The organism is Mesorhizobium sp. CNPSo 4689, from assembly GCF_057784325.1.
Window position 1 is genome coordinate 171222 of record NZ_JBWLUZ010000005.1, and the last position, 99160, is coordinate 270381.

102 protein-coding genes, 1 tRNA gene and 1 pseudogene are annotated in these 99160 nt (G+C 64.1%); 35 read left to right on the top strand and 69 right to left on the bottom strand.

Features of this window, described 5'->3' with window-relative positions; genetic code table 11:
* The first annotated feature begins 195 nt into the window (after positions 1-195).
* The gene (locus AC04SI_RS11235) at positions 196-1194 is read left to right on the top strand and encodes a LacI family DNA-binding transcriptional regulator (protein WP_404277245.1); all 999 of its coding nucleotides are present in this window, start codon (positions 196-198) and stop codon (positions 1192-1194) included.
* Between the two features lie 71 nt (positions 1195-1265).
* Here the strand turns inward: AC04SI_RS11235 and AC04SI_RS11240 are convergent, their stop codons facing one another.
* Both AC04SI_RS11240 and AC04SI_RS11245 read right to left on the bottom strand, forming a co-directional pair.
* Complete coding sequence (locus AC04SI_RS11240; protein ID WP_404277244.1) at positions 1266-2051, bottom strand: DUF1499 domain-containing protein; 786 nt, start codon at positions 2049-2051, stop codon at positions 1266-1268.
* An 82-nt stretch (positions 2052-2133) separates the two neighbouring features.
* The gene (locus tag AC04SI_RS11245) at positions 2134-3762 is read right to left on the bottom strand and encodes a fatty-acid--CoA ligase (RefSeq protein WP_404277243.1); all 1629 of its coding nucleotides are present in this window, start codon (positions 3760-3762) and stop codon (positions 2134-2136) included.
* 185 nt (positions 3763-3947) lie between these two features.
* Between AC04SI_RS11245 and AC04SI_RS11250 the strand changes: the two genes are divergently transcribed.
* Both AC04SI_RS11250 and AC04SI_RS11255 read left to right on the top strand, forming a co-directional pair.
* Positions 3948-4304 carry a hypothetical protein gene (locus AC04SI_RS11250; RefSeq protein ID WP_404277242.1) on the top strand — a complete coding sequence of 119 codons (357 nt, stop codon included), beginning with the start codon at positions 3948-3950 and terminating at the stop codon, positions 4302-4304.
* A gap of 125 nt (positions 4305-4429) precedes the next feature.
* Positions 4430-4819 (top strand): DUF427 domain-containing protein, encoded by a 390-nt coding sequence (locus AC04SI_RS11255; protein WP_404277241.1) that lies wholly within the window; start codon positions 4430-4432, stop codon positions 4817-4819.
* 63 nt (positions 4820-4882) lie between these two features.
* Here AC04SI_RS11255 and AC04SI_RS11260 read toward each other — a convergent pair whose 3' ends face one another.
* The 3 genes from AC04SI_RS11260 to ppdK form a co-directional block, all read right to left on the bottom strand.
* Positions 4883-5620 (bottom strand): polysaccharide deacetylase family protein, encoded by a 738-nt coding sequence (locus AC04SI_RS11260; RefSeq protein WP_404277240.1) that lies wholly within the window; start codon positions 5618-5620, stop codon positions 4883-4885.
* Between the two features lie 132 nt (positions 5621-5752).
* Complete coding sequence (locus AC04SI_RS11265) at positions 5753-6943, bottom strand: glycosyltransferase family 9 protein (protein ID WP_404277239.1); 1191 nt, start codon at positions 6941-6943, stop codon at positions 5753-5755.
* A 105-nt stretch (positions 6944-7048) separates the two neighbouring features.
* On the bottom strand, positions 7049-9733 hold the full coding sequence (gene ppdK, locus AC04SI_RS11270) for a pyruvate, phosphate dikinase (protein WP_404277238.1): 2685 nt from the start codon (positions 9731-9733) through the stop codon (positions 7049-7051).
* Positions 9734-9982: 249 nt separating this feature from the next.
* Here ppdK and AC04SI_RS11275 point away from each other — a divergent pair, with 249 nt between their 5' ends.
* Positions 9983-10327: a VOC family protein gene (locus tag AC04SI_RS11275; RefSeq protein WP_404277237.1), complete on the top strand. Its 345-nt coding sequence runs from the start codon at positions 9983-9985 to the stop codon at positions 10325-10327.
* A gap of 121 nt (positions 10328-10448) precedes the next feature.
* A tRNA-Gln gene (locus AC04SI_RS11280) sits at positions 10449-10523 on the top strand.
* A gap of 50 nt (positions 10524-10573) precedes the next feature.
* Here AC04SI_RS11280 and smc read toward each other — a convergent pair.
* From smc to AC04SI_RS11295, 3 genes are all read right to left on the bottom strand, one after another.
* Complete coding sequence (gene smc / locus AC04SI_RS11285) at positions 10574-14032, bottom strand: chromosome segregation protein SMC (RefSeq protein WP_404277236.1); 3459 nt, start codon at positions 14030-14032, stop codon at positions 10574-10576.
* Between the two features lie 108 nt (positions 14033-14140).
* Positions 14141-14884: a DsbA family protein gene (locus AC04SI_RS11290; protein ID WP_404277235.1), complete on the bottom strand. Its 744-nt coding sequence runs from the start codon at positions 14882-14884 to the stop codon at positions 14141-14143.
* Between the two features lie 142 nt (positions 14885-15026).
* On the bottom strand, positions 15027-15536 hold the full coding sequence (locus tag AC04SI_RS11295) for a DUF721 domain-containing protein (protein WP_488474224.1): 510 nt from the start codon (positions 15534-15536) through the stop codon (positions 15027-15029).
* A 49-nt stretch (positions 15537-15585) separates the two neighbouring features.
* Between AC04SI_RS11295 and mutY the strand changes: the two genes are divergently transcribed.
* Together mutY and AC04SI_RS11305 are read left to right on the top strand one after the other, a co-directional pair.
* The gene (gene mutY / locus AC04SI_RS11300) at positions 15586-16779 is read left to right on the top strand and encodes an A/G-specific adenine glycosylase (RefSeq protein WP_404277233.1); all 1194 of its coding nucleotides are present in this window, start codon (positions 15586-15588) and stop codon (positions 16777-16779) included.
* Complete coding sequence (locus AC04SI_RS11305; protein ID WP_404277232.1) at positions 16776-17390, top strand: HAD family hydrolase; 615 nt, start codon at positions 16776-16778, stop codon at positions 17388-17390. The genes mutY and AC04SI_RS11305 overlap by 4 nt, the downstream gene beginning before the upstream one ends.
* A gap of 1 nt (position 17391) precedes the next feature.
* On the opposite strand, the gene AC04SI_RS11310 is transcribed toward AC04SI_RS11305, so the two are convergent.
* Positions 17392-18525, bottom strand: a complete 1134-nt coding sequence (locus tag AC04SI_RS11310) for a site-specific DNA-methyltransferase (RefSeq protein ID WP_404277231.1) — start codon at positions 18523-18525, stop codon at positions 17392-17394.
* A 191-nt stretch (positions 18526-18716) separates the two neighbouring features.
* Here AC04SI_RS11310 and AC04SI_RS11315 point away from each other — a divergent pair, with 191 nt between their 5' ends.
* Positions 18717-19406 (top strand): HAD family hydrolase, encoded by a 690-nt coding sequence (locus AC04SI_RS11315; RefSeq protein ID WP_404277230.1) that lies wholly within the window; start codon positions 18717-18719, stop codon positions 19404-19406.
* Positions 19407-19436: 30 nt separating this feature from the next.
* Here the strand turns inward: AC04SI_RS11315 and AC04SI_RS11320 are convergent, their stop codons facing one another.
* The gene (locus AC04SI_RS11320) at positions 19437-20159 is read right to left on the bottom strand and encodes a hypothetical protein (protein ID WP_404277229.1); all 723 of its coding nucleotides are present in this window, start codon (positions 20157-20159) and stop codon (positions 19437-19439) included.
* A 128-nt stretch (positions 20160-20287) separates the two neighbouring features.
* Here AC04SI_RS11320 and thrC point away from each other — a divergent pair, with 128 nt between their 5' ends.
* The 4 genes from thrC to AC04SI_RS11340 are packed head-to-tail and all read left to right on the top strand — an operon-like array spanning position 20288 to position 26496.
* A complete protein-coding gene (gene thrC, locus AC04SI_RS11325) occupies positions 20288-21685 on the top strand; it encodes a threonine synthase (RefSeq protein ID WP_404277228.1) in 1398 nt (465 codons plus the stop codon).
* 14 nt (positions 21686-21699) lie between these two features.
* Positions 21700-22992, top strand: coding sequence for a M16 family metallopeptidase (locus tag AC04SI_RS11330; protein WP_120014271.1), 1293 nt, complete (start codon positions 21700-21702; stop codon positions 22990-22992).
* Between the two features lie 15 nt (positions 22993-23007).
* Positions 23008-23604 (top strand): GNAT family N-acetyltransferase, encoded by a 597-nt coding sequence (locus AC04SI_RS11335; protein WP_404277227.1) that lies wholly within the window; start codon positions 23008-23010, stop codon positions 23602-23604.
* 3 nt (positions 23605-23607) lie between these two features.
* The gene (locus AC04SI_RS11340; RefSeq protein WP_404277226.1) at positions 23608-26496 is read left to right on the top strand and encodes an EAL domain-containing protein; all 2889 of its coding nucleotides are present in this window, start codon (positions 23608-23610) and stop codon (positions 26494-26496) included.
* Between the two features lie 3 nt (positions 26497-26499).
* On the opposite strand, the gene AC04SI_RS11345 is transcribed toward AC04SI_RS11340, so the two are convergent.
* On the bottom strand, positions 26500-27108 hold the full coding sequence (locus AC04SI_RS11345) for a YqgE/AlgH family protein (protein WP_040584182.1): 609 nt from the start codon (positions 27106-27108) through the stop codon (positions 26500-26502).
* A gap of 215 nt (positions 27109-27323) precedes the next feature.
* Here AC04SI_RS11345 and AC04SI_RS11350 point away from each other — a divergent pair, with 215 nt between their 5' ends.
* The 3 genes from AC04SI_RS11350 to AC04SI_RS11360 all read left to right on the top strand — a co-directional run bounded on the left by AC04SI_RS11350 (position 27324) and on the right by AC04SI_RS11360 (position 29307).
* Positions 27324-28130, top strand: a complete 807-nt coding sequence (locus AC04SI_RS11350; protein WP_404277225.1) for a protein-disulfide reductase DsbD domain-containing protein — start codon at positions 27324-27326, stop codon at positions 28128-28130.
* Between the two features lie 124 nt (positions 28131-28254).
* Positions 28255-28731, top strand: a complete 477-nt coding sequence (locus AC04SI_RS11355; RefSeq protein ID WP_488474225.1) for a redoxin family protein — start codon at positions 28255-28257, stop codon at positions 28729-28731.
* Between the two features lie 99 nt (positions 28732-28830).
* On the top strand, positions 28831-29307 hold the full coding sequence (locus AC04SI_RS11360) for a DUF2938 domain-containing protein (protein ID WP_404277223.1): 477 nt from the start codon (positions 28831-28833) through the stop codon (positions 29305-29307).
* Positions 29308-29309: 2 nt separating this feature from the next.
* Here the strand turns inward: AC04SI_RS11360 and AC04SI_RS11365 are convergent, their stop codons facing one another.
* The 13 genes from AC04SI_RS11365 to coxB form a co-directional block, all read right to left on the bottom strand.
* Entirely contained in the window at positions 29310-29912 is a 603-nt protein-coding gene (locus AC04SI_RS11365) for a histidine phosphatase family protein (RefSeq protein WP_404277222.1), read from the bottom strand.
* A 39-nt stretch (positions 29913-29951) separates the two neighbouring features.
* Complete coding sequence (gene rnhA / locus AC04SI_RS11370; RefSeq protein WP_488474247.1) at positions 29952-30482, bottom strand: ribonuclease HI; 531 nt, start codon at positions 30480-30482, stop codon at positions 29952-29954.
* A 5-nt stretch (positions 30483-30487) separates the two neighbouring features.
* Entirely contained in the window at positions 30488-31450 is a 963-nt protein-coding gene (locus AC04SI_RS11375) for a homoserine kinase (RefSeq protein ID WP_404277221.1), read from the bottom strand.
* A gap of 7 nt (positions 31451-31457) precedes the next feature.
* The gene (ispH, locus tag AC04SI_RS11380) at positions 31458-32468 is read right to left on the bottom strand and encodes a 4-hydroxy-3-methylbut-2-enyl diphosphate reductase (RefSeq protein WP_006206336.1); all 1011 of its coding nucleotides are present in this window, start codon (positions 32466-32468) and stop codon (positions 31458-31460) included.
* 70 nt (positions 32469-32538) lie between these two features.
* Complete coding sequence (locus tag AC04SI_RS11385) at positions 32539-33294, bottom strand: SURF1 family protein (protein WP_404277220.1); 756 nt, start codon at positions 33292-33294, stop codon at positions 32539-32541.
* Positions 33291-33677 carry a DUF983 domain-containing protein gene (locus tag AC04SI_RS11390; RefSeq protein WP_404277219.1) on the bottom strand — a complete coding sequence of 129 codons (387 nt, stop codon included), beginning with the start codon at positions 33675-33677 and terminating at the stop codon, positions 33291-33293. The genes AC04SI_RS11385 and AC04SI_RS11390 overlap by 4 nt, the downstream gene beginning before the upstream one ends.
* A gap of 3 nt (positions 33678-33680) precedes the next feature.
* Entirely contained in the window at positions 33681-34169 is a 489-nt protein-coding gene (locus AC04SI_RS11395; RefSeq protein WP_488474226.1) for a L,D-transpeptidase family protein, read from the bottom strand.
* 84 nt (positions 34170-34253) lie between these two features.
* The gene (locus AC04SI_RS11400) at positions 34254-35135 is read right to left on the bottom strand and encodes a cytochrome c oxidase subunit 3 (protein ID WP_404277217.1); all 882 of its coding nucleotides are present in this window, start codon (positions 35133-35135) and stop codon (positions 34254-34256) included.
* 1 nt (position 35136) lies between these two features.
* Positions 35137-35760, bottom strand: coding sequence for a cytochrome c oxidase assembly protein (locus AC04SI_RS11405; RefSeq protein WP_404277216.1), 624 nt, complete (start codon positions 35758-35760; stop codon positions 35137-35139).
* Positions 35761-35768: 8 nt separating this feature from the next.
* Entirely contained in the window at positions 35769-35930 is a 162-nt protein-coding gene (locus AC04SI_RS11410) for a hypothetical protein (RefSeq protein ID WP_404277478.1), read from the bottom strand.
* Between the two features lie 2 nt (positions 35931-35932).
* Positions 35933-36877 carry a heme o synthase gene (locus AC04SI_RS11415; protein ID WP_404277215.1) on the bottom strand — a complete coding sequence of 315 codons (945 nt, stop codon included), beginning with the start codon at positions 36875-36877 and terminating at the stop codon, positions 35933-35935.
* Between the two features lie 73 nt (positions 36878-36950).
* Positions 36951-38603, bottom strand: coding sequence for a cytochrome c oxidase subunit I (gene ctaD, locus AC04SI_RS11420; protein ID WP_404277214.1), 1653 nt, complete (start codon positions 38601-38603; stop codon positions 36951-36953).
* A gap of 38 nt (positions 38604-38641) precedes the next feature.
* Positions 38642-39547: a cytochrome c oxidase subunit II gene (gene coxB / locus AC04SI_RS11425; protein ID WP_404277213.1), complete on the bottom strand. Its 906-nt coding sequence runs from the start codon at positions 39545-39547 to the stop codon at positions 38642-38644.
* A gap of 387 nt (positions 39548-39934) precedes the next feature.
* Here coxB and AC04SI_RS11430 point away from each other — a divergent pair, with 387 nt between their 5' ends.
* Both AC04SI_RS11430 and tldD read left to right on the top strand, forming a co-directional pair.
* On the top strand, positions 39935-40480 hold the full coding sequence (locus tag AC04SI_RS11430) for an invasion associated locus B family protein (RefSeq protein WP_404277212.1): 546 nt from the start codon (positions 39935-39937) through the stop codon (positions 40478-40480).
* A gap of 135 nt (positions 40481-40615) precedes the next feature.
* Positions 40616-42028 (top strand): metalloprotease TldD, encoded by a 1413-nt coding sequence (gene tldD / locus AC04SI_RS11435; RefSeq protein ID WP_404277211.1) that lies wholly within the window; start codon positions 40616-40618, stop codon positions 42026-42028.
* A gap of 8 nt (positions 42029-42036) precedes the next feature.
* Here the strand turns inward: tldD and AC04SI_RS11440 are convergent, their stop codons facing one another.
* From AC04SI_RS11440 to AC04SI_RS11485, 10 genes are all read right to left on the bottom strand, one after another.
* Entirely contained in the window at positions 42037-43278 is a 1242-nt protein-coding gene (locus AC04SI_RS11440) for a class I SAM-dependent RNA methyltransferase (RefSeq protein WP_404277210.1), read from the bottom strand.
* Positions 43275-44039, bottom strand: coding sequence for a TlyA family RNA methyltransferase (locus tag AC04SI_RS11445; RefSeq protein ID WP_404277209.1), 765 nt, complete (start codon positions 44037-44039; stop codon positions 43275-43277). Before AC04SI_RS11445 ends, AC04SI_RS11440 begins: the two co-directional genes overlap by 4 nt.
* A gap of 112 nt (positions 44040-44151) precedes the next feature.
* Complete coding sequence (locus AC04SI_RS11450) at positions 44152-44445, bottom strand: hypothetical protein (RefSeq protein ID WP_404277208.1); 294 nt, start codon at positions 44443-44445, stop codon at positions 44152-44154.
* Positions 44446-44594: 149 nt separating this feature from the next.
* A complete protein-coding gene (dxs, locus tag AC04SI_RS11455) occupies positions 44595-46553 on the bottom strand; it encodes a 1-deoxy-D-xylulose-5-phosphate synthase (protein ID WP_404277207.1) in 1959 nt (652 codons plus the stop codon).
* A gap of 63 nt (positions 46554-46616) precedes the next feature.
* Positions 46617-47537, bottom strand: a complete 921-nt coding sequence (locus AC04SI_RS11460) for a pirin family protein (protein WP_404277206.1) — start codon at positions 47535-47537, stop codon at positions 46617-46619.
* Between the two features lie 9 nt (positions 47538-47546).
* The gene (locus AC04SI_RS11465; RefSeq protein WP_006204318.1) at positions 47547-47813 is read right to left on the bottom strand and encodes a DUF2277 domain-containing protein; all 267 of its coding nucleotides are present in this window, start codon (positions 47811-47813) and stop codon (positions 47547-47549) included.
* Positions 47814-47859: 46 nt separating this feature from the next.
* Positions 47860-48111: an exodeoxyribonuclease VII small subunit gene (locus AC04SI_RS11470; RefSeq protein WP_192183651.1), complete on the bottom strand. Its 252-nt coding sequence runs from the start codon at positions 48109-48111 to the stop codon at positions 47860-47862.
* A 3-nt stretch (positions 48112-48114) separates the two neighbouring features.
* Positions 48115-49041, bottom strand: a complete 927-nt coding sequence (locus tag AC04SI_RS11475) for a histone deacetylase family protein (RefSeq protein WP_404277205.1) — start codon at positions 49039-49041, stop codon at positions 48115-48117.
* Positions 49042-49112: 71 nt separating this feature from the next.
* Entirely contained in the window at positions 49113-50108 is a 996-nt protein-coding gene (locus AC04SI_RS11480) for a hypothetical protein (protein ID WP_488474227.1), read from the bottom strand.
* Between the two features lie 106 nt (positions 50109-50214).
* Positions 50215-50832: a TetR/AcrR family transcriptional regulator gene (locus AC04SI_RS11485; protein ID WP_404277203.1), complete on the bottom strand. Its 618-nt coding sequence runs from the start codon at positions 50830-50832 to the stop codon at positions 50215-50217.
* A gap of 121 nt (positions 50833-50953) precedes the next feature.
* Here AC04SI_RS11485 and AC04SI_RS11490 point away from each other — a divergent pair, with 121 nt between their 5' ends.
* Positions 50954-52177, top strand: coding sequence for an MFS transporter (locus tag AC04SI_RS11490; protein WP_404277202.1), 1224 nt, complete (start codon positions 50954-50956; stop codon positions 52175-52177).
* Positions 52178-52232: 55 nt separating this feature from the next.
* Here AC04SI_RS11490 and ribB read toward each other — a convergent pair whose 3' ends face one another.
* Both ribB and aroC read right to left on the bottom strand, forming a co-directional pair.
* Positions 52233-53333 carry a 3,4-dihydroxy-2-butanone-4-phosphate synthase gene (gene ribB, locus AC04SI_RS11495; RefSeq protein WP_192183645.1) on the bottom strand — a complete coding sequence of 367 codons (1101 nt, stop codon included), beginning with the start codon at positions 53331-53333 and terminating at the stop codon, positions 52233-52235.
* 30 nt (positions 53334-53363) lie between these two features.
* Positions 53364-54464, bottom strand: coding sequence for a chorismate synthase (gene aroC / locus AC04SI_RS11500; protein WP_404277201.1), 1101 nt, complete (start codon positions 54462-54464; stop codon positions 53364-53366).
* Between the two features lie 183 nt (positions 54465-54647).
* Between aroC and AC04SI_RS11505 the strand changes: the two genes are divergently transcribed.
* On the top strand, positions 54648-54902 hold the full coding sequence (locus tag AC04SI_RS11505; protein WP_006204310.1) for a DUF1344 domain-containing protein: 255 nt from the start codon (positions 54648-54650) through the stop codon (positions 54900-54902).
* Positions 54903-54912: 10 nt separating this feature from the next.
* On the opposite strand, the gene AC04SI_RS11510 is transcribed toward AC04SI_RS11505, so the two are convergent.
* From AC04SI_RS11510 to AC04SI_RS11525, 4 genes are all read right to left on the bottom strand, one after another.
* Positions 54913-55500: a histidine phosphatase family protein gene (locus AC04SI_RS11510; RefSeq protein WP_404277200.1), complete on the bottom strand. Its 588-nt coding sequence runs from the start codon at positions 55498-55500 to the stop codon at positions 54913-54915.
* Positions 55501-55614: 114 nt separating this feature from the next.
* Positions 55615-56433 carry an enoyl-ACP reductase FabI gene (gene fabI / locus AC04SI_RS11515; RefSeq protein ID WP_404277199.1) on the bottom strand — a complete coding sequence of 273 codons (819 nt, stop codon included), beginning with the start codon at positions 56431-56433 and terminating at the stop codon, positions 55615-55617.
* Positions 56434-56542: 109 nt separating this feature from the next.
* A complete protein-coding gene (locus tag AC04SI_RS11520) occupies positions 56543-57472 on the bottom strand; it encodes a DnaJ C-terminal domain-containing protein (protein WP_404277198.1) in 930 nt (309 codons plus the stop codon).
* Positions 57473-57573: 101 nt separating this feature from the next.
* A complete protein-coding gene (locus tag AC04SI_RS11525) occupies positions 57574-58035 on the bottom strand; it encodes an RT0821/Lpp0805 family surface protein (protein WP_404277197.1) in 462 nt (153 codons plus the stop codon).
* A 28-nt stretch (positions 58036-58063) separates the two neighbouring features.
* Between AC04SI_RS11525 and pdxH the strand changes: the two genes are divergently transcribed.
* On the top strand, positions 58064-58693 hold the full coding sequence (pdxH, locus tag AC04SI_RS11530) for a pyridoxamine 5'-phosphate oxidase (protein WP_404277196.1): 630 nt from the start codon (positions 58064-58066) through the stop codon (positions 58691-58693).
* Positions 58694-58715: 22 nt separating this feature from the next.
* Here pdxH and AC04SI_RS11535 read toward each other — a convergent pair whose 3' ends face one another.
* The 6 genes from AC04SI_RS11535 to AC04SI_RS11560 all read right to left on the bottom strand — a co-directional run bounded on the left by AC04SI_RS11535 (position 58716) and on the right by AC04SI_RS11560 (position 64542).
* Positions 58716-59285, bottom strand: a complete 570-nt coding sequence (locus tag AC04SI_RS11535) for a hypothetical protein (protein ID WP_404277195.1) — start codon at positions 59283-59285, stop codon at positions 58716-58718.
* A 14-nt stretch (positions 59286-59299) separates the two neighbouring features.
* On the bottom strand, positions 59300-59878 hold the full coding sequence (locus AC04SI_RS11540; protein WP_488474228.1) for a hypothetical protein: 579 nt from the start codon (positions 59876-59878) through the stop codon (positions 59300-59302).
* A 43-nt stretch (positions 59879-59921) separates the two neighbouring features.
* Positions 59922-60443: a hypothetical protein gene (locus AC04SI_RS11545; RefSeq protein ID WP_488474229.1), complete on the bottom strand. Its 522-nt coding sequence runs from the start codon at positions 60441-60443 to the stop codon at positions 59922-59924.
* On the bottom strand, positions 60436-61755 hold the full coding sequence (locus AC04SI_RS11550; protein ID WP_488474230.1) for a hypothetical protein: 1320 nt from the start codon (positions 61753-61755) through the stop codon (positions 60436-60438). The genes AC04SI_RS11545 and AC04SI_RS11550 overlap by 8 nt, the downstream gene beginning before the upstream one ends.
* Before the next feature lie 242 nt (positions 61756-61997).
* Positions 61998-62753 (bottom strand): crotonase/enoyl-CoA hydratase family protein, encoded by a 756-nt coding sequence (locus AC04SI_RS11555; RefSeq protein WP_404277191.1) that lies wholly within the window; start codon positions 62751-62753, stop codon positions 61998-62000.
* Positions 62754-62772: 19 nt separating this feature from the next.
* Entirely contained in the window at positions 62773-64542 is a 1770-nt protein-coding gene (locus AC04SI_RS11560; protein WP_404277190.1) for an acyl-CoA dehydrogenase family protein, read from the bottom strand.
* 194 nt (positions 64543-64736) lie between these two features.
* Between AC04SI_RS11560 and AC04SI_RS11565 the strand changes: the two genes are divergently transcribed.
* Positions 64737-64973, top strand: coding sequence for a hypothetical protein (locus AC04SI_RS11565; RefSeq protein ID WP_404277189.1), 237 nt, complete (start codon positions 64737-64739; stop codon positions 64971-64973).
* A gap of 131 nt (positions 64974-65104) precedes the next feature.
* Positions 65105-66220, top strand: a complete 1116-nt coding sequence (locus AC04SI_RS11570) for a glycoside hydrolase family 25 protein (protein WP_404277439.1) — start codon at positions 65105-65107, stop codon at positions 66218-66220.
* Between the two features lie 127 nt (positions 66221-66347).
* Here AC04SI_RS11570 and purD read toward each other — a convergent pair whose 3' ends face one another.
* Both purD and AC04SI_RS11580 read right to left on the bottom strand, forming a co-directional pair.
* A complete protein-coding gene (purD, locus tag AC04SI_RS11575; protein WP_488474231.1) occupies positions 66348-67631 on the bottom strand; it encodes a phosphoribosylamine--glycine ligase in 1284 nt (427 codons plus the stop codon).
* A gap of 162 nt (positions 67632-67793) precedes the next feature.
* Positions 67794-68585 (bottom strand): phytanoyl-CoA dioxygenase family protein, encoded by a 792-nt coding sequence (locus tag AC04SI_RS11580; RefSeq protein ID WP_488474232.1) that lies wholly within the window; start codon positions 68583-68585, stop codon positions 67794-67796.
* A 90-nt stretch (positions 68586-68675) separates the two neighbouring features.
* Between AC04SI_RS11580 and AC04SI_RS11585 the strand changes: the two genes are divergently transcribed.
* Positions 68676-69587: a LysR family transcriptional regulator gene (locus AC04SI_RS11585; protein WP_404277186.1), complete on the top strand. Its 912-nt coding sequence runs from the start codon at positions 68676-68678 to the stop codon at positions 69585-69587.
* 51 nt (positions 69588-69638) lie between these two features.
* Positions 69639-70622, top strand: coding sequence for a 4-hydroxybenzoate octaprenyltransferase (gene ubiA / locus AC04SI_RS11590; protein WP_488474233.1), 984 nt, complete (start codon positions 69639-69641; stop codon positions 70620-70622).
* Between the two features lie 114 nt (positions 70623-70736).
* Here ubiA and AC04SI_RS11595 read toward each other — a convergent pair whose 3' ends face one another.
* From AC04SI_RS11595 to AC04SI_RS11605, 3 genes are all read right to left on the bottom strand, one after another.
* Positions 70737-71345 (bottom strand): DUF6101 family protein, encoded by a 609-nt coding sequence (locus AC04SI_RS11595; RefSeq protein ID WP_488474234.1) that lies wholly within the window; start codon positions 71343-71345, stop codon positions 70737-70739.
* 183 nt (positions 71346-71528) lie between these two features.
* Positions 71529-72959 (bottom strand): FAD-binding oxidoreductase, encoded by a 1431-nt coding sequence (locus tag AC04SI_RS11600; RefSeq protein WP_488474235.1) that lies wholly within the window; start codon positions 72957-72959, stop codon positions 71529-71531.
* A gap of 18 nt (positions 72960-72977) precedes the next feature.
* Entirely contained in the window at positions 72978-73943 is a 966-nt protein-coding gene (locus tag AC04SI_RS11605; RefSeq protein ID WP_404277182.1) for an L-threonylcarbamoyladenylate synthase, read from the bottom strand.
* A 165-nt stretch (positions 73944-74108) separates the two neighbouring features.
* Between AC04SI_RS11605 and AC04SI_RS11610 the strand changes: the two genes are divergently transcribed.
* Both AC04SI_RS11610 and AC04SI_RS11615 read left to right on the top strand, forming a co-directional pair.
* Complete coding sequence (locus AC04SI_RS11610) at positions 74109-74591, top strand: hypothetical protein (protein ID WP_404277181.1); 483 nt, start codon at positions 74109-74111, stop codon at positions 74589-74591.
* A gap of 139 nt (positions 74592-74730) precedes the next feature.
* On the top strand, positions 74731-75120 hold the full coding sequence (locus tag AC04SI_RS11615) for a hypothetical protein (protein WP_404277180.1): 390 nt from the start codon (positions 74731-74733) through the stop codon (positions 75118-75120).
* A 175-nt stretch (positions 75121-75295) separates the two neighbouring features.
* On the opposite strand, the gene AC04SI_RS11620 is transcribed toward AC04SI_RS11615, so the two are convergent.
* The 8 genes from AC04SI_RS11620 to AC04SI_RS11655 all read right to left on the bottom strand — a co-directional run bounded on the left by AC04SI_RS11620 (position 75296) and on the right by AC04SI_RS11655 (position 84317).
* A complete protein-coding gene (locus tag AC04SI_RS11620) occupies positions 75296-75535 on the bottom strand; it encodes an ATPase (RefSeq protein ID WP_488474236.1) in 240 nt (79 codons plus the stop codon).
* A gap of 155 nt (positions 75536-75690) precedes the next feature.
* Positions 75691-77859, bottom strand: a complete 2169-nt coding sequence (gene glyS / locus AC04SI_RS11625) for a glycine--tRNA ligase subunit beta (protein WP_404277178.1) — start codon at positions 77857-77859, stop codon at positions 75691-75693.
* Between the two features lie 402 nt (positions 77860-78261).
* A complete protein-coding gene (locus AC04SI_RS11630) occupies positions 78262-79236 on the bottom strand; it encodes a glycine--tRNA ligase subunit alpha (protein WP_006201989.1) in 975 nt (324 codons plus the stop codon).
* Between the two features lie 175 nt (positions 79237-79411).
* Positions 79412-81187, bottom strand: coding sequence for a tetratricopeptide repeat protein (locus tag AC04SI_RS11635; RefSeq protein WP_488474237.1), 1776 nt, complete (start codon positions 81185-81187; stop codon positions 79412-79414).
* A gap of 179 nt (positions 81188-81366) precedes the next feature.
* The gene (locus AC04SI_RS11640) at positions 81367-81783 is read right to left on the bottom strand and encodes a DUF1284 domain-containing protein (RefSeq protein ID WP_488474238.1); all 417 of its coding nucleotides are present in this window, start codon (positions 81781-81783) and stop codon (positions 81367-81369) included.
* A gap of 6 nt (positions 81784-81789) precedes the next feature.
* Positions 81790-82389 carry a biotin transporter BioY gene (locus AC04SI_RS11645; RefSeq protein WP_404277175.1) on the bottom strand — a complete coding sequence of 200 codons (600 nt, stop codon included), beginning with the start codon at positions 82387-82389 and terminating at the stop codon, positions 81790-81792.
* A gap of 161 nt (positions 82390-82550) precedes the next feature.
* Positions 82551-83219 (bottom strand): GntR family transcriptional regulator, encoded by a 669-nt coding sequence (locus AC04SI_RS11650; RefSeq protein WP_404277174.1) that lies wholly within the window; start codon positions 83217-83219, stop codon positions 82551-82553.
* Between the two features lie 81 nt (positions 83220-83300).
* A complete protein-coding gene (locus tag AC04SI_RS11655) occupies positions 83301-84317 on the bottom strand; it encodes a polyprenyl synthetase family protein (protein WP_006201983.1) in 1017 nt (338 codons plus the stop codon).
* 161 nt (positions 84318-84478) lie between these two features.
* Between AC04SI_RS11655 and AC04SI_RS11660 the strand changes: the two genes are divergently transcribed.
* The 6 genes from AC04SI_RS11660 to moaB all read left to right on the top strand — a co-directional run bounded on the left by AC04SI_RS11660 (position 84479) and on the right by moaB (position 88237).
* Positions 84479-84703 (top strand): putative signal transducing protein, encoded by a 225-nt coding sequence (locus tag AC04SI_RS11660; RefSeq protein WP_404277173.1) that lies wholly within the window; start codon positions 84479-84481, stop codon positions 84701-84703.
* On the top strand, positions 84703-85503 hold the full coding sequence (locus AC04SI_RS11665; RefSeq protein ID WP_488474239.1) for a tRNA1(Val) (adenine(37)-N6)-methyltransferase: 801 nt from the start codon (positions 84703-84705) through the stop codon (positions 85501-85503). Before AC04SI_RS11660 ends, AC04SI_RS11665 begins: the two co-directional genes overlap by 1 nt.
* Positions 85504-85644: 141 nt before the next feature.
* A complete protein-coding gene (locus tag AC04SI_RS11670; RefSeq protein WP_192183616.1) occupies positions 85645-86508 on the top strand; it encodes a S49 family peptidase in 864 nt (287 codons plus the stop codon).
* A gap of 83 nt (positions 86509-86591) precedes the next feature.
* Positions 86592-86777: a hypothetical protein gene (locus AC04SI_RS11675; protein ID WP_006201979.1), complete on the top strand. Its 186-nt coding sequence runs from the start codon at positions 86592-86594 to the stop codon at positions 86775-86777.
* Positions 86778-86802: 25 nt separating this feature from the next.
* Positions 86803-87699, top strand: coding sequence for a 4-(cytidine 5'-diphospho)-2-C-methyl-D-erythritol kinase (locus tag AC04SI_RS11680; protein ID WP_488474240.1), 897 nt, complete (start codon positions 86803-86805; stop codon positions 87697-87699).
* Entirely contained in the window at positions 87686-88237 is a 552-nt protein-coding gene (gene moaB / locus AC04SI_RS11685) for a molybdenum cofactor biosynthesis protein B (protein ID WP_404277169.1), read from the top strand. Before AC04SI_RS11680 ends, moaB begins: the two co-directional genes overlap by 14 nt.
* A 9-nt stretch (positions 88238-88246) precedes the next feature.
* Here moaB and AC04SI_RS11690 read toward each other — a convergent pair whose 3' ends face one another.
* Complete coding sequence (locus tag AC04SI_RS11690; protein ID WP_404277168.1) at positions 88247-89218, bottom strand: hypothetical protein; 972 nt, start codon at positions 89216-89218, stop codon at positions 88247-88249.
* 204 nt (positions 89219-89422) lie between these two features.
* Positions 89423-89926 carry a glycosyltransferase family 2 protein gene (locus tag AC04SI_RS11695; protein ID WP_488474241.1) on the bottom strand — a complete coding sequence of 168 codons (504 nt, stop codon included), beginning with the start codon at positions 89924-89926 and terminating at the stop codon, positions 89423-89425.
* 150 nt (positions 89927-90076) lie between these two features.
* Here AC04SI_RS11695 and AC04SI_RS11700 point away from each other — a divergent pair, with 150 nt between their 5' ends.
* The gene (locus AC04SI_RS11700) at positions 90077-91231 is read left to right on the top strand and encodes a PA0069 family radical SAM protein (RefSeq protein WP_006201974.1); all 1155 of its coding nucleotides are present in this window, start codon (positions 90077-90079) and stop codon (positions 91229-91231) included.
* A gap of 159 nt (positions 91232-91390) precedes the next feature.
* Positions 91391-92086: a ribonuclease HII gene (gene rnhB, locus AC04SI_RS11705; protein ID WP_404277165.1), complete on the top strand. Its 696-nt coding sequence runs from the start codon at positions 91391-91393 to the stop codon at positions 92084-92086.
* Positions 92087-92204: 118 nt separating this feature from the next.
* On the opposite strand, the gene AC04SI_RS11710 is transcribed toward rnhB, so the two are convergent.
* The 7 genes from AC04SI_RS11710 to AC04SI_RS11740 form a co-directional block, all read right to left on the bottom strand.
* Positions 92205-92696, bottom strand: coding sequence for a F0F1 ATP synthase subunit B (locus tag AC04SI_RS11710; RefSeq protein WP_006206604.1), 492 nt, complete (start codon positions 92694-92696; stop codon positions 92205-92207).
* 10 nt (positions 92697-92706) lie between these two features.
* Complete coding sequence (locus tag AC04SI_RS11715) at positions 92707-93303, bottom strand: F0F1 ATP synthase subunit B (RefSeq protein WP_488474242.1); 597 nt, start codon at positions 93301-93303, stop codon at positions 92707-92709.
* 65 nt (positions 93304-93368) lie between these two features.
* Positions 93369-93593, bottom strand: coding sequence for a F0F1 ATP synthase subunit C (locus tag AC04SI_RS11720; RefSeq protein WP_006206606.1), 225 nt, complete (start codon positions 93591-93593; stop codon positions 93369-93371).
* A 66-nt stretch (positions 93594-93659) separates the two neighbouring features.
* The gene (locus tag AC04SI_RS11725; protein WP_488474243.1) at positions 93660-94418 is read right to left on the bottom strand and encodes a F0F1 ATP synthase subunit A; all 759 of its coding nucleotides are present in this window, start codon (positions 94416-94418) and stop codon (positions 93660-93662) included.
* A 67-nt stretch (positions 94419-94485) separates the two neighbouring features.
* On the bottom strand, positions 94486-94881 hold the full coding sequence (locus tag AC04SI_RS11730; RefSeq protein ID WP_488474244.1) for an AtpZ/AtpI family protein: 396 nt from the start codon (positions 94879-94881) through the stop codon (positions 94486-94488).
* A gap of 268 nt (positions 94882-95149) precedes the next feature.
* Positions 95150-96334: a cell wall hydrolase gene (locus AC04SI_RS11735; RefSeq protein ID WP_404277154.1), complete on the bottom strand. Its 1185-nt coding sequence runs from the start codon at positions 96332-96334 to the stop codon at positions 95150-95152.
* A 141-nt stretch (positions 96335-96475) separates the two neighbouring features.
* Positions 96476-97777: an MFS transporter gene (locus AC04SI_RS11740; RefSeq protein ID WP_404277152.1), complete on the bottom strand. Its 1302-nt coding sequence runs from the start codon at positions 97775-97777 to the stop codon at positions 96476-96478.
* A 113-nt stretch (positions 97778-97890) separates the two neighbouring features.
* On the opposite strand from AC04SI_RS11740, the gene AC04SI_RS11745 reads away from it, so the two are divergent.
* Positions 97891-98811 (top strand): LysR substrate-binding domain-containing protein, encoded by a 921-nt coding sequence (locus AC04SI_RS11745; RefSeq protein WP_404277149.1) that lies wholly within the window; start codon positions 97891-97893, stop codon positions 98809-98811.
* 223 nt (positions 98812-99034) lie between these two features.
* Here the strand turns inward: AC04SI_RS11745 and AC04SI_RS11750 are convergent.
* Positions 99035-99160, bottom strand: a pseudogene (locus AC04SI_RS11750) (IS110 family transposase); the annotation flags it as partial.

Genomic DNA, 99160 nt, shown 5'->3' on the forward strand with positions numbered 1-99160 from the left:
GGTCGAAATATCGCCTTAGGTGGGCTTTTTTTGAAATCGTAACGTTACGATTGTCGTTAAACGCCTCGGAGTCAAGTGGCATTCAGGCGGACTCGTTCAGTTTCGGGGGCCTGTATTTAATCCTCGGGTCGAATCCGGTAACGTTACGACGCTCAGCAAAATCAGCCGGCGCTTTCGCAAAATCAGTCGGGCGACATGTCCAATCTAAAACAGATCGCGGCGGAACTTTCCCTTTCAGTGACCACGGTATCGCGCGCCCTGAAGGACGGGCCGGAAGTGCATCCCTCGACCGTGGCGCGGGTCAAGGAGGTGGCCAAGCGTGTCGGCTATGTCCCGAACCATTTCGGCCGCGCGCTCAAGACCGGACAAACCCTGACGCTGACGGCCGTGCTGCCGATGGAAACACGCGACTACCTGTCCGATCTAGCGAAGCTTCCCTTGATCGAAGGCATGACGCTGGCAGCGCGGCAGGCAGGCTACAGCCTGTCGATCTATTCCACCACGCCCGACGACGATCCCGTCGACAGCGTGCAGCGCCTGCTTCAGGCGCGTAGCGCGGACGGCCTGATCATTACGCGCATGGTCTCGGGCGATCCGCGCGTCAAGCTGCTGCTGGATCAGCGCATACCTTTCGTCGCGTTTGGAAGAACCGACCTGGACATCGTGTATCCCTATGTCGACATCGACAATGAGCAGATCGCCTACGACGCGACCCGGCGGCTGATGAACAAGGGCTGTCGACGCATTGCCCTACAACTTCTCGTGCAGAAAGATCAGGCGAGCGCCATGCGTCTCGCCGGCTATCGAAGGGCGATGGCCGAGGCCGGCATCCCGATCGACCAGTCGCTGATCGGTGACGGGACATTCACGATGGAATCGAGCGCGGCCTGGTTCGATCGCCTGCTGGCATCGGCAGATCCGCCGACGGGCTTGGCATGCGCCAACGAACTGGGCCTTCTGGGAGCGTTGCACACGCTCGGCAGGCGCGGTCTTGAGCCGGGCCGCGACATCCATATCGTCACCCGTGACAACACGCGTCTGGCGCGGTTCCTGCCGGCGAAGATCGGCGTTCATTCCGTCGACATGGCAGATGTCGGGCACAAGCTCATCGAGATCCTGGAGAGCCAGATCGCCAATCCGCTTGGGCCGATCGCGACAATCCTGCTGGAAGGCAGATTCGAGCCGGCCGAATAGTCCGCCAGCAGATTCAAACCGCATTTCTGCGGCCCCAGGCGATTCCGATCGGCGGCAAGGTGTTCTGGACATCACTCGGCCGGTGCGGCGCCCACCTGGCCGGCCACCTCCTGGTCCAGTTCGCCGAGGAATTCCACGATGCGGGCGGCATTGTCGCCGAGGTCGTATTGGCCGTAGCGCGAGGCGGACCGCATGTCGACGACGACCGTGTCGCCGTCGTCGGTCACACGGATCGCGACATCGGCCGGAAGGCTCAGCACGAAGCTTTTGGCGAGCGCATTGATCGTCACTTCGCTTTGCCCGTCGGTTTCAGGATATGGCGCCTGAAGCTGCCAGTCGCGCCGGTCGAGCACGGTCTCGACTGCATCGACGACGGTTTCGAAGGGCAAATTGTAGCTGCGACTGGTGACTAAAGGATAGGCATCGCCTTGCAGGATCTGCTCGCCTGGCGTCGGCGTCGATAGAACGTTCATGCCCTTGGTGCGGTCAGACGTGTCGATCGCCGGCGGATCGTCGAAATCGGTCGAGATGTCGCTCAACGGCGGCGAAATCGTCGCCCAATAGGCGGCGGCGCCGTAAGGGGCGAGCACCAGAAGCGCCAGCAGGGCGCCGACGGAGAGATCGCGGCCGCCGCGGTCGCCGAAATTCCACAGCCTGGAGAAGGCAAGTCCGGCGAACAAAAGGGCAAAGGCGGCGAGCAGCGCGACGATCGCCAATACCCAGAGGAAAACAGGCGTTTCGACGAGGTCGAATCGGTGGCCGACGAGCACTGTGAGCAGCAGGACCAGCGAAAAGGACGCTGTGCGCCGCGACCAGCCGGCCGCCCTCGACGTCTGTCGTTCAGGAATACTAACCATTCTCAGCCGCACCACCCCAAACCCGAACCGAGACTTAAAACGTTTTGGCTCAGGCTTGAAGCCGAAAGGCGCATCATGCCCATCAATCCGTCGGCAGGCGATAGTCCTTGAACTGCTCGCGCAAGGTGATCTTCTGGATCTTGCCGGTGGCGGTGTGCGGAATTTCGCCGACGAAGGCGACGTCGTCGGGCATCCACCATTTGGCCACCTTGCCGTTCATGAAATCGAGGATATCGGTCTTGCTCGGCTCCTTGCCGGGCTTGCGCACGACGACGAGCAAGGGCCGCTCGCCCCATTTGGAATGCGCAACCCCAATGGCCGCCGCCTCGGCGACATCGGGATGACCGACGGCGAGGTTTTCGAGATCGATGGTCGATATCCATTCGCCGCCCGATTTGATGACGTCCTTGGCGCGATCGGTGATCTGCATGTAGCCTCCCGGATCGATATGGGCGACATCGCCTGTGTCGAACCACCCTTCGGCGTCGAACTGCTCGGCGCCGACGCCGCCATAGTAGGCGCGTGCGATGGCTGGCCCGCGCACCTTGAGACGCCCGAAGGTCTTGCCGTCCCAGGGCATTGCCTTATCGTCGTCATCCGTCACCTTCATCTCGACGCCGAACGGCGGGTAGCCCTGCTTGCCTTGGATATCGAGCCGCGCCTCGCCCTTCAGCCCTTCATAGTCCGGCTTCATGGTGCACAGCGTGCCGAGCGGCGACATCTCGGTCATGCCCCAGGCATGGATGACCTGGACATCGTAACTGTCCTGGAATTTTTTGGTGATTGCGCGCGGACAGGACGAGCCGCCAATGACGACCTTGCCCAGATGGGGAAGTTTCTTGCCGGTTTCCTCCAGATATTGCAGCAGCATCATCCATACGGTCGGCACGGCGGCGCTGAAGGTCACCTTCTCGGTATCGAGCAGTTCGTAGATCGAGGCGCCGTCCATCTTGCAGCCGGGCATCACCAGCTTGGCGCCGATCATCGGCGCGCTCTGGCCAAGGCCCCAGGCATTGGCATGGAACATCGGCACCACCGGCAGGATGGTGTCGCGGGCCGAGATGCCCATGGCGTCGGGCATGGCAGCGATCATGGCGTGCAGCACGTTCGAACGATGGCTGTAGAGAACGCCCTTGGGATCGCCCGTCGTGCCCGAAGTGTAGCACATGCCGGCGGCGGTGTTTTCGTCGAAGGTCCTCCAGGCGAAGTCGCCGTCCGTCTCGGCCAGCCATTCCTCGTAGGCGACGGCGTTCGGCAATGCCGTCTCGGGCATGTGCGCGCTGTCGGTCAGCACGATCACACGCTTCAGCGATTTGACCGATCCGGCGATCTTCTCCAGCAGCGGCACGAATGTCAGGTCGACGAAGATTGCCTTGTCCTCGGCGTTGTTCATGATCCAGGCGATCTGCTCGGGGAAGAGCCGCGGATTGAGCGTGTGATAGATCGCACCGATCCCCATGATGCCGTACCAGGCCTCGATATGGCGTGCCGTGTTCCAGGCCAGCGTCGCGATGCGGTCGCCAAGCGCGAAACCGTCACGCTCAAGCCGTTGCGCCACTTTCAGGGCGAGGCGGTGGATTTCGGCGTAGGTGGTGCGCACGATCGGCCCTTCGATCGATCGCGACACGATCTCGCGGCTGCCATGCTGGCGTTCGGCATTGTCGATCAGCTTGTGGCAAAGCAGCGGCCATTCCTGCATCAATCCGAGCATGTCTGTTCCTCCCCTGCGCTTTTTCACGTCTACGCTTTTGCCCCATTGTGGGACGAACCGACGGATTGTCCAGCCATCCCGGTGCATTGGCCGAAATGACAAGGAAAACCGCCACAATCCGGCCATCGTCGGCGTTAAGCTCTGTTAATGGGTAGGGGTGCGATTGGCGAATGGAAGAGGTTCGCATGGACGCGCAGCTCGACGACAAGGCACTTGAAAACACACTTGCCGAAAGTCTGGCCGATTTGGTGCCTGACGCCAAAACCGTCTCCGAAGATGAATTCGTCGAGGTTGTCGGCGGCGCCCTCGAGGCGGTCGGCGGCACGCTGCTGTTCAAGATGTGCGTCGACAATGGCGGCGAAGGCCAGCATGTCGCAGCGGCATGCGTGGGAGATGGCGGCAACCGCCAGTTCCTGCTGCTGACCCTGCCAACGGTCGGCGGCGCGCTGAAGGTCGAGACGGCGTCGAGAAGCACCAATCCGGTGGCCGGCATCGCTGCCGCCTATGCCGGGCTGATGGATGTGTTCAAGACCGCAGCCTGAAAGTTTCTCGGGACAAGGCTAGTTGACCGCGGGCCAGGCGTGGATTTGGCTTGGCCTTGCACTTGGCGCTTGCCCGACACACCTATTCCGGACGGCGCCCCATGCCGGACAAGGAAAACCCGCCAATGGACAAGATCGCAAATCCCGCACCCGGCTTCCAGCGCAATCCTGACAAGGTGATCACCATCGAGCCCTATCACGGCACTGTCAGGGTGCGTGCCGGCGAAACGGTGATCGCCACGTCGACGACCGCAAAGCTCCTGTCGGAGCCGCCCTATGCTCAGGTTCTCTACATTCCCTTCGACGACATCGATTTCAGCCGGTTGGCCAAGACCGAGCACTCGACGCACTGCCCTTACAAGGGAGATGCCAGCTATTGGAGCGCACTGCCGGCTGGAGAGGCCGGCAAGGACGCGATGTGGGCCTATGAGCGCCCCTTCGACGAGATGACGGAGATCCGCAATCACGGCGCCTTTTATCCCAGCAAGGTGACGATCGAAGCCACGCCGGCCTAAGCGTTCCGAGTCGAGCACTCACCCAAGGGTGCATGCGTTGAGACTCAAATCAGGCTGATCCGATCAGTCGGTGGTGCCGTCATTGCCTACGCCATCGGCTTCATCGAGCCGCACGAAGGTCAGGCCCTTTTGCTTGAGCGACAGCAGGCCCTGCACCACGCCTTCGCCGGCGGCATGGGTGGGCTGGTTGATATGGGCGATGATGACGTCGCCATCCTTGGCGGCGGCGATGCGCCGGGCGGTTTCCTTCGCACCCAGCAAAGAGCCGCCGTCGCCGTTGATCGAAAAGCCGGCGATCTTGAAGCCAAGCTTGCGGATCATGGCGATGGCGGATGGGCTGTATTCGGCGGTCGCCCCGCGAAACCATTTCGGCGCCGGCTCGCCGGTGCGGGCGAGGGCTGCGGTGCCCGATTCGACTTCGGCCAGCACGGCCTCGGGACTGCCGGCGCTGCGGATGCCATAGATTTTTCGCGGCGTGTCGACTGCCGGAATATGGCGGCCGCCATGGTTCTCCAGTTCGAACAAATCGGGGTGCGCGCGCATGATCTCGATCGCCGCTTCATTGCGCTTCAGCCAGATGCCGGTGACGAAAATCGTCGCCGGGATCCTGTTGTCGACCAGCGCCGAGAGTATCCTGGTGTCGGTCTGGCCGCCGCAGGCGTCCAGCGTCAGCGCCACGCGGCCGCTGCCGGCCCGCGGCGTCAAATGCAGCGTAGGTTCGAGAAGCGGTGCGGTGTGACCTGCCGACACGGTGCAGGCCGAGATCGCTATCGCGCAAAGATGTTTTCCGAGCAGGCGCATGATTGATTTCCGGACAGATATAGAAGCGGATCCCTGCGGGAGCCGCGCCAAGAAGACCCGCATCAAGGCGAAAATCGGGACGGCGCGCATGCCAAAAGCGGCCGTGGCGACAATTTCCTGGCGTGTGACTTGTCAGCGAGTGGCGCGAACCACGGGTGGCGGTTGCACAGCGACGTCGGTCTGCGCCAGGATTTCGCGCACGGCCTCGATGACAGGCTCGACCTCCAGGCGCCAAACGCAGCAGGATTTGCTTGGGTCCGGCGAACGGCACAGATCGCGCGCCACGCATTCGCACGGCATGGAAGGCTGGAGGCAAATGCTCGGCGCGCCGACCGGCGCCCAGCGTGTTGGCCTTGTCAGGCCGAAAAGGCCAACAACAGGGGTTCCCGCCGCAGCGGCCATATGCATCGGGCCGCTCTCATTGCCGAGGAACAGCCGCGCTTCCTCCAGCAATGCCAGCAGCGTTTCGAGCGACAGGACGCCGACGAGGTTGACGACGGCCGATGCGGTCCCGGCGACGATCCGTTCAGCCGGCTTGCGCTCGTCCGGGCCGCCGACAAGCACGAAGTCCAGCCCGGTCTCGCGCGAGATTTCGTCAATCACGGCGGCGAAGCGTTCCGGCTGCCATTGCCGACCGCGGAAGCTCGCTCCGGCATGCACCGCGACGAAGGCGTTTCGCCGGAGCCCGTGCCTGTTCAGTAAGTCCTGGACGCGAGCCGTTTCCAGCGGCAGCGGCTTGATCGAAGGCGTTCTGACGCGCAGATCGATCTCAAGCGCCTCCAGCGGCGAAAGGTAGCGGTAGAGATAGTGCCTTTCACCGTAGCCGAACCGCGTGACCCGAATGTTTGCCGGATTGCGCTCGTACCAGCGCAAGGGCCTGTCAGTCGGGTGATAGCCTACCCTGGTCCTGGCGTTGACGAGCCTGACGACGACCCGAGAGGTTTTCGAATCGCTCAGGTCGATCGTCATGTCGAAGCGGTGCTGACGCAGCCTGCGCACCATCGAATAGAGCTCACGCCCGCGTTGCAGCGGTGAACCACGCAGGCGCGCGCGGCTGAAGGTGACGACGTCGGAGGCTATGCCGTGGGCGGTAAGGAAACTTGCGAAGTGCGCCTCGCAGAGGAATACGATCCCGACGCCCGGATATTCGAGCTGCAGGTTTTTCGCCAGCGTGGAGGCGAGGACAATATCGCCCATGTACTTGGTCTGGAGGATCAGGATCGAGCGGACGGGAGCGGGGGAAAACTGTAGCATCTGTTTCGGGCACCGGGGGTCGGGCTTGGGAAACTGGGCGGAAACGATGTCGAGATTGAGGACCGTCACGCGCAACTTCGCGTGACTTTGCTCACAAAATCGTAAGTTGGCAACCGCGCAGCCGGAGCCAATCGACAGTCATCGATCGGTCATCCATGGCAATAGTCGCGGCCATCAGGCGCGCGGCGCAGATGCCTTTGCCACCAGCACCGCTGCCTGCGCGGCGGCCAGCCTGGCGATCGGCACGCGGTAGGGCGAGCACGACACATAGTCGAGACCGACCTCCTCGCAGAAGCGGATCGAAGCGGGATCGCCGCCATGCTCGCCGCAAATGCCGAGCTTGATCTCGGGCCTGGTCGCCCTGCCCTTTTCGGCCGCCATGCGCACCAGTTCGCCGACGCCGTCTATGTCGAGCGACACGAACGGATCCTGCTCGATGATGCCTTTCTGGCGATAGGTCTCCAGGAACGAGGCGGCATCGTCACGCGAGATGCCGAAGGTGGTCTGGGTCAGGTCGTTTGTACCGAAGGAGAAGAATTCGGCCGCCTCGGCGATGACATGGGCGCGGATCGCGGCGCGCGGCAGTTCGATCATCGTGCCGGTGAGATAGTCGATCTTGATGCCGGTCTCTTCCATGACGCTCTTGGCGACGGCATCGATCCTCGCCTTGACGTAGTCTAGCTCCTTCACCAGGCCGACCAGCGGCACCATGATTTCGGGAACCACCAGCGCGCCGGCCTTCTGGCCGGCCTCTACGGCGGCCTCGAAGATGGCGCGCGCCTGCATTTCGGCGATCTCGGGATAGGAGACAGCCAGGCGGCAACCGCGATGGCCGAGCATCGGATTGAACTCGTGCAGGGCTTCGGTGCGCTGCCTGAGCTTTTCCGGCGACACGTTCATGGCGGCGGCGACTTCGGCCACTTCGCCTTCAGTCTTGGGCAGGAATTCGTGCAGCGGCGGATCGAGCAGGCGGATGGTCACCGGCAGGCCGGCCATGATCTCGAACAGTTCGAGGAAATCCGAGCGCTGCATCGGCAGCAGCTTGGCAAGGGCGGCGCGCCGGTCCTTCTCGGTGTCGGCCAGGATCATCTCGCGCATGGCGACGATGCGGTCGCCGTCGAAGAACATATGCTCGGTGCGGCAGAGACCGATGCCTTCGGCGCCGAAGGAGCGCGCCATGCGCGCATCGAGCGGGGTTTCGGCATTGGTGCGAACCTTCATGCGGCGCGCGGCGTCGGCCCATTCCATGATGGCGGCGAAATCGCCGGACAGTTCGGGCTGCAGCATCGGCACCGCGCCCTTCAGCACCTGGCCGTTGCCGCCGTCGATGGTGATGATGTCGCCCTTGCGGAAGGTCTGTCCCATCGCCATCAGCGTGCCGGTCTTGTAGTCGACGCGCAGCGAGCCGGCGCCGGACACGCAAGGCTTGCCCATGCCGCGCGCCACCACCGCGGCATGGCTGGTCATGCCGCCGCGCGTGGTCAGGATGCCTTCCGCGGCGTGCATGCCGTGGATGTCCTCGGGGCTGGTCTCGATCCGCACCAGGATCGCCTTGCGGCCTTGCGCCTTGGCGTCCTCGGCATCGCCTGAGGAAAAGACGATCTCGCCGGTGGCGGCGCCCGGCGAAGCCGGCAGGCCGATGCCGATCACGTCACGCGCGGCCTTCGGATCGATGGTCGGATGCAGCAGCTGGTCTAGCGAGGCGGGATCGATGCGGGCGACCGCCTCCTCCTTGGTGATCAGGCCATCCCTGGCCATCTCGACGGCGATCTTGAGCGCCGCCTTGGCGGTGCGCTTGCCGGAGCGGGTCTGCAGCATCCACAATTTGCCGCGCTCGATGGTGAATTCGAGGTCCTGCATGTCGCGGTAGTGCTTTTCCAGGCTGTCGGAGATGGTGACGAAGGACTGGAAGGCGTCCGGCATCAGCTTCTGCAGCGACGGCTTGTCGGAGCCGGCGGCAATGCGGGCAGCTTCGGTGATGTTCTGCGGCGTGCGGATGCCGGCAACGACGTCCTCACCCTGCGCATTGACCAGGAATTCGCCATAGAGCTGCTTTTCGCCGGTCGAAGGGTTACGGGTGAAGGCGACGCCAGTGGCCGAGGTATCGCCCATATTGCCGAACACCATGGCCTGGACGTTGACCGCCGTGCCCCAGCTTTCGGGTATGTCGTGCAGGCGCCGGTAGGTGATGGCGCGGTTGTTCATCCAGCTCGAAAACACCGCGCCGATCGCGCCCCACAGCTGCTCGTTCGGATCCTGCGGAAACGGCTTGCCGAGCTCCTCCTCCACCTTGGCCTTGTAGAGCGCGATCACGCCCTGCCATTCCAGCGCCGTCAGTTCGGTGTCGAGTTCGTGGCCGAGGCTCGCCTTCTGGTCCTCGAGGATCTCCTCGAACACGTCATGGTCGAGGCCCATGACGACGTCGGAATACATCTGGATAAAACGGCGGTAGCTGTCATAGGCGAAGCGCGCATCGCCGGAATCGGCGGCCAGCGCCTCGACGGTCTCGTCGTTGAGGCCGAGATTGAGCACGGTGTCCATCATGCCGGGCATCGAGGCGCGGGCGCCTGAGCGCACTGAAACCAGCAGCAGCTTCGACGGGTCGCCGAAACGGCGCTCGGTCAGCCGGCCGATATGGTCCAGCGCCACCGTGACATTTGATTCCAGCTCAGCCGGATAGGTACGGCCGTTGGCGTAATAGGCGTTGCAGACCTCGGTGGTGATGGTGAAGCCAGGCGGCACCGGCAGGCCGAGGCTGCACATCTCGGCCAGGTTAGCGCCCTTGCCACCCAGAAGGTTGCGGTCGCCGGCACGGCCTTCCGCCGCGCCATCGCCGAAGGTGTAAACCCACTTGGTCATGCTCGCCCTCCAGATGCCGGAGATTGGAAAGATCGGCGGAACCTGGACGATGGCCCAGGTTCCGACGCGCCTTAGATCGAGCGATATGATGCTGCACTGCGAAAGGCAAGGCAGGGCAAAGTCGGCGAGCGCCTACAATCGATTAAGAAAAACCCCTACAACCGATTAAAGCGAAGGCTGCGTCAAAAGACTTGCGGCATCGGAGGTAACGGAATAGAACATAACAAGAACATTGTATGGAGCGGCGTCATGAAACTGACCGGAAAACTCGACTATCTGGAAATGCCGGCGACCGGAGGTACGCTGGACAGTGTGAAGGCTTTCTACAGCGCCGCCTTTTCCTGGTCGTTCACCGATTACGGGCCGACCTATTCGGCCTTTGCCGAAGGGCTCGACGGCGGTTTTCAGGCCGATGCCGGCGAAGCCCCAGCCAAACCGCTGCCCGTGCTTTATTCCCAGGATCTGGAAGAAACGCTCGCCGCCGTCGAAAATGCCGGCGGCACCATCATCAAGCCGATCTTCTCGTTCCCGGGCGGCCGGCGCTTCCATTTCATCGATCCGGCCGGCAACGAAATGGCGGTCTGGAGCGAGTAGACGCCGCTCCTGGCCGCGGCTGTGGACTGCGAAATCAGGTGGGCGACACCACCCTTCATTGCCATTGTGCTTTTTGGCTGCTCTGCTAATAACGCGCCGCACAAGCGACTCTGATGGCTATTGGGGCGTCGCCAAGTGGTAAGGCATCGGTTTTTGGTACCGACATTCCCAGGTTCGAATCCTGGCGCCCCAGCCAAACCTGCCAACAAAAAATGAGATCAAATCCGGGCTGCTCGCCCGGCCACCTCAGCTCGCCTCGCGCATCGCCTCGGCGGCTTGCAGGTCGACCGAGACCAGCTGGCTGACGCCCTGCTCGGCCATGGTCACGCCGAACAGCCGGTCCATGCGCGCCATGGTGATCGGGTTGTGGGTGATGATGACGAAGCGCGTCTCGGTGGTCTTGGCCATCTCGTCCATGAGATTGCAGAAGCGCTCGACATTGTGGTCGTCGAGCGGCGCGTCGACTTCGTCGAGCACGCAGATCGGCGCCGGATTGGTGAGGAAGACGGCAAAGATCAGCGACATCGCCGTCAGCGCCTGCTCGCCGCCGGAGAGGAGCGTCATGGTCTGCGGCTTCTTGCCGGGCGGGCGGGCGAGGATCTCGAGCCCGGCCTCGAGCGGATCTTCGGATTCGATCAGCTGGAGTTCGGCCGTGCCGCCGCCGAACAGATGCGAGAACAGCCGCTGGAAATGGCCGTTGACCACCTCGAAGGCGGCGAGCAGCCGCTCGCGTCCCTCGCGGTTCAGGCTCTGGATCGCTTGCCTGAGCTTGCGGATCGCCTCGATGATATCCTCGCGCTCGGAAACGATGGTCTCCAACCGGTCGGACAGTTCCTTCTGCTCTTCCTCGGCGCGCAGATTGACAGCGCCGAGCCGTTCGCGTTCGATCTTCAGCCGGTCGAGCTGGCGCTCGATCTCGGCCATTTCGGGCATCGGGTCGTCGGCCTCCAGTCCGGTATGGCGGATGACCAGATGCGGCGGCGTGTTCAGCGTTTCCTGAATGCGCGCCTCGACCTCCAGCCGCCGCTCGTCGGCCGCCGTCAGTCGCTCCTCGGCGCGGACGCGGGATTCACGGGCTTCGGCCAGCGACTGGATCGCCGCCGTTGCGGCCTTATCGAGTTCGGCCTGCTTGTTTTCGGCTTCCTGCAGGCGATCGCCCGCCGCCTGGCGCAGCGACTCGGCTTCGGCGAGCTGCGACAGCAGCGCGCGCCGCTTGGCATCGATCTCGTCGGGCGCGTCGGCCAGCCGCTCGCGCTCGGTCTCGGCTTCGGCCTTGCGCTCGCCAAGGGCGGCGATCTGGGTCGAGGCGTTCTCGGCCCGCTCCAGCCAGTTGCGGCGTTCGGCACCAATGGCTTCGAGGCGGCGCGCACGCGCCTCGGCTTCCCGCCGCAACCCTTCATGGACGGCACGCGCATCGGCCAGAGTGGCACGGTCTTTTGCGACATTGGCCGAGGACTGTTCGAGCTGCAGTTGCAGGTCGCCAAGATCGGGCGCGCTCTGCAGCAGCATTTCCGCCTCGACGAAGGCGGCCGCCGTCTCTTCATGGCTGTCGACGACGCGGGCGCGCGCCTCGTCGAGGGCAGCGCGCCGGCTCACCAGTTCGCCGCCGGCCTTTTCGGCCTCGGCCAGCACGTTACGGGCGGCGTCCAGTCCGTGCTGGGCATCACGGCCCGCCTGCCTGGCATTGCGCTCGGCCTCGCTCGTCTGGCGAAGCGCCTGCTCGGCCAAGGCAAGGGCTACTTCGGCCTCGCGCAGGACGAGGGTCGCCTGGACCGCCTCGGCGTCGAGTTCGGCCAGCCGGTTCTTCTGGGCCAGCCGCTGCGCGGCCGCGGTCGGCGCGTCGGCGCTGGCGGTCAGCCCGTCCCAGCGCCACAGCGCGCCTTCACGGCTGACCAGCCGCTGTCCCGGAGCCAACAGGGCCTGCAACCGCCGGCCGTCCGCGGCGTCGACAATGCCGATCTGCGCCAAGCGGCGGGCAAGCTGTGCCGGGGCACGAACCACGCTGGCAAGGCTCCTGATGCCTTCCGGCAGCGCGGCATCGCCGGGCTGAACCTGGCTTTCGCCCCAATGCACAGGGGCGCTGCGGTCGAGCGGCACGTCGAGATCCTCGCCAAGCGCTGCGCCCAGCGCTGTCTCATAGCCGCGCTCGACGCTGAGTTGTTCGAGAACGGAGGGGAAGAGATCGCCACTCGCGGCATTCAAAATCTTCGCCAGCGTGCGGGCTTCGGTCTCGATGCGCGCCAACTCGGCCTTGGCATCCTGCAGCGGCGGGCGGGCGGCACTTTCGGCCGCGCGCGCCTCGGCGACGGCCTGTTCGGCCGATATCGCATTGGCCTCGGCCTGTTCCAGCAGCGCCTGGGCGTCCTCGACCAGAAGCCGCTTCTCGGCGGGATCGGGCAGGCCGGCGACCTTGGAAATTATCTCTGACAGCTCGCGGTCGACCTCGGCAAGCTGGCGGGCGAAGCGGTCGCGCCGCTCGGCGGTCTCGCGCAAGGTGCGCTCGATCTGGTTGCGCGAGGCGGCCGCTTCGGCGCGTTCGGCGGTCAGCGCGGCAAGCTTCGCTTCGCTCTGCGAGAGCGTGGCTGCCGCTTGCTCAAAGGCGCCACGCGTGGTGGCCTCGCGCTCGGCGGCACCGGCATTTTCGGAATTGAGCGTAGCTTCCTCGGTGCGAAGGCGTTCGAGGATATCGGCGTTGTCGCGCACCATCCGCTCCTCGCGGGCGATGTCGCCGTCAAGCTGCTGCAGCCGGCGCTCGAGTTCGGCCTGGCGGGCACGGATGCGGCCCGCCTCCTCCTCGATCTGCGTCTTGGCGATCGACAGGCGCTGGAAGGCAGCGGCAGCGGCAGCTTCCGCGTCGCGCAGATCTGGCAGCCGGTGGGCGCCGATGCCTTGCTCCCTTGCGGCCGCCATCTGGGCGGCGGCGCGGTCGCCGACCAGCGTCGTGGCAACCGCCAGCGCCGAACGCGCCTCGCCTTCCTGGGTCTTGGCCAGCGTCCAGCGCAGATGCAGCAGCGTCGCCTCGGCCTTGCGGATGTCGGCCGACAGGTTCTTGAAGCGCGAGGCTTGGCGCGCCTGGCGCTTCAGGCTTTCGATCTGGCTTTCCAACTCGCCGACGACGTCGTCCAGCCGTTCCAGGTTCTGCTCGGCCGCCTTCAGCCGAAGCTCGGCCTCGTGGCGACGCGTGTGCAGGCCGGAAATGCCTGCCGCTTCTTCCAGCAGAGCGCGGCGCGCCTGGGGCTTCGCCTGGATCAGTTCGCCGATGCGGCCCTGCCCGACCATCGAGGGCGAGCGGGCACCGGTCGACTGGTCGGCGAACAGAAGCTGCACGTCCTTGGCGCGGGCTTCCTTGCCATTGATGCGGTAGAGCGAGCCGGCCTCGCGTTCTATGCGGCGCGACACCTGCAGCTCATCGGCGTCGTTGAAGGCCGAAGGCGCGGTGCGGTCACTGTTGTCGAGGAAAAGCGTGACTTCGGCGGTGTTGCGGGCCGGGCGCGTTCCCGAGCCGGAAAAGATCACGTCGTCCATGCCGGACGCGCGCATGTTCTTGTAGGAGCTTTCGCCCATCACCCAGCGCAGCGCCTCGACGAGGTTCGACTTGCCGCAGCCGTTCGGCCCGACAATGCCGGTCAGGCCGCGTTCGATGACGAACTCGCCGGGTTCGACGAAGGATTTGAAACCGAGAAGGCGAAGGCGCGAAAACTTCATTCGCGCCGCCCCGCAAGCCGTTTCAGCAGAAGTATTCCGCGGTTGAACCCGCGGCAAGGCATAGGCGTGCGCACGCCGAAGCGCAGCCGCTTCGGCGCTGCCTGGACGTCAGAGCAGAGGGTCGAGGATGGCCGACACTTCCTCAATCGACATCGCCCCTTTGTAGGTCTTTCCATTGATGAAGAAGGTCGGCGTCGAGTCGACCTTGAATTCATCGGCGCCGCGCTTCTGGACCGCTCTCACATCGTCCAGAAGTTTCTGGTCCGTCAAGCAGGCCTCGAAGGACTCCTGTGTAAAACCGGCGAGCTTCGAGATTTGCAGCAATGCGTCCTTGGTGTTGTTGACGCCAACCCAGTTGGCCTGTTGCTTGAACAGCACGTCCACCATCGGGAAATAGTTATCCTTGGCGCAGCGCGCCAGCATGAAACCGGCCTCGGCGCTCGGATCGAACGGAAATTCGCGCAGGATGTAGCGGGCCTTGCCGGTGTCGATGTATTTCGTCTTCAACTCAGGGAAGGTCGTCTCGTTGAAATGCGCGCAATGCGGGCAGGTCATCGAGGCGTATTCGACGATGGTGACCTTGGCGTCGTCCTTGCCGAGCTGCTTGTCGGGCAACGCGCCGGGCTTCAGCAGTTCGGCCATGTCGACCGTGCCCTGCGCTTCCGGCACCTTGACGGCGGCCGGCGTGGCTGGTGTCGCAGGGGTGGCGGGAGCGGCAGGCTTCACATCCGCCGCTTTGGCCTCCTCATCCGAGTCGCTGCAAGCGGCAAGCAGAACCACAGCCGGAACGGCGGCCAGCGAAGACAAGAGGTTTCTGCGAGACAAGCTTTGGCCAAACGGGGAACGGTTCATGCGAATCACCTGACAATAGTTGGATTTTGCAATGCAAAGGCTAGAAAAGGCGAGAGTTAGCGCGAATTAAGGCATCGCTGTCCCCATTCCAATCGCCAAAGACTATATGCATGATCACGAATGCGCGAGATAGATGACGCGTTCATGACCCGCGCGGTTTCCTTTCGCCAAGAATAGTGGCGCCGAGCCGTTCCAGCGAGGCGCGCAAGCCATCGTCTTCGATCTTACCGACCGTCTCGGACAATTTGGCCTTCTCGGCTGATGTCAGCGGCCTGAGAGCCGGTTTCGGCCGGGCTTTTTCGGTCAGCACCGGCTTCTGCAGGATCTTGATGCGGCCGATGGCATTGAACCCGAGGAAAGCATTGACGCGGTTGATGATCTCGCCGGCCTCGTGCTGCAAATGCAGCGCGGCCATGCCCTCGCAGGCGATGACCAGCACCGCCGGCTCGAATGGATCGTCCTCATGCAGGCGGCGCGGCCACTGGATCTTCTCGGGGCGCGAACGGCCGGCAAGCCGGGGTCCGGCGATCTCCTCCCATGACTGGACCAGCCCAATCGAGATGCCGGCGCGCTTGCGCAGCACCGGATCAAGGATCTCGGTCGCGAGATCGCTCACCGGAACGGGATTGCCGAAGGGCTTTTTCCCTGCCATGTGCGTTCTCCAGTCACCACCCCTAACCTAGCCAGGTCAGTTCCGATCAATGGCACCGCTCGCCCAGCCTCGCAAGACCGCATCCGGGGAGAGCGGCAAGGCCGCCTCCGAGGACAGCAGCAAAGCTGCGTCGGGAGATACCAGCAAAGCTGGATCTGGTGGGATCGCGCCCCACCTGCTTGCCTGGTACGACGCGCATCACCGCGAATTGCCGTGGCGCATTGCGCCGCGCGCGCTGGCGTCAGGTACAAAACCCAATCCCTACCGCGTCTGGCTGTCCGAGGTCATGCTGCAGCAGACCACGGTCGAGGCGGTCAAAGCCTATTTTCGCGCTTTCGTCGAGAAATGGCCTGATGTCGAGGCTCTGGCCGCTGCGTCGACGGAAGACGTGATGAAGGCGTGGGCCGGGCTCGGCTACTATTCACGGGCGCGCAATCTCAAGGCCTGCGCCGATCTCGTGGCGCGGCGTGGCGGCAGCTTTCCGGACGGCGAAGCTAGCCTCAGGGAACTGCCGGGGATCGGCGCCTATACCGCGGCGGCGATCGCGGCGATTGCCTTCGACCGACCGGCGGCCGTCGTCGACGGCAATGTCGAACGGGTCGTCTCCCGGCTGTTTTCGATCGCAACGCCTCTCAGCGAAGCGAAGGGCGAGATCCGCGCGCTTGTCGAGCGCATGGTTCCGGACAAAAGACCGGGCGACTTCGCCCAGGCGATGATGGATCTCGGCGCGACGATCTGCACGCCGCGTAGGCCACGCTGCATGCTGTGCCCGCTGCGGGCGGATTGCAGCGCCATTCTTTCAGGCGATCCCGAACGCTTCCCGGTTCGCTTGCCGAAGGCGGAAAAACCCTTGCGGCGCGGAGCAGCGTTCGTGGCAGTCAGAAGCGACGGCGCCATCCTGTTGCGCAAGCGCCCGGACAAGGGCTTGCTCGGCGGCATGACCGAGGTGCCGACAACGGCCTGGACGGCGCGGATGGACGGCGCGACTACGGCGGCTGCGGCGCCGTTTGCCGCCGACTGGCGGCGTGCCGGGCAGATCGCGCATGTTTTCACCCATTTCGCGCTCGAACTCGACGTCTTTCATGCGCAGATGAGCGGCGACACCCCAGCCGGCCATTTCTGGTCGCTGCCATCGGACATTTCAGGCGAGGCGTTGCCGACTGTCATGAAAAAGGCAATCGAGGCTGCGATACCCGGCGCGACGAAAAAGCCGTCGCCACATACCGCAAAGAGGCCTGCATGACTGAAATCCGCCACATCGTTTTCGACATCGGCAGAGTGCTGATCCATTACGATCCGAATATCCCGTTCAGCCGCCTGATCCCGGATGCCGAAGAGAGAAAGTGGTTTTTCGACAATGTCTGCACCAGCGACTGGAACATCGAGCAGGACCGTGGCCGGACCTGGGAAGAGGCGGAGGCGCTGCTGATCGCCGAACACCCCGATCATGCTGAAAATATTCGCAATTTCCGCCGCCACTGGCACGACATGGTGCCGCATGCTTATGACGACAGCGTCGCCATCATGGAGAAGCTGATCGACACTGGCCATGACGTGACCATGCTGACCAATTTTGCCACCGACACGCTTGCCGAAGCCCGGCAGCGCTTCGATTTTCTGAACCATCCGCGCGGCGTGACAGTGTCGGGCGACATCCGCCAGATCAAGCCTGACCGCGCCATCTACGATCATCACGTCGCCGCGTTCGGCCTCGAACCCGAAGCGACGCTGTTCATCGACGACAGCCAGAAGAATGTCGACGGCGCCAAGGCTGCCGGCTGGCAGGCGGTGCTGTTCACCGACGCCGAAACGCTCAAGGCGGACCTCGAGCGCCTTGGGATCAAGGTGAGCTGAATCAGGCCCCTGCCCGCTCCATGCCGAGGCGGGCAATGCGGCGCAGTTCGTCGATCGGGGTGAGGCCGCCGCTGCGCTCATAGTGCCAGAAGGTCCAGCCGTTGCAGGCGTCCAGCCCCTGCACCTCGGCGCCGATCTTGTGGATCGAGCCGGCGCTATCGCCGATGGCCACGGTGCCGTCGGCGCGCACCTTGGCCGCCCACCGCTTCTTGGCGTCATAGAGCGTGGCGCCGGGCAGCATAAGACCGGTGTCGATCAGGCTGACAAAGGCAACGCGCGGCTCGGCGCGCTTGCCGGTAAGCACGGTGAGATCCTCGCCGTCCAGCGGCCGGACGGCATCGATGCGCTCGTTGGCGGCATCGATATAGGCCTGCTCGCGCTCGATGCCGACGAAGTGGCGGCCAAGGCGTTTTGCCACCGCGCCGGTGGTGCCGGAGCCGAAGAAGGGATCGAGCACGATGTCGCCCGGTTTGGTCGAGGCCATCATGATGCGGGCCAGCAGCGCTTCCGGCTTCTGCGTCGGATGCAATTTGTCGCCGTTCTCGTTCTTCAGCCGCTCGCCGCCGGTGCAGATCGGAAACAGCCAGTCGGAGCGCATCTGGACGTCGTCGTTGGATGCCTTCAGCGCCTCGTAGTTGAAGGTGTAGCCTTTGCCCTTCTGGTCGCGCGAGGCCCAGATCATCGTCTCGTGCGCATTCTGGAAGCGGCGGCCGCGGAAGTTCGGCATCGGGTTGGTCTTGCGCCAGATGACGTCGTTGAGGATCCAGAAGCCGAGGTCCTGCATCCGGGCGCCGACCCTGAAGATGTTGTGGTAGGAGCCGATGACCCAGATGGTGCCGTTCGGCTTCAGCACGCGGCGCGCCGCCAGCAGCCAGGCGCGGGTGAACGCGTCGTAGGCTTCAAAGCTCTCGAACTGGTCCCAATCGTCGTCGACGGCGTCGACCTTGGACTGGTCGGGCCGGTGCAGGTCGCCGTCGAGCTGAAGGTTGTAGGGCGGATCGGCGAAGATGACGTCGATCGATTTTTCGGGCAGCCGGTCGAGTGCCGCAACGCAGTCGCCCTTCAGGATCGTGTCCAGCCATTCGGATTGCTGGGGAGCGTGGGAAAGCTCGTCGAGAAGACGCACGGCTGACATTGTTACACCCAAGGCACGCGTTACTGTTTTACTTCCTGTTATGGTTACCGATCAGCGTAAATATTCGGTGAAGGGCGGAACCGGTTCGGCCGCCTAGGTCCGGTTAATTTGCGAAGCCCGGCCTGTTGGTGTATGCCGCGCCGCCTGAGCCCTGTCGGGCCGCCCACCATCCTTCCCTTGTTCGGATTGCCATGCCCCAGCCAGACCTTGTCATATTCGATTGCGACGGCGTGCTCGTCGATTCCGAAATCATCGCCGCGCGCATCGAAGCCGAGCTTTTGACCTCGGCCGGCTATGAGATATCGCCGGAGGAACTTGCCGAGACCTATGCCGGGCTGACCTTCAAGGACATCATGATGCGGGTCGAGGAGAAGTCCGCCATCCCGTTCCAGGTCTCGCTGATCGACCGTGCCGAAGAGCTGGTCGACCGCAAATTGCGAAGCGATGTGCGCGCCATCGACGGCGTGCGCGAAGCGGTCGCGGCGGTGACCGTGCCGCGCTGCATCTGCTCCAACTCACGCTCCGAGCGGATCGAGTTCATGCTGGACAAAGTGCATCTGCTGCCGTTCTTCGCTGGCCGCATCTTCTCGGCGATGGAAACACCGACCGGCAAAACCAAACCGGCTCCGGACGTGTTCCTGTTTGCCGCCGAAAAGCTCAACGCGAAGCCGGAAAACACCTTCGTCATCGAGGATTCCGTGCACGGCGTCGCCGGCGCCAGGGCGGCCGGCATGCGCGTCATCGGCTTCACCGGCGCCGGGCACAGCTATCCCGGCCATGCCGACGCGCTGACCGAGGCCGGCGCGGAAACCGTCATTCGCCGCTGGACGGAGCTGAAAAGCGTGATCGCCGCTTTGTCTGAGTGGTCCGCGGACGCCTGAAAGGGCAGTCCGCAGCCGCTTTTAAGCGGGTCAGTTCGTCGCGGGGGCGGCTCTCTTCCTCTTGCCCTTCGGCTTGTTCGTCGCGGCTTTCGGGGCGCCCTCGTCATAGCCGGCAAAGGCCTGGTAATCCTGCGCTGTCGGCTCCGGCACTACGACGTTCTGGTCGGTGAAGACAAACTGCGTGGCGGCAGAGGGGTCGGTGACCTGGACCTGATAGGGATGGATCTGCGAATAGAGCACCTCGGTGCCATGCATCACCGCGACGCGGATCGGCATGGTGATCGTGCCCGGCGCGAACATCGGTCCCGGAACGACCTTGCCGGCGACGGCGATTTTCATCGACAACTGGCCGTTGGCGTTGCTGCAGTCGCGGGTGACGTCGGTGATCGAGGCCTGGTAGATGACCTTGGCGGGATCGCGATCGGGATCGACGATGGTGCCGTCGGGCGCCGGCTGGGCGGCAGCCGCGGCATCCTGGGCGGCGTCGGTCTTCTTCCTGGGCTTGGCGGAGCCCTTGGCATAGGTGCTGAAGAAGGCCGTGCCGTCGCGCAACGTCACCTTCGGGCAGTAGGCCCGCAACTGGCTGGCGAGCACTTTGGGATCCTGCGGCGGGGGTGGCGCCTGGGTGTCCTTCTTGCCGAAGCCGAGGTTGAGAACGCCATTGTCGCTCGATTGGCAACCGGCGGCGGCAAGCATAAAGCCGGTGAGCGCCAGACCCGCGACAAAGCGGTTGTTGAACGAATAAAACGCCATGAAACTGCACTTCCCTCTCGCAAAGCTGGTGACGTATATCAACCGCGCGGCAAAAATGCGACTGATCCGGCTCGGAAAATTAACCACCTTGCGGTGAATGAAACGCCCGGCAAGAACGGAATGTGACGATGCAATATGTGAGTACCCGCGGGGATGCGCCCGTGCTTGGATTTTCCGACGCGGTGCTGGCCGGGCTGGCGCGCGACGGCGGGCTCTATGTGCCGCGCGAATGGCCGCAGTTTTCGGCATCCGATATCCGCGCCATGCGCGGCCTTGCCTATCCCGACCTCGCCATCCGCGTGCTGACGCCGTTCCTCGGCGGTGAAATCGCGGCGCCAGTGTTCGAGAAACTGGTGCGCGAAGCCTATGCGACCTTCCGTCACGAGGCCGTCTGCCCACTGGTGCAGACCGGCGCCAATGCCTTCGTGCTGGAACTCTTCCACGGCCCGACGCTGGCCTTCAAGGACGTGGCCATGCAGCTGCTAGCCCGGCTGATGGACCATGTCCTGGCCGAGCGCGACCAGCGTGCAACAATCGTCGGCGCAACCTCCGGCGACACCGGGGGTGCCGCCATCGACGCCTTTGCCGGGCGCAACCGCACCGACATCTTCATTCTCTTCCCGCACGGCAAGGTCTCGCCGGTGCAGCAGCGCCAGATGACGACGTCGACCGCCGCCAACGTCCATGCGCTGGCCCTTGAAGGCAATTTCGATGACTGCCAGGGCCTCGTGAAGGACATGTTCAACGACCACGGTTTTCGCGACCGGGTTTCGCTGTCGGGCGTCAATTCGATCAATTGGGCCCGCATCATGGCCCAGATCGTCTATTATTTCTCCTCCGCGCTGTCGCTCGGCGCGCCGGACAGGCCGGTGTCCTTCACCGTGCCCACCGGCAATTTCGGCGACATCTTCGCCGGCTATGCCGCCAAGAGGATGGGGCTGCCGATCGAGCGGCTGATCATCGCCACCAATGACAACGACATATTGGCGCGCACGCTTGCTAGCGGCGAGTACCGCACCAAGGGCGTCTTCGCCACCACATCGCCGTCGATGGACATCCAGGTATCGTCAAACTTCGAGCGCCTGCTGTTCGAGGCGGCAGGCCGCGATGCCGCGACAGTGCGTCGCTACATGAACGGGCTCAAGCAGTCCGGTGCCTTCACCATCGAAACAGGCGAAATCGCCAGGATCAGAGCCGAATTCGACGCCGGCCGCTCCGATGTCGGCGAGGTCGCCGCCACTATCCGCTCGACGCTCGAAGCCAGCAATTATCTGCTCGATCCGCACACAGCCGCGGCCATGCATGTCGCGGTCGGCAAGGCCGTCAGTGCCATCCCGATGGTGGTGCTGGGCACCGCGCATCCAGCCAAGTTTCCGGCCGCCGTCGAAGAGGCCTGCGGCGTGTCGCCGGCCCTGCCCGCATGGTTAGGCTCCTTGATGTCAGCCGACGAAAAATACACGGTACTTCCATCCGACCTGAAAATGGTGGAAGATTATGTTACACGCCACACGCGGGCGGCGCGTTAGGGAGTACTAGCCATATGGGTGTTGAGGTAAGCCGTCTGTCGAACGGCCTGACAGTCGCAACCGAAACCCTTCCAAGTCTCGAATCCGTTGCCCTTGGTGCCTGGGTCAAGTCAGGCGCCCGCAATGAGCGCGAAGAAGAGCACGGAATGGCCCATTTGCTCGAGCATATGGCCTTCAAGGGTACGAAAAGGCGCACCGCCTTCGAAATCGCTTCGGAAATCGAGAATGTCGGCGGCGAGATCAATGCCGCCACCAGCGTCGAGACGACCTCCTATTACGCCAGGGTGCTCTCCGACGACGTGCCGCTGGCGGTCGACATCCTTGCCGACATCCTGCAGGAGTCCGAATTCGACCCGGAGGAGCTGGAGCGCGAGCAGCATGTGATCCTGCAGGAGATCGGCGCCGCGCACGACACGCCCGACGACATCGTCTTCGACCGTTTCACCGAAACCGCCTTCCGCCATCAGACGATCGGCCGCTCCATCCTCGGCACGCCGGAGACCGTCAAGTCCTTCACCTCCAAGCAGCTGCATAATTTCATCGAGCGCCAATACGGCGCCGAGCGCATGGTGGTCGTGGCCGCCGGCGACATCAAGCACGACAATTTCGTGCGCGAAGTCGAGAAGCATCTGGGCGGCTTCCGCGCCAAGGCCGAGAGCAACATTCCGCAATATGCGCAATATGTTGGCGGCGACTTCCGCGAGGACCGCGACCTGATGGATGCGCAGATCGTGCTCGGCTTCGAGGGCCGCGCCTACCATGTGCGCGACTTCTACGCCTCGCAGGTGCTGTCGATGATCCTCGGCGGCGGCATGTCGTCCCGGCTGTTCCAGGAAGTCCGCGAAAAGCGCGGCCTGTGCTACTCGGTCTATGCTTTCCACTGGGGCTTTTCCGACACCGGCATCTTCGGCGTCCATGCCGCGACCGGGCAGAGCGACATCGCCAAGCTGGTGCCCGTCATCATCGACGAGTTGCAGAAGGCAGGCGAAAACATCCTGCAAGAAGAGCTCGACCGGGCCCGGGCGCAGTATCGCGCGGGGCTGATCATGTCGGCCGAAAGCCCGGCCAGCCGCGCCTCGCAGATCGCGAGGCAACTGCTCCTGTTCGGCCGGCCGATCGCCAAGGAAGAACTGATGGAGCGGCTTTCGGCCTTGACCATCGAGCGGCTGACCGACCTGTCGGCGCGACTGTTTTCGACCAAGCCGACGCTCACCGCCGTCGGCCCCGTGGGTACGCTTGCGCCCTATGAGGCGATCCTCGATTCGCTTTCGGGCACGCAGACGACGGCCCGCAAGCTCGCCGTCTAAGACCTCCCAAGCGCCATGTTCGCGCTCCCTTTCTTTCGCCGCGATCTGCCGGCACTGAAGGGTGACCGGATTACGCTGCGCGTGCCGCTGACCAACGACTACCGCGAATGGTCGGCGCTGCGCGGCGAAAGCCGCACCTTCCTGGAGCCGTGGGAGCCGCGCTGGACGACTGACGAGCTTGACCGCACGGCATGGCGGCTGCGCATCAGCCGCTACCGCGAGGACTATGCGCAAGGCACGGCCATCGCCTTCTTCATCTTCGAGAAGAGCAGCGGCAAGCTTGCCGGCGGCATCACGCTCGGCAACATCCGCCACGGCGTCGCGCAAAGCGGCCATATCGGCTACTGGATCGGTGAGCGCTATGGCGGCCGCGGCCTGATGACCGAAGCTGTCAAGCTGGTGTCGCAATTCGCCTTCGATACGCTGAGGTTGCACCGGATCGAGGCTGCCTGTATTCCCGACAACGCCCGGTCGATCCGCGTGCTTGAAAAAGCCGGATTCCGGCGCGAAGGACTTCTGCGATCCTATCTCAGGATCAATGGCATCTGGCAGGACCACTACCTCTACGCCCGGATCGCGGACGATCCGCCGGGCGCTGGAACGAAGGGCTGATTTTTGACGAATTTCCTGCGAATCGGCTCGTTGTTCGCGCTCCTCTTGGCGACGATCGTGACGCTTTGCACGGCGTCTTCGGCCTTCGCCGTCGAGCCGATCAAGATCGCCCGCGACGACGTGGCGCTCGACCTGTCCGGCGCCGTCGAAATCTACCGGAACCAGGGCGAAAATTTCCAGGTCTCGACCGCGCCAGGACCCGACGGCATCGTCAGGCGCATCGAGGTCGAGGCCAATGACGCGCGCTCGACCGGCGACTGGGCGGTGTTCGCGCTGGCCAACACCACCGACCAGCAGCTCGACCGGCTGATCGTGGCGCCGCATTTCCGGCTGGTGAATTCGGGCATCTTCTGGCCCGATCTCGGCTCGACCCGCATCGCCGCCATCACGCCCAGCGAAGGCTTCGCGCTTGACCGCCAGACCAGCCCCGACGCCGACGTGTTCCGGGTGACGCTGAACCCCGGCACGGTGATCACCTTCATCGCCGAGCTCGCCTCGCCGAAACTGCCGCAGGTCTATCTGTGGGATCCGGAATCCTACAAGGACTCGGTCAATTCCTACACGCTGTTTCGCGGCATCGTCATCGGCATCGCCGGCCTGCTGGCGCTGTTCCTGACCATCCTTTTCGTCGTCAAGGGAACCTCGATGTTCCCGGCGACCGCAGCGCTGGCCTGGGCGGTGCTTGCCTATATCTGCGTCGATTTCGGCTTCCTCAACAAGGTCATCGAGATATCGCCGGGTAATGAGCAGATGTGGCGGGCCGGAACGGAGGTGGCGCTTGCGGCGACCTTCGTGGTGTTCCTGTTCGCCTATCTCAACCTCAACCGATGGCACGGCCATTTCAGCTACGGCGCGCTGGTCTGGATCCTCGGGCTGGTGCTGATCGCGGGCGTCGCCATCATCGATCCGGCGGTCGCGGCTGGCATCGCCAGGCTGTCCTTCGCCGCCACCGCGGTGACCGGGCTCGGCCTGATCATCTTCCTCGGCATACGCGGCTACGACCGCGCCATCATGCTGGTGCCCAGTTGGGTGATGGTGCTGTTATGGCTATGCGGGTCGTGGATGGCGATCACCGGCATGCTCGACAACGACATCGCCCAGCCGGCACTCGGCGGCGGGCTTATCCTGATCATCCTGCTGATCGGCTTCACCGTCATGCAGCATGCCTTTGCCGGCGGCGCGCTGCATCAGGGCCTGTTCTCCGACCTCGAGCGGCAGGCGCTGGCCGTCGCCGGATCAGGCGACATCGTCTGGGACTGGGACGTGCTGCGCGACCGCGTGGTGACAAAACCCGATGTCAGCGTGCAGCTTGGCCTGGCGCCCAACAGCCTCGGCGGCGCCGCCCGCAACTGGCTGCCAGTCCTGCACGCCGACGACCGCGACACATTCCGCACCACGCTCGACGTGGTGCTGGAGCACCGGCGCGGCCGGGTCTCGCAGAATTTCCGCCTGCGCGGCGCCGACGGCCACTATCACTGGTTCTCGCTGCGCGCCCGGCCGGTGATCGGCTCGGATGGCGAAGTGATCCGCTGCGTCGGCACCATGGTCGACGTGACCGAGCAGAAGAAGTCCGAGGAAAGGCTGCTGCACGATGCCGTGCACGACAATCTGACAGGCCTGCCGAACCGCGAATTGTTCATGAACCGGCTGGAGGCGATCATCTCGATCGCCCGCACCGAGGAGAAGGTGCGCCCGACGGTCTTCGTCATCGACATCGACCGCTTCAAGCAGGTCAATGACGGTCTGGGCATTTCGGCCGGCGACACGATCCTGCTGACCATCGCGCGCCGGCTGCACCGGCTGCTGAAGCCCAAGGATTCGCTGTCGCGCTTTGCCGGCGACCAGTTCGCGCTGATGCTTCTGTCGGAACAGGACCCGGCCCGAATCGCCGCAGTGGCGGACGCCATCAAGCATGCGATCAACAACCCGATCACCTTCGCCAAGCGCGAGATCGTGCTCACCGCATCGATCGGGCTGATCACCTGGACCACGGCGCAGACCTCGGCCGAGGACATGGTCAAGGACGCCGAGCTTGCCATGCACCAGGCCAAGCGCTTCGGCGGCGACAGGATCGAGCCGTTCCGGCCCGCCTTCCGCACTGTCGGCACCGACAGGCTGCAGTTCGAATCCGACCTGCGCCGCGCCATCGAACGGCGCGAATTCACGCTCGCCTACCAGCCGATCGTGCGCCTGGAGGACGGCAGCGTCGCCGGCTTCGAGGCGCTGCTCAGGTGGGACCATCCCCGCCGCGGCATGATCCCGCCGGGGGATTTCATCCCCGTCGCCGAAAACTGCGGCCTGATCGTGCAGCTTGGCCTGTTCGCCATGCAGCAGGCGGCCGAGGACCTGGCGACCTGGCAAAAGCAGATCGGCGATGCGCCGCTGTCGGTTTCGGTCAACCTCTCCAGCCGCCAGCTCATCCGCCGCGATCTGGTCAGCGACGTCCGCTCCGTCATCGCGCGCGCCAATCTGAAGCCGCGCTGCTTCCGGCTGGAACTTACCGAATCGCTGGTGATGGACAATCCCGAGCAGACATCGCATGTGCTGAACAAGCTGAAGCAGCTCGGCATCGGCCTGTCGCTGGACGATTTCGGCACCGGATATTCGTCACTGTCCTACCTGACGCGCTTCCCCTTCGACACCATCAAGATCGACAAGAGCTTCGTTGACGATAAGACGCCGAAGCGCGCGGTGCTGCTGAAATCCATGGTCCACATGGCGCACGAACTTGGTCTGTCGGTGGTCGCCGAAGGCATCTCCGACGAGAGCGATGCGCTGGAGCTGCGCCAGATGGGCTGCGAATATGTGCAGAGCTTCATGTTCGGCGCGCCGATGCCAGGCGACCAAGTGCTGAAGACGCTGAAGGAACAGTATCCGCTTACTCAGGCGTGATGTTCAGGCGTGACCGGCGGCCAGGCTGAGATGCGCCAGATCGATGCCGATCGAGGCGAGGATGCGGTCGTATTTGCGCTCGATGTCGGCGTCGAACAGAAGCTCGGGGCTGGCCGGGCAGGTCAGCCATCCGTTCTCGGCGATCTCGCTTTCCAACTGGCCTGCACCCCAGCCCGAATAGCCGAGCGCCATGAGCGCGCGGCGAGGCCCGCGGCCCGACGAAATGGCGCGCAGTATATCGACGGTCGCGGTCAGGCAGATGTCGTCGGAGACGCTGAGCGACGATTCAACCCGGTAGTCGCCGGAATGCAGGACAAAGCCGCGGCTGCGGTCGACCGGCCCGCCATTGCGCACGACGAAGTCGCGCGCCTGCGCCGGCAGGCGTATCGCCTCCTGCTCGTTCATGATGCCGAGCTGCACCAGAAGGTCCGGAAACAGCATCTGCTGCGTCTGGTTGATGATGAGGCCCATCGCGCCCTCGTCGCTGTGGGCGCAAACGTAGATGACGGAGCGCGTGAAACGGTCGTCCTTCATGCCGGGCATGGCAATCAGGAACTGGTCGTCGAGAAAGCCGCGTCCAGCAGCCGTCTTCTTGTGGCGCAACAAGTCCATGACGTGAGGGTAACGCGTTTCCGGGGCGCCGAAAAGATGCGCCTCGCGCGATTTGAGGTCGGCCGACCGTGCCCGGAGCAGATGAACTCGCGGATCGCGCATCGTCGGGCTGAAAGTCCAACTCCAACAACCCTAGCTGTGATGTCACGCAAATATGATACCGAATGGGTCATGAGATCATTGCGCTGCCACGAACGGACGATCAAATCACGGCCATGCAAAGCTTGAAAATCCTGCTCGCCAGCACTGCTGTCGTCTTGGGAACGGGCCTTCCGGCCTTGGCCTCCTCCTCGGTCTGGTACAACAGCGAGGGCGGCAAGGTACGGCTTGTGACCAGCGGCAAGCCCGACGAAGCCGGACGTATCCAGGGCGTGCTCGACATTGCGCTCAAGCCCGGCTGGAAAACCTATTGGCGCGACCCTGGCGACGCCGGCGTGCCACCGCAGATCGACATCTCGGCCAGCACCAACATCTCCGACGCGCGGTTTTCGTTTCCGCCGCCGCAACGTCACGACGACGGTTACGGCAAGTGGGCCGGCTACGACCATCCCGTTTCGCTGCCGATTACCTTCACGCTGTCGGCGCCGGATCAGCCGGCGGTCATCGACGCCAACATTTTCCTCGGCATTTGCGAGACGATCTGCATTCCGGTGCAGACAAGGCTCAGCGTCGATCCCGGGGCCGATCCGGACAATGCCAAGGACGCTGCACAGGTGAAGGCGGCGCTTGCCACCCTGCCGGCTGCTCCACGGCCCGATTTCGGCATCAACGTGCTGCCCGGCGACCACGAGACACTGATCGTCGAGGCGAGCTTTCCAGGCGACCCGGAAGCCGCCGACTTCTTCGTCGCCGGTGAAAGAGACTACATGTTCGGTGCCCCGGTTCGCAGCGAGAAAGATGGCAAGCTGTTGTTCACAGTGCCAATCCTCGACCGGCCGTCGACGACACCGACCGATGGCGGCCTCTACTACACGCTGACAAGTGCCGAAGGCGCGGTCGAAGGCATGCTGCCTTTCCCGTGATGGCAGAGCCGCAGATGCGCAGACTGTAACATCCATTGCGCCAGGCGCCATGGCGGTTGCGGGCGACGCCCGACTTCGCTATCGCAAGGACAGGTCCCTTCCCCACACATTGAACGAGGCATCCATGACCATCTCCGTTGGCGACAAGCTGCCCGACGCGACCTTCAAGACGATGACCAACGACGGCGCCAAGCCGATCACGGCGGCCGAGATCTTCGCCGGAAAGAAGGTCGTGCTGTTTGGCGTTCCCGGCGCTTTCACGCCGACCTGCAGCAACAACCACCTGCCCGGCTATCTGGAGAACCATGACTCTATCCTCGCGCGTGGGGTCGACACCATCGCAGTCGTTTCGGTCAACGATGTGCATGTCATGGGCGCGTGGGCGCGCTTCACCGGCGGCGAGGGCAAGATCCTCTATCTCGCCGACGGCAATGGCGATTTTGCCAAGTCGGTCGGCCTCGACTACGCCAGCGACGGTATGGGGCTGCGCTCGAGGCGCTTTTCGATGATCGTCGACGACGGCAAGGTCACCGCGTTCAATGTCGAGACCAAGCCAGGTGTCGACGAGTCGGGTGCGGCGCATATCCTGGGACAGCTCTGAGCCTCCAGGGCAGTCATGAAGGTCGTCAGGTTCGCCTTGGCGTGACGGTCGCGCGCGTGTAGGTGCTTCTGGATTTTCACTTTTGGGGGGACCTCGGCGATGTTCGATATTGTCTGGCGCAGCATGGCGATCGGCATTGGCGCGACGGTGCTGATGGATATCTGGGCCTTCTTCCTTCATGTGGCCTTTGGCCAGCCGCGGCCGAACTGGGGGCCGGTCGGCCGCTGGGTCTGGCACTTGAGGAACAAGGTGTTTCACGACGACATCGCGGAGGCCTCGACCTACGCACAGGAAGTGGCGCTGGGCTGGGCTTTCCACTATGCCGTCGGCATCGCCTATGGAATCATCCTCGTCCTTCTTGCGGGAACGGCGTGGCTTGCCGCGCCGACCTTCCTGCCGGCATTCACCCTCGGTATGGTGACCGTCGGCGCCGGCTGGTTCCTGCTCTCACCCGGCATGGGTGCCGGTTGGGCAGCCTCAAAGCGCCCCAATCCGATGCAGATCCGGGCGCTCAACCTGGTGTCGCACACCGTGTTCGCGCTTGGGCTCTACGGCACGGCGCTGCTGATCCGCTGAATTCAGCTGAATTGGTCGTCAACGCGTTGCACCGCGCCATCGATCGGTCGCCAACCGTGAAGAACGCGGCGGGCTCCGATATCATAAGCGAAGTAGTTTCCGCCGCCCGCCGGCTGATCCGCTTCGCGGCTGATCTCCCGGCCGCTGAGAGAAAGCAGCAGCAGCGTTCCCACGCCGCCATGGCCCACGAAGGCAATATCGTCGGCGCCGTTGGCGCCAAGCACGGCTTCGACCTCGCTCACAACACGATGCTGGGCGTCGATGGCCCGCTCCCATCCGCGAATGCTGCTGTGTGGATTGGCGAAGAACTGGTCCGCAACGGCTTCGAACTCCGGCGGCGGCAGAAAGCCCGTTGCCGACCGGTCGTTCTCATGCATACGTTCCCTGACCTCGACCGCAAGGCGCAGATGCCCTGCGAGGATCTCGGCGGTTTCCATAGCCTTGCGTTCCCCTGACGACACGATACGCCGGATCGACCCGACCCATGGCTGGTCGAGCATTGCGGAGGCTCTCGCTCGCCCGATGTCGGATAGCCCCCACTGCGGCACCGGAATGCCGGCATCGATCTGAACCTGGGGATGCGTGATATAGTATGCGACAGGCACGATGGAGGTCTTTCTGCCAGTCAGCGGAGGCGCCCGAATTCAATAACTCTGGTTCGAACGCCGCGCCTTTGCGACCGCCGGTGGCTTTGCCTGTGCAGCTGGCTGCGGCGTCACTGTAGGCCTTGACAGGCCCTTCTTGAACGGCGCCATGCCTTCGCGCGCCAGTTCGTCGGCGCGCTCGTTCTCGGCATGGCCGGCATGGCCCTTGACCCAGTTCCAGGTCACCTGATGGCGCCTGTTGGCTTCGTCCAGCGCCTGCCAGAGCTCACCGTTCTTGACCGGCTTCTTGTCGGCGGTCTTCCAGCCGTTCCTCTTCCAGCCATGGATCCACTTGGAAATGCCGTCCATGACATATTTGCTGTCGGTGTGAAGGCCGACCGCGCACGGCTCCTTCAGCGCATTGAGCGCCGAGATGGCAGCGAGCAGTTCCATGCGGTTGTTGGTCGTCTCGGCCTCGCCGCCCGACAGTTCCTTGGTCTTGCCGTTGAAGCGCAGGATCGCTCCCCAGCCGCCGGGTCCCGGATTGCCCGAACAGGCGCCATCGGTGAAGATTTCAACCCGCTTGGTGATGTCAGTCATGTCAGCCCGTATTCGGAAGGGGATCGGATCGCCCGGTGGAAACGCATGCGGCGGATATATTCGGTCGGGTCGCGCTTCATGACCAGCCCGCCGTTGGGAATAGTCAGCCAGTCATAGAGCCTCGTCAGCATGAAGCGCAGCGCCGATCCGCGCGCCAGGATCGGCAGCGCGGCTTTCTCCTCGGGGCTCAGGGGCCGAACGCTCTGGTAACCCGCCAGCAGCGCGGTGCCCTTGGTCAGGTTGAACGAAAAATCCTTCTCGAAGCACCAGGCATTGAGACATGTGGCGACGTCGTAGGCATAGAGATCGTCGCAGGCGAAATAGAAGTCGATCAGCCCGGACAGTTTCTCGCCGAGGAAGAAGACATTGTCGGGAAAAAGGTCGGCATGGATTATGCCTTGCGGCAGGTCCTTCGGCCAGCTGCGCTCGAAATCGGCGAAATCGGCATCGACCTCCGCCGCCAGCCCCGGCTCGACTTCCTCGGCGCGGGCATGGGAGGCGTTCCACAGCTTGCGCCAGCCATCTATGGCAAGCGCGTTCGGCCGGCTCATCGAAAAATCCTGGCCGGCAAGATGCAGTTCGGCCAGCGCCTTGCCAACCTCGCCGCAATGCGCCGCCGTCGGCCGGCGCAGCGACAAGCCCTCGAGGAAGGTGATGATGACCGCCGGGCGGCCGGCCAGCGCACCGATGACGGTGCCGTCATGCGCGGTCACCGGAAGCGGGCAGGAAATGCCCTTCCTGGCGAGATGGCCCATCAAGCCCAGAAAGAACGGCAGGTCGGCCTTGTCGACGCGCTTCTCGTAAAGCGTCAGGATGTAGGAACCGCTCGTCGTGTGCAGCAAAAAATTCGAATTCTCGGTGCCTTCGGCAATGCCCTTGTAGGACAGGAGTTCGCCGACCGGATAGGCCTGCAGGAACGTGCCGAGCTCGCCCTCGCTGACATCGGTGTAGACCGCCATTGGCTGTTCACGCGGCTCCGTTGACGAAAGCCATGTCGGCCTTCGTCAGTTCGACATCGCGCAAAACCCGCATGACAGGAAAGTCCTCCGTTTCCGTTGCCGTGATCGCCAGATCGATCGTCACATCGAAGCGCTGGCGGAAGGCATCGATGATTTCGTCGACGATGATTTCCGGCGCCGACGCGCCGGCCGACAGGCCGAGCGTCGAGATGCCGGCGATGTCATTCCACGGAATTTCAGAAGCGCGCTGCACGAGAAGCGACATCGTGGCGCCGGCGCGTTCCGCGACTTCGACAAGACGCCGCGAATTGGACGAGTTGGGCGCGCCGACGATCAGATAGAGATCGGCACCCGCCGCGGTTTCCTTGACCGCCTCCTGGCGGTTGGTGGTGGCATAGCAGATCGATTCCGCTGCCGGCGCATGCAGCGCGGGAAAGCGATCCTGCAATGCCCGGATGATGCCGGCGGTGTCCTCGACCGACAGCGTCGTCTGGGTGACGAAGCCGAGTGCCTCGGGATCGGCAGGCGCAAGCTTCGCGGCGTCCGCCTCGGTCTCGATCAGCGTGACGGCGCCGTCCGGCAGCTGACCCATGGTGCCGATCACTTCAGGGTGCCCGGCATGGCCGATCAAAAGCACATGGCGGCCAAGCCGCTGGTGGCGCATCGCCTGCTTGTGGACCTTGGAGACCAGCGGACAGGTGGCGTCGAGATAGAACAGGTTGCGGGCCTGCGCATCGGCCGGCACCGATTTCGGCACGCCATGCGCCGAAAACACGACCGGGCTCTGGCGATGCTCGGCCGGGATCTCCGACAGTTCCTCGATGAAGACGGCACCCAGGCTCTGCAGGCCTTCGACGACGTAGCGGTTGTGGACGATCTCGTGGCGGACATAGACCGGCGCGCCGTATTTCTTCAGCGCCAGCACGACGATCTGGATGGCGCGGTCGACGCCGGCGCAAAAGCCGCGCGGCTGGCAGAGCCTGATCGTCAATGGGGGCTTGGTCGTGGTGTGAAGCATGAATCCGGGCCGGTTGTTCAGAGCCGAAATGAGGTGCGCACCCCTGCCCTGTCAAGGGCGGCGGCAACGATCATTCCGCTTTCGCCGGACGGCGAAGCCTGAAGATGAGGACGCCGGCAAGGGCAGCGGCAAGGCCGTACCAGGTGAAAGCGTATTGCAGATGGCTGTTGGGCAGGTCGATGATGGTGACGCCGCCGACCGGCAGGCCGCCGGGGTTTGGTGTCTTGTCGGCATCGATGAAGAACGGCACCAGCCGGGCTGCGGCCGGCAGGCCGGCGCTCGCCGACATCGCATCGCGATCCTTCCAGTAAAAGATGTTCTTCTGGATATCGTTGTCTGGAAGCATCATCGACGGCTTCGCCAGCAGCGGGTTGCGGGCGAGCCCGGTCACCGTCACCTTGCCTGCCACCTGCCCTAGAGGGCGCTTGGCGGCGTCCTTGAGGTCATAGGGAACAAAGCCGCGGTTGATCAGCACGAAACGGCCGTCATCCAGTTGCAAAGGCGTGATGACGTCGAAACCGGCAGCACCGTCCCAGGTCGAATAGAAGTGCCGCTCGCCCTGGTGCAGGAAAGTGCCCGACACCGTCACCGGCGTGTAGTCGACATCACCAGAGGAAGCGAACTGGGTTTCGACCTCGGCCAGCGGCCGCGGCGCCGAATGCGTGCGCTGGTCGATGGTCTGGAGAAGACCTTCCTTCCAGTGCAGGCGCTGGATCTGCCAGGTGCCGAGCGCCAGAAGGATGACGAACACGACCAGGCCGAGGCCGAGCAGCAATGCCGTCTTCGGCCGCGAACGGCCGGAACTCTTGGCCGATGCTTGGCTCATTCGCCGCGGTCCAGCCGGCCCTCGGCCGCCTTGTTGGCGTATTGCAGCGTCAACAGCACGCCTTTGATCAGCCTGAGCGCCGTCAGGCACAGCACCAGCGCCAGCGGTATCCAGACCAGCAGATGCAGCCACAGCGGCGGGCTCAGCGTCACTTCCACCCAGAGCGCCAGCCCGACGACAATGAAGCCGATGATCAGGATGACGAACACCGCCGGTCCATCGCCGGCATCGGCGTAGGAATAATCCAGGCCGCAATTCATGCAGCGCTTGCCGACGGTCAGGAACCCGGAAAACAGCCGGCCCTCGCCGCAGCGCGGACAGCGGCCGTGCAGGCCGGCCGAGATCGGCTCGATGGGTGGCCAGATCGCCTTGTCGTCGCTCATGCTCTACGGCTCGATCTCGATTGGCGTTCCATCGGCCACCATGGTCCAGATTTCATCCATATTGGAGTCCGTAACGGCAATGCAGCCGTCGGTCCAGTCGACCAATTGAAGCAGCCAGCCCCACCAGCCATAGCCGTTGGGCTGGCCATGGATCATGATCATGCCGCCGGGTTCGACGCCGGCCGCCTTGGCAGCCGCCATCTCCTCGGCATTCGGATAGGAGATGTGGATCGACTTGTGCGCGATGCTGTCGGGGCGCCAATCCAGCACATAGCGCCCCTCGGGTGTGCGCTGGTCACCTTCACTGTGCTTGTGCCCGACGGGGTCGCCACCCAGCGCGATGCCGTAGGTGCGCAATATTTTGCCGTCGCCGACGAGTTCCAGCCGCCGCTCCGACTTGTCGACGCGCACCAGGTCGACGCGTTCAATTGCGAAGGCTGGGGCTGCCGCGACAAAGCCGGCACAAATGACAAAAAGGTGTCTCGAACGCATACCATCGATCGGCGATGATTATGCCGAAATGAAGAAGGCGGCCACGTCGCCGCGGCCGCCCTGTCGATTTCCGAGCGAAAGCTGTCAGTGGCCTTCGATCAGCGCGCCGTTCGAGGCCCAGACATAGATCGCGCTGAACAGGAACAGCCAGACCACGTCGACGAAGTGCCAGTACCAGGCCGCCGCCTCGAAGCCGAAATGCTGCTTGGGGGTGAAATCGCCCTTCATGGCCCGCAGCAGGCAGACAGCCAGGAAGATGGTGCCGATGATGACGTGAAAACCATGGAAGCCGGTCGCCATGAAGAAGGTGGCGCCATAGATGGAATCCTTGAAGGCGAACGGCGCGTGCATGTATTCGTAGGCCTGCACCATGGTGAACAGGATGCCGAGGCCGACGGTCAGCACCAGGCCGTTGATCAGGCCCTTGCGGTCGCCATGAAGCAGCGAATGGTGCGCCCAGGTGACCGTCGTGCCCGACAGCAGCAGAATGATGGTGTTGTAGAGCGGCAGGTGGAAGGGATCGAGGACCTCGAGGCCCTTCGGCGGCCAGACGCCGCCGGTGAAGGTGGTGCGGGCGTAATTCTGGACCTCGCCGGGAAACAGGCTGGCGTCGAAGAAAGCCCAGAACCAGGCGACGAAGAACATCACTTCCGAAGCGATGAACATGATCATGCCGTAGCGCAGATGCAGCGACACAACGCGGGTGTGATGGCCCTCATGCGCTTCCTTGATGGTGTCCGACCACCAGGCGAACATCGTGTAGATAACGATCAAGAGGCCGATGAAAAACAGCCACGGATTGGCGATGTTGTAGCCGAAGATCGGGAAATCGCCGGCCTTGAGATACTGCATATAAGCGACGCCGCCGATAGCGGTCACCAGCGCGCCGATGGAGCCCAGGAAGGGCCACGGGCTCGGGTCGACGAGATGGTAGTCATGCTGTGGTTTTGCGTGCGCGTCGGCCATATCAACCCCCGAGATTTGCTTCGGTATCTGAAACTTTGTTGCTGCTTGCGGCCGGCGCTGAGGACGCGACCGGCTTGTTCTTTTCGACCGGGAACATGGTGTAGGACAGAGTGATGGTCTTCAAGTCCTTCAGTTCCGGCACGTTGACGATGTCGGGATCCACGTAGAACACGACCGGCATGTCCAGCGTTTCGCCGGGCTTCAGCGTCGTGTCGGTGAAGCAGAAGCACTCCACCTTGTTGAAGTAGGGGCCCGCCAGTTCCGGCTGCACGTTGAAGGTCGCGCGGCCGGTGACGGGGCGGTCGAACTTGTTGGTCGCGGTGTAGTGCGCCTGGACCGTCTCGCCGATCTTGATGGTGATCGAACGGGTGACCGGCTGGAACTGCCACGGAACGCCGGCGATGTTGGCGTCGAAGCGGATGGCGACATCGCGGTCGAGTACGCGGTTCGCGTATTGCTGGGTGGCGCGTTTGGTCGTACCGCCATAACCGGTCGCCTGGCAGAACATCGCGTAGAGCGGCACGGCGGCGTAGGCCATGCCGATCATGCCGGCGAAAAAGGCAATGCAGACTCCCGCCACAACGCGGTTGGTGTTTTTCTTTGCGGGGACTGTCTGGCGGGTCATCTTCGGCCTCACATCGACGCGCCGCCGGTATGACCGAATTTCACGATGGTGGCGACGTAGAAGATGACGACAAGAACCGCCAGCGCCAGCCCAATGGCAGCGGAGCGGTTGCGCTGGGCTTTCCTCTGGCGTTCCGTCAACGTGATGAGTTCGAGCTTCTTGTCGACCATGATCATGCTCCGCCGATGGCAAGCGCGCGACTGACGACGCTGTCGGCAAGGTAAATGGCGAAGATGGCGAAGAGGTAGAGCAGCGAGTAGCCGAACAATGCCTTGGCCGGCTTCATCTCGCGGTCGCCGTCGCTCATGCGCAGCACCTTCCACGCATACCAGACGAAGCCTGCGCCGAGCAGCAGCGCGGCGATACCGTAGGCCGGCGTGGTGAAGCCGAGAACCCATGGCAGCACGCCAATGGGCGCAAGAATCAGAGCGTAGGCGAAGATCTGGCGCCGGGTCGAAGCCTGGCCGGCGACGTTCGGCATCATCGGGATGCCGGCCCTGGCATAGTCCTCGGACTTGAACAGCGCCAGCGCCCAGAAATGCGGCGGCGTCCACAGGAAGATGATCAGGAACAGGACAAGGCTTTCGAGGCTGATCGTTCCGGTCACCGCGGCCCAGCCGATGACGGGCGGAATGGCGCCGGCGGCACCGCCAATGACGATGTTCTGCGGCGTCCAGCGCTTCAGCCACATCGTGTAGATGACGGCGTAGAAGAAGATGGTGAAGGCCAGCAGGCTCGCCGACAGCCAGTTGACCAGGACGCCGAGCGTCATCACCGACAGCACGGAAAGCACCAGGCCGAAGGTCAGCGCCTCGCCGGGCTGGATGCGGCCGGTAGGGACGGGGCGGCTTGCGGTCCTGGTCATGATTGCATCGATGTCGGCGTCGTACCACATATTGAGCGCGCCGGAGGCGCCGGCACCGATGGCGATGGACAGGATCGCGATCACCGCCAGCAGCGGGTTGATTGTCACGGGCGCCGCGACCAGCCCGACAAAGGCAGTGAACACCACCAGCGACATGACGCGCGGCTTCAGCAGGGCGAAGAAATCGCCCGCGGTGGCTTCCGACATGCGAAAGCCCGCTTCGTCAATCAATGGTTTGTCGACAAGGGCCATGCGTACTTAAGTCCATCATTCCGTTGGCCAAAACCGCCGGCGTGCCGGCGGTTTCGTATTCGCGAGCAGCCGCCTACTTGATCTTCGGCAGCTGTTCCCACTGGTGGAACGGCGGCGGCGAAGGCAGTTGCCATTCCAGCGTCGTTGCGCCCTCTCCCCATGGGTTGGCGCCGGCGATCCGCTTCTTCTGGAAGGCTTCGAACACGCCATAGAGGAAGATCATCACGCCGACGGCCGAGATATAGGATCCCATGGACGACACCCAGTTCCAGCCGGCAAACGCGTCCGGATAGTCGATGGTGCGGCGCGGCATGCCGGCGAGGCCGAGGAAGTGCTGCGGGAAGAAGATCAGGTTGACGCCGACGAAGGTCACCCAGAAATGGGTGTTGGCGATGACGGGCGAGTACATGTAGCCGGTCATCTTCGGGAACCAGTAGTACCAGCCGGCGAAGATGGCGAAGACCGCGCCAAGCGACAGCACATAGTGGAAGTGGGCGATGACGAAATAGGTGTCATGCAGCGAGCGGTCGAGGCCGGCATTGGCCAGCTGGACGCCGGTGACGCCACCGATGGTGAACAGAAAGATGAAACCCAGCGCCCACAGCATCGGCGTCTTGAACGAAATCGAGCCGCCCCACATCGTCGCGATCCAGGAGAAGATCTTCACGCCCGTCGGCACCGCGATGACCATCGTGGCGAAGACGAAGTAACGCTGCGTGTCGAGCGACAGGCCGGTCGTGTACATGTGGTGCGCCCAGACGATGAAGCCCACCGCACCGATTGCGACCATGGCGTAAGCCATGCCGAGATAGCCGAAGACGGGCTTCTTCGAGAAGGTCGAGACGATGTGGCTGATGATGCCGAAGCCCGGCAGGATCAGGATGTAGACTTCCGGGTGACCGAAGAACCAGAACAGGTGCTGGAACAGGATCGGGTCGCCGCCGCCGTCCGGCACAAAGAAGGTGGTGCCGAAATTGCGGTCGGTGAGCAGCATGGTGATGCCGCCGGCCAGAACCGGCAGCGACAGCAGCAGCAGGAAGGCGGTGATCAGCACCGACCAGGCAAACAGCGGCATCTTGTGCAGCGTCATGCCCGGCGCGCGCATGTTGAAGATGGTGGTGATGAAGTTGATGGCGCCGAGGATCGACGAGGCGCCGGCGATGTGGATCGACAGGATCGCCAGATCCATGGCCGGCCCGGGCTGACCCGAGGTCGACAGCGGCGGATAGAGCGTCCAGCCACCACCAACGCCGTAGGCGCCCGGCGCGCTCGGCATGAAGGCCGAAGCGATGAGCAGGATGAAGGCCGGCGGCAGCAGCCAGAACGAAATGTTGTTCATGCGCGGGAAGGCCATGTCCGGGGCGCCGATCATGATCGGCACCATCCAGTTGGCAAAGCCGCCGATGAGCGCCGGCATGACCATGAAGAAGATCATGATCAGCGCGTGCGCGGTGCCGAAGGCGTTGTACATACTCTTGCCGCCGTCGATCGCGGCATCGCCGTTCATGCCGTAGACCATCTGTGCCAGACCGGTGAAGATCTGGATGCCCGGCTCCTGCAGCTCCATGCGGATGACGACCGACAGGGCGCCGCCGACGATGCCGGCGAAGATCGCGAAGATCAGATAGAGCGTACCGATATCCTTGTGGTTGGTCGAATACACCCACCGGACCCAGCCGTGATACGGCTTGTGATCGTGATCGTCGTGAGCTGCAGCGTCTGCCATGTTCGGCTCCGTTCCCTGATCTTATTTCGGTCGCGGCATCAGTTGCCGGCGGCCGCAACCTTGTTTGTGCCGTCGACCTCGGCCATCAGCGCCTTGTTGGCACCGGGAAGGTCGGTCTTGGCTGCCGCCAGCCAGGTGTTGTACTGCGCATCGGAGACGACGCGGATCGCGATCGGCATGAAGGCGTGGTCCTTGCCGCAGAGCTGCGAGCACTGGCCATAGTAGAGGCCTTCCTTTTCCGCCTTGAACCAGGTCTCGTTGGTGCGTCCGGGAACAGCGTCCATCTTGATGCCGAAGGCGGGCATGGCAAAGGAATGGATGACGTCGGTCGCGGTGACCAGCACGCGGGTCATGGTGTTGACCGGCACCACCATCTCGTTGTCGACGGCGAGCAGGCGCGGATAGACCTTGCGATCTTCCTTGCCGGCGGCCTTGCGATCGCCGTCCTGAAGGATGGCCGAGTTGAAGGAGAGCGTCTTGTCGACCTGGTACTCATAGTCCCAGTTCCACTGGTTTCCCGTCGCCTTGATGGTCAGCTTGGCTTCTTCAGGCGGCGTGTATTGCGCAGTCAGCAGCTGGAACGAAGGGATGGCGATGAAGAGCAGGATAACGACCGGCCCGACCGTCCAGATCACTTCGATCAGCGTGTTGTGGCTGGTCTGCGAAGGGGTTGGGTTCACGCTCGCACGGAATTTCCAGATGCAGTAGGCGAGCAGAACGAGCACCAGGATGGTGATCGGAACGATGAACCACATCGTGTAGTTCCCGAACCACTCGATCTGCCGCATCATGTCGGTTGCGGGCGGCTGGAAACCGATCTCCCACGGCTGGGGCTGGGCCGCGTGGGCGGTGCTCGCACCGGCCATGACCATGGCAGCGGCTGCCGCACTTGCCAGAGACTTGGCGCTTGCTAGAGACTTGGCGCCAGCTAGGAATTTTCTCATCGCCCTCATCATCTCCCAGTTCCTCGCGATCGGACCGCAAGAATAACGAACCACGCCGGGATGGGAATCCCGGACAGTCCCAAGGGTGGTTCAAACCATACTCTATTTCCCTCCGCAAGAAAGGAGCCGCCGAAACCGTGCGGCATTTTTGCGCGCAAGCCTCGGCCGTCGCTTTTGGCCGCAAGACGCCTCTCGTCAATCGTTGACGCGCAGACGCCAACCGCTACTTTCCGGAATGCTTGGCACCATGCGCCGGGCGGTCGCAATTCGGGCGAATTTGGCTTGGAAAAGCGCATTATTGCCGGTGTCCGGGCGGACGGGCGGCGGTCTCGTCCTTTACTTGGCCTTGGCGCGGCTTAAAGTGCCGTGATTCGCAATGGAGCCGTCATGATCTCTTGGCTTTCAAAACTTGGGTGTTCGAGAACTTTGGCTAAGGCCATTTTTCTTGCCGCCCTGTTTGGTACCGGCCTGTCGGGCATCGGCCCAGCCAACGCCGCCCAGCCTAGCGGCACGGTGCGCTCGACGCATGGCGCGTGGTCTATCATCTGCGACACACCTGCCGGCGCGACTTCAGAACAATGCGTGATGATGCAGAACGTCGTCGCCGAAGACCGTCCAGAGATGGGGCTGTCGGTGGTCGTGCTGCGCACCGCCGACAACAAGGCCGAGATCCTGCGCGTATTGGCGCCGCTCGGCGTGCTGCTGCCCAACGGTCTCGGCCTCAATGTCGACGGCAAGGATATCGGCCGGGCCTATTTCGTGCGCTGCTTCCAAGACGGTTGCTATGCCGAGGTCATTCTCGAAAAGCCGCTGCTTGATACGCTGAAGACCGGCACCTCGGCCACCTTCATTGTCTTCCAGACGCCTGAGGAAGGCATCGGCATTCCGGTCGACCTCAAGGGCTTTGCCGAAGGCTTCGCCGCGCTGCCCTGATCCGCGACAAATATCGCCATTGCGTTGGCGCCACCCGTCTGACGTCATTGTGATTGGCGCCATTGCCGATTGTCTCGGCGCGCCTTCGCGCCTACATCGGGGAAAACGCCCAATCCTCCCGCGGACGGACCTGCCATGAACAGCCTGATCGGCCAATTCGATATTTCCGACGATCGCATCAAACAGATTGTCGCAGAGACCATCAACGGTGCCGACGACGGCGAGTTGTTCCTCGAATACAGCGAGAGCGAAGCGCTGATGCTCGACAATGGTCGACTGAAGACCGCCAATTTCAACACCGACCAGGGTTTCGGTCTGCGCGCGGTTGCCGGCGAGGCCAGTGGCTATGCGCATTCGAGCGACCTTTCCGAAGCCTCGCTGCTGCGGGCTGCCGACGCCGTTTCGACGGTCAAGGGCGGCTATTCCGGCACGCTTGCCGCCGCACCGGCGCGCACCAACCGCCATCTCTATGGCGAGGAGAACCCGATCCCCTCGCCTTCTTTCGAGACCAAGGCCAAGCTGCTGCAGGAAATCGATGCTTGGCTGCGCGCCGAGGATCTGCGCGTGCGCCAGGTAACAGCCTCGCTCGCCGCTTCCTGGCAACATGTCGAGATCTTGCGCGCGGACGGCCAGATGGTGCGCGATGTCCGTCCGCTGGTCAGGATCAACGTATCCGTCGTCGTCGGCAGCGGCGACCGCCAGGAGAGCGGCTCCTACGGCATGGGCGGGCGCAAGGCGTTCGGCGAGTTCCTGGTCGAGGAGAGCTGGAAGCATGCCGCCAAGGAGGCGCTGCGCCAGGCGCTGGTCAATCTTGAGGCAATCCCGGCGCCTGCCGGCACATTCGACATCGTGCTCTCCAGCGGCTGGCCGGGCGTCATGCTGCACGAGGCCGTCGGCCACGGGCTGGAGGGCGATTTCAACCGCAAGAAGACGTCGGCCTTCGCCGGCCTGCTCGGCCAGCAGGTGGCGGCCAAAGGCGTCACCGTCGTCGATGACGGGACTATTGCCGAACGGCGCGGTTCGCTGACCGTCGACGACGAAGGCACGCCATCGGCCCGCAATGTGCTGATCGAGGACGGCAAGCTCGTCGGCTACATGCAGGACCGCCAGAACGCCCGGCTGATGGGCATGAAGGCGACCGGCAACGGAAGGCGCGAAGGCTACGCGCACCAGCCGATGCCGCGCATGACCAACACCTACATGACCTCGGGCGACATGGAGCCGGACGAGATCATCGCCTCGGTCAAGAACGGCATCTATGCCGTCTCCTTCGGCGGCGGCCAGGTCGACATCACCTCGGGCAAGTTCGTGTTCGGCTGCACTGAGGCCTACATGATCGAGAACGGCAAGGTGACGCAGCCGGTCAAGGGCGCGATGCTGATCGGCAATGGGCCGGATGCCATGCACCGGGTGTCGATGATCGGCAACGACATGAAGCTCGACAACGGCATCGGCATGTGCGGCAAGGCCGGACAGGGCGTGCCCGTCGGCGTCGGCCAGCCGCATCTCAGGATGAACCAGATGACGGTCGGCGGCACGCGGGTCTGACGCGCGAACTACCGCCTTTTCTTCGGCTTCTCCAACAGCGCCACCGCCTCGACATGCGGCGACCATAGGAACTGGTCGATCGGGGTTACGCTTTTCAGCGCGTAGCCACCGTCAAGCAGGATGCGCAAATCCCGCGCCAGCGTCACCGGATTGCAAGATACCGCGGCGACGAACGGCACGTCGGAGCGGGCGATCTGCTTCGACTGATCCTCGGCGCCGGCACGCGGCGGGTCGAAGACAAGACCGTCGAAGGCATTGAGTTCCTTGAAGGTGAGCGGACGCCGGAACAGATCGCGGCGTTCGCTGGTCACCCGCTTCAGGCCATTGGCGAAACGGAAGGCGCGGTCGAGCGCCGCAAGTGCCGGCGCGTCGCCTTCTGCCGCGTGGACCTCCGACTTCGCGGCCAGGCGTAGCGCGAAGCTGCCACAACCGGCGAAAAGGTCGGCGACCTTCTTGGCGCGCGACAGATGCTGGCCGACGATATCGGCCATGGCCTGCTCAGCCGCCTCGGTGGCCTGCAGGAAGGCGCCCGGCGGCACCGCGACTGCCACGGTTCCAAACTGCACCACCGGCTTTTTCGGCTCGACGATGATCTCGCCGTCGACCGAAAGCCTGGCCAGCCCCTCGGCGATGACGAAGTTCGAGGCGATGCGGCGCTGATTCTCGCCGAGCTTGCCGGATTCGTGGACCGCGACGTCGAGGCCGGACCCGGTGACCGTCACCGTCATGTGGAACGATCTGGTGGTGGCGCAGACCAGTTCGGCAAGTCTCTTAAGACGATCGAGCGCAGCGACGATCACGGGCAGCGAGATCGGACACTCCTCTATGGCAATGATTTCCGACGACAGCGCGCGCACGAAACCCAGCCGCACGCCGGCGCCGGTGCGCCGGGCGGAGAAGACGACGCGGCGGCGCGTCGCCGGCGCGCACGGCACCAAGGCGCCGATATCGCCAACGATGCCCTTGCTCTTCAGCGCATGCACGACCTTGTCGCGCTTCCACTGGCGGTAGGCTTCGGCTTCCAGATGCTGGACGGCGCAGCCGCCGCATTCGGTGAAATGCCGGCAGGCCGGATCGATCCTGAGCGGTGAAGCCTCCAGCACAGACATCAGCGTGGCGCGATCCTTTTCGCGCGCAGCGTTGACGGTTTCGCCGGGCAGCGTGAAGGGAATGAAAACCTCGCCGGTTTCGGTCTCGGCGACGCCATCGCCTTGCGAGCCCAGCCTGGCGATGGTGAAGCGCGCGCTCATCGATCTTTGATCCCACCAAGCAGGAATTCGCGATTGCCGTCGCCGCCCTCGATCGGCGACAGATGCAGCCCCAGCGAGCGCCAACCGGGCATGCTGTCGAACCAGTCCTGCAGCACGCCGGCAACGCGGCCGGCGTCATAGGGATCCTTAAGCAGGCCGCCCTTGCCGATCGCCGCGCGGCCGGCCTCGAATTGCGGCTTGACCAGAAGCACCGCGCGAGCGCCGCTGCCGGCCAATGCGAGGGCTGGCGGCAGCGCCAGCTTCAGCGAAATGAAGCTGACATCGCAGACGATGAAATCCGGAATGCGGCCGCCGAGATCGCCGACGGTGAGGTCGCGGGCATTGAGGCCCTCGATGACCGTCACGCGTGGATCGCCTGCGATGTCGGCATGCATCTGGCCATGGCCGACATCGATCGCCGTGACATGCGCCGCACCGCGTTCGAGCAGCACCTGCGTGAAGCCGCCGGTCGAGGCGCCGATGTCGAGCGCTTCGCAGCCGGCGGGATCGAAACCGAAATGGTCGATCCCGGCAATCAGCTTCAGCGCCGCGCGAGACACATACCCCTGCGCCGGGTCGTCGATCGCGATCAGGTATTGCGGCAGGACGGTCTGGCCAGGCTTGCGGGCAATGGTGCCATCGACCGTCACCGTGCCGCGCTCAATCGCGTCGCGGGCACGAGAGCGGCTAGCGAACAAGCCGCGTTCGACGAGCAGTTCGTCGAGTCGCTGGCGCGTGCTGGCTGGCAGAGGGGAGTTCATCGGCCTTCATGGCGAAAGCCGGTGATGAACGCAAGGATGTTGGAAAGAGGTGGTCTCTTTGTTTTACGCAATTCCGGACGGAAAACCGCTACGCACTTTTCCTGGAATTGCTTCAGAAGATGGTTCGCGAAACCGGCCGCTCGACCGCCGGCGCCAGACCGTCATTGCGGTCGCCGGAAGCCTGCCTGCCCGGACGTTCGGCAGTAACCGCCGGCGTCGCGACAGCGTCCGGCCCGATGACGAATTGCGGCCGCTGCTTGTAGGAGAAGCCGCCGCGGATGCCGCCCATCTTGCCGGCGACGATGTCCATCGCCGCCTTTTCGAGATTGCGATCGTAGCGCGTTTCGGCCATCGCAGGTGCTGCGATGACGGCCGAAAGGGCCATGCCGTACAAAAGCGTTTTCATTCCTTGTCGTCCCCCTGCCGGACTACCTTCTAGCAGGGCGGCGTTGAGAAACGGCCAAAAGACACGGTAAGCAAAACGCCAAATGGCAGCGTAAACAGGGCGTTACAACCGCAAGCCGGCAAACTGATTCAGAGGCTTGAGATTTTAATTCAGGCGCGTTGTGCGTGCGCGGTATGGCCGAGCGCGGCAAAGACGGTGCGCACGATGCCGGTCGAGTCCAGCCCGGCGTCGGCGTACATCTTCTCGGGCTTGGCGTGGTCGGTGAAATCGTCCGGCAGCACCAGCGGACGCACCTTGAGCCCGCTTTCGAGCAAGCCTTCATGGGCGAGGAACTGCAGCACGTGGCTGGCGAAGCCTCCGACAGCGCCCTCTTCCACCGTCACCAGAACCTCATGCGAACGAGCGAGCCGGCGGATCAGATCCTCGTCGAGCGGCTTGGCGAAGCGGGCGTCGGCGACGGTGGTGGAAAGACCGGCGGCACCTAGCTCCTCGGCCGCCAGCAGACAGTCTTGCAGGCGCGTGCCGAAGGACAGCAGCGCCACTTTGGTGCCTTCCCTGACGATGCGGCCCTTGCCGATTTCGAGCACGGAGCCGCGGTCCGGCATGTCGACGCCGACGCCATTGCCGCGCGGATAGCGGAAGGCGATGGGGCCGTCATCATAGTGCGCGGCGGTGCGCACCATGTGGCGCAACTCCGCTTCGTCGGCCGCCGCCATGACGACGAAACCCGGCAGCGTCGCCAGGAAGGTGGTGTCGAAGGCGCCGCAATGGGTGGCGCCATCGGCGCCGACAAAACCGGCGCGGTCGATGGGAAAGCGCACCGGCAGCTTCTGGATCGCCACGTCGTGGACGACCTGGTCGTAGGCGCGCTGCAGGAAGGTCGAGTAGATGGCGGCGAAGGGCTTATAGCCTTCGGTGGCGAGGCCGGCGGCAAAAGTCACGGCGTGCTGCTCGGCGATGCCGACGTCGAAGATCCTGGTCGGAAACGCCTCGCCGAACAGATCGAGGCCCGTGCCATTAGGCATGGCGGCGGTGACTGCGACGATACGGTCGTCCTCGCGGCCTTCCTGGACAAGGCTTTCGGCGAAGACCTTGGTGTAGCTCGGCGCGTTGGCAGGCGCCTTGGCTTGCGCGCCGGTGATGACGTCGAACTTGTTGACGCCATGATATTTGTCGGCGGCGGCCTCGGCCGGGCCATAGCCCTTGCCCTTCTGGGTCACGACATGGATCAGCACCGGGCCGTCGCCATTGTCGCGGACGTTCTTCAGCACCGGGATCAGGTGCTCGAGATTGTGCCCGTCGATCGGGCCGATGTGGTAGAAGCCAAGCTCCTCGAACAGCGTGCCCCCGGTAACGTAGCCGCGCGCGTGCTCGACCGCCCGCGTGATGGCGCGATCGGCGCGCTTGCCGAGATAGGAGGTCAGCTTCTTGCCGAAATCGCGCAGGCCGAGATAGGCCTTGCCGGAGGCAAGACGCGCCAGATAGGCGCTCATCGCACCGGTCGGCGGGGCGATCGACATGTCGTTGTCGTTGAGGATGACGATCAGGCGGGCGTCGAGCGCGCCGGCATTGTTCATGGCCTCATAGGCCATGCCGGCCGACATGGCGCCGTCGCCAATGACGGCGATGACGTTGTTGCGGCCACCCGACAGGTCGCGCGCCATCGCCATGCCTAGGCCGGCGGAAATAGAGGTCGAGGAGTGCGCGGCGCCGAACGGGTCGTATTCGCTCTCGGCGCGGCGGGTGAAGCCGGAAAGGCCGCCCTCCTGGCGCAATGTGCGGATGCGGTCGCGGCGGCCGGTCAGGATCTTGTGCGGATAGGCCTGATGGCCGACATCCCAGATCAGCCGGTCGTCCGGCGTGTTGAAGACATAGTGCAGCGCCACCGTCAGCTCGACCACGCCAAGGCCGGCGCCAAGATGGCCGCCAGTGTGCGAAACGGCATCGATCAGTTCGGCGCGCAGTTCCGAAGCCAGCTGCGGCAGCTGGCCTTCGTCAAGCGTGCGCAGGTCGGCCGGAATGCGGACCTTGTCGAGAAGCGGCGTATGCAGCGTTGCGTTCACTGTTAAAGGGCCTGCTGAAACCTGAAGTTCATGCGCGTCGATCATGGGCGAAATATGCCGCCCGCCGGCGAATGTAAATGCGTGTCAGTGACGCGGGTAGCTCTGGCGTTAATTGTTCGGTAACGGAATGAATTCTTCCTCATCTCCAGGAACGATGTCGAAGCGGCCTGTCTTCCATTCTTCTTTCGCCTGTTCGATGCGTTCCTTCGACGACGAAACGAAATTCCACCAGATGTAGCGCTTGGAGCCGAGCGAGGCGCCGCCGAACAGCATGAAATGGGCGCCCGTCTCCGACGACACGACGATTTCGTCGCCGGGTTTGAATACAAGCAACCGCTCGGCCGGGAAGCGGTCGCTGGCGATCGAAACCTCGCCTTCCAGTGTGTAGATGGCGCGCTCCTCGGCATCGGCGGGGATTTTCACGCTGGCGCCAGGCGCCAGCCTCAGATCGGCATAGAGCGTCTCCGAGGCCGTGCCGACTTGCGAGCGCAGCCCCGAAAGCGCGCCGATGACGACACGGCCACTGATGCCTTCGGCATCGATCTCGGGCAAATGAAGGGCGGCCGTGTTCTCGAAGACCGGGGCGACCTCCTCCTTGCCGTCGGGCAGCGCCAGCCAGGTCTGCAGGCCGGAGATCGACATCGGCGCGCCGCGCAACTCCTCCGGCGTGCGCTCGGAATGGACGATGCCGCGCCCGGCGGTCATCAAATTCACGTCGCCGGGCTCGATTACCATTTCGGTGCCGAGCGAATCGCGATGCCTGATCTTGCCGTCGAACAGATAGGTCACCGTCGACAGCCCGATATGCGGATGCGGGCGCACGTCGAGCGACTGGTCGGCGCGCAGGATGGCCGGGCCCATGCGGTCGAAGAAGATGAAGGGACCGACCAGCCGCCGCCTGGCGGTCGGCAAGGCGCGACGGACCTGGAAACCGCCAATGTCCTTGGCATTCGGAATGACCATCAGCTCGATCTGGTCGCAGGCGAAGGCATCGCCAGGCGTGGGATCGTTGCCAGGAAAGAAGCTCATCAGGTCTCCTCAGGCGAAGCGAAGCGCGGATTTGGCTTTCGCCTTGGCCGCCACTTCCTCACGGTTGCGCGGTTCCTGCGTGGTTTCCATCGAATCGAGCAGCTCGCGCGCAGCGGCTGCGATCGCCTCGACGGCATGGTTAAAGGCATGCTCGTTGCGCTTCGAGGGTCTGGTTGAGCCGCTCAGCTTGCGCACGAACTGCAGTGCTGCGTCATGCACCTCGTCATTCGTCGCCGGCGGCTCGAAGTTGAACAGGGTCTTGATGTTTCTGCACATCGCTTGAACTCCTTGCCTGTTTTCCCTTGCCCCGCCCCCATTCCGACTAGTCGGCGTCCAGCGGCTCCGTTCCCACCGGCTTGCCGTCGCGCGACAGCCTGATCTTCTCGACCTTGTCTTCCGCCGCCTTCAGCAGCCGGTCGCAATGCGCCTTCAGCGCCTCGCCGCGCTCGTAGATGCGGATCGACTGGTCGAGCGGCACGTCGCCGCGCTCCAGATCGTCGACGATCTTTTCCAGCGCGTCGAGCGCCTGCTCGAAGCTCATCGCCTTGACGTCGTCGTTGCCTTCGCCTGCCATACTTTATCCCTTCATCAGCCGCCCGACATGGGCGGCGACCGAAAATGCCAATCCCTGCAGATCGTAGCCGCCCTCGAGCAGGCTGACGAGCCGGTTGCCGCTGTGACGCCCGGCACGCTCCATCAGCTGGCCGGTCGCCCAGTCGAAATCCTCCTCGGTCAGGTTGATCTCGGCCAGCGGATCGCGATGGTGCGCGTCGAAACCGGCTGAAATTATGATCAGGTCGGGGGCGAAATCGTCGAGCGCGGGCAGGACGCGCGACAGGAAGGCATCGCGAAAAACCTCGCTGCCGGTGCGTGGTGCCAGCGGCGCGTTGACGATGTTGCCGGCGCCCGTCTCGTTCTTCGCGCCGGTGCCGGGATAAAGCGGCATCTGGTGCGTCGAGCAATAGAGCACCGACGGATCGTCCCAAAAAATGTCCTGCGTGCCGTTGCCGTGATGGACGTCCCAGTCAACCACGGCAACGCGCTCGGCCTGATGCTTCCTTTGCGCGTAACGCGCCGCGATCGCCGCGGTGTTGAACAGGCAAAAGCCCATCGCCGTGGTCTTCTCGGCATGGTGGCCGGGCGGCCGCGCGGCGACGAAGGCATTGGCGGCGCGGCCCTCGAAGACATCGTCGACGGCGGCATTGGCCGCGCCGATCGCCGTCACCGCCGCCTGCCAGCTTTTGGGGCTGGCGCTGGTGTCGGCGTCGATCGAGACGATGCCGGTCTCGGGGATCGCGGCGCGGACGCGCGCGACGAAATCCTCGGGGTGGGCATAGAGGATGGTTGCCTCGTCGCCTTCAGGCGCCTTGACCCGGTCGAGCGCGGCAAAGGCTTCGTCGTCGAGCACGCGCTCTATGGCGCGCAAGCGGTCTGGCCGCTCCGGATGGCCCGATGGCGTCAGGTGTTCGAGGAAGATCGGGTGGGTGTAGAGCCTGGTGACCATGCCCCGATATAGGCGCGTGCGGGCGCTTTGACCATGTTTTCGCGCCTGCGTCGCGTGATGTTCAACAGGGATTAGGTGGGGCTATTGGGTGTTGGTGCCGGCTGCGCCCAGCGCGAGCCGCCAAACGAGGCCAGCGCCTTGTCCTTGAGTTCCCTGAATTTCGAGGAAGCTTCCGACAGCCGCCGATCCCAGTCAGGATTGGGCACCTGGCCCTCGATGGTGCTGAAATAGACCTGCATCAAAGAGGCGATGGCGAAGGGCTCGATGAAGGCTGCCTTGAAGGCCCAGGCAAAGACGATGGCCAGCACGAAAGCCCAGCCGCCGAGCTGCCCCGGCATGAACCAGAGGATCGCGCCGGCGGGCGCCAGCATCAACAGGAAGATGACGAAGGACACGCCCCACATGATCACCGACAGCCAGATCGCGTTCTTGACCATGGTCTTGCCGTTCTGCGCATAGAGCACGATGCCTTGTCTGGCCGTCTCGAAGGGCGAGGTGGAATTGATGCGGATGTTGTAGCCAAGGATGATCTCGTCGACATAGGTCAGCGACATGCGGATGACGGTGTTGATGAAGCTGACCAGGCCGCTCAGGCCGGGGATGGGCAGGAAGGCGGCGATGCCGCCGATCAGGCCGGTGATGGCACGAATAGCACCCTTGACCAGTTGGTCGAGCACGAACAGGACGTTGGCCTCGGCGAAACGCTCGGTCACCACGGCCCTGGCATAGGAGATCTGGTCCTGGCCGCCAGGCACGTCCTGGCCGTCGATCAGGTGGACCATGACCGCGATATGGCCGGCCTTGACGATGTAGAGGATGTATTCGCGGATCCAGTAGACGGCGATCGAAACGACGCCGAAGCCGACCACGCCGCCCCACAGCGCAAAGGACATTGGTCCGTCGGGGTCGGTGGAGATGTGGCCGACGCCGTAGCCGACACTGGCGCCGGTGCCGGTCGCCATAATGTAGGCCAGCGTGATGCCGAAATAGGCGATCATGCGGAAGACGATGAAGGGCCATGTCCTGATCATGATGGACACCGACCTGCCGATGCTGAAGTCCCACATCGCCGAATCCCCCGCCTCAGAGATGGCCGCAGAGGATGATCTCAACCTTGCGATTGTCAATCTCGGGTAGCGCCGCGCGGCCGCAAAACCGGTGCACATCCTTGGCTTATCGACGCTGGTCGGCGGGGCCGTCAGCCTTTTTGAGCAAGCCTTCGAGCAGCTGCTTGAAGGCCGCCACCACCTTCTTCGATGTTGCCTCGGGGTCTTGTGAATTGGCGATCCGCTGAGACGCCTGGCTGCTGGCGCCGTTGATCAGCCGCGCGGCGGTCTCGGGGTCGAGGTCGGCTACGACCACTCCCTCCTCCTGCAGCCTAGTCAGGTGATTGGTGATCGAAGCCGCGCACGCATTGGCGTTCGCCCACTGTGCCGGATCGCCCAGCACCGCCGGACCGTCGCGGAACATGATGCGCTGGATTTCCGGCTCCAGCGCCATCTCGATATAGGTGGTGCATTCGTCGACGAAGCTCTGCCAGCGGGTCGGCGCCAGCGCCGCCACCTCATTGACCCGCGCCGCCATTTCGCCGTCGATCTCGGCAATGACCGCCTGCAGCAGTCCCTTCTTGTCACCGAAGTGATGATAGAGCGCGCCGCGCGTCAGCCCGGCCGAGGCGGTGAAATCGTCCATCGAGGCTTCGGCATAGCCAATGGTGCCGAAGGCATGGCGGGCGGCCGTGATCAGCTTGGCGCGCGTCTCGGCGATCATTTCCTTGCGGGGTCTGTGCATGGCTCTGGCCCCATTAACATACGTTGCGTATGCCAATTGACATACGCGGCGTATGCACTAACTAATACTCATACGCTACGTATGTAATTGTCGATCCTGCGATTGTCGAGGAAGCCAGACCATGCAAAATCCCTATTCGAAAATCTTTCGTGCTCCCGGCACCAAAGGCTTCGCCACGGCCGGCTTCATTGCCCGGCTGCCCATCGCCATGGCGCCGATCGGCATCGTCGCTATGCTGTCGCAGACGAACGGCGAATACTGGCTGGCCGGCGCCGTCTCCGCGACATACGCGCTGGCCAACGCCTTCGTCGCGCCGCAGATCTCGCGGCTGGTCGACCGCCTCGGCCAGACGCGGATTGTCGTGCCCACCACCATCATCTCCGTGCTTGCTTTCGTGGTGCTGATTGCAGCAGCCAGCCGCCATTGGCCGATATGGACGCTGTTCGCCTCGGCGCTGCTGGCCGCCGCCATGCCCAGCATTCCGGCCATGGTGCGCGCGCGCTGGACCGAGATCTTCCGCGATCGTCCGGAGCTGAACACAGCCTTCGCCTTCGAGTCGGCGGCGGACGAACTGGTGTATATCGCCGGGGCATCGCTTTCGGTGGGCTTGAGCGTCGCCCTGTTCCCAGAAGCGGGAATGCTGGTCAGCACATTGTTCCTCGCCTTGGGCTCTACGGCCTTCATCCTGCAACGCTCGACCGAGCCGCGCGTGCGTCCGGCGGAACATGGTTCTCATGGCTCGGCAATCCGCTTGCGGCCGGTTCAGATCATCACCTTCGCCCTGATCTTCATCGGCGCGACCTTCGCGACCACCGAAGTGAGCACCGTGGCGATCACCAAGGAACTGGGCCAGCCGGGTGCCGCCAGCCTCATCATCGGCGTCTACGCACTCGGCTCGTTCGTCCTCGGCATCGTCATCGGCGCCCTGAACCTGAAAGTGCCGCTGCAACGCCAACTGGCAATTGCGATCGCCGTCATCGCGCTCACCACGCTGCCACTGCTCGTCGCCGACACGGTGCCGCTTCTGGCGCTGGCCGTCTTCGTCAGTGGCGTGGCGATCTCGCCGACCTTCATCACCGCATTCGGCCTGATCGAGCGGCGCGTGCCGGCAGCGATGCTGACCGAAGGCGTTACCTGGGTGACGACGGGCATCGGCATCGGCATGGCGCTCGGCTCCTTCGCCGCCGGCGCGGTGGTGGACGCCTTCGGCGCCCAGAGCGGGTTTTTCGTGTCGGTGGTGGCGGGCGCAATCGCACTGGCCACCGTGCTCATCGGCCAGCACAGCCTTGGCGAGCCGGATTGCGATCTCGCCGGATGCGAAGCGGCCGCTGTTCCCGCGGAATGATCCACGAAGCGCCCGGTTTCGAGCGGGCCGGGCGCTGTCCTTTAGCGGTCGATCCTCACAGGATCTCGGTCTTCGCGATGTGGATGCCAAAACCTTCGAGGCCGACATAGTGGCGCTCGCGCGAGGCGATCAGGTTGATCGAGGAAATGCCGAGATCCTTGAGTATCTGCGCGCCGAGGCCGATCTCGCGCCATTCGTTCTCGCGGCGGCGCGCCTCTTCATGATCTTCGCGCTCGCCGCTCGCCGGGCGCTTGCGCTCCTGATGGGCAACGCCGACCGAGCCTTCGCGCAGATAGACGATGACACCGCGCTTGCGCTCGCCCATCGCCTTCATGACGCCGTCCAGCCGGTGGCTGGTGCCGAAGACGTCGCTCACCACATCCTCCGAATGGAGCCGCACCGGCACTTCCTCACCGTCGCGGATGTCGCCGAAGACGATCGCCACGTGGTGCATCGAATCCCAGGGCAGCGTGTAGGTGAAGACCTGCGCCTTGCCGCCCGCCGTGTCGATGTCGGAGCAGGCGACGCGCTCGACGAGCGTTTCCTTGCGCTGGCGGTAGGCGATGAGATCGGCGACCGAGATCTGCTTCAGGCCATGCTCCTCGGCGAAAGCCTGCACCTGCGGGCCGCGTTTGACGGTGCCGTCATCGTTGACCAGTTCGGAAATGACGCCGATCGGCGGCAGGCCGGCGAGCTTGCAGAGGTCGACCGCGGCCTCGGTATGGCCCGAGCGCATCAGCACGCCGCCTTCGCGCGCGATCAGCGGGAAGATGTGGCCGGGGCGGACGAAATCGGAAGCGCCGACATTGCCGTTGGCGAGGTTGCGCACGGTCAACGTACGGTCGTCGGCCGAGATGCCGGTCGTGGTGCCGTGCTTGAAATCGACGCTGACCGTGAAGGCCGTCGTGTGGGCGGAATCGTTGTCGGCCACCATCGGCGCCAAATTGAGGCGTTTTGCCTCCTCGCGCGGCATTGGCGTGCAGACGATGCCGGAAGTGTTGCGGACGATGAAGGCCATCTTTTCCGGCGTGCAGTGGACGGCGGCGACGATCAGGTCGCCCTCGTTCTCGCGCCCGTCATCGTCCATGACGACGACGATCTCGCCGCGTTCGAAGGCGCGCAGGGCTTCGACGATTTTCTTCTGATCGTAAGGCATCGACGCTCGCTTCCGCTTGCAGGTTGAAGGTCAGACGCGCCCGGTCTGGCCACGATGACGCAAATAGTGATCGGCGATCGCGCAGGCAACCATCGCCTCGCCGATCGGCACGGCGCGGATGCCGACGCAAGGATCGTGGCGGCCTTTGGTCATGACCTCGACGTCCTTGCCGTCCTTGTCGATCGACTTGCGCGGCGTCAGGATCGACGACGTCGGCTTGACGGCGAAGCGCGCAACGATCGCCTGGCCGGTCGAGATGCCGCCAAGGATGCCGCCGGCATTGTTGGACAGGAACACCGGCTTGCCATCATTGCCGATGCGCATCTCGTCGGCATTCTGTTCGCCGGTGACGCGGGCAGCCTCGAAGCCGTTGCCGATCTCGACGCCCTTGACGGCGTTGATCGACATCAGGCCTGACGCGATGTCCTGGTCGAGCTTGGCATAGATCGGTGCGCCGAGGCCGGCCGGAACGTCGTCGGCGACGATCTCGATAATAGCGCCGACCGAGGAGCCGGCTTTGCGGACGCTGTCGAGATACTGGGTGAAGACGGGAACGGAAGCCGGATCGGGCGTGAAGAATGGATTTTCGGCGTCGCCGATGAAATTCCAGTTCCAGTTGGCGCGATCGATCGACTTTTCGCCCATCGACACCAGTGCGCCGCGCACCACCATGCCGGGCACGACCTTGCGGGCAAGCGCGCCGGCCGCCACGCGCGCCGCAGTCTCGCGGGCGGAGGAGCGGCCGCCGCCACGGTAGTCGCGCAGGCCGTATTTGACGTCATAGGTGTAGTCGGCATGGCCCGGCCGGTACTGGCGGGCGATCTCGCCATAGTCTTTCGAGCGCTGGTCGACATTTTCGATCAGCATCGACACCGGCGTGCCGGTGGTGATCATCGTCTCGCCGTCCTCGTCGAAGATGAAGCCGGAGAGTATCTTGACCTCGTCGGGTTCGCGACGCTGCGTCACAAAACGTGACTGTCCCGGCCGGCGCTTGTCGAGCTCTGCCTGGATTTCTCGCTGAGTGAAGCGGATGCCAGGCGGGCAGCCGTCCACAACGCAGCCGAGTGCCGCCCCATGGCTTTCGCCCCAGGTGGTGACGCGGAACAGGTGGCCGAACGTGTTGTGAGACATGGAGAAGTGCCCTGCCCGGCGGCGGAGCCGGTTCAAGCCTGCCTTCTATTGGCGTTTTCCACAGTGGTCAAACTGTGATCTGGCGGTTTTAGTTTTGACACATTCGGTTGGTTTCTGCTCTCTTCCATCCGCCGTTGAGGATCCGCCGCTACCCATGCCGGCGCAATGATAATGAGGACGACGATGCGTACCCTGATTGGCGCTGTTGCCGCCACCCTGCTGATTTCCACTGCCGCCTTCGCCGGCCAGACCGAAGGCCTGATCAAGAAGATCGACAAGGATACACTGACGCTGACGCTGGAAGACGGCAAGTCCTACAAGCTGAATGCCGAGACCGATCTCGATGCGCTGAAGCCCGGCATGGACATCGTCCTCGCCTATGACGTGACGAATGGCGAGAATGTCGTCACCGACATGGAACTTCCGGACACAGAGTAAGTCTAGCGCCCTATAGCCACTCCAGGCTCCGGCCCTGCAGCCGGACCAGGCGATCCTGAGGCACGTCCATCCTGACCGCCTCTCGCGTGGACATCCCCAGCACTACGCGAAACAGCGCGCGCACGACGCCGCCATGGGTCACGCAGACCGTGTCGCGATCGAGCGCGTCGAACCATGGCTTCACCCGCTCGAGCAGCATCTGGTAGCTTTCTGCGCCATCGCCCGGCGGCTGGAAATTCCACTTGTCGAGGCTGCGCTGCCTGGTCGAACCGGGATCCCTGGCCTCGATTTCGGCAAAAGTGAAGCCCTGCCAGTCGCCGAAGCTCAGTTCGACGAGCAGCGGCTCGGTACGATAGGCAAGCGGATCGAGCTTCATCGCCGCGCGCAGACGCTCCATCGTCTCGCGCGTGCGCCGCATCGGGCTGGCGACAAAGTCGAATTCTTCGGGATTGTGGACGAGCTCGGCCAGCCGCTGTCCGTTGCGGCTCGCCTGCTCGCGGCCGAGCGGGTTGAGATCGGTGTCGGCCTGCCCCTGCAGCCTGAACTCGGCGTTCCATTGCGTCTGGCCGTGGCGCACAAAGTAGACGAGCGGATACATCAGGTCTTCCGAGGCTCGGGCCAGGCTTGGTCGAAAGGGATCAGTCGGAAGCTAACCGTTTGTTTTTGCGCAATTCCGGACGGAAAACCGTTACACACTTTTCCTGGAATTGCTTCAGTCCTTGACGGTCGAAATGTCGGGGGCGTCGACCGCCTTCATGCCGACGACATGGTAGCCGGAATCGACATGATGGATCTCGCCGGTGACGCCGCGCGAGAGGTCGGACAGGAAATAGACGCCGGAATCGCCGACTTCCTCCTGGGTGACCGTCTGCTTCAGCGGCGAATTGTACTCGTTCCACTTCAGGATGTAGCGGAAGTCACCGATGCCTGATGCGGCCAGCGTCTTTATCGGACCGGCGGAGATGGCATTGACGCGGATCTTCTTGGCGCCGAGGTCGACGGCCAGATAGCGCACGCTGGCTTCGAGCGCCGCCTTGGCGACGCCCATGACGTTGTAGTGCGGCATCACTTTTTCGGCACCGTAATAGGTCAGCGTCAGCAGCGAACCGCCATCGGTCATCAGCGGCTCGGCGCGCTTGGCGATGGTGGTGAAGGAATAGACCGAAATGTCCATGGTGCGCAGGAAGTTGTCGCGCGTCGTCTCGACATAGCGGCCGGTCAGTTCATCCTTGTCGGAAAAGGCGATGGCATGGACGAGGAAGTCTAGCTTGCCCCAGTGCTTGGCGATGTCGGCGAACACCGCATCGAGGCTTTCCGGATCAGTGACGTCGCAATGGCCGGCAACATGGGCGTTGAGTTCGGCCGCCAATGGCTCGACGCGCTTCTTGAAGGCTTCGCCCTGATAGGTCATCGCAATTTCGGCGCCGTGATCGACACAGGCCTTGGCGATGCCATAGGCGATCGACCGATTGTTCGCGACGCCGAGGATCAGCCCGCGCTTGCCAGCCATAAGGCCCTGTCCACCCGCCATGTGAGCACTCTCCGCAAAGTATGTCTGCTTTGTGGAGTGCCCTATCGCACAGGCACAGGGCCCCTTCAAGCGTTCAAAACGGACAGTCCAGCGGAGAAAACTCTCTCGATCAGCCTTTTCGGCGGCGCATCAGCGCTTCGAGCTCGCTGTCGCCGCCCTCTGGCAGCATCAGCCTGACATGGGCGTAGAGATCGCCATGGCCACCGGTTTTTTCCGGCAGGCCCCTGCCCTTCAGCCGCAGCACCTTGTCCGAGCTCGACCATGCCGGAATATTGACCGCCAGCCGGCCGGTCGGCGTTTCGACCGCCACCTTGGCGCCCAGCACGGCGTCGGCCAGTGCCACCGGCAGATCGGCATGCAGGTCGCGGCCCTCGAGACGGTAGCGCGGATGACGGCGGAACCGGATCTTGACCAGCGCGTCGCCCGGCTGTCCCGGCCCCTGCTCGCCCTGGCCTTTCAGGCGGATGGTCTGGCCGTCCTCGACATAGGCCGGCAGCTTGACCGCCACCTTGCGGCCGTCGGGGAACATCGCCGTCACCTTCTCGGCGGTGGCCGCCTCCTCGACGGTGACGTCGAGCGTCACGTTGAGGTCGGCGCCTGCCGCCGGCTGCCGGCGGTCGCCCGCACCCGGCCCGCGCGCGCCAGAGAAGGCGTCGCCAAAGATCTGGCTGAAAATGTCGCTGTTGCCGTCGAACGGATCGCCGCCTGGACGCCCCGAGCGGAACTCGAATCGCGAACCGCCGGCACCCTGCTGGCGGCGGAAGCCTGCGAACGGATCGCCACCGCCCGCCGCGCCCTCGAAGCCCTGGAAGCGCGGCTTGCCGTCGGCGTCGATCTCGCCGCGATCGAAGGCGGCGCGGGCCTTTTCGTCGCCGACGATCTCGTAAGCCTGGTTGGCGGCCGCAAAACGGTCCTTCGCCTTGGGATCATTCGGATTCTGGTCCGGATGATGTTTTTTGGCGAGTTTGCGGTACGCCGATTTTATGTCCTTGGCCGATGCGTTCTTGGCAACGCCCAGGACCTCATAGGGGTCGCGCATGCTTCCTGCCCTGGAGAAGGAGTGAGTCCATGGTTGCCCCCTATATGCGCTCGCATAGGAAGAAATTCCAGTAGCGCAAGGAGAGAAATGGCGGTGGAAAATCAGAGCGCCTTGAAGTCCTGCATGTGCCAGCCGCCGGCTCCGGCCATGCACAATTCGCCCTTGAACAGCGAGACGCCGTCGAAGCTCTCGCGCGAGGCGGTAAAGCGTCGGCAGGTTTGGCCCGCGTCCTTCAATTCGACCAGTTCGGTGATCGAGCCACGCGAGCCGGTGCCTGCATTCGCCCATGGCACCGCCTGGCCGCCGAGCTCCTCGATGTCGGCGGAAGACACGGCATTGCCGATCGTGGTCTGGTCCGAATCGCGGTCCTGATCGGTCGGGGTGGCGGAAGTAGGTGTGCTGCTGGTCAGGATCGAACGGTCGACCTCGGCCTTTTCCAGGCTGAAGCCGCCGGCGCCACAAGCGGCAAGAGGCAACGCGACCATCACGATCGCGGCTTTGGCGCTGGCCGAAGCGATAACGCCCCATTGCCTGCTGTCAAAAGCTTGCGCGATACGCAACAATCGGCAACCTCCCAGCCATCGTGACAATTTGAGAAAAACTATGAGCGAAACTGAGTTAACAACCGGTGACTTTACCGAGGCTGCCGAGCCATTCCGACTGTTTGGCGCCTGGCTCGACGACGCGACGAAGAGCGAGATCAACGACGCCAACGGCGTGGCGCTGGCGACCGTCGATGCCGACGGCATGCCGGATGTGCGGATGGTGCTGCTCAAGGGGTTCGATGAAGGCGGGTTTGTATTCTACACGAATTTCGAGAGCGCCAAGGGCCGCGAGATTCTTGGCAGCATGAAGGCGGCGATGTGCTTCCACTGGAAATCGCTGCGCCGGCAGGTGCGCGTGCGCGGACCGGTGGAGATCGTCAGCGATGCCGAGGCGGATGCCTATTACGCGACGCGGCCGCGCGGCAGCCGCATCGGCGCCTGGGCCTCGAAACAGTCGCGGCCGCTGGAAAGCCGCTTCGCGCTGGAAAAGGCGGTCGCCGAATACACGGCGCGCTACCCGATCGGCGAGATTCCGCGCCCAAAGCATTGGTCGGGTTTCCGCATCGTGCCGCAAACGATCGAGTTCTGGCACGACCGGCCATTCCGCCTGCACGACCGCCTCGTCTTTTCGCGCAATGCCGCAGGCGGCTGGGACAAGACGCGACTATACCCCTAGCCCCTCGGACGGGCGCAGGAAATCAATCCTTTTCCAGTTGGAACAGCAGGAAATGCGGCCGCTCGCTGGCGAGGCCGACCGCCGGCCGTATCGTCTTCGTCACGTCCTTCGGCACCAGGAAGGTCTCGCGCAAATTGAGGGTGTCGCCGCTCTTGGCGCCGGAGAAGATCGCCGACGTGCAGGTCTGCACGTCGCCTGGCGCCTTCAGCGTCACCGCCGATGTCGGCGCCCAGCGCCGGCCGGCGGCGTCGATCAGCATCACCTTGCAGCCAAGCCAGAGTTTTTGCAGATCGGGATCGCCGACCTTTACCGAGAAGTCAGCCAGCACGGGCACGGAATCCGGCGGCAGGTTCGCCATGCCGAAGGCACCGCGCAGGTCGGTCAGTTTCCAGTCGCTGCCGCCGAAATGCACGCTCTGGCCCCAGGCGACGCGGCGCGCAAACAGGTCATTGTCGGCCAGCAGCGCCTTGACGCTGTCATAGGCCTCGACGGCCAAGGTCAAGGGGATCAGCAGAAGCAGCGCCCAAAGGCTGCGGCGTCGCCATTTCCGCTCGCCGAGCCCACTTTGCTGAACCAGATCCTGTGCTGTCATTCCGTGCCAGTCCTTCAGATCGGCTGCGACATATCCAAGGTGTCGACTGTGCCAGCAGGCAAGCCATCGGGTGCGATGGCGACCGGTCCGAGCGAAATCTCTGCCTGCGAATCGAGCGCCGACATCAGCTTTTCCGAAATCAGCAAGGTCGCGTTGCTGGCCTCGTCCGGCCGCAACTCGAAGACCAGCCTTGCCTTCTTCGGCAGGCCGGGGTCGATGGCCACGGGAAGAAGCCCGTCGGCAAACGACATCCGCTCGGTCTGATCATAGTTAAGGCCAGTCGGACCGCGCCAGGACGCGACCGCAACGGACGTCGATTGCTTCCGCGCCGTAAACTCCACCGTCACCACGGCCCAGACACCACCGGTGGTCAGGATCTTGGTCTCACCGAAGCGATCCACCTTGAGGTTCCGGGCGAATGCCACCTTTTCCGCACGCACCTCAAAGTTCCGTCCGGTGATCGTCTCACCCGCATTGCCGTGCGCGGGGATCGGTCCGATAAGGTCACCATAATGTGGCTTCGACATTTGCAGGCCGTAGCAAAATGCCACCGCAACGAGCAGCAGGATGATGTTGGCCGTCTTGCGCATCATGGCTGGATGTCCGCCGTGTCGGGCCCGGAGCCGACGGGAAGTGTCAGCGTGCCGGCCGGCGCCGGATTGAACCAGCCTGCTTGTAGGTCTTGCGGATCACCGTCAGGTCGAGGCTCGCCGGCGGAGCCGACCCGCCCGGCAGTTCCCAGATATAGGCCATGCGCTCGGGCATGCCGGGATGCAATTCCGGCGAGAGCGTGGAATCGCGCGTCAGCACTATGAAAGGCTTGGACGATGGATCGACCGTGGCCTGGCTCGCCTGCAGGACATCGAAATAATCCTTGCTGGACTTCGCCGTGCGGTTCGTCATTTCGACCTCGAAGACCAGCGCCTTGGCCCCAGGCTTGAGCGGCGCGCCGTAGAGGTTCTCGCCTTCGGCGGTATAGGCCCGGAGCGGCCGCAGCAGCCACTGGCCAGTTTCGATCCGGCCGGTCGGCGCCAGGAGCTGCATCGGCTCGTGCCTCGCGCCGAACGCGCCCAGCACACCAGCGAGAGCCAACGCTGCCGCGGTGCCGATGCCGGCCACCAGCCAAGCTTTCAGGCGGGAACCGGCGTTCTCAAACATTGTGGGCCTCGACCCTGCCCTTCGGATCGGACAGTTGCGCGCCATCATCGGTCTGGCGCTTTGGCAGCGCGAATGCGGTTTCGAGGATCGCTGCGAGGAAGCAGATGCGAAGCGGCTCGACGAGGATGCCGGTCGAGCTGTCCTGGAACGGGCTGCCGAACAAGAGCGAAATGGCCTCGGAAAGAACCTGCCAGGTGTCTAGATCATGCGGGCCGATGAGGCGCGTCATACCCAGCCACGCCCAGGCCGCCAGCCAGTCGATCAGCCGATAGCCGACGATCAGCGTGACGATCAGCACGACGCCGGAGCTCAGCGTGATGCGCACGCCATTGGCGATCGGCAGGTAGCGCGAGCGATAGCCGGAGATGAAGTGCTCGGCAAAGTCGCGCAGGAATTGCGGGATGGCGCGATAACGCTCGCCGAGACGTTCGACGCGCTGGTGCACGCGCATCAGCTCCCTGTCGTCGCGGACATCGTAGCCGTAGATGAGCGCGGCCAGCACAAGCCAGATCACCGGCAGCAGCATGAAGAAGAACAGGTTGATCAGCTTGGTCGCCGTGTCGATGGAGGTGACCTCCACGGGCACCATTGGGTCGGCGAAGGCGCTTGCGATTGGGCTGGCGATGCCGTCCGCCGTGGCCTGCAGGACGGAAAAGACGTTGCGGCTCATGATCCAGCCGAGGATTTCGTCCTTCCAGCGCGAGATCACGTAGAGACCGATAAAGATCCAGTTGGTCTCGCAGATCACCACGACGATCTGCCAGAAGGAGCGCCCGCCGCCGCGTTTCTGCATCGTGGTGGCGAAGCGCCGGACCAACCACGAGATCGCAACGGAAAAGACCAGCCATCGCGAATCGAGGACATCGAGCACGTTGCCTGCGCTTTCACCGAACGGAGCCATGTCGAGCGTGACGCGCGAATATTGCCGCACCGTATCGCCTAGAAAACCCCAGGCGGCGTAGTAGGCGAAAAAGGGCAGCAGCGCGACGGTCACCATGCGGGCCAGCCGCGCGCTGCCGCCGCGCGTCTCGCCCGAGCTTTCATCGCGTGCCGCCTGTTGCGCGGCACGTGTCGCGGGCAGCGCCGACAGCAATGTCTGGAACATGGCGACCGTGACGATGAGCTGAGTCAAAGCGACGAGCGTCAGCAAGGCGAGCCCTGCCATGTGGTTGAGAAAGGCGGTACGCGCCGCGACCTGCATGAACAGGTCGCCGAACACGATGCCCAGCAGAACGATGGCGACCAATTGCGGCCAGAAGCGCCACCAGAGCTTGAGCGTCAGCCCGAGCGGCTTTACGGCATCGGCAAGCATATCGAGGCGTTCAACGCATCAATGGGCGCCGGCAATCATTTTCGGCAAATTGCGCATTGATGGCAACGTCTTTGGTCATGTCCTCTCCACCTCGCAGGACACCCCAACCGCCCACTCGTCAGATAGGGCGCGAGGCGTTGCATGTACAGACCAAAATCACGCCATGCGCGAGTTTCCCCAGACCAGACGCAACTCTGCCGTGCCCACCGCTTTTGCCGAATGCTTAGCGGCGGGCAGCTGGCTCAGCCCGCCTTCTTGCGCATCATGAACGCCGTGAGCGCGGCGCGGGCCTCATCGGATTTCAGGCGCTCGCGGAAGTGTTCGCTTTCCACGCTGATGCGGGCGACGAGATCCTCGCGCGAGCCGCGCATGAGGTCGCGCGCGATCTTCAGCGCCTGCGGCGGCTTGGCCGCGATCTGGCTGGCGGCTTCCAGCACGGCAGCTTCCAGTGCACCCTCCTCGACCACCTCATAGATCAGCCCGGCGGCCTTCGCCCGCTCGGCGGAAAAGCCTTCGCCGAGACCGAGCAGCGCGAAAGCGCCTTGCTGCCCCAGGATCCGCGGCGCAAGCAGGCTCGACCCCGCCTCCGGCACCAGGCCCAGATCGACGAAGGGCGTGCGGAAGACTGTGCGCTGGGTGGCGAAGGTCAGGTCGCAATGCAAGTTGATCGTGGTGCCGATGCCGACCGCTATGCCGTCGACGCCCGACACTATGGGCTTTTCCACTTTGGCCAGGGCAATCAGGAAATCCCAGACCTCCGTCCCGCCCTCGCCGCCGGTGGCGATGACCATGAAGTCGGCAAGATCGTTGCCGGAGGAGAAGGCGCCGGGCACGCCGAGAAAGACGTGCACGCGAACCGCCGGATCGGCATCGCCTTCGGCAAGGGCAGCCGACATTGTCGCGTACATGGCGCGCGTCAGGGCATTCTTCTTGTCCGGACGGTTCATGCGGATGATCTGGATGGCGCCCTGGCGCTCGACGAGGATATGGTCTGTCACGGTCTTTTCCTTGTGAACGTCAGGCAGAAATGAGCGTCTTGCCGGCTGCGGCAAGGCTTTCGGCGCCGCCGACAACGCGCTCCTTCAAGGCGCGCGTCTCGCCAAGCAGGTTTTCGGCAAAGAAGCGGCAGAGCGCGACGCGGCCATGGTCGGCAAGCGCACCTTGCGCCAGATAGGCGCCGCCGGCGGCAAGCGAGATCAGCCGGAGATAGGGCGTGGCGCCGGCCAACGCCTCGTCCGAGCGTCCTTCCGCCAGCAACTTCTGCAGGAAGCGCGTGGCTTCGGATAGATCATCGAGCGCCTGATCCAGGCTATCGGCGGTGCGGCCAAAGCCCTCGACATTGGAGATCCGCACCGCGTCGGCTCCCGCCTTCAGTTCGCCGATATAGCGATGCACGTGCTCGCCGCCGCCGAGCGGCAGCTTGCGCGCCACCAGATCGATCGCCTGGATGCCGTTGGTGCCTTCGTAGATCGGCGCGATGCGGGCATCGCGGTAAAGGGCGGCAGCGCCCGTCTCCTCGATGAAGCCCATGCCGCCATGAACCTGGACGCCCAGCGACGCGACATCGACGCCGACATCGGTCGAAAAGGCCTTGGCCAGTGGCGTCAGCAGATTGGCGCGGTCGCGCCAGTTCGCGGCGGCCTCGCCCTCGGCGACACGGGCGCGGTCGATGGCATGCGCGCAGGAGTAGCTGATGGCTCGGGCGATCTGGGTCAGCGCCTGCATGGTCAGAAGGTTGCGCTGCACGTCGGGGTGATGGACGATCGGCGCCATACCCGCGCCAGCAAAGTCGGATGCCTTGCCCTGGCGGCGCTCATTGGCATAGGCGATCGCCTTCTGCGTCGCCGTCTCGGCCACCGCCACGCCCTGCATGCCAACGCAGAGCCGGGCATTGTTCATCATGGTGAACATGCAGGCGAGGCCCTTGTTCTCTTCGCCGATCAGCCAGCCGATGGCGCCGGGCTTGATCCCCTGGAAGCCGTCACCATAGATCATGGTGCAGGTGGGTGAGGCATGGATGCCGAGCTTGTGCTCCAGGCCGGAGCAGAAAACGTCGTTGCGCGCGCCGAGGGCACCATCGTCGCCGACCAGGAATTTCGGCACGAGGAACAGCGAGATGCCGCGCGTGCCGGCCGGCGCATCAGGCAGCCTTGCCAGCACCAGATGGATGATGTTGTCAGTGAAATCGTGCTCGCCATAGGTGATGAAGATCTTCTGGCCGAAGATGCGGTAGGTGCCGTCACCGGCCGGCTCGGCGCGGCTGCGCAAGGCGGCGAGGTCGGAACCGGCCTGCGGCTCGGTCAGGTTCATCGTGCCCATCCACTCGCCGGAAACGAGCTTTGCCAGATATTTGGCCTTCAGCGCCTCCGACGCGTGCTTGTCGAGCGCTTCGACCGCGCCCATGGTCAGGGTCGGGCCAATGCCGAAGGCCATGGCGGCGGAGTTCCACATTTCGAGCGCGGCGACGCCGAGCATGGTCGGCAGACCCTGGCCACCGAACTCTTCCGGTCCGGAGAGCGCATTCCAGCCGCCATCGATCCAGCGCCGGTAAAGCTCCTTCCAGCCTGGCGGCATGGTGACGGCGGCATCTTTCAGCACCGCGCCCCGCTCGTCGCCGATCTTGTAGAGCGGCGCCACTTCGTCGGTGGCGAAGCGGCCGGCCTCGGCCAGGATGGCATCGACAAGGTCCTCGCCGAGATCGCCGAACGTGCCGGCCTCCAGCGCCGGCTTCAGGCCGGCCACGTGCTTCAACGTGAAGGCGATGTCCTCGACCGGTGCCCGATACATGCCGCTATCCTCCTCAGCTTCCGCCAGCCGACCCTAGGGCCGGCGCGGCCGCAAAACCACTAGCCCTTCGCTCCCATCTTCTTTTTACGTAAACGTCAAACTTTGTCACGCGGATTTTGCAATCGCGGTGGCGCGTATTAGAATCGGGGTCAGCCCGGCATTCGGCCGGCGACAGATCGGAGCGGAACCCATCCATGCTCGCCAGACCCGACGCTTATCGCTGCATCGAATGCGGGCTGCCCTACCGGGCTGCGGGGTTCTGGTATCATCATGGCAAACTGGAGAACGGCGCCGCCTACTGGTCGGATCGCGGCATATTGTGCTCGCCGCAATGCTCTCTCGCCCACCATCGCAAGCGCGCGGCCGAAGGAACGCTGCCGCAGGAGCCGGCGCCCGATCCGTTCGAGATCCAGCCGCTGATACGCCGGTGACAGTCGGTTGCCGCGCTACAAAAGCAATTCCTTAACCATAGCGGTTCACCATCGGTATTTGGTCAGCGGGGACTCCCTGTTTGAAAACGCCGGCGCATCTTCTTCGCCGCTCAGCGCTCGCTCTCGCGGCGATGGTGGCGCTGACACTGGCAGCAAAGGCCTCGGATTTCTCCGAGCCGTGGAAGAATGCCGACCGCGCGCTGGTGATCGACGCCTACGAATACAATTCCATCGACTGGGGGCAGCTTGCCACCGACAAGCGCGTCGTCGGCTTCATCAACAAGGCCTCCGATGGGTTGCCGCCGCCCTATTTCTGCTCGGGTGACGAGACGGAAGTGCGGCTCTGCAAGGCGCTGTGGAAGCGTCATGCGGTGACGCGCGAACTGTTCCAGACGCGCAAGGTGGTGGCCAAGGCGCTCGGCCTGAAATGGGGCGCCTATCATCTTGCGCGTCCCGGCAATCCCGTCGAGCAAGCCAACAATTTCATCGATTTCGCCGAGCCGGCGCCGGACGAACTGATGGCGCTGGACCTCGAGGGCAACGACCCGACGCAGTGGATATCGCTGGAGGATGCCGAGGAGTTCGTGCGTCAGGTGCATCGGCGTGTTGGCCGCTTCCCGGTGCTCTACACCAACGGCAAGACCGCCCAGTACATTGCCGACAACCGCTACCAATACCGGCTCCTGTCGCGGCTGCCGCTCTGGTACGCCCGCTACAAGCCCGACATCGACGTGCATTTTCCGATGGGCAACTGGCAGGGTTACGCACTCTGGCAATTTTCGGCGCAAGCCAATTGCGGGCGCTTCCGCTGTCCCTACCGGGTGGCGGGCACGCCAAATGACATCGACGTCAATGTCGCGCCGATGAACGGCGACCAGTTGCGCGCGCAATGGGCCTTCGGCGGGCTGATCGATGTGCCGACGGACTATCTCGCCTCGATACCTGTGCCGGTCTCGCGCGCGGACGGGCTCGCCGGCAGATTCACCATCACCTACGCCGATGTGGCGACACCGCCGACATTCGAGGAAATGGTCTCGGTGCTCGGCGCGCGCTGGCAGAGATTCCGCGACGGCTTCCGCATGCCGGTGGTGAAGACGGTGCCGCGGCGTCCGCGCTTCGGCATTGCCGACTATGTCGCCTGGAAGCGGACCGAGCAGCGTTCAACCGCGCAGATCGAGGCCGCCTTCGCCGTGGCGGCCGACCCGGTCAGCACCGCCTCGACGGAACTGGATCGTCGCAGGCGCTGAAGGCTTGCCACCTGGGTGCGCGAGCCTAGAGCGGTTCAGCGTTTGATAGAATCGCTGCCCCGCTCTAAGTATTTGTTTTTACGTAATTCCGGACGGAAAACCGCTACGCACTTTTCCTGGAATTGCTCTAGTTGGCGCCAACCTTTTCGCGTGCCACCGCCTGCCAGCCAATGTCGCGGCGGCAGAAACCTTGCGGCCAATCGATGCGGTCGAGCGCGGCGTAAGCGCGTTTCTGCGCTTCGCCGACGGTTGCGCCGGTCGCGGTGACATTGAGCACCCGGCCGCCATTGGCAACCAGCGCGCCGCCATTGATGGCGGTGCCGGCGTGGAATATCTGGGCGCCGTCGCTGGCGGCTTCATCGAGGCCGCGGATGACCGAGCCTTTTTCCGGCGTGCCGGGATAGCCCCTCGCCGCCATCACCACGGTGAGCGCCGCTTCGTCGTGCCAGCGCACCGAGCTGTGCGCAAGCTGGCTGTCGACGGCGGCGTTGAGCAGCACCAGCAGGTCGTCCTTCAGCCGCATCATCAGCACCTGGCATTCCGGATCGCCGAACCGGGTGTTGTATTCGATCAGCTTCGGTCCCTTGTCCGTGATCATCAGCCCGGCAAAGAGAATGCCGGCAAACGGCGCGCCGAGTTCGGCCATGCCGTGCATGGTCGGCTCGATGATCTCGCGCATCGTGCGCTCGACCATGTCAGGCGTCATCACCGGCGCCGGCGAATAGGCGCCCATGCCGCCGGTGTTGGGGCCGGTATCGCCCTCGCCGACGCGCTTGTGGTCCTGCGCGGTGCCGAAGGGCAGCGCGGTGGTGCCGTCGCACAGGCAGAAGAAACTTGCCTCCTCGCCGGTGAGAAACTCCTCGACCACGACCTCGGCTCCGGCCGCGCCAAAGGAGCCGTCGAAACAGGCGTCGAGTGCTGCGAGCGCCTCGTCCAGCGTCATGGCCACGGTGACGCCCTTGCCGGCGGCCAGACCATCGGCCTTGATAACGATCGGCGCGCCCGTCTTTTCAACATAGGCTCTCGCTGAGACCAGGTCGCCAAAGCGGCCATAGGCGGCGGTCGGGATGTCGTACCTGGCGCAAAGGTCCTTGGTGAAACCCTTGGAGCCTTCGAGCCGCGCCGCCGCCTTGGACGGGCCGAAGACGTGGATGCCCCATGCGCGCAAATCGTCGGCAATGCCGGCCACCAGCGGCCCTTCCGGCCCGACCACGACCAGGTCGATTTTCTTCTCCTGGCAGAAGGCGGCGACAGCGGAGTGGTCGGCGATATCGAGCTTGACCAGTTCGGCTTCACGGCCAATGCCCGGATTGCCGGGCGACGCGTAGAGCTTTGTCAGCAGCGGCGAGGCGGCAATCTTCCAGGCGAGCGCATGTTCGCGGCCGCCCGAGCCGAGAAGAAGAACATTCATGGCTACCTCTTGCTGCCGATCGTCCTCGTCCAGAACCCGCTATTGGTCTCGGGGCGACGGGTCAAGGCGTCTCGACACTTTGGCAGCAATTGCGCACGGGAACATTGCCCGCCGATGGGATCGAGGAGGCAAGTTCGCGCCTGACGAAGGTGATCCGGCCGGTCAGCTCTGGAAGACGACCGGGAACCAGTCCTCGCGCAGTTTCTGCCCGGGCTTCATGTCATGGCCGAGATAGGGAGGAGACGTGCGGCCGGGTCGTTCGACATAGCGCGCATCGTCGCCGACCCAACGCAGCGACAGCGCCCGGCGCCGGGCCGCGGTCAAATTGCCGCGCGCGCCATGCGCGGTCCTGAAGTCGAACAGGATGGCGTCGCCCGGCTGCATCTCCCATTCGAGGACTTTCATCGAGGAATCCTTGTCGGGGTCGGGCACCGGCAAATAGTCGCCCTCGCCGGCGTAGAAATTGCTGTCGTCGAGCCAGCGCACCGGCAGGATCATCTTGTCCCATTTGTGCGAGCCGGCGATCAGCCGCAACGTCGCCTCCTTGACGGGATCGATGGGGATCCAGAAGCTCACCGTCTGCTGTCCGTCGACGAAATAATAGGGGATGTCCTGGTGCCAGGGCGTCGGTTTCTGCGTGCCCGGCTCCTTGACCAGCACATGGTCGTGGAAGAACTGGGCGCTGCGCGATTGCATCACAGCCGCCGCCAGTTCGGCGGCGGGCGAGTTCCGCACCACGTGGACGAATTCGGGAATGCGCTCCCAGTTGCAGTAATCGTCGAAGAAGCTGCCGCGGCCGTTGGCGATGTCGGAGGCGATGGCGCTGCGGTTCTGGATGTTGCGCTCGATGCCGGCGGCAATTGTCTCGACCCAGTCCTTGAAGGCGCCGCGGATGCAGACCGCGCCATCGCGCTGGTAATCGGCGATTGTCTCAGCATCGATCTGGGCGGCCATCGCAATTCTCCTTGGTTGATGGCCCGACTATCGCAGCCCCAGAACATCGCGTAAAATAATAACTTGTCATTTCGCTTATAGTTTTTCTCTATGAACCTGACCCTCACCCAGCTGCGTTATCTCGTCGCCGTGGCGCGCCATGGCAGCGTCACCGCGGCCGCAAGGATGCTGAACGTCTCACAGCCGTCGATCTCGGTGGCGATCGACAATGTCGAAGCGACGCTCGGCCAGAAATTGTTCGTGCGCCAGCGCGGCAGCGGCATTGCGCTGACCTCGTTCGGCCGCGGCGCGGTGGCCAAGGCAAAACAGGTGCTCGCCGAAGCAGACGAACTGATAGGGCTTGGGACGCGTGACGACGATGTCGCCGGCGAACTGGTGCTTGGCTGTTTCGAGGATCTGGCGCCCCATTTCGCGCCGGCGCTGATACGCTCGTTTGCGCAGCGCTGTCCTGCCGTCACCGTCATCGTCCGCGACGAGACCTTCGAGACGCTGGGACGGCGGCTGGGCGATTCCGCCATCGATCTCGGCCTCACCTACGATCTCGGCCTGCCGGCGCATTTCGCCCGCATCCTGCTGCACGAGCTGCGACCGCATGCGCTTCTGCCCCAGGGCCATGCGCTGGCCAGTCAGCCGACGGTCAGCCTCGCCGACCTTGCGGCGCATCCGCTGATCACCACCGACCAGCCGCACAGCTGGCAGCACATGCTGGACCTGTTCTTAAGCCGTGGCTTGTCGCCCACCGCCCATTCGACGACGAGTTCGTTCGAACTGCAGCGCAGCATGGTGGCCAACGGCTTCGGCGTCGCCGTCAGCTACACCAGGCCGCATGGCGACATGAGCTATGACGGCCTGCCGCTGGTGTGCAAGCCGCTGTCCGATCCGCTGCCCATGCAACGCATCATCCTTGCCCACGACACGCGCCAGCGGCTGTCGAAGGCGGCGCTGACGTTCACCGAGGTGGCGAAGGAATGGTTCTTTGGTCACGATGTTTTCACCGGGTGATGGTTTCGCCTGACGCTTGACGGCGCCCATCGCTGCTGCCACTCCAGCAGCATGGAACCCATCCAGTCGAAAGCAGCCCAGGGCCGTGTCGCCGATGCGCCGAGCGGCCATTGGGCCTACCGGGCGCTGCCGCGCTGGCTCTGGCCCTACGCGCAGCTTGCCCGCTGGGATCGGCCGATCGGCTGGCAGCTGCTGTTGTGGCCGTGCTGGTGGTCTGCCGCCCTTGCCGCCAGTGCCTATCCCCGCCCCGCGGATCCGCTGCTGACGCTGCTACCCGCGCCCTGGTATCTCCTGCTGTTCCTGATCGGCGCCATCGCCATGCGCGGCGCCGGTTGCACCTATAACGACCTGGTCGACGAGGACATCGACAACCAGGTCGAGCGCACGCGGTCGCGGCCGCTGCCGGCAGGCAAGGTGACGCGCAAGCAGGCCTGGGTGTTCCTCGTAATCCAGGCGCTGGTGGGCTTGGCAGTGCTCTTGCAGTTCAACAGTTTTGCCATTCCGCTCGGCATCGCCTCGCTCGCCGTGATCGCCATCTATCCGTTCATGAAGCGCTTCACCAACTGGCCGCAATTCGTGCTTGGCCTCGCCTTTTCCTGGGGCGCGCTGATGGGCTGGGCGGTGGAATTCGGCGATCTCGATGGCCCCGCCATCATGCTCTATATCGGCTCGATCCTGTGGGTGATCGGCTACGACACGATCTATGCGCATCAGGACAAGGAAGACGACGCCATCGTTGGCGTGCGCTCGACCGCGCGGCTGTTCCGTGACAACACCAAGATCTGGCTGGTCGGGCTCTACGGCGGGGCGCTCATCTGCTTCGCCATCGCTTTCGCCTCGGCACAGGCGCCGGTGCCGGCGCTGGCGGGGCTGATCGCCGCCGGCGCGCATATGGCACTGCAGATCGCCGTGCTCGACATCGACAATCCTGACCAATGCCTGCGGTTGTTCAGGTCGAACAACCAGGTCGGCTGGCTGATCTTCCTCGGCCTGATCGGCGGTTCGCTCTGGGTGGCGTTGAAGCCGCTGGTGTAAGGGCTTGTTTCCTTCTCCCCTTGTGGGAGAAGGTGGATCGGCGCGCAGCGCCGAGACGGATGAGGGGTGTTGGAAGGAATGAGGCGTTGGCTGGGTATCGCCGCCGTTAGTCAGTCAGCGTCTAGGCGGAGCGTTCCGCCAAGCTGGAACACCCCTCAACTCCCGCGCAATAATCTCCTGGCCGTCGACGACCAGCCTGAGGCCGAGATCGCCGGCCCTGCGGCGGGCGAGGAAGCGCGGACGGCGCATGGTCGAGGCGCGGCCCTTGCGGCGGTCCTGCGGCGGCAGCGCCTTGATGGCGGCGCCGAGCGATTCCTCCAGCGTGCGGGCGATGCCGTCGGCCTCGATCAGCAGCATCGGCAGACGGTAGGCGTCGGCCCAGGCGCGCCAGTCGGCAGCGACGTCGTCGAGATCGTCGGCCACCAGCAGCGGCACCGACAGCATCGGATCATTGTGCAGGAGCTCGAGCGTCACTGTGACGTTGCCATCCGGATCCTCCATCGCGCGGGCGGCGACGCCACGAAACGCGTTGGCGGGCAGCGCGATGATCGCCGGCACGCCGCTCATCTCCAGCATGCGGCGAATGACGGCGCCACGCTGGTCGATGGTGAAGGTAACGTCGCCATAGTCGTCGCGCGTCGCATAGGTCACCATCTGCGGCAGGCGGAATGGGTCGAGACGCATGTTACGTCCGGCCCAGACTGGCTTCAGTCCAGTGTTCATCGATTGCCTTCCTGTTACTCCTGAGGGCCGTTTTCCGGTTCTCTCCGGGCCGGTTTTTCCGGCCTCGTTTATGCAGGAATATTAGCGCCGGCTTCTTACCGCCGCGCTTAAGAAAGTCGGTTAAATTTTGCTGATCTCAGGCGATGGTTATCGGAATGCAACCAACACAACATGTTGGAAGGATCAGATAACCTTACTGGGATTCATGATGCCGGCCGGGTCGAAGACAGCCTTGACCCGACGCATCAAATCGATCGCCATCGGCGGCGCCGTAGCGATCAGTTCATCGCGCTTCAGCTGGCCGATGCCATGCTCGGCCGAGATCGAGCCGTGGAAGGAGCGCACGACATCGTGCACGGCCTTGTTCATGGTGTGGTAGAGACCGAGGAAGGCCTCGTCGTCGCCATCCACCGGCCGGGAGATGTTGTAGTGGAGGTTGCCGTCGCCCATATGGCCGAAGCAGACGACGCGCGCATCGGGGCTGATCGAAGCGACCGCGACGGCGGCTTTTCCGATGAATTCGGGGATCGATGATATCGGCACGGAAATGTCGTGCTTGATCGAGGCGCCTTCGGGTTTCTGGCACTCGGGCAGCACCTCGCGGAAATTCCAGAAGGCGTCGCCCTGGGCCAGGCTTGCCGCGATCACCGCGTCGTCGACGATGCCCTGCTCCAGCCCGGCCGACAGCACCTCCTCGATCAGCGCCCTGCCGTCCTCTTCCGAACGGCCCGAGGACACCTGCATCAGCACATACCAGGGCCAGTCCCCTGCCAGCGGCCGGGTAACGCCTTGCGCATGCTTCAGCGTGTAGTCGTAAGGCCTCTTGGCGATCAGCTCGAACGCGGTGAGCGAAGCACCGGCCCGGTCCATCGCCAGGCCGAACAGGGAGAGCGCGGCCTCGGGTGACGACAGGCCGGCGAATGCCACTTCCCTACCCTTCGGCTTGGGGAAGAGTTTCAGCACGGCGGCGGTGATGATGCCCAAAGTGCCTTCGGCGCCGACGAACAGGTTCTTCAGATCGTAGCCGGTGTTGTCCTTCTTCAATTTGCGCAGATCGTCGAACACCTCGCCGGTCGGCAGCACCACTTCGACGCCGAGGCAGAGCTCGCGCGCATTGCCGTAGGCAAGCACGCCGGTGCCGCCGGCGTTGGACGACAGATTGCCGCCGATCTGGCAGGAGCCTTGTGCTGCCAGCGACAGCGGAAACAGCCGGCCGGCAGCGTCGGCCGCTTCCTGCAGCGTCTGCAGGATAACACCGGCCTCGACAGTCACGGTGTTAGAAAAGACATCGATCTCGCGGATGCGATTGAGCCGCGACAAGGACAACACGATCTCGCGGCCTGAAGCGTCCGGCACCTGAGCGCCGACCAGCCCGGTGTTGCCGCTCTGTGGCACGACCGGCGTGGCGGTCTCGGTCGCCAGCCGCATGATGCGGCTGACCTCCTCGACGCTGCCCGGCCGCAGCACCAGCGCCGTCCGGCCGTGCCACAGGCCGCGGCGCTCAGTGAGGTAGGGCGCGATATCACGCTGGTCGCGCAACGCATAGTTCTCGCCGACGATTGCGGCGAAGCGGTCGATGAGGGCGGGGGCGAGATCGGAGGGGGCGTCGTTCATGGGCAGAAACTATGGCCCTCAATCGGCCTTGTCACGTGGGGCGGCGGCACGAAAGAGCCGGTCGTTGATCGCCTCGCCCAGCCCGTCGAACGGGATCGGCTCGACGGCAATGGTCGTGGCGCCGCTCTGGTCGAGCGCCTGCAGATGGGCAAACAGGTTGGTGGCCGCTTCGCGCAGGTCGCCGCTCTCGGACAGGTTGCGCAGGGCGATGGCATCCTGCCAACCTCCGGCGCGGCGTTTGCCGAAGGCGAGCAGCGCTTCGCCGCCGGCGACTTGGCCCGCATTGAGCCGCACCGCGGCACCTGGCGCATAGTGCGAGGCGAGCATGCCGGGCGCCTCGATGCCAGTGACCGCGCCGCGCAGCAGCTTGACGCCGGCCACCGCCTCGATGTCCTCGGCAGCAACGCCGCCGGGCCTCAGCAAGCGCAAGTCTTCGCCCTCGACCTTGACGATGGTGGATTCCAGCCCGACCGGCGTCGCACCGCCATCGACGACCAGCCTGATTTTCGCGCCGAGGTCGGCCGCCACGGCCTCCGCCGTGGTGGCGCTGATCCTGCCCGAAGAATTGGCGCTGGGCGCGGCCAGCGGGCGGCCGAGCCTGGCGATCAGCTCGCCGCCAAAACCCCGGGGCATGCGCAACGCGATCGTGTCCAACCCTGCCGTGACCAGCGGATGGATGCCGTTGCCGGACCGTTGCGGCAGCACCAGCGTCAGCGGCCCCGGCCAGAATGCCTCGGCCAACCTTTTCGACAGCGGATCAAAGACGGCAATGCGCTCGGCCATGGCGATATCGGCGACATGAGCGATCAGCGGGTTGAAGCGCGGGCGACCCTTGGCCTCGAAGATGCGCGCGACGCCGATGCCGTTGGTGGCATCGGCGGCCAGCCCGTAGACGGTCTCGGTCGGGATGGCGACGACATCGCCGCCTTCAAGCAGCGCCAGCGCCCGCTCCATCGCCTCGCCGACGGCAAGTATCTCAGCCAATCTCGTCACCTCTGCAGATGCCGGGCTGCGTAATACGGCGGCGTCCACGGGGCAAGTCCGGGCGTTGGCGAATTATCAATCCCTAAAATGCTACGCTTTCGTGCAAGCGGACATCAATCCCCCGGGAATAGGATGCCGGCTCCAAGGGTTTGGGGAGTTTTCATCGTGTCGAAGCGCATGCTTGCAATGCTTGGCATCGGTCTGGCGGCAACGGCCGGCGGGGCGCATGCCTCGTCCATTCTCGTCCTCGGCGCGTCGACCTCGACGCCATCCGTGGTCAAGCTCGGAGCGGCCGAGCCGATGAAGATCGCCTCGGCGCCATCGGTCGTGGCGCTGGGCGAGGCCGTGCCCGACGTCACCAATGAGAAGGTGGCGGCGATCCCCGAAAAGCCTCACATACAGAGCCCGATGATCATTCGCGGCGGCATCGTCGGCGGCGCCTTCGCAACGCCCGCCGCCGCACCGGCCAAGGCCACTGCCGCCGCCGAACCGGCAGCGGGAGACACCAAGCCCGCGGCAGGCACCAAACCCGCGCCAGACGGCAAGCCGGCGGCGACTGCCTCGAACGGCGAGCAACAACCCGCGCCGCAGCCAGAACCGACAGCAGCGCAGCCGTCACCGATAGCCCCTGTCGGAAAAGCCATGTAAGCTGCCGGCGGAGGCGGGTCGGGTTGTCCGGCGTAGGCATCCGGAGTGCGATCCTCTTCTCCAGTCTCTTTGTCGCGGCCGGCTCGAATTTGCTCGAGCGGCTCCGGCAGGCGAAGTCGGGGTTTCAAAGGGGGCATTCATGAACAAGGCAAGAGCGTTTGCCGTCGCCGGGCTGTTGCTGGCGTCGGCGCTGGGCACAAGTGCGGCGAAGGCCGACGACATGCTCGGATCCTATGTCGCGCGCATTTCCGAACGCGACCATCACGCCAGCGACGGCTTTGCGCTGGACAGTGCCGCGCAGATGGTGAGGCAGGACCGCGCCAACTGGCACAAGTTCCACCGACGCGACAGCGACGACGAGGGCGACGGCTGGTTCAAAAGCAATGACGACCGCGCGGATCTGCAACGCATGCTGGAGCGCGGCGGCGCAATGAGTTCCTCGACAAGGCGCGCCATCGTCAATGGCGAACCGCTGATCCAGGTCGATGTCTATTCACGCAGCGTGCGTGTCAGCATCCTGGAGGACTGACTAGACTGACCAAGTCAGCTTTGGAAGACAACGCAAAGAGGGCGGCGCACAAGCGCCGCCCTCTTCGCAACTCGGCCTGCGGAAATGGCTCAGGCCGCCTCTTCCTTGTCGTCGTCCTCTTCGTTCTCTTCGTCCTCGGACTCGTCTTTTTCGCCAGCGTCGCCGCCTTCGGCCTTCACGCTGTCTTCGTCTTCGTCTTCGTATCGCCGTCCTCATCCTCGTCGTCCGAGAGGGTGGCTTTCTTGCCGGCGTCCTCGCCGTCTTCGTCGTCGCCATCCTCCTCGTCGTCGGACGGATCGGCGGCTTCAACCGCGGCGGCGGCAGCCTGGTCGAGGATGTTGTCGGAAGCGGATTCGGTCGCCTCGGCGGCGGCCGGCGTCTCTTCAGTCACTTCGATGTCGTGAGCGGAATTCATGGGAGCCTCCGTGGGGTTGGGGAACATGTCAGTTCTGCCACGGGGAGATCATCGCCATATGACTGTAAGTCGGCTCGAATGGCCGGCCGGCCAGAATTTTTCAGCTGCTTTGTTTGAGCATGACTTTTGCCCGAACCGAGGTTCGGGATCATGCTCTAGCCGGCGATCCTGGAGAAGTCCGCGACCTTACCGGTCGCGGCGCGGATGCGGGCAAGCAACGCCAGGCGGTTGGCGCGCACGGCCTGATCCTCATCATTCACGAGAACGCGTTCAAAGAATGAATCAACCGGTTCACGCAAAACACTAAGCGCCAGCATGGCGGCGGAAAAGTCTTCGTTTTGAATCGTTTCGCCGGCTTGCCTCTCGGCCTGATTCACCGCCGCAAACAGCATTTTCTCGGCATCCTCGCGAAACAGCGCCGGCTCAACAGTCTCGGCGACCTGCGTTTTCTTCTTCTCCTCGGCCGCCAGAATGTTCGCCGCGCGCTTGGTTCCGGCCAGCAGGTTCTTTCCATTCTCGCTGTCGAGGAAGGAGCCGAGCGCTTCGACGCGGCGGACGATCTGCAGGAGGTCGTCGGACTGCGGCGTGATGACAGCATCGATCAGATCATGCCGTGCGCCCTGGTCGCGGAGGTAGACCTTCAGGCGGTCGTGGAAGAACGACAGGAGGTCGGAGCCATTGGCCCCGCCAGCCTTCGACGCGAGATAATCCGCCACTTCGTAGGCGCTTTCGAAGGTGGGTGTCAGTGGCAGCCGGATGCCATTCTCGACCACAATCCTCACCACGCCCAGTGCCGCCCTGCGCAGCGCATAGGGATCCTTGGACCCCGTCGGCTTTTCATCGATCGCCCAGAAGCCAACCAGCGTGTCGAGCTTGTCGGCGAGCGCCACGGCAATTGAAACAGAGTCGGTCGGCACGCGGTCGGACGGGCCTTGCGGCTTGTAGTGCTCCTCGATGGCAGCGGCGACGGAAGGATGCTCGCCCTGCAGCAGCGCATATTTGCGGCCCATGGCGCCCTGCAATTCCGGAAACTCGCCGACCACCTCGGTTGTGAGATCAGCCTTAGCAAGCATGGCTGCACGGCGCGCCAGCGCGGGATCGGCGCCGACGATCGGCGCCAACTCTTCGGCCAGCTTCTTGATCCGCTCCACGCGCTCGCCTTGCGTGCCGAGCTTGGCGTGGAAGGTGACGCCGAGATGGTCGAGGCGGGCCATGCGCTGGTCGAGCGGCTTTTTGAGATCAAGCCCGAACTTCTCCGCCGATGCCTTGAGCTGGTCGAGATCGGGCAGATCGCCCTGATCGGTCTTCCAGAAATACAGCGCATCGGAGAGGCGCGCGCGCACCACCTTGCCGTTGCCGTAGGCAATCTCCTTGCCGCCGTCCTTCGCCTCGATGTTGGCGGTGAGGATGAAGCGGTTGGACAGATCCTCGACGGCGCCCTGCGGCCGGCTGACGAAGCACTTCTGGTTGGCGCGGATGGTGAGCCTGATGACCTCGGCGGGAATGGCGAGGAAATCCTGCTCGAACTCGCCCATCAGCACGACCGGCCATTCAACCAGGCCGGACACTTCCTCCAGCAGCCCCTCATCCTCGACCAGGTCGAGGCCGTTGGCGAAGGCGAGGTTGCGCGCATCGGCCAGAATGATCTCCTTGCGGCGGTCGGCGTCGAGCACGACCTTGGCCGCTTCCAGCTTCGACACGTAGTCGTCAAAGCGGCGCACGGTGATTTCGCCCGGCGCATGGAAACGGTGGCCGTAGGTGACGTTGCTCGAGCGGATGCCGTCGATCTCGAAATCGACCACCACCGGCTCTTCGGTCTCAGGACCGAAGGTGCAGAGGATCGACTGCAGCGGCCGCACCCAGCGCAACGAGCCCGGCTTTGCCGAGGCCGGCCCCCAGCGCATCGATTTCGGCCAGGGGAAGCCGCGGATGATGCCCGGCACCAGTTCGGCGATGATCGCCTCCGCCGCCCTGCCCGGCTTCGAAATGTGGGCGACATAAAAATCGCCCTTCTTCGGGTCGGAGTTGACATGCGCCTCGGCAATCGAGGCAAGGCCTGCCTTGCGCAGAAAACCCTGGACCGCTTGTTCCGGCGCCGAGGTCGCTGGGCCCTTGATCTCTTCGTGGATGTCCTTCGAGCGCGCGGTCAGGCCGCGAATGTCGAGCGCCAGCCGCCGCGGCGTCCAGTACTCGCGCGCCGCCTCATAGGTCAGCCCGGCCTCAACCAGACCGTCGGTCAGCATCTTCCTGAGGTCGCCCGCCGCCTTGCGCTGCATGCGCGCGGGGATTTCCTCGGAGCGAAGTTCCAGAAGCAGGTCAGGCATAGCAAGGGCTCGCGCGGCAAGAAGGTCCGGGGCGGGGCATAGCAACTCGGCTGGCCGCTGTCACCCTGCATGCCGATCGCCTGTTCGACCTATTTCCGGAAATTTTCATGGCTGTTGTCGGGACGGAGGGAGCCCGCCCGTCCTTAGGGCAGAAAATTCCCATGAACCAAACGCAGCGCTGAAGCGACCAACGCTCAGGCAGGGAACTATTGGCTGAACGATCGTGAAAACGGCATCAAGACTTTTGCAGATCCTCGCACTTAGCGCTTGCTTCGCCGCGCAGGCTCACGGTGCTTTCTCGATGCCGGGTGTCAGGCAAGCGCTGCGGACAATGGCAGGCCCGAGTGGCCAGATCCTCTCCCCGATCGCCGCGCCTCTCGAAATGATGAAGCGCGTCTGATCTCAGGCGGCCAGCCCGCCAGCCTGCGTCAGCAAGAACGCCTCGCCGCAGGCTTTCGCCAGATTACGCACCCGCAGAATGTAGCTTTGCCGCTCCGTGACTGAAATCACGCCGCGGGCGTCGAGCAGGTTGAAGACGTGGCTGGCCTTGATGCACTGGTCGTAGGCCGGCAGGACCATGCGGTGCATCGCCAGATTGTCGTTCGAAGCCGGCGCGCCCGCATCGAGCAGCGCCTTGCACTCGGTTTCGGCGTCCTCGAAATGCCTGAGCAGCATCGCCGTGTCGGCATGTTCGAAATTGTGGCGCGAATATTCCTGCTCGGCCTGCAGGAAGACATCGCCATAGGTGACCTTCTCGGCGCCGTCGCGGCCGTTGAAATTGAGGTCGTAGACATTGTCGACGCCCTGCACATACATGGCCAGCCGCTCCAGCCCGTAGGTGAGTTCGCCCGCCACCGGCGCGCATTCGATGCCGCAGACCTGCTGGAAATAGGTGAACTGCGAGACTTCCATGCCGTCGCACCAGCACTCCCAGCCGAGCCCCCAGGCGCCCAGCGTCGGGCTTTCCCAGTCGTCCTCGACGAAGCGGATGTCGTGCAGCAGCGGGTCGACGCCGATCGCCTTGAGCGAGCCGAGATAGAGCTCCTGCAAATTGGGCGGGTTGGGCTTCAGGATCACCTGATACTGGTAGTAGTGCTGCAGTCGGTTCGGGTTCTCGCCGTAGCGCCCATCCTTGGGCCGGCGCGAGGGTTGCACGTAGGCGGCGTTCCAGCGCTTTGGCCCCAGTGCGCGCAGCGTCGTTGCCGGATGGAAGGTGCCGGCGCCGACCTCCATGTCGTAAGGCTGGAGGATGACGCAACCATAGTCCGCCCAATAATTGTGCAAGGTCAGGATCAGCCCCTGGAAGGAGCGGCTGGGATGCATATGGGTTGGGATGTCGATCGTCACGGCGGCCTCGGAAAGCGCGGAATGAAGCATTCCCTAGTTGCCGGGCCGGCGAGCGTCAAGGCGGGGTACCGCGCGCCACTCTCCCGACCAGACTTCGTCGGGCCACCCTCCCGGGGTATCGGCGCCAGCACCTCGGCGGTTCCAGCTCTTCTGAAAACAAAAACGGGGCTCAACGAGCCCCGTTTTGCAGACAATGTCGAGATCCTTACCCCTTCGGCGCGGGCGTCGGCTCCGGCTTGACCTTCGGAGTCTCCTGCGCCGTGTTGGATTCGATCGGCGGCAGGCCTTTCAACAGCTTCTGCTGCACGGCGGCAAGCACATCGGAGTCCGGCTTCAGGTCGCGCGCCTGATTCCACTGAAAAGTGGCTTCCAGCTTGCGGCCGACGCGCCAGTAGGCGTCGCCGAGATGGTCGTTCAGCACCGGATCTTCCGGCTTCAGCGACACGGCACGCTCCATTTCACGCACGGCGTCGTCGAACCTACCAAGGCGGAAATAGGCCCAACCCAGCGAATCGACGATGTAGCCGTCGCTTGGCCGCAGATCGACGGCCTTCTGGATCATCGCCAGGCCTTCCTTGAGATTCATGTTCATGTCGACCCAGGAATAGCCGAGATAGTTCAGAACCTGAGGCTGGTTGGGAAGCAGTTCCAGCGCCTTGCGGAAATTCGGCTCCGCCTTCGGCCATTCCTTCAGCCGCTCATAGGCGATGCCGCGCTGGTAGAAAATGTTCCAGTTGGCGCTGGTCGGCGTCTTCAGCACCTCGACCGCCTTGTCGTAGAGATTGGCGGCGGAGCGGAAATCGTCCTTGGAGGAATAGACGCCACCAAGCGCCAGATAGGCACGCATGTCGCCTGGATGCTTGTCGACGAAGGCTTTCAGATGAGCGATCGCCTCTTCGTGGCGGTCGAGATCGGCGAGGTTGAGGCCGAGCTGCAGGTCGGAAAGTTCCTTCAGCGGCGAAGAATTGGGAATACGGCGATAGAGCGCGATCGCGCCCTCACCGTCCTTCAGCTGCTCGGCGACAGCGGCGAGCTGCACCAGGGCGGCATCGCTGTTGGGCTTGAGCGCCAGCGCATATTGCAGATAGAGGCGGACGAACGGCTCGCCGCCGCCACGGTTGAGCGCAGTGGCGAGGTCAAGCAGGATCTCGGAGGCACCCTCGGATGGGCCGGCGACGAGAGGCTCGATCTTGTCGCCCTTGTTGATCCTGTCGCGAAGCGTCGTGATTTCCAGCTTGCCCGGCGCAAACGCCTCGGCCTGGTCGAGAACCGAAAGCGCCTTGGCCTTGTCGCCCTTGCGGGACAGGAAGGAGGCATAGGCCTGCGCGTTGCGCATCCACGTCTCGGGCGCAGCGCCGCCGGCGGCAGTGTCTGCCAAGGTCGCGGCGTAGATTTGATCGGCCTTTTCGGGCAGGCCCGCGACGTCGGCGATCAAAGCGCGATGGTAGGATTTGAACAGGCCGAACCAGTCCGGCCCTTGCAGCTTGTCGATGAACGCCATGGCGTCGCCGGGCTCACCAGCGCCTTCCATGGCCCAGCCGCTCATCACCCCGGACAGAAGCCGGTCGAGATCGGATTCGAGCGACAGCTTGAGCCAGTATTGCGCCTTGGTGAAATCCTTCTTGTGGAAGGAATCAATGGCCAGCGCCATGCGCGAGAAGCGCTCGACATCGGGCACTTCCTTGAGCTTGTCGGCATAGACCAGGGATTCCTCGAAGCGGCCTTGCGCGATCAGCGACAGCATCAGGCTCTGCTGCAGCGCCGTGTCGCCGGGCGCGAAGGCGAGCGCCTGCTTGTAGTAGGCGATGGCGCTATCGAGGTCGTTGTCGCCCTCGGCGATCCGCGCGGCGAGATAGGCCCCCGAGAAAGATGTGATCCTGACCGGCTCGCTGGTTTCCTTGGCATGCGACGGCAGAGCCGAGATCGCCATGCCCGCCACAATTGCCAGCCCTGTGAGCCAGCGCGCACGTCCTTGCCGCATCGTATCCCTTTCAGCCAGACGCAATCCCCAAGTCGGCGGGACCGCCATAGACTCGTACTTTTCCGGGCAAAGCATGGCCTTTTTGGGGTCAGGCTTCAATCCGGGTCGAATTCACAATCGGGTCACCCGATCAACAAACCATGGCGACGACGCATCATAGCAGATTGCGGACGCGGACCCTACACCCTGGTATCGCGATAGGTGTTGATGGCAACAGTGGTGCACAGGCCGGCCCACTCGCAGCCCTGGCAGGCCTCACGCGTCAGGCCGGCTGAAAAGGCGGCGCGCATGCGGGCCAGGGCTGCCGCGTCAAGGCTCAGGCGGGCGCCGACCCGGATCGGCCGGGCGAGCAATTGCTCCACGTCGCCTGCCGCCAGCCGGTCCCGCTCGGCGGCACTTTCGCGCAGGCAGTGCGGTTCCGGCTCGCCGAGCAACGGGGCGCAGATATCGTCCGGACCCCAGACGATCAGGATGTCCTCGCCCCGGCGAAGGCGCTCGGCGATGCCGTCATAGTTGGCGATGAAGGCGGCGCTGTATCCCTTGCCGACATAGGTCAGCACGCAAAGCAGATGATGGGCGCGCAGCCTGACGGTCATCGCCGGCTATGATGCGGTTTTGGCCGGATTCGTCTTGTTGCCTGCAAACAACTTGAGCGTGGCGGCGCCGAGTGCGGACTTCAGCAAGCCGCCAACAATGAAGGGCAGGAAGCCGAAGGTGATGGCCTGTTCGGCGCCGATCATGACGGCAAGCCACGCCGTGCCGAGGACCAGGCAGGCGAGATTGCCGAGCACCATCGCGGCGAAGGCCAGCATCACCCGGTTGCCATTCCAGCCGCGCTCGGCCAGCCAGCCGACGAGCGCGCCGGTGAGCGGGAAGGCGAAGAGATAGCCCCCCGTCGGCCCGAGGAAATGCTGCACGCCGGCAGCACCGCCAGCCAGCACCGGGAAACCGACCGCGCCTTCGACGAGCCAGGCAGTGATGGTGATGGCGCCAAGCCGCCAGCCATAGAGCGCGCCGATCAGCGTCGCTGCGAAGGTCTGCATGGTCACCGGCACCGGCACCATCGGCACTTCGATGTAGGACGACAGCGCCAGAAAGAACGTGCCGAGGACGACGGCGCCAGCCTGCCAGCCAAGCGAGCGGTCTTGCAGGCGCAGCGGGCTGAAGGACGGCTTTGAGGACGAAAAAGCGATGTCGGTCACGGCGGCTTCCCTGGCTGTTTTGAAATTATAGATAATTTTTGCTTTTGATCTATTATCAAATCCATATTTACGGCGCGATGGCAAGCCCTCGCCCCGAAAAAGCTCCGAGATCGCATTGGGCATTTGCGCCCGGCGCTGGTCTTCAGCTGATTTTCCGATCCCTAGCCGACGATAGCGAAGGCGTCGCGGGTCCTGCCGGAGGCCGTCTTGACCGGCTTCTGGCCGATCCACTGCACATGCCGGCCAAGGGTGGCGGCGGCCGATTCGGCATTGCCCTGGCGGAGCGCGCTCAGGATCGCCCGGTGGTCCTGGTCGGTGCGGATTTCCCATTCCGAGCGCCAGGCGGCGAACAGGAAGCGGGCGCTTGCCGCGTGCAAATCGTCGATGGTGGCAAGCAGTCGCGGCATGCCGCACGGCTGAAGGATCAGCCGGTGGAAGGTGCGGTTGGCTTCCTCCCAGGAGCGGACGTCACGAGACTTGTCGCCGGCCTTGGTCGCCTCCTCGGCGAGATCGAGAATGGCTGCGGTCAGGTGCGGCGCGGCATGACGCAGCGCCAGCACTTCGAGTGCCGCCCGCATTTCGGCAACTTCCCTGACCTCGCCAAGGTCGAAAGACGCGACACGCACGCCACGGCGCGGCTCGCCGATCGCCAGCCCTTGCGCCTCCAGACGCCGGAACGCTTCGCGCACCGGGACATGGCTGGTCTGGAATTCCTCGGCGATATGGTCCTGTCGCAGCCGGGCGCCCGGTTCGATAGCGCCCGATATGATGCGGTCCGCCAGCACCTTGCTGATACGGACGGCGATGGTGTCGTCTGCGGTCTTTGCCATGATTTATAGATAATTTGCATCGCGACGGCTTGTCGAGACGGCCGTTGCGGATTTCGCGGCAAAGTTGCCTCGGCGCGGACCTCAGTTCACCCGGCTGATGCAGAAATCGATGACGTCGATCAGTGCCGATTTCTGCGGCGTCGCCTCCAGCGGCGCGAGCGCGTCGCGGGCGATCTCGCCGAAATGGCGGGCGCGGCCGATGGTGTCGGCGATGGCGCCGTGGCGGGTCATCAGGCCGATCGCTTTTTCCAGCCCGGCATCGTCGGTGACATTGTCCTCGATGGCGCGCTTCCAGAAGGTGCGTTCGGCCTTGGTGCCGCGCCGGTAGGCGAGGATCACCGGCAGCGTCACCTTGCCTTCGCGGAAATCGTCGCCGACATTTTTGCCCAGCTCCTTGCTGGAGCCGCCATAATCCAGCACGTCGTCGATGAGTTGGAAGGCAAGGCCGAGATTCATGCCATAGGAGCGCAGTGCCGCGCGATCGTTGCGCGTTGCCTGGGCGATCACCGGGCCGACTTCGGCGGCGGCCGAGAACAGCGCCGCGGTCTTGGCCTTGATGACGGCGAAATGCTCGTCCTCGGTGGTCTCCAAGTTCTTGGCGGCGGCAAGCTGCATCACCTCGCCCTCGGCGATGATCGAGGCCGCACTCGACAGGATGTCGAGCGCTTCCAGCGAGCCGACATCGACCATCATGCGGAACGCCTGGCCGAGCAGGAAATCGCCGACCAGCACGCTGGCCTGGTTACCCCAGATCATGCGCGCGGTCTTCTTGCCGCGGCGCATGCCGCTCTCGTCGACGACATCGTCGTGCAAAAGCGTGGCCGTGTGCATGAATTCGACCGATGTGGCGAGCTTGACGTGGCCTTCGCCGGAATAGCCGAACATCTGGGCTGCGGCCAAAGTCAGCATCGGCCGCAGCCTTTTGCCGCCGGACGAGATCAAATGGTTGGCGACCTCCGGGATCATTTCGACGTCGGAGCCGGCCTTCGACAGGATGAGTTCGTTGACGCGCCCCATATCGGCCGCCGTCAGGTCGATCAGGTCCTTGATGGAGGCGGCTTCCCGCTTCCCGTTTTCGATGTTGAGAACGACACCCACCACAAACACTCCCGTCTATTCCATGCGCACGACGGCACCCTGTCCCGGATGGACTCTAGGGCGGCACCCACGGGCACGGCAAGAGGCGAATTGGCGCGGTTGCAACCGGCAAGGCGATCGCCCACGTTTACAGGAACGCCGCAACCTGCGATTTTCGTCCGATGATAGAACTCATCCGCACCAACGATGCCGTGATCATCTCCTTTGTCGAATCGCTGATGCGCGACGCCGGCATTGCCTGTTTCGTCGCCGACCAGAACATGAGCGTGCTCGATGGTTCGATCGGCATCCTGCCCCGGCGCGTCATGGTCGACGCCGACCAGGCGGAGGCGGCGCGGCGCATTCTGACGGATGCCGGCATCGCCAACGAGATCCGCCGAGAATAATGTCCGCTTCACCCGCCGCCCTTGTTCCGGACACGCCGGCCCACACGGTCGACGGCTTCCATCGCGGCCGCTTCTGGCTGGTGCAGCCCCGGTCGGGTGGGCACCGCGCCGGCATGGACGCCATGATGCTGGCCGCTGCCGTGCCATCCTCCTTCGCCGGCCGGCTTGCCGATTTCGGCGCCGGCGCCGGCGCTGCGGGCCTGGCGGTGCTGTCGCGCTGTGCTTCTGCCCGGGCCGTGCTGGTCGAACGCTCCGAGGAAATGGCGGGATACGCGGCGACCACGCTTGCCCATCCCGGCAATGCCCATCTCGGCGATCGCGCCTCGGTGCTGGCCGCCGATGTCACGCTGTCGGGCAAGGCGAGAGGCGACGCCGGCCTTGCCGACAATTCCTTCGATTTCGTCATCATGAACCCGCCCTTCAACGCCGCCGAGGATCGCGCCACGCCCGACCCGCTGCGCAAGCAGGCCCATGTCATGGAGGACGGGCTGTTCGAGAGCTGGATCCGCAGTGCAGCAGCGGTCGTGAGGCCGCGCGGCGGGCTGGCCGTCATTGCCCGGCCGGAGCAGCTCGGCGCGCTTCTCGACGCGATCGAGGGCCGCTTCGGCGATGCCGAAATGCTCTCTGTCCACCCTCGCCCCGAGGCGGCGGCGATCCGCATCGTCGTCAGGGCAGCGCTCGGCGCGCGCGGAAAGCTGTCGATCCGCCCGCCGCTGATGCTGCATGGTGAATCGGGCAACGGACCAGCGGAACGGACCGAGATGATCAACAACGGACTGGCGTCGCTGTTCGGCGATTGATCCTGCCGGCCACGTGGCATTGCTGTTGGCCGGAAAATCCCTACATGCCCGGAGCAAGATTGCCGCGCCGTCCGAAAAAAAGAATTGACCGAACCTGACCTTATCTTGCTCTTTGCACATTGCCCCGGAGATCCTCCCCTCGTGAAACGCCTTTTGAACCGCCTGCTGCCGAAATCCTGGCGCTCCAGTGTCGTCACCGTTCCGGTCATCCGGCTGCAGGGGACCATCATGCCCGGCGGCGGCCAGTTCCGGCCGAGCCTGTCGCTGGCATCGACCGCCGGCCTAATCGAAAAGGCGTTTTCCTTCGATGCGCCAGTCGTCGCCATTTCGATCAATTCGCCTGGCGGTTCGCCGGTGCAGTCGCGGCTGATCTTCAAGCGCATCCGCGACCTGGCGACGGAAAAGGACAAGAAGGTGCTGGTCTTCGTCGAAGACGTCGCGGCATCGGGCGGCTACATGATCGCGGTCGCCGGCGACGAGATCTTCGCCGACCCCTCCTCCATCGTCGGCTCGATCGGCGTGGTGTCGGCCTCGTTCGGCTTTCCCGAACTGATGAAGAAGATCGGCGTCGAGCGCCGCGTGCACACGGCCGGCCAGAACAAGGCCGTGCTCGACCCGTTCAAGCCGGAGAAGAAGGAAGACGTCGAGCGGCTGAAAGCGCTGCAGCTCGAGGTGCATGAGACCTTCATCGACCTCGTCAAGGAGCGGCGCGGCACCAGGCTCAAGGACGACCCGGACCTGTTCACCGGCCTGTTCTGGACCGCAAAGAAAGGTCTTGAGCTCGGCCTTGTCGACGCGCTGGGCGATATGCGCACCGTGCTCAAGACCCGCTTCGGGCCGAAGACCCAGCTCAAGCTGATCACAGCGCCGCGCGGCCTGTTCGGCCGCTTCGGCCTGTTCGGCTCGCGCAGCGGCTTTTCGGCGCCCGATATTGCCGCAGTGGCTGCCAGCGGCATCATCGATGCGGCGGAAGAGCGCGCGCTATGGGCGCGCTTCGGGCTTTGAAAAAACGGTGAAAACGTCTAGCATGTCCGCTTGACCGACCCGACCGGCCGCCTTCGCCGCCTTTTCGAGGGAGGAGTTTTGAGATGCCGCAGATCATTTTCTTCGTCGCCGTTGGCGTGCTTGCCTATGTCGGCTATCGCTCCTTCGTCAGGGAAGCCGAACGCGTGACGGCCAAGATCCGGCGCACCGAAAAACAGGCGGCCAACGGTACGATGGGAACGCTGGTCAAGGACCCCAAGACCGGCGAATACCGCCTGGCCAAGGACTGACAGCATTTCCCTTGCAGCCGACACATTGAACGCCGAGGCCGAAGCCCGGATATGGCTTGCGCCCGCCAAGATCAACCTGGCGCTGCATGTCACCGGCAGGCGCGCCGACGGCTATCACCTGATCGAGAGCCTCGCCGTCTTCACCCGCTTCGGCGACAGGGTCGAGATCGAGCGCGCCGACAGCGATCTTTTTTCCGTGTCCGGCAAGTACGCGTCCGCGGTCCCGCTCGACGACAGCAATCTGGTGGTGAAGGCTCGCGAGGCGCTGCGGCGGGAAGCCGGCCTGCGACGGACGCCGCCTGTCGCCATCAGGCTGGAAAAGAACCTGCCGATCGCTTCAGGCGTCGGCGGCGGATCGAGCGATGCGGCGGCGGTGCTGCGCGGGCTTGTCCATGCCTGGGCACTGGATGTCGATGACGCCGAACTGGCGCGGATCGGCCTTGCGCTTGGCGCCGACATTCCCATGTGCCTGGCAGCAAAACCCCTGGTCGCGCGTGGTATCGGTGACGAGCTGTCGAGCGTGCCGGATTTTCCGGCGCTTGGCCTGGTTCTGGTCAATCCAGGCACCGCCGTCTCCACGGCCGAGGTGTTCAACGCGCTTGCCAGCCGGGACAATGACATGCTGCCGCCGCTGCCGCGCACGATCGACTTCCACAGCATCCGCAACTGGCTGGAGATCACGCGCAACGATCTCGAACCGGCAGCCCGCGCGATCCAGCCGGCCATCGGCAAGGCGTTGTCGGTGCTGAACAAGGCCGGGGCGGGATTTGCCCGCATGTCGGGCTCCGGCGCCACCTGCTTCGGACTGTTCGAAACAGGTAATGTCGCCAAGCGCGCCGCACTCGACATACGCAGCCGCCATCCGGACTGGTTCGTTGCCGCGACGCGAAGCATGGAGGCCGACGCCCATGGCCAGGATTGACGAGACACGCCCCTTCATTCCGGTGCGCATCGCGGTTCTGACCGTTTCCGACACGCGCAGCCTTGCCGACGACAAGTCCGGCCAGACCCTGGCCGACCGCATCGCGGAGGCCGGCCACATCCTTGCCGCCCGCGACATCGTCACCGACGACCGCGACAAGATCCGCGACAAGGTGCTTGGCTGGTCGCAAGACAAGGACATCGATGTCGTCATCACCACTGGCGGCACCGGTTTCACCGGCCGCGACGTGACGCCGGAGGCGCTGGAACCGATCTTCGAAAAGCGCATGGACGGCTTTTCCGAAGTGTTCCACCGCATCTCCTACGACAAGATCGGCACCTCGACGATCCAGAGCCGGGCGACCGGCGGCGTCGTCAACGCCACCTTCGTCTTCGTGCTGCCGGGCTCGCCCGGCGCCTGCAAGGACGCCTGGGACGGCATTTTGAAGCCGCAGCTCGACTACCGGCACATGCCTTGCAACTTCGTCGAGATCATGCCCCGCCTGGACGAGCATCTCAGGCGCGGCAAGACCGGATAAGATCCCGGATCAGCGGATGACCGGCTCGCCGTGGAAGCGACGGCGCGACGGCGCCGAGACGCCGAAGCCGACTTCCATCATCAGACGCGGCGTGCGCGTCGGCACGGTACCCATATGGAAACCGAACGGATCCTCGACGAAGCCGAGGCCGGCTTCTCCGGTCAGCGTCACCGGGCTGTCGTCGCCGTAGACGTCGAGGACGTCCTGCGCCGGATGGCCGACGAGCAGCGTCAGCTGATGCTTTACGGCGCGGCGCTTGTGGCTGCCGCGGACATAGACATGCGGACCGGTGTCGGCATCGACGGGCTTGAGATAGAAGAAGAATTTCAGCATCCGCCAGTCGTCGAGGTCGAAGTGGTATTTGCCGAGCGACGCCAGGTTCTTGTCGGCATCCGAGGCCGCGCCGGTCGGAAAGCTCCACCAGACGCGCGTCGTGATCAACTTCGCCTGGCCGCCGAGATAGTGCGCGGCGATATCAAGCAGCAGCGGGTCGCGCTGAATGGCCAAAGCAGCATCGCAATCGAGGATACGTTCGAAAAAATGCCCGCTGAGCAATGGGCGGCCAAAACGCTTTTCGGCCTCGGCATGCTCGCCCGGCATGAATTCGAGACGACGATCGAAATTGCCGAAGCACGGCGTGCGCTCGGCAAAAGCGGCGATTTCCTCGTGAATGGCCTGCGGCAGCACCAGCCCTGAAAACAGCCCGTCCGCTTTCAATGCGCCGACGGCCGCGGCGCGGTCGACGCCGGCAAACATCGTATCTGTGTTGCGTGCCGGCTTGGCCTGCTTGGCACCAAGCCAGTGCAGGCGCCGCCCCGGCATGGTGCGGGCGAGGACGAACATTGGCAGCCAGGCGGGATTCTCGCGAAGGTCGGTCAGATAGGTCGGGATGCGCGCGGCCATACGGCGCAACATGCTGCCATTTCGCGCAATTGCCTCCAAGCTGGCGGCGCCGGATTTGTCAGGGCTTGTAAAGGTCATCGGGTCCTCGGGTATGAATGCGGCGCCGACGCAGCGTTGCTCACCGCTCCGGCATTACCCAAACCCGATTGTCCCGCATGAAGGGAATGCTACGCCCACGCCATGTTTTGTGCAATGCACAATAGACAACGCGCCTGCAATAAATTCCCGTAGTGTGGAAACGAGTGAAGCTCCGTCCGTTCGCGAAGGCAGGGCAAAAGAGCCTCACTTCGACGGCGCGACCCAGATCTCCGCGTTGAGCCTCCTGGTCGCAAGGCCGCGCGCGATGGCCTCGGCGCCGCGGGCGCTTTTCGACAGAGCTGTGGCTTGGCGTTTGCTGATCACCAGCCCCTCGGCCAGGGCCCGGTTGCCCGAAAAGACGCGCGCCAGGAACGGCGTGCGGCTGCCGCGCGCCCGCGCAAACCGCGCCGGCATGGTTTGCCTCGCGGTGTGGGCGACAACCTCGTCGATCCAGCCTTCCGAAAGCCGCGCGCCAGGCTCCACCAACAGCAGCCAGTCGCCCTTGGCCTGCCTGATGCCGGCCGCGATGCCGCCGGCGACATAGTGGCAGCCGGCATGCTCGGCGACACGGTGCGTCTGGTCGGTCGAGCCGTTGTCGCAGACGATCACATCGCGCACCACGCCCTCGACCGCGCCGCCGATCAGCGAGGCGAGCGTGCGGGCAAGGCCCTCTTCGTCGTTCATGGTTTCGATGAGAACACTGAGCATGGTTAGCCGAATAGCGGAAAGCCGTAGGCCGCGCCAGTTTTTGCATCGCGGCATAAAAAGTTCTTGCTTTGTTCTCATCGACAAAATAGGAATAGTTTCATGAACAGAGCGATTCGACGGCCTGCTGACAGTCCCTGGGAGAGGGCAAAGATGGAACAGATCGTGCGTGCCGACATTGCAGCCTTTGGGGCCGGGAGAGCCGAGATGGCGAATGCGATGATCGAGCAGAGCGGCATGCGCGTGCGGCCGGACCGCAATCGCGGCCGCTCCGCCGGCATCAATCCGTCCGGCCGCTTCGAGCCGGTCAGCCGGCATGTCTTCGACGACGGCTGGAATTCGCTGGAGGAACTGCCGCCGTTCAAGACCGAGGTGCAGGTCGAGAAGCCGCGCACGATCATTACCCGCAATGAGTCGCCCGACATTTCCTTCGACCGCTCGATCAACCCCTATCGTGGCTGCGAGCATGGCTGTGTCTACTGCTTCGCCAGGCCGACGCACGCCTTCATGGGCCTGTCGCCGGGGCTCGACTTTGAATCGAAGCTGTTCGCCAAGCCGGACGCGGCACGGATGCTCGACAAGGAATTGTCGAAGCCCGGCTACCAGCCGCGCACCATCGCTATCGGCACCAATACCGATCCCTACCAGCCGATCGAGAAACAGTACCGGATCATGCGCGAGATCCTCGAAGTGCTGGAAGCCCGCGGCCATCCGGTCGGCATCGTCACCAAATCGGCGCTGGTGACGCGCGACATCGACATATTGTCGCGCATGGCCGAGCGCGGGCTGGCCAAGGTGGCGCTGTCGGTGACGACATTGGACCGGATGCTGGCCAGAACGATGGAGCCACGCGCGTCGACGCCGACCAAGCGGCTGGAGGCGATCCGACAGCTTTCGGACGCAGGCATTCCGGCCTCCGTCATGGTGGCGCCGATCATACCCGGCCTGACCGATCCGGAGATGGAGCGCATCCTCGATTCGGCACGCGCCGCCGGCGCGCGCGAGGCCGGCTACGTCATACTTCGCCTGCCGCTGGAGGTGGCGCCGATCTTCAAGGACTGGCTGCTGCGCCACTATCCCGACCGCTACCGCCACGTGATGTCGCTGATCCGTTCGATGCGCGACGGCAAGGACTACGATTCGGAATGGGGCAAGCGCATGAAGGGTGCGGGACCCTATGCCTGGCAGATCGGCCGCCGCTTCGAGATCACCGCCAAGCGGCTCGGCCTCAACGCCGAGCGGCGGACGCTCAGGACCGACCAGTTCGTCGCCGCGGCCAATGCCACGGAGCAGTTGATGCTGCTTTAAGGAAGATCGCGCACCGGCCTTCGCCGGCCGGTGCATGAGAAAAGAATCCCGTCCGGCCCTGTCCCCCCGGCCTGCAGACGGTGCCCTCCCGGTCCGGCGCCCCACCCCGACCCGGAGGGACTTGCGGAGAATCGGAGCCGATGCGAACCTCGCCGCAACATGGCTCGCGCGCGTTCCGATTCTCCGCTTCTTTTCGAAATCGTCGAGAAGCCCGACTTCTCCTTCGAGACGAAGGCGATGGCCGAAGGCCTGTGGCCGGTGGCGGGGATGGACGAGGCCGGTCGCGGACCGCTGGCCGGGCCGGTCGTCGCGGCGGCGGTGGTGCTCAATCCCGCCAACATCCCGGAAGGGCTCGACGATTCCAAGCGCCTGACGCACCTGCAGCGGGAGGCGCTGTTCGCCAGGATCCTCGGATCCGCCGTAGCCGTCTCGATGGCCTCGATCAGCGCCGAAGGCATCGACGGCAGCAATATCCTCAAGGCCAGCCTGGAGGCGATGCGCCGCGCGGTCGCCGGTCTTTCCGTGCAGCCTAAGCTGGCGCTGGCCGACGGGCGTGACGTGCCGCCGGGCCTCACATGCGCCGGGCGCGCGCTGATCAAGGGCGACCAGCGCTCGCAGTCGATCGCCGCCGCCTCGATCGTCGCCAAGGTGATGCGCGACCGCATGATGTGTAGCTGCGGCAACCACCACGACCGCTACGGCTTCGAGGTCCATATGGGCTATGCCACGGCCCGCCACCGCACGGCGATCGAAGCACACGGCCCGGTGGCGCGGCTGCACCGTGTGTCGTTTGCGCCGTTCCGGCTGGGCGGAGCTGAGGTGGTCGAAGAAGAGAGCTTCGCTGGGTTGGAATGAGGCGGCGGCGACAGCCGATCTCCCCCCTCGTGGGGGAGATTACGCGCTCAGCCGCCCCGCAAAACAAAAAAGCCGCCAGGTCGCCCGGGCGGCTTCATGCTAGCGGCTCGAAGACCACTCAGTTCAGCTTGGCCTTCACGTCCTGCAGCGAAGCCTTGAACAGGTCGGCGCCGGCCTTGGCGTCGATCTTGCCGGCAAGCAACGCGCGCGCCGCTTCGACGGCGATGTCGACGGCGCTGGCGCGGACTTCGGCGACTGCCTCGCGCTCGGCCTGGCCGATCTTTTGCTCGGCAAGCGCGGTGCGGCGGGCGACATAGTCTTCGGTCTTCTTGTGTGCCTCGGCGGCGAGCAGGTCGGCCTCGCGCTTGGCGGCGGCGACGATGTCGGCGGCCTCCTGCTCGGCTTCTTTGCGCTTCTTCTGATACTGGCCGAGCAGCTGCTGGGCCTCTTCGCGCAACCGACGGGCTTCCTCGAGCTCGTTGCTGATCTTGGCGGCGCGGGCGTCGAGCGCCTTGGCGATCAGGCCCGGCACCTTGATGTAGACGGCAACGCCGAGGAAGATGACTAGGGCAACCGTGGCCCAGACTGTCGCGAGAGATGTGGCGTCCATGATGCGCTCCTCACCGGGCCACGGATTTGACCGCGACCGCGATCTCGGCCTTGCTGGCCTTGCCGCCGACAAGCGCCTCGACGATGGCCGAAGCGGTGTCCTCTGCGATCGAGCCGACTTCCTTCATGGCGCTGGCCTTGATGGAAGCGATGCTGGCTTCGGCCTCGCCGAGCTTCTTGTCGAGGGCGGCCTCGACCTTCTTGCGCGCGGACTCGGCCTCCGCCTTGGCGGCGTCGTTGGCCTGCTGGCCGATCGCGTTGGCCTTGGTCTTGGCTTCGGCCAGTTCCTGCTCGTAAGCGGCAACGGCGGCGTCGGCCTCGCCCTTCAGCTTGGCGGCGTGGTCGAGGTCCTGCGTGATGCGGTCGTTACGGACATCGATGATGCCGCCGAGACGCGGCATCACCACCCGCTTCAGGAACAGGTAGAACAGCCCGAAGGTGATCGCCAGCCACAGAAGCTGCGACGGGAACGTCGCCGGATCGAATGGCGGGAAGGTGCCGTGCGCCTCGCCGGGCACCGCGGTGCCGGCATGCGTTTCGGCTCCCGCACCGGCGGTGCCTTCGGCAGCCGGCGCTGACTCTTCTGCAAAGGCAGATGTCACGAACATGGACTATCCCCTGATATCAGGCCTGCCGCAGGATCGCGGCCGACCTGTACAATCTTCCCGAGTGCTCAGCCGAACAGAGCCAGAAGCGCGATGAGAAGGGAGAAGATGCCCAGCGCTTCGGTCACGGCGAAGCCGAAGATCAGGCGGCCGAACTGACCATCGGCGGCCGACGGGTTGCGCAGAGCGCCCGCCAGGTAGCTGCCGAAGATGTTGCCGAGGCCAATGCCCGCGCCGCCCATGCCCAGGCAAGCGATACCAGCGCCGATGTACTTAGCTGCTTCTGCGTCCATTTCAAACTCCTTTGGATCTATAATTCCGTTGCATTTCCATCCGGCGGCAATGCCGGAAACTTGGTGTCAGTGCCCGGGATGCAGGGCGTCGTTCAGATACATGCAGGTCAGCACGGCAAAGACGTAGGCCTGCAGGAAGGCGACCAGCAACTCAAGCGCCGTAAGCGCCACGGCCATGGCCAGCGGCAGAACCGAACCGGCGATACCGACCGCGCCGAGCGCGCTCAGGCTGACGACGAACCCGGAGAACACCTTGAGCGTGATGTGGCCGGCCAGCATGTTGGCGAACAGACGAACCGAGAGGCTGACCGGGCGCGACACGAAGGAGATCACTTCGATCAGCACCACCAGTGGGAGCAGGAACACCGGCACGCCATGCGGCACGAACAGCTTCAGGAAGCCGAGGCCATGCTTCATGAAGCCGTAGACGACCACGGTCCCGATGACCAGCGCGGCGAGGCCGAAGGTGACGATGATGTGGCTGGTGACGGTGAAGAAATAAGGGAACAGGCCGAGCAGGTTGGCGACCAGAACGAACATGAACAGCGAAAAGACGAAGGGGAAGAACTTCAACCCTTGCGTTCCCGCGGCGTCCCTCAGCATGTTCGAGACGAACTCGTAGGCCATCTCCGAAACCGACTGCAGGCGGCCCGGAACAAGGCTGCGGCTTGCGATGGTGAGATAGAGGAAAGCCGATGCGACGGCGACCGTCGCGACCATGAACAGCGCGGAATTGGTGAAGGACAGATCGTAGCCGCCGATGTTGATCGGAATCAGCTTGACGATATGGAACTGGTGGATCGGATCGACCTTGTCAGCAGCCACTTTACATCCCCGTCAAAGCCGCATGCGGCTTCAGTGTCCTGTTTCGCGCCTTTGACGGCGCCTCGTCCTAGTCTTTCGGATCGCGCGTTTTATCGCCCTGTCCGAATTGCGCCACCAGTCCCGCCGCGCGCAGGACATTGAGCACGCCGGCGCCAAAACCCAGCAGCAGGCCGACGATCAGACCCCATGGCGAGGTTCCCGCCACTCGGTCCAAGAACCAGCCAAGGCCGACGCCCACCACTATGCCGGCGATGAACTCGCTGGATAGTTTGAGCGCTTGGCCATATCCGGCCACACTGCCCGCTTTCGCGTCTTTCCCCTCGAGCCGGTCCGGCCGTCTTGTCGCAAGCGATGCTTCAAGATCGCGCCGGCGGCGCTCAAGATCGTCATCGCGGATGTCGGGTTCGTGCTGTTTGCCGCGGCCGGTTTCTCCGGTTCCGTCTGGCCCATTCTTGTCGGCCATCGCAACCCCCCCTGCCCGGTCAGATCGTCGCCGTCCGTCCGCTACCAAAGTCGCCGGCAACATAGTTAGAGGGTCCGCGCCCGTCAAGCCACGGGCCGAACTTCAATGTGATGTATTTTTCCTAGCTAAATCAATCACTTATTTAGGTGCGACATCGTGCCCGCCGCAGTTGCGGGCATGTACCTGCCGAATCCTTGCAGCGATGGGTCTTTGGCCGCCGGGCCTTGAAGCCTCTTCGGGTCGCCGCGAACGCCTGTTCAGGGAATACTCAGCTCCAGCCGCCGCCATAGGTACGATAGAAGATATGCAGGCCGATTTTGGTCATCCTCTTCATCGTGCGCGCCCAGCCCGGATGGACATAGTTGGCGTAATAATGGGTCGAGGAGCCGACTTCCGGAATGAAGATCTTGCCGGCGGTGACGGCCATGGCGACATCCTGGGCGGTCTTGTAGGCGACAGGATTTTCGATGCGCTTCTTGCGGCCGTCGCAGGCGAAGGAGAACTGGCAGCGATTGTACCAGTGGTCGTTCTGGTAGACGACGCCGCAGATCGAATTCGGATAGGCCGGGTTGCGAACGCGATTGAGGATGACCTGGGCGACGGCGGCCTGGCCGCGCACGGATTCGCCGCGCGCCTCGAAGTAGATGCCGTTGGCAAGGCATGCCTGCTCCTTCTTGGAGAAGACGCTGGCCGGCAGCGGGTTCTGGATCCAAGAGTGATCGCCCTTGCTCATCGGCGGGATGAAGCGGCCGTTGTTCGGCTGCTCGTCCTGCAGCAGGGCCTCGAAGGGCGAGGCCTTGGCGTAATCGGGTTCGGCCTGCGCATAGGCGGTGGCCAGCACATCCGGTTTGTCATTGTTGACGAGAGCCGCCAGCATGGCCGGGACGCCGGGATCGGGCTTCTCCTCCTCGCGGATATGGAAGGCCTGGGCGATCTGGATTTCCTTGCCTTTTATGCCAGGCTTGGCGAAGGCGAGCTTCAGGCCACTGTCCATGCTCGGGCGCAGCAGCGAGGAGGTGCGCTCGAAGATCGAGCCGGCGTTGAAGTTCTTCGGCGGCGCCACCGGCGAGATCTGGACGATGCGGCCCTTCTTGTCGGCGCGCGCGATACGATCCTCGTCGGGTGTCGTGCCGGCGACATTGCCCTTGCCGCGAAACGATACGCTGCCGATGCCGGGCAACTTGACGCCCGACCCGGAGATCGAGCCGGTGGAGACGGAATCGACGAACGGCATTTCGGCGGCGTGCACCGAACCGGCGACGGATTTTTCGACATAGGCGTTCCAGCGGGCGTTCGGCTTCTCCAGGCCGGAGACCAGGCTGGTCATGTCCTGATAGGCAATGACGGTCGGAAAGCCGACCCAGATGCCGAGCCCGATGATGAAAGGAGATAGGAAGGAACGTTTTTTCTCACCGGCGACGGCGGCCAGCCGTTTCAAGACACGTCGATGCACGGAACTCTCCAGAAACGCAACTGACCCTCTGGAGAGCCAAAATGATGCATTAACCTTGATGGGGCGTTAACGGGTTCGATCGTGTTTTTTTGATGTTGATCCGAAACGGGGCGAACCTTGCGGCCCCAACCATGCAGGAAATCAGGCCGGCCGGAGGAAAATCGGCCAGGCGATCATCGCGCAGACGCCCGCCGCCAGCCATACTCCCGCCCACGACGAGACGAGCAGCAGTCCGGGAATGCCCGCCGGCACCAGGAAGAAGGCGATGAAGACGAAGCTGTTGGCGAGGCCGAGCGCCGTTCCGGCACGGCTGGCGCCGGCAAGGGTGGCGAGCTCGGTATAGGCGACACCATGCCAGGCGGAAACCGAGATGCCGGCAACGACCAGCACCATGGCGACGGCCGGCATCAGCACGGTCTGCCAGCCGGGCGTGGCGGCAGCCGCCAGGACCAGCAGGCCAAGGGCAGCGAAGGCGAGCGCGCTCAGCGCGCTGCACAGGCGCAGGAACGAACGGCGATTGCCATGGCGGTCGGTGAAGCGGCCGCTCCAGACGCGCAGGACCATGGCGCCGACCTGCACGGCGGCGAGGCTGGCGCTGATCACCAGCGTGCCCATGCCGGCGAAATCGTGCAGGAAGACGGAGGCGAAGGTGAGCACCGCGACCTGCGGAAAGCACAGCAGGCCGATTGCCGTCGCGAGGCGCCAGACCTCGATGTTGCGCAGCGGCGCCGGACCGGCTGGTTTTGCCGCAACGACGTTGCCGGCATCGTCTCCCGCCGGCGGCTGATGCAGCCAAAGCCAGGCGAAGCAGGCCGAGACCGCCGATGCCGACGCCAGAAGACCAAAGACCACGGCAAAGCCGTAGGCCGAGGCCAGCGACGGCAGGACAAGCGCACCGAGCCCGCCGCCGAGCGGCACGGCGGTCTGCCTGATGCTCATGGCAAAGCCGCGCTCGCCTTCGTGGAACCAGGCCATGATGGCGCGGCCGCTGGAGCCGTTGACGCTGCCGCCGAGCAGACCTGCAACCAGCAGGCCGGCGGCAAGCACGACAACGTCTGGAACATGCGATGCCGACGGCACGATGAAGAACGCCATGAGCAGGAGCCAGGCCGCGGTCGCGCCAAGCCCGGTCAGCAGCACGCCGCGATCGCCCCAGCGATCGGTGAGCACTCCCCAGGGCAGTTCGCTCAGCGCAACCCCCAATCCGAGAAGGCCGAGGGCAAGGCCGAGCTGGCCGTTGCCGAGGTGGTAGCCCTGGCGCATGAACACCGCCGTTGCCGGAATGCCGCTGAAGATGGTGGAGAAACTGGCATTGGCGGCGACGCCGATGCCGAGCACCTTCCAGCGGTGATTCCTATCGGGAGAAGCCTTGTTGGCAGACGTGACGATGCCCGGCCGAGGCCTGCCCTGGAGGCGGTTTGCGTGTGTGGCGATGACCGACATGGCGCGGCTCCTGTGATGATCTAGGATCTTGACGCACCGTCTCTACCGCCATAGCTTCATCCTGAATATCGGGAAGTTTTTGATATTCATTCCCGAAAAACAGGATTGTTATCATGCGACGCGTAACCTTCGACCTCGACGTCCTCAGAAGCTTCGTCACCGGCATGGAGCTTGGCAGTTTCGCCAAGGCCGCCGATCGCCTGGGGCGCTCGACCTCGGCGGTCAGTGCGCAACTGAAGAAGCTGGAGGAGCAGGCGGCGACACCGATCTTCCGTAAGTCCGGGCGCGGCCTGGCGCTGACCGAAGCCGGCGAGACGATGCTGGGCTATGCGCGCCGGCTGATCGAGCTCAACGACGAGGCGGCGTCGGCCATCCACGACGTCGAGTTGGAAGGCTGGGTAAGGCTCGGGCTGCAGGAGGATTTCGGCGAAGCGGTGCTGCCGGAAGTGCTGGGGCGCTTCGCCCGCGCCCATCCCAAGGTCAAGATCGAGGCGCGGATCGCACGCAGCCACGAACTTGCCGAGCGGATCACGGCGGGCAGCCTCGACATTGCGCTGGCCTGGCACAATGGCGCGACGCTGCCCTACAGCCGGCATGTCGCCGAGGTGCAGATGCGCTGGATCGGCATGGCACGGCTGATCGAGGCCGGGCTGCGCCAAGGCGAGCCGCTGCCGCTGGTGGCGCTGGAAGCGCCTTGCCTGCTGCGCACGGTGGCGACGGAAACGCTCGACCGCGCCGGCCTGTCGTGGCGGATGGCCTTTTCCAGCCCCAGCCTTGGCGGCATCTGGGCGGCGGTCGCCGCCGGGCTCGGACTGACGATCCGCACCGATATCGGCCTGCCCGCCAATGTCAGGGCAATGGCGCCACAGGCGGTTGGACTGCCCGCGCTGCCGAAAATGGCGCTGGTCCTGCATCAAAAGGAGGCCGAACTCGATCCCGTTGCGGCGCGCCTTGCCGACATATTGTTGCAGGCGACGCTGCAGGCGCTGCCCGAAAGTGCGGAGGCGGATGAGGTGCTGCGGGAAGTCGCTTAGTCTCTTAACGAGGTGGTTTCACAGTTCGAAACTGGTCAATCGCCAACCCACCGTACCCTGGAGGTTGGCCGCAGCCCATCAACTTCGTCATCCCAGGGCGAAGCAGGAGCGGAGCTCCGTCGCGAAGACCCTGGGATCCATGCCGTTACCTCGCGCAAAGGATGCAGCGGAGCAGAATTCTGGACGGTAGTGACGCTCAGACGTCACGGCATGGCAACTGTGTTCATGCGAATGCGGTTTTGTCTCGAATGATGGCGTTGAGAGTGATCAGAAGTTTTCTGGCGACAGCGACGATGGCGAGTTTCTTTGATCCGGAGCGAGCCGCGAGTGCAGCATAGAAGGCTTTGAA

What these genes read in the sequence shown, in the direction of transcription:
- AC04SI_RS11235 (WP_404277245.1), top strand. Translation starts at nt 196, where the DNA reads ATGTCCAATCTAAAACAGATCGCGGCGGAACTTTCCCTTTCAGTGACC.
- AC04SI_RS11240 (WP_404277244.1), bottom strand. Translation starts at nt 2,051, where the DNA reads ATGGTTAGTATTCCTGAACGACAGACGTCGAGGGCGGCCGGCTGGTCG.
- AC04SI_RS11245 (WP_404277243.1), bottom strand. Translation starts at nt 3,762, where the DNA reads ATGCTCGGATTGATGCAGGAATGGCCGCTGCTTTGCCACAAGCTGATC.
- AC04SI_RS11250 (WP_404277242.1), top strand. Translation starts at nt 3,948, where the DNA reads ATGGACGCGCAGCTCGACGACAAGGCACTTGAAAACACACTTGCCGAA.
- AC04SI_RS11255 (WP_404277241.1), top strand. Translation starts at nt 4,430, where the DNA reads ATGGACAAGATCGCAAATCCCGCACCCGGCTTCCAGCGCAATCCTGAC.
- AC04SI_RS11260 (WP_404277240.1), bottom strand. Translation starts at nt 5,620, where the DNA reads ATGCGCCTGCTCGGAAAACATCTTTGCGCGATAGCGATCTCGGCCTGC.
- ppdK (WP_404277238.1), bottom strand. Translation starts at nt 9,733, where the DNA reads ATGACCAAGTGGGTTTACACCTTCGGCGATGGCGCGGCGGAAGGCCGT.
- AC04SI_RS11275 (WP_404277237.1), top strand. Translation starts at nt 9,983, where the DNA reads ATGAAACTGACCGGAAAACTCGACTATCTGGAAATGCCGGCGACCGGA.
- smc (WP_404277236.1), bottom strand. Translation starts at nt 14,032, where the DNA reads ATGAAGTTTTCGCGCCTTCGCCTTCTCGGTTTCAAATCCTTCGTCGAA.
- AC04SI_RS11290 (WP_404277235.1), bottom strand. Translation starts at nt 14,884, where the DNA reads ATGAACCGTTCCCCGTTTGGCCAAAGCTTGTCTCGCAGAAACCTCTTG.
- AC04SI_RS11295 (WP_488474224.1), bottom strand. Translation starts at nt 15,536, where the DNA reads ATGGCAGGGAAAAAGCCCTTCGGCAATCCCGTTCCGGTGAGCGATCTC.
- mutY (WP_404277233.1), top strand. Translation starts at nt 15,586, where the DNA reads ATGGCACCGCTCGCCCAGCCTCGCAAGACCGCATCCGGGGAGAGCGGC.
- AC04SI_RS11305 (WP_404277232.1), top strand. Translation starts at nt 16,776, where the DNA reads ATGACTGAAATCCGCCACATCGTTTTCGACATCGGCAGAGTGCTGATC.
- AC04SI_RS11310 (WP_404277231.1), bottom strand. Translation starts at nt 18,525, where the DNA reads ATGTCAGCCGTGCGTCTTCTCGACGAGCTTTCCCACGCTCCCCAGCAA.
- AC04SI_RS11315 (WP_404277230.1), top strand. Translation starts at nt 18,717, where the DNA reads ATGCCCCAGCCAGACCTTGTCATATTCGATTGCGACGGCGTGCTCGTC.
- AC04SI_RS11320 (WP_404277229.1), bottom strand. Translation starts at nt 20,159, where the DNA reads ATGGCGTTTTATTCGTTCAACAACCGCTTTGTCGCGGGTCTGGCGCTC.
- thrC (WP_404277228.1), top strand. Translation starts at nt 20,288, where the DNA reads ATGCAATATGTGAGTACCCGCGGGGATGCGCCCGTGCTTGGATTTTCC.
- AC04SI_RS11330 (WP_120014271.1), top strand. Translation starts at nt 21,700, where the DNA reads ATGGGTGTTGAGGTAAGCCGTCTGTCGAACGGCCTGACAGTCGCAACC.
- AC04SI_RS11335 (WP_404277227.1), top strand. Translation starts at nt 23,008, where the DNA reads ATGTTCGCGCTCCCTTTCTTTCGCCGCGATCTGCCGGCACTGAAGGGT.
- AC04SI_RS11345 (WP_040584182.1), bottom strand. Translation starts at nt 27,108, where the DNA reads ATGGACTTGTTGCGCCACAAGAAGACGGCTGCTGGACGCGGCTTTCTC.
- AC04SI_RS11350 (WP_404277225.1), top strand. Translation starts at nt 27,324, where the DNA reads ATGCAAAGCTTGAAAATCCTGCTCGCCAGCACTGCTGTCGTCTTGGGA.
- AC04SI_RS11355 (WP_488474225.1), top strand. Translation starts at nt 28,255, where the DNA reads ATGACCATCTCCGTTGGCGACAAGCTGCCCGACGCGACCTTCAAGACG.
- AC04SI_RS11360 (WP_404277223.1), top strand. Translation starts at nt 28,831, where the DNA reads ATGTTCGATATTGTCTGGCGCAGCATGGCGATCGGCATTGGCGCGACG.
- AC04SI_RS11375 (WP_404277221.1), bottom strand. Translation starts at nt 31,450, where the DNA reads ATGGCGGTCTACACCGATGTCAGCGAGGGCGAGCTCGGCACGTTCCTG.
- ispH (WP_006206336.1), bottom strand. Translation starts at nt 32,468, where the DNA reads ATGCTTCACACCACGACCAAGCCCCCATTGACGATCAGGCTCTGCCAG.
- AC04SI_RS11385 (WP_404277220.1), bottom strand. Translation starts at nt 33,294, where the DNA reads ATGAGCCAAGCATCGGCCAAGAGTTCCGGCCGTTCGCGGCCGAAGACG.
- AC04SI_RS11390 (WP_404277219.1), bottom strand. Translation starts at nt 33,677, where the DNA reads ATGAGCGACGACAAGGCGATCTGGCCACCCATCGAGCCGATCTCGGCC.
- AC04SI_RS11395 (WP_488474226.1), bottom strand. Translation starts at nt 34,169, where the DNA reads ATGCGTTCGAGACACCTTTTTGTCATTTGTGCCGGCTTTGTCGCGGCA.
- AC04SI_RS11400 (WP_404277217.1), bottom strand. Translation starts at nt 35,135, where the DNA reads ATGGCCGACGCGCACGCAAAACCACAGCATGACTACCATCTCGTCGAC.
- AC04SI_RS11405 (WP_404277216.1), bottom strand. Translation starts at nt 35,760, where the DNA reads ATGACCCGCCAGACAGTCCCCGCAAAGAAAAACACCAACCGCGTTGTG.
- AC04SI_RS11410 (WP_404277478.1), bottom strand. Translation starts at nt 35,930, where the DNA reads ATGGTCGACAAGAAGCTCGAACTCATCACGTTGACGGAACGCCAGAGG.
- AC04SI_RS11415 (WP_404277215.1), bottom strand. Translation starts at nt 36,877, where the DNA reads ATGGCCCTTGTCGACAAACCATTGATTGACGAAGCGGGCTTTCGCATG.
- ctaD (WP_404277214.1), bottom strand. Translation starts at nt 38,603, where the DNA reads ATGGCAGACGCTGCAGCTCACGACGATCACGATCACAAGCCGTATCAC.
- coxB (WP_404277213.1), bottom strand. Translation starts at nt 39,547, where the DNA reads ATGAGAAAATTCCTAGCTGGCGCCAAGTCTCTAGCAAGCGCCAAGTCT.
- AC04SI_RS11430 (WP_404277212.1), top strand. Translation starts at nt 39,935, where the DNA reads ATGATCTCTTGGCTTTCAAAACTTGGGTGTTCGAGAACTTTGGCTAAG.
- tldD (WP_404277211.1), top strand. Translation starts at nt 40,616, where the DNA reads ATGAACAGCCTGATCGGCCAATTCGATATTTCCGACGATCGCATCAAA.
- AC04SI_RS11440 (WP_404277210.1), bottom strand. Translation starts at nt 43,278, where the DNA reads ATGAGCGCGCGCTTCACCATCGCCAGGCTGGGCTCGCAAGGCGATGGC.
- AC04SI_RS11445 (WP_404277209.1), bottom strand. Translation starts at nt 44,039, where the DNA reads ATGAACTCCCCTCTGCCAGCCAGCACGCGCCAGCGACTCGACGAACTG.
- AC04SI_RS11450 (WP_404277208.1), bottom strand. Translation starts at nt 44,445, where the DNA reads ATGAAAACGCTTTTGTACGGCATGGCCCTTTCGGCCGTCATCGCAGCA.
- dxs (WP_404277207.1), bottom strand. Translation starts at nt 46,553, where the DNA reads ATGATCGACGCGCATGAACTTCAGGTTTCAGCAGGCCCTTTAACAGTG.
- AC04SI_RS11460 (WP_404277206.1), bottom strand. Translation starts at nt 47,537, where the DNA reads ATGAGCTTCTTTCCTGGCAACGATCCCACGCCTGGCGATGCCTTCGCC.
- AC04SI_RS11465 (WP_006204318.1), bottom strand. Translation starts at nt 47,813, where the DNA reads ATGTGCAGAAACATCAAGACCCTGTTCAACTTCGAGCCGCCGGCGACG.
- AC04SI_RS11470 (WP_192183651.1), bottom strand. Translation starts at nt 48,111, where the DNA reads ATGGCAGGCGAAGGCAACGACGACGTCAAGGCGATGAGCTTCGAGCAG.
- AC04SI_RS11475 (WP_404277205.1), bottom strand. Translation starts at nt 49,041, where the DNA reads ATGGTCACCAGGCTCTACACCCACCCGATCTTCCTCGAACACCTGACG.
- AC04SI_RS11480 (WP_488474227.1), bottom strand. Translation starts at nt 50,108, where the DNA reads ATGTGGGACTTCAGCATCGGCAGGTCGGTGTCCATCATGATCAGGACA.
- AC04SI_RS11485 (WP_404277203.1), bottom strand. Translation starts at nt 50,832, where the DNA reads ATGCACAGACCCCGCAAGGAAATGATCGCCGAGACGCGCGCCAAGCTG.
- AC04SI_RS11490 (WP_404277202.1), top strand. Translation starts at nt 50,954, where the DNA reads ATGCAAAATCCCTATTCGAAAATCTTTCGTGCTCCCGGCACCAAAGGC.
- ribB (WP_192183645.1), bottom strand. Translation starts at nt 53,333, where the DNA reads ATGCCTTACGATCAGAAGAAAATCGTCGAAGCCCTGCGCGCCTTCGAA.
- aroC (WP_404277201.1), bottom strand. Translation starts at nt 54,464, where the DNA reads ATGTCTCACAACACGTTCGGCCACCTGTTCCGCGTCACCACCTGGGGC.
- AC04SI_RS11505 (WP_006204310.1), top strand. Translation starts at nt 54,648, where the DNA reads ATGCGTACCCTGATTGGCGCTGTTGCCGCCACCCTGCTGATTTCCACT.
- AC04SI_RS11510 (WP_404277200.1), bottom strand. Translation starts at nt 55,500, where the DNA reads ATGTATCCGCTCGTCTACTTTGTGCGCCACGGCCAGACGCAATGGAAC.
- fabI (WP_404277199.1), bottom strand. Translation starts at nt 56,433, where the DNA reads ATGGCGGGTGGACAGGGCCTTATGGCTGGCAAGCGCGGGCTGATCCTC.
- AC04SI_RS11520 (WP_404277198.1), bottom strand. Translation starts at nt 57,472, where the DNA reads ATGCGCGACCCCTATGAGGTCCTGGGCGTTGCCAAGAACGCATCGGCC.
- AC04SI_RS11535 (WP_404277195.1), bottom strand. Translation starts at nt 59,285, where the DNA reads ATGACAGCACAGGATCTGGTTCAGCAAAGTGGGCTCGGCGAGCGGAAA.
- AC04SI_RS11540 (WP_488474228.1), bottom strand. Translation starts at nt 59,878, where the DNA reads ATGATGCGCAAGACGGCCAACATCATCCTGCTGCTCGTTGCGGTGGCA.
- AC04SI_RS11545 (WP_488474229.1), bottom strand. Translation starts at nt 60,443, where the DNA reads ATGTTTGAGAACGCCGGTTCCCGCCTGAAAGCTTGGCTGGTGGCCGGC.
- AC04SI_RS11550 (WP_488474230.1), bottom strand. Translation starts at nt 61,755, where the DNA reads ATGCTTGCCGATGCCGTAAAGCCGCTCGGGCTGACGCTCAAGCTCTGG.
- AC04SI_RS11560 (WP_404277190.1), bottom strand. Translation starts at nt 64,542, where the DNA reads ATGTATCGGGCACCGGTCGAGGACATCGCCTTCACGTTGAAGCACGTG.
- AC04SI_RS11565 (WP_404277189.1), top strand. Translation starts at nt 64,737, where the DNA reads ATGCTCGCCAGACCCGACGCTTATCGCTGCATCGAATGCGGGCTGCCC.
- AC04SI_RS11570 (WP_404277439.1), top strand. Translation starts at nt 65,105, where the DNA reads ATGGTGGCGCTGACACTGGCAGCAAAGGCCTCGGATTTCTCCGAGCCG.
- purD (WP_488474231.1), bottom strand. Translation starts at nt 67,631, where the DNA reads ATGAATGTTCTTCTTCTCGGCTCGGGCGGCCGCGAACATGCGCTCGCC.
- AC04SI_RS11580 (WP_488474232.1), bottom strand. Translation starts at nt 68,585, where the DNA reads ATGGCCGCCCAGATCGATGCTGAGACAATCGCCGATTACCAGCGCGAT.
- AC04SI_RS11585 (WP_404277186.1), top strand. Translation starts at nt 68,676, where the DNA reads ATGAACCTGACCCTCACCCAGCTGCGTTATCTCGTCGCCGTGGCGCGC.
- ubiA (WP_488474233.1), top strand. Translation starts at nt 69,639, where the DNA reads ATGGAACCCATCCAGTCGAAAGCAGCCCAGGGCCGTGTCGCCGATGCG.
- AC04SI_RS11595 (WP_488474234.1), bottom strand. Translation starts at nt 71,345, where the DNA reads ATGAACACTGGACTGAAGCCAGTCTGGGCCGGACGTAACATGCGTCTC.
- AC04SI_RS11600 (WP_488474235.1), bottom strand. Translation starts at nt 72,959, where the DNA reads ATGAACGACGCCCCCTCCGATCTCGCCCCCGCCCTCATCGACCGCTTC.
- AC04SI_RS11615 (WP_404277180.1), top strand. Translation starts at nt 74,731, where the DNA reads ATGAACAAGGCAAGAGCGTTTGCCGTCGCCGGGCTGTTGCTGGCGTCG.
- AC04SI_RS11620 (WP_488474236.1), bottom strand. Translation starts at nt 75,535, where the DNA reads ATGAATTCCGCTCACGACATCGAAGTGACTGAAGAGACGCCGGCCGCC.
- glyS (WP_404277178.1), bottom strand. Translation starts at nt 77,859, where the DNA reads ATGCCTGACCTGCTTCTGGAACTTCGCTCCGAGGAAATCCCCGCGCGC.
- AC04SI_RS11630 (WP_006201989.1), bottom strand. Translation starts at nt 79,236, where the DNA reads ATGCTTCATTCCGCGCTTTCCGAGGCCGCCGTGACGATCGACATCCCA.
- AC04SI_RS11635 (WP_488474237.1), bottom strand. Translation starts at nt 81,187, where the DNA reads ATGCGGCAAGGACGTGCGCGCTGGCTCACAGGGCTGGCAATTGTGGCG.
- AC04SI_RS11640 (WP_488474238.1), bottom strand. Translation starts at nt 81,783, where the DNA reads ATGACCGTCAGGCTGCGCGCCCATCATCTGCTTTGCGTGCTGACCTAT.
- AC04SI_RS11650 (WP_404277174.1), bottom strand. Translation starts at nt 83,219, where the DNA reads ATGGCAAAGACCGCAGACGACACCATCGCCGTCCGTATCAGCAAGGTG.
- AC04SI_RS11660 (WP_404277173.1), top strand. Translation starts at nt 84,479, where the DNA reads ATGATAGAACTCATCCGCACCAACGATGCCGTGATCATCTCCTTTGTC.
- AC04SI_RS11665 (WP_488474239.1), top strand. Translation starts at nt 84,703, where the DNA reads ATGTCCGCTTCACCCGCCGCCCTTGTTCCGGACACGCCGGCCCACACG.
- AC04SI_RS11675 (WP_006201979.1), top strand. Translation starts at nt 86,592, where the DNA reads ATGCCGCAGATCATTTTCTTCGTCGCCGTTGGCGTGCTTGCCTATGTC.
- moaB (WP_404277169.1), top strand. Translation starts at nt 87,686, where the DNA reads ATGGCCAGGATTGACGAGACACGCCCCTTCATTCCGGTGCGCATCGCG.
- AC04SI_RS11690 (WP_404277168.1), bottom strand. Translation starts at nt 89,218, where the DNA reads ATGACCTTTACAAGCCCTGACAAATCCGGCGCCGCCAGCTTGGAGGCA.
- AC04SI_RS11695 (WP_488474241.1), bottom strand. Translation starts at nt 89,926, where the DNA reads ATGCTCAGTGTTCTCATCGAAACCATGAACGACGAAGAGGGCCTTGCC.
- AC04SI_RS11700 (WP_006201974.1), top strand. Translation starts at nt 90,077, where the DNA reads ATGGAACAGATCGTGCGTGCCGACATTGCAGCCTTTGGGGCCGGGAGA.
- rnhB (WP_404277165.1), top strand. Translation starts at nt 91,391, where the DNA reads ATGGCTCGCGCGCGTTCCGATTCTCCGCTTCTTTTCGAAATCGTCGAG.
- AC04SI_RS11710 (WP_006206604.1), bottom strand. Translation starts at nt 92,696, where the DNA reads ATGGACGCCACATCTCTCGCGACAGTCTGGGCCACGGTTGCCCTAGTC.
- AC04SI_RS11715 (WP_488474242.1), bottom strand. Translation starts at nt 93,303, where the DNA reads ATGTTCGTGACATCTGCCTTTGCAGAAGAGTCAGCGCCGGCTGCCGAA.
- AC04SI_RS11720 (WP_006206606.1), bottom strand. Translation starts at nt 93,593, where the DNA reads ATGGACGCAGAAGCAGCTAAGTACATCGGCGCTGGTATCGCTTGCCTG.
- AC04SI_RS11730 (WP_488474244.1), bottom strand. Translation starts at nt 94,881, where the DNA reads ATGGCCGACAAGAATGGGCCAGACGGAACCGGAGAAACCGGCCGCGGC.
- AC04SI_RS11740 (WP_404277152.1), bottom strand. Translation starts at nt 97,777, where the DNA reads ATGTCGGTCATCGCCACACACGCAAACCGCCTCCAGGGCAGGCCTCGG.
- AC04SI_RS11745 (WP_404277149.1), top strand. Translation starts at nt 97,891, where the DNA reads ATGCGACGCGTAACCTTCGACCTCGACGTCCTCAGAAGCTTCGTCACC.